This is a genomic window from Phocaeicola dorei (assembly GCF_013009555.1).
GTDB classification, from domain to species: Bacteria; Bacteroidota; Bacteroidia; order Bacteroidales; family Bacteroidaceae; genus Phocaeicola; species Phocaeicola dorei.
The window spans coordinates 4,793,884-4,909,226 of the sequence record NZ_CP046176.1 but is presented as its reverse complement, the minus strand read 5'-3'; the positions used below and the strand labels follow the sequence as shown (position 1 = coordinate 4,909,226).

Here is a 115,343-nt window from a genome sequence, read left to right as displayed (position 1 = left end):
CCGTACTTAAGAAGATTGTTATTAATCAAGGATTGGGTATGGCTGTTGCTGACAAGAAGATTATTGAAGTTGCTATTAATGAGTTAACAGCAATTACGGGTCAGAAAGCTGTTGCAACAGTTTCACGTAAAGATATCGCTAACTTTAAGTTGCGTAAGAAAATGCCGATTGGCGTAATGGTGACTTTGCGTCGTGAAAGAATGTATGAGTTCCTTGAAAAACTTGTTCGTGTTGCTTTGCCACGTATTCGTGACTTTAAAGGTATCGAAAGTAAGTTCGATGGAAGAGGTAATTATACATTGGGTATTCAGGAACAAATCATTTTCCCTGAAATAAATATCGATAGTATTACTAAAATTCTCGGAATGAATATTACCTTTGTAACTTCTGCTCCGACAGATGAAGAAGGTTATGCTTTGTTGAAGGAATTTGGTTTACCGTTTAAAAACTCAAAAAAAGATTAATATATTATGGCAAAAGAATCAATGAAGGCTCGTGAAGTAAAAAGAGCCAAACTTGTAGCCAAATATGCTGAAAAACGTGCTGCGTTGAAAAAGATTGTCAACTCAGGTGATCCTGCTGAAGCTTTTGAAGCTGCTCAGAAATTACAGGCTATTCCTAAGAATGCTAATCCTATTCGTTTGCACAACCGTTGTAAATTGACCGGTCGTCCTAAAGGTTATATTCGTCAGTTCGGGATTTCAAGAATTCAGTTCCGCGAAATGGCTTCTAATGGTTTGATCCCGGGCGTTAAGAAAGCAAGCTGGTAATTCTTTTTATTTTTAAATATTGTCAGGGTAGTCCTGATTAATTTAATTTATTATTATATGACAGATCCAATCGCAGATTATCTCACCAGATTGAGAAATGCAATTAGTGCAAAGCACAGAGTAGTAGAAGTGCCTGCCTCAAATTTGAAAAAGGAAATCACTAAGATCCTTTTCGACAAAGGCTACATTCTGAACTACAAGTTTGTAGAAGATGGTCCTCAAGGAACTATCAAAGTGGCTTTGAAGTACGACTCAGTAAACAAAGTAAATGCTATTAAGAAACTTATTAGAGTTTCCACTCCGGGTTTACGTAAGTATACGGGTTACAAAGACATGCCGAGAGTTATTAATGGTTTAGGTATTGCTATAATATCTACTTCCAAAGGTGTAATGACTAACAAAGAAGCTGCTGAACTGAAAATTGGTGGTGAAGTTCTTTGTTATGTATATTAATAGGAGGATAAGCAATGTCAAGAATAGGAAAATTACCCATTAGTATTCCCACTGGAGTAACAGTTACTCTGAAGGATAATGTAGTTACTGTAAAAGGTCCTAAAGGCGAACTTAGCCAATTTGTTGATCCTTCTATCAATGTTGCAATTGAAGATGGACATGTGATGTTGACAGAAAACGAAAACGAGATGTTGGATAACATAAAACAAAGACATGCTTTTCACGGCTTGTATCGTTCTTTGGTTAACAACATGGTTATTGGTGTTTCTGAAGGTTATAAGAAAGAACTGGAACTTGTCGGTGTAGGTTACCGTGCTTCAAACAATGGTAATATTATTGATTTCGCTTTGGGTTATACTCATAATATCTTTATGCAGTTGCCTCCTGAAATCAAGGTAGAAACTAAGTCAGAAAGAAATAAGAACCCTCTTATTATATTGGAATCTTGTGACAAACAACTGCTTGGTCAGGTTTGCTCAAAAATACGTTCTTTCCGTAAGCCGGAACCTTATAAAGGTAAAGGTATTAAGTTTGTTGGCGAAGAAATTCGTAGAAAGTCTGGTAAGTCAGCCGGTGCTAAATAATTTACATAAAATTGTATTATCATGACAACAAAATTAGAAAGACGAATCAAGATCAAATATAGAGTACGCAATAAGATTTCAGGTACTACTGAACGTCCGCGTATGAGTGTGTTTAGAAGTAACAAGCAGATTTACGTTCAAGTTATCGATGACTTGTCTGGTAGAACTTTGGCTGCAGCTTCATCTTTGGGAATGGAAGCTATGCCTAAGAAAGAACAGGCTGCTAAAGTTGGTGAACTGATTGCTAAGAAAGCTCAGGAAGCTGGTATTACGACTGTCGTATTCGACCGTAATGGTTACTTGTATCATGGGAGAATAAAAGAAGTAGCTGACGCTGCTCGTAACGGTGGACTTAAATTTTAATCAATTATGGCAGTTAATAATAGAGTTAAGATAACTAACGATATAGAGTTAAAAGACAGATTGGTTGCTATCAACCGTGTTACAAAGGTAACAAAGGGTGGTAGAACATTCAGCTTTTCTGCAATTGTCGTTGTTGGAAACGAAGACGGTATTATTGGTTGGGGCCTTGGTAAAGCAGGTGAAGTAACAGCTGCTATTGCTAAAGGCGTTGAAGCAGCTAAAAAGAACTTGACTCGTGTTCCTGTATTGAAAGGTACAGTTCCTCATGAACAGTCGGCTAAATTTGGCGGCGCTGAAGTATTCATCAAGCCGGCTTCTACCGGTACTGGTGTGGTAGCAGGTGGTGCGATGCGTGCTGTTTTGGAAAGTGTGGGTATTACAGATGTTTTGGCTAAGTCAAAAGGTTCTTCTAATCCGCACAACTTGGTAAAAGCTACTATTTTAGCTTTGGGTGAGATGAGAGATGCCCGTATGGTTGCTCAGAACAGAGGCGTAAGTATGGAAAAAGTATTTAGAGGATAAGGAGGAATTATGTCAACTATTAAGATTAAACAAATAAAAAGTAGAATTGGTGCTCCTGCTGATCAAAAAAGAGTACTCGATGCGCTGGGACTTCGCAAGATGAATCGTGTGGTTGAGCACGAAGAAACTCCTTCTATTCTGGGAATGGTTGAAAAGGTAAAACACCTGGTTGCCATCGTTAAGTAATTCATTGTTAATAAAAAAACTAATTACGATATGAATTTAAGTAATTTAAAACCTGCAGAAGGATCTACAAAGACTAGAAAAAGAATTGGCCGTGGCCCCGGATCTGGTTTGGGTGGTACTTCTACAAGAGGTCATAAAGGTGCTAAATCAAGATCAGGTTATTCAAAGAAGATTGGTTTTGAAGGCGGACAGATGCCTCTTCAACGTCGTGTTCCGAAGTTTGGTTTTAAGAATATTAACCGTGTAGAATATAAAGCTATTAACCTTGAAACTATTCAGAAATTGGCTGAAGCTAAGAATCTGACTAAGGTAGGTATGAATGACTTTATTGAAGCTGGTTTCATTTCTTCTAATCAATTGGTAAAAGTACTAGGTAACGGTAGTTTGACTACTAAGCTTGATGTGGAAGCTAATGCTTTTTCAAAGAGTGCGGTAGCTGCAATCGAAGCTGTTGGTGGTAATGCAGTAAAACTCTGATTCAATGAGAAAATCTATTGAAACATTAAAGAATATATGGAAAATTGAGGATCTGAGACAAAGGATCCTCATTACTATATTATTTGTTGCAATTTACAGGTTTGGTTCTTACGTGGTTCTGCCAGGTATTAACCCTGCTATGTTAACTCAGTTGCATAAACAAACGAGTGAAGGTTTGTTAGCCTTGTTAAACATGTTCTCTGGAGGAGCGTTTTCTAATGCATCTATTTTTGCATTGGGAATCATGCCATATATCTCGGCATCAATTGTAATTCAGCTTTTGGCGATTGCTGTTCCCTACTTTCAGAAAATCCAGCGTGAAGGTGAAAGTGGTAGAAGAAAAATCAATCAGTATACCCGTATATTGACAATTGCAATTTTGGTTTTCCAAGCTCCCTCATACTTGCTTAACCTTAAGATGCAAGCCGGACCATCACTTAATGCTTCATTAGATTGGACATTCTTTATAATTACTTCTACCATCATTTTGGCAGCTGGAAGTATGTTTATTCTGTGGCTTGGAGAAAGAATAACAGATAAAGGGATAGGTAATGGTATATCATTCATCATTTTGATAGGTATTATTGCCCGTCTGCCACAATCTTTATTCCAGGAGTTCGTTTCTCGTTTGGCTTCTCCGGGTGCAGGTGGTATCATCATGTTTTTGTTGGAAATAGTATTTTTGTTGTTCGTTATTGCAGCAGCAATTTTGCTGGTTCAAGGCGTCCGCAAAGTTCCCGTGCAATATGCAAAACGTATTGTAGGAAACAAACAATATGGTGGTGCAAGACAATATATTCCTTTAAAGGTGAATGCTGCGAATGTAATGCCTATCATCTTTGCCCAGGCAATCATGTTTATCCCTATTACATTGGTAGGTTTCTCAAATGCTGCAACCGCAAGTGGTATTGTACGTGCATTTGTAGATCATACTAGCTTCTGGTATAATTTTGTTTTTGCAATATTGATTATTGTGTTTACATACTTCTATACTGCAATAACAATTAATCCTAACCAGATGGCAGAAGATATGAAGAGAAATAATGGTTTTATTCCGGGAATAAAACCAGGTAAGAATACAGCTGAGTATATAGATGCGATTATGTCTCGTATTACTCTGCCGGGTTCTATATTCTTGGCTCTTGTAGCCATTATGCCTGCATTTGCTGGCATTTTTGGAGTAAAAGCTGAGTTCGCCCAGTTCTTTGGTGGTACATCCTTATTGATTCTTGTAGGTGTTGTATTGGATACACTCCAACAGGTAGAAAGTCATTTGTTGATGCGCCATTATGACGGATTGTTAAATTCTGGAAGAATCAAGGGGCGTGCTGGTAATGTTGCTGCATATTAATTAGTCTGAGATGATATTTCTTAAGACAGATGATGAGATAGAGCTGCTTCGTCAGAGTAACCTACTTGTAGGTAGGACTCTGGCTGAAGTTGCTAAATTGATAAAACCCGGTGTGACAACTAAGGAACTTGACAAGGTGGCCGAAGAGTTTATTAGAGATAATGGAGCTGTTCCTACTTTTAAAGGTTTTCCAAATCAGTATGGTGATCCCTTCCCCAGTACCTTGTGTACTTCGGTAAATGATCAGGTTGTACACGGTATTCCCAATGATACCCCTTTGAAAGAAGGTGATATTGTTTCTGTTGATTGTGGTACTTATATGAATGGTTTTTGTGGGGATTCAGCTTATACTTTCTGTGTAGGAGAAGTTGATCCTGAGGTCTTGAAACTTTTGAAGACAACAAAAGAAGCTTTATATTTAGGTATAGAGAATGCCATTCATGGAAGGCGTTTGGGTGATATAGGTTTTGCTGTCCAGCAACATTGCGAGGCTAATTCCTATGGTGTGGTGAGAGAATTTGTAGGTCATGGCATTGGAAAAGATATGCATGAAGATCCGCAGGTACCCAATTATGGAAAAAGAGGATATGGCACTCTGTTGAAAAAGGGTATGTGCATTGCCATCGAACCGATGATAACATTGGGTTCCCGCCAAATAGTAATGGAAAGAGATGGATGGACAGTGCGTACACGCGATAGGAAATGTGCCGCTCACTTTGAGCATACAGTTGCAATAGGAGTTGGGAAGGCAGATATTTTGTCCTCATTTGAATATGTCGAACAAGTATTAGGAGATAAAGCAATTTAATATGGCAAAGCAATCCGCAATAGAACAAGATGGAGTTATAGTTGAAGCATTGTCTAATGCAATGTTTCGTGTTGAGCTAGAAAACGGGCATGAGATTACTGCTCATATCTCTGGCAAGATGAGAATGCATTACATTAAAATATTACCCGGGGATAAGGTCAGAGTAGAGATGTCTCCTTATGACTTATCTAAAGGAAGAATCGTTTTTAGATACAAATAAAAAAGAAATAAGATATGAAAGTAAGAGCATCATTAAAGAAACGTACGCCGGAATGCAAAATCGTTAGACGAAATGGCCGTTTGTATGTTATTAACAAGAAAAATCCTAAGTATAAACAACGTCAAGGATAATTTATTATTTTTGCAAAAAAAATAATTTAGTATATGGCTATAAGAATAGTTGGTGTAGATTTGCCTCAGAATAAGAGAGGCGAGATTGCGTTAACCTATGTATATGGTATTGGACGCAGTAGTTCAGCAAAAATCTTGGATAAGGCTGGTGTTGACAGAGATGTGAAAGTGAAAGACTGGACAGATGACCAGGCTGCTAGAATTCGTGAAATCATTGGTGCTGAATACAAAGTAGAAGGTGATCTTCGTTCAGAAGTGCAATTAAACATTAAGCGATTAATGGATATTGGTTGCTATCGTGGTGTACGTCACCGTATTGGTCTGCCGGTTCGTGGCCAGAGCACTAAGAACAACGCTCGTACACGTAAGGGAAGAAAGAAAACAGTTGCAAATAAGAAAAAAGCTACTAAATAATAATTGTTGATATGGCAAAAAAAACAGTCGCAGCTAAGAAGAGAAATGTGAAGGTTGACGCTAATGGACAGTTGCATGTTCATTCTTCATTCAACAACATCATTGTATCTTTGGCAAATAGTGAAGGTCAGATTATCTCATGGTCTTCTGCAGGTAAGATGGGATTTAGAGGTTCTAAGAAGAACACTCCTTATGCAGCACAGATGGCTGCACAAGATTGCGCTAAAGTAGCGTTTGATCTTGGCCTGAGAAAGGTGAAAGCTTATGTAAAGGGTCCTGGAAACGGACGTGAGTCTGCTATCAGAACTGTTCACGGAGCTGGTATCGAGGTTACTGAAATTATTGATGTAACTCCGCTTCCACACAACGGTTGTCGTCCTCCGAAAAGAAGAAGAGTTTAATAGATAACCTATTTTTATATGTAACTTGATTTTGTTAATAATGGATTGCACTTCCTTTCTGTAATCGCGGCTGCAACAAATTAAGTTCATTAGTAACAATTAAATTAGAAAAAGAAATGGCTAGATATACTGGACCAAAATCAAGAATTGCCCGTAAATTCGGTGAAGGAATCTTTGGAGCAGATAAAGTTTTATCTAAGAAGAATTATCCTCCCGGACAACATGGTAACAACAGAAGAAGAAAGACTTCTGAGTATGGTGTCATGTTGGCGGAAAAACAAAAAGCTAAATATACTTACGGTGTGTTGGAAAAACAATTCCGTAACCTGTTTGAAAAGGCTGCAAGTGCTAACGGTATTACCGGTGAAATCTTGTTGCAGAGTTTAGAGGCTCGTCTTGACAACGTGGTGTTCCGTTTGGGTATTGCTCCGACTCGTGCTGCTGCCCGTCAGTTAGTAAGTCACAAGCACATTACAGTAGATGGAAAGGTAGTTAATATTCCTTCATTCTCTGTAAAACCCGGTCAGATTGTGGGTGTACGCGAAAGATCTAAATCTTTGGAAGTGATTGCTAATTCACTTGCAGGATTCAATCATAGCAAATATCCTTGGTTGGAGTGGGATGAAAGTTCTAAGGTAGGTAAGTTGTTACATATACCTGAAAGAGCAGACATTCCTGAAAACATTAAAGAACACTTGATCGTTGAATTGTACTCTAAATAATAATTAATTTCATGGCGATATTAGCATTTCAAAAACCTGATAAAGTATTAATGTTGGAAGCGGACTCCAGATTTGGAAAATTTGAGTTCCGTCCACTCGAACCCGGTTTCGGTATTACCGTAGGTAATGCTTTACGCCGTATTCTTCTTTCTTCATTGGAAGGATTTGCAATCAATACGATTAAGATCGAAGGTGTAGAACATGAGTTCGCATCTGTACCTGGTGTTAAAGAAGACGTGACCAACATTATCTTAAATCTGAAGCAAGTCAGATTTAAGCAAGTAGTAGAAGAGTTCGAAAATGAAAAGGTAAGCATTACCGTTGAGAATTCTAGTGAATTTAAGGCAGGTGATATAAGTAAGTATTTGACTGGATTTGAAGTGTTAAATCCTGAATTGGTTATTTGCCATTTAGATTCAAAAGCAACAATGCAGATGGACATTACTATTAATAAAGGTAGAGGGTATGTTCCGGCCGACGAAAACCGCGAATATTGTACCGATGTTAATGTAATTCCTATCGATTCTATTTACACACCGATACGTAATGTAAAATATCAGGTAGAAAACTTCCGTGTTGAACAGAAGACTGACTACGAAAAGCTGGTATTGGAAATTACTACCGATGGTTCCATTCACCCGAAGGAAGCTTTGAAAGAAGCCGCTAAAATATTGATTTATCATTTCATGTTGTTCTCTGATGAAAAGATTACTCTTGAAACATCCGATGTGGACGGCAATGAAGAATTTGATGAAGAAGTATTGCACATGCGCCAGCTGCTTAAGACTAAGCTTGTTGATATGGACCTCTCAGTTCGTGCCTTGAACTGCTTGAAAGCTGCCGATGTGGAAACATTGGGTGACTTGGTACAGTTCAACAAGACAGATCTGTTGAAGTTCAGAAACTTCGGTAAGAAATCGCTCACGGAGCTTGATGATTTGCTCGAGGGTCTGAATCTGTCGTTTGGGACCGATATCTCTAAATATAAATTAGATAAAGAATAAAAAATGAGACATAATAAGAAATTCAATCATTTAGGTCGTACTGCTTCTCATAGAAGTGCTATGTTATCTAACATGGCTTGTTCTTTGATCAAGCACAAAAGAATCACTACGACTGTTGCAAAGGCTAAAGCTTTGAAGAAATTCGTTGAGCCTTTAATTACAAAATCTAAAGACGACACAACTAATTCACGTCGTGTTGTATTTAGCAACTTGCAAGATAAGTTTGCTGTAACGGAGTTGTTCAAAGAAATCTCTGTAAAAGTAGCAGATCGTCCGGGTGGTTACACTCGTATCATCAAAACAGGTCATCGTTTGGGTGATAATGCTGAAATGTGCTTTATCGAATTGGTAGATTACGATGAAAACATGGCTAAGACTGCAACTGCTAAGAAAGCAACTCGTACTCGTCGTTCTAAGAAGAGTGCAGCCGCTACAGAAGCTCCTGCAGCATCGGCAGCTGAAACTACAGAGGAAGCCCCTAAAGCTGAATAATCTGTATATCATCATATATATAAAAGCCATAGCTATAAAAGCTGTGGCTTTTTTTTATTTTATGCCATGACCGGCAGTAATGAGAAAACAAGCTGAGAGCGCTTTCGTCCACATAAATATTACTTGTCCTGTTTACAAAAGTTTTGATATGAACGAAGCATACAGAACGAGAACAGCTTTTAGATTAAAGCCGGAATTAAGAACACTGAATAATTCCTTCAAAACCTTCATGGATAGATAACTGCCTGTATCTCAAAAAGAAATCATGAAGGAGTTGAGAGCTGATCCTTCATATCTTTTGATAATCCTTCAAATCTCCTTTAAAACAAAATACCTTTGATATTTGTTAATTATTGTATGAAATGAAACCTAAGAAGCTATTTATGTTATCTTTGTAACTCAAACAGTAAGCAATGAGAGGATTTGTAACAGTCATATTATTTTTTCTGTTTGCTTTGGCTTTTGCCAGAACAGAATATGTTGATGCAGTTCCAGCTGCGTTAATGACGGTATGTACTGTACAGAATACGGATACTACTCCGCAGGACTCCATCAATGAGGATAGTGTCATTCCCATGGATAGCAATAAGGGAATAGCAGATATGGAGTTTGGGGATGCTCATACTTTAGCACATCGTGTCAGTGCTTCTGCAGAGCGTATGTACCGTTTTTCCTCCATAGAGACTACCCAATTTATAAAGACTTTGTTGCGTAAGATGGCCGCCCGGATGGCCAGTCTTGCAAGCTGTCATACCCATGTGTATGCCTCTTCCCACTCCCTTCATTGGGATAGTGCTTGCGAGCACTATATCTTCGGTATGAGGCGTATTCTCATTTAGCTTTTATTCTTTTACCAATTTGTTTTTTCATGGTTCCGTCTTGTCGGTGATGGCGAGATGTGACCTTGGTATGAATTATTGTCTTTTTAATTAGTAAAGAATAAAATTTAAATTATTATGAGTAATACAGTTTCTACTGAAGCGACCTTATTTTCAACAACACATCCTGATGTCGTAAAACGTACTAGTATTTCTTCTGTTATCATATCCGCTATCCTTTGCGTGATAGGTGCAGGTGCATTTGCAACCTCTTTAAAGATGGGGGATTCCTCATCCACCATGAGTATGGTGTTTATGGCTGGTGGAACCATTTTGTTTCTGTGGGCCGTATTCCGCCTTTTCTGGCGAAGCAAGGAATGGGTATATGCACCTACCGGCAGTGTAGCTAAAGAAGGAGCCTGCTTCTTTGATGTATGCGATTTACAGGCTTTAACGGAAACGTTGGAGAAAAAAGGTTTTGAAACCAAGAATGACGTGAAAGTAAAGACAAACGGAAACGTACGTATGGACTATATGATTTCTCAGGATAAGAAATTCGTTGCGGCCCAGTTGTTCCGTTTCATCCCCTATACATACGAGCCTGCATCTTCTGTGTTTTATTTCACGGGAGACGATGCAAGTGCGTTTGTACATTGCTTGGAAACAAGTGAATTTTGATTTTCTATGACTCTTTATGTTATGAAATAAGGTGTGCCTGTGAAGGTCTGCTTTATTTGCTTAAGACGTTAATGTGATAAATTGTTGGGTGGGGTTAGTCGTTGATGATTAGCCCCATCTTTTTCATCAGGAAGCAAGCGTTCATATTTTGTGCGATACCTTCACGGAGTTTGTATGAAAAAGTCAGTTCATCGTTGGTGATATCAGCTTCAAAGCAATAATTCCGTATCTCTTTGGGGAAATATTCTATTAATTTCCCTAATAGCAGGTCGTGTGTGGCAATGATACCGTTCGTTTTCAGTTCCATCAGTTGGCGTACCAGGGCGAATGAGCCTTTCTGCTTGTCCATCGAGTTGGTTCCTTTTAAAATCTCATCCAGAATGATGAACAACTCCTCTCCCTTATTCAGGCGGTCTATAATTTGTTTCAATCGTTTTAGTTCGGCAAAGAAGTAAGATTCGTTGTCTGTCAACGAATCGGAAGTCCGCAAGCTTGTCACTAGTTTGGCAGGATATATTTCAAGGGAGGAACAGCATACAGGGCAGCCGGTACATGCCAATACATAATTCACTCCGATCGTACGCAGATAAGTACTTTTCCCTGCCATGTTGGCTCCTGTGATGATGACAAAGAACGGTCTTGAGGGGATATCGGCATCATTGGTCACACATTGCCGTGCAGGCATCAGGGGATGTCCCATATCCTTTGCAAGGAAAACAAAAGGCTTGCCGGCAATGGCCGGATAGGCGTATGCGGGATGGTTGCCGGCAAATGTCGCCAGCGAACAAAGAGCATCAATGTCACCCAGGACGTCCAGCCAGTGAAGCAGATATTTTCCATATTTGTGCCTCCATTGTTCAATGCGCATTACCTGCCGGAGTTGCCAGAACATGGAACCTTCCAGCAAGACATATAACAATTGGTTGTTGCGCAAGTCCAGTTTGTCCAGTTCCCGTGAAAGCTCTTTCAAAATATGGGTGGTGGATTTCCCGTCCATGCCGAATTCAGCTTTCAGGTGTCTGAGTAGCGGAGCGTTCATTTCCCGGTTCTCTATCAGGCTGATCAGTTCGGCGTAGATAGACAGGATACGTAATTTCTTGTCATAAACTCTTTGCAGATTGCTGACAGGCTTTATCAGTCCGAAACTACCTATCACGAACAGTCCGAAGGCCAGTCCGAACCATGTCATCGGAATGACCCCGGCCACTCCCAGCATAGCCAGTACGATGTTGACTCCGGGAACTATTCCCAATAACGGGCGACTCCACCATTTCTTGCTGAAATAAGCAGGTGCTTCCGTCCACTCTTTAATTTCTTCGCGGTCGCTTGTCGCCCCTTTGTAGAGCAGACCGGTAATCCGGAATGTTTCCCGGAAATCGGAATAAGCAGCCAGTTCCTTTGTCGCCTCCTGCCGTTGGATTATCTCTTCCTTTATCTCCAGATGATTTTGTAACCATTCTGCCAGTTTTTCCCTTCCGAATGAAGTGCAGGTACGGTTCAAGGCCTGAAACAAAGAGTGCCTTCCGAACAAGTCCAGGTCAAAAGAATACCTGTGGGCCGGGTTTGTAAATTCCTTTCCGTCCTCAAAAGGCTCATAGTTGTCCGCCAGTGCGGAAAGCTCGTCACTATTCACCCGTATGCAGGTTTCCAGCCAGTCTTTGCGGAAAAACAACCGGTTGTGATACTTCACCAATGCCAGAAAAGGAACGAAAGTGACCGCTATAGTGAGACATATAGTGGTTGTTCCTGCCTGATAGAAGTAGATTGTTCCTATAATCCCTGCTGCAAATAACAAGACCCTCAGCGTGCTGATGCGGAGAATCTTATTTTTTACCTGGCGGAGTTCTGCCTCAGCCTGTTCAATGCGCTGTTCGTATTTTGCTTTCAATTCCATAATGATAGGTTGTAAATATTTCCTTGCCATACCGGGTGCGGTTTTGCTGCGGAGAGGGGGGAAGCCTTCTGCGGCGATGCAAGGGTATGGCGAAGAACTTTTCATTTGTTTCCCGGCAAATATATAGAAAAAAAAACGTCTCCTTCTGTTTCTTGTGTTATTTAGACTTATCTTTTCATTTTAGGAAGAAGAGCCTTCCATCCGGAATGATGGCGGTTAGACCGATGAGGATGAATGACAGGAAATGAAATTTTAACATAGCCGATGAATCCATTGTCAATAGGAAAAAGTATATTTGTCTGTCTGATAAAGATTATAAACTACTTGGGGTATGAGAAAAATGATATTCATTTTATGCATTCCGACCGCTTTGCTTTCGGCTTGCTCACCATCCGGAATGCAAGGTAATCCGGCGGCAGTACAAGCCGGTGCGGCCATCGGCGGAGTATTAGGCGCTATTGTGGGTGACAGGGCCGGCGGATATAACGGTTCGCAATTCGGCGCCCTGCTGGGAACTGTAACGGGGGCTGCTGTGGGAAATGCCATAACTACGCCTCGGGAGAAAACTTATCAGGTGGAGGAGTATTACGTGAAGACTTATCCTTCTTCTTCGCAGTATGAGCATACTTCCTCTTATGAGCCTTCGTCAGGATTGAGGATCATCAACCTGCGTTTTATCGATGATAACCGTAACCATGTTATTGATGCGGAAGAAGACAGCAAACTGGTGTTCGATGTGGTGAATGATGGGGATGTGCCCGCTTACAATGTTACTCCGGTGATAGAGGAAATGAGCGGCATGAAACATATTTTGATTTCACCTTCGGCTCAGATAGCCTATATGCCTGTCGGGAATCAGATAAGGTATACGGCCACCATTCGCGGAGGCAGGAAGTTGAAAACAGGCCAGGCGCAATTCCGTGTTTTTGCAACAGAGAGCAACGGGGCGGTGACCGAAGCGCATGAGTTTACTTTGCCTACCCAAAAACGGATAAAGAAATAAGTTCCTTGACTGGCAGGGTCTCTGCGGGTGGATAACCCTTTGCCGGAGACAACGTAAGCGTTCGCAGCCCTATTGTTAAGCCTTTCAGGCCGTCCGGTTACTATCTCCAAAACCTGCGGAGTTATCTCCATAGCCTTTGGAGTTAACTCCGCAAGCTTTGGAGATAACTCCATAGTGCTATGGAGATAGTATATATCCTTTCTTCAGACCTTAGCAGGCGGGAGAAAAGGCCTTAGGGTGGGGTATGTGTGGAGTTACTCCTTGTTGATGATCCCTTGTATCTCTTGCAGAGTCAGATTTCCTGTGATGGCGATGATGGTAAATTCATTTTTTTCCTGACTCATCAATACAAATTCCTTTTCTTTGTTTTTGTTCCGTTTCAGATAAATGATGGTTTTCTCGCCTTCATCGTTTATGCGCATCAACTCCTCGTAGCCGTTCTTGGGGCTGATGAAAGCTGTCTCCTTTTTCAGCTTGGCGATAATGTCGGGTTTTTCACAACTTAGAATCTGGATGTTATCCAGTTTGGAGGCTACTTCGCCTATATTTACCCCTTCCGTTTTCATGTTGGGCATCAGGCTGAGCATGGCTTTTGAGATATAGACAGAGGTTACCCCTTCCATATCAGCGAACTTGTCGAAAAAACTGTCCTGTGCGTAGGTGAACAGTGAGCACAGAGAGAGCAATAAAGTAATGATATATGTACGTTTCATTGTTTTATGTTATTTAATCGGTTTAATTGTTCGTTTACGTTCTCTTGAATTTTTCCGGTAGCTTCCTGCACCGATTCCACCTTTTCTATTCCTTTATTCAGGCTGCTGGAAAGCATGATAAGTGCCTTTTGGGCCTGTGCGTATGCTTCTTCGGGGGTGGCGCAGGTATCTTGCGGTGCCGGATAGGGCTTGTATAGGTACAGTCCTACGGAGAGCAGGATGAGCAGGCTGGCGGCTATGCTTCCTATCCATTGCAAGCGGAGGGCCCGTATATGTTTTTTTATTTTCAGCGTGCGTCTTTCGCCTGTGTCCCATTCGTCTATCTTGCGGCTCAGCCTGCTTTCCAGGCCTTCCGGTATTTCGGGAGCGGGATGTGCTGCCAGTTGCATGAAGATTTCCTTCTCGGCAAGTAAATGAGCCGGAACGTCCTCTTCGGTAAAAAAGCGTTTCAGTTCCTTTTCTTCGGTATCGCTGGTTTCTCCATCGTAATACCGGGCCAATAGTCTTTCTATTTCATTTACTTTCATAGTTCATTATTTCATTATATTGTTCACGTATCTTTTTGCGGGCGCGGCTCAGCAACACACGTATGTTGATGGCATTCAGTCCGGTGGCTTGCTCTATCTCCTCAAAGGAGCAATCATTGACATCACGAAGCAGAATCACACGTTTTTGTTGCTCGGGCAGTCTGCCGATGAGCCGTTTTACTTGGTTCACTTCATCCCGCTGTTCTATTTCCCGGGCTATGTTGGTGTCCATGGGGAGGTTCAGTTCTTCGGGAGGGCGTCCGTCTTCATCCGGCTGACTCCGGCGCAGGACGTCGTAGCACAGATTCTTGATGAGGGTGACACAATAGGCTTCGGTGTTCAGTACGTCCGCCAGTTCATCGCGCTTGTTCCACAATTTCAGATACGCTTCCTGCACCATATCTTCCGCATCCTGAGGGTTGCCCGTCAGCCGGAAGGCTACTCGGTAGAGTTTCCGGTGGTAAGGTAGAAATTGTTGCTTAAACTCAGCGGCGTCCATGCTTCTTTCCTGTTTCCTGATTTACTAATTTGTCTATATCATCCTTTGTGAATTTTCCGTTTATCTGTACCAGTGTACAGTCTTCTTTTCCGGTGCATACAAACAGCAGTTCACGGATAGTTTCCTTTTTTGTTTTCATCAGCACGCGGACTTTCTCGCCTTCATCGTTTACACGCATCAGCTCATCATATCCTTTCAGATTCAGTTTGTTCACTTTTTTGTTGAACCGTTCTTTTACGCTTGCCGTACAAGATTCCAGGTCCAGTACTTTTATTGACTTTATTTTTCTTATTATCTTAGCATCTTCATCGTGTCCGGCAAACATTTTTCCAAGAGACATCATGAAAGAAGATACTTTGACACAATCGGCATTTTTTTCGCTGCCGAATTCATTGAAAAGACCGTTGATGCCTTGGGCGTAGCCCAGATGGCAGACGAAGACTAGCAATAGAGTAAATACAAACTTTTTCATGGTTTTATTTTGTTTTTGTTCATAACTGAATTTGTTTTTGAAAGCGCTTTCAATCAGATAGACGGGGGAAGTGGGAAAGTTGTTACAAAGGGAAAAGAATTTTTTTAAGTTTCTATGTTTGTAAAGAGGTTCAGCTTTACAAAGAAAGCATCATTCAATAGCCTGTTTGATCTTTCATCAGCATGATCACAGGCTTTGCCGGTCCCTTTAACCAATTCCTTTCATTCAGGTAATTTCGGGGAGTAGAATGAAGAAACCCTCGCCTTGTTTACAAATCTTTCACAAGTTCAAGATGAGAACAAGGGGTTTTTCTTATGAAATGATATTGGCTGGGGATTATTGGTTCCGCACAGGCAGCCTCACCCATAACCATCCGGGAATCAATTTCCAGAAGAATACGATAAGCTGATAGCGCCAGTCTATGATGGCTACTCTTTTCCTTCGGGAGATGGCTTTTACAATTTGAGATGCCACTTGGGAAGTATGCATCAGCAGCGGATATTTATCATCTTTCAGCAAAGGAGTGGCGACAAATCCGGGACGGATATCGGTGAAGGAGATGTTTAGTTTCTTCATGTGTGCCAATTGGTCCAATGCATCTATGTACGTGTTCTGAAACCGCTTGGTAGCTGAATAAGCTGGGGCGGATCCCAGCCCTTTGGTGCCTGCTATGGAGCTGATTACGGCTATATGCCCTTTCCCGCGTTGCTCAAAATAGTGATAGGCGGCATTGACCATCCGTATGAATCCCGAAACATTGGTGGCGGCGGTTTGTAATTCTATATCGGGTTGAAGTGAAAGATTTTGTTTGCCTATGCCTGAGCTGAGCAAGAACACATCCATACCTCCCATTTTAGTAATCAGTTGCTCCAATGAGAAAGGGGCGTCCTCACGGGTGACATCTATTGTCTGAGTACATACCTGTCCGGGCGCGGATAACCGGATTTTTTCCAGTTCTTCTTCTCTACGTCCTGCCACGCCTACTTGCCAGCCGTCTTTCAGATAGCATCGCGCCACTTCCAGTCCGATGCCGGAAGTGGCGCCAATGATAATGATTCTTTTCATCCGCTTCGTCTTATTGTAAAGCTTGCTCAATGTCGGCTATGATGTCGTTTACATTCTCGATGCCCACTGAAAGACGAATCAAGTCCGGAGCTACTCCCGCTTCGCGCAACTGTTCGTCGGTGAGCTGGCGGTGAGTATGGCTGGCGGGATGCAGTACGCAGGTCCGTGCGTCGGCCACATGGGTTACGATGCAGATGAATTTCAGCCTGTCCATAAATTCTATCGCTTCCTCACGGGTTCCGTTCAAGCCGAAAGCGATGACACCGCACGAGCCGTTTGGCATATATTTCTGTGCCAGATCATAGTATTTGCTGCTTTTCAGTCCGCAATAGTTCACCCATTTCACTTTTGGGTTGGCTTCCAGCCATTCGGCCACCTTCTGTGCGTTTTCGCAATGACGGGGCACGCGCAGGTGTAATGTTTCCAATCCCAGATTCAGCAGGAACGCATTTTGCGGAGACTGGATGGAGCCGAGGTCACGCATCAGTTGGGCGGTTGCTTTCGTTATGTAAGCCATTTTGCCGAACGCTTTGGTATAAGTCAGTCCGTGATAAGACTCGTCGGGCTGGGTCAGACCGGGGAATTTGTCCGCATGGGCTTCCCAGTCAAAGTTGCCGCTGTCCACAATGGCGCCTCCTACACTGGTGGCATGACCGTCCATGTATTTGGTTGTAGAATGGGTGACGATATCCGCTCCCCATTCAAACGGGCGGCAATTGATGGGAGTGGCGAAGGTGTTGTCCACAATCAAAGGCACACCGTGCTTGTGTGCGATGCGTGCGAACTTTTCGATGTCCAGCACATCGATGCTCGGATTGGAGATGGTTTCGCCGAACAACGCTTTGGTATTCGGGCGGAAAGCTTGGTCTATTTCCTCTTCGGATGCATTGGCGTCAATGAAGGTACACTCGATGCCCAGTTTTTTCAGCGTGACGCCGAACAGGTTGAATGTACCTCCGTAGATGGTAGACGAGCATACGAAGTGGTCGCCTGCCTGACAGATATTGAAAATGGCATAGAAGTTGGCAGCCTGGCCGGACGAGGTCAGCATAGCACCCACACCACCTTCCAATGCTGCGATTTTTGCGGCGACGGCGTCATTGGTGGGGTTTTGCAAGCGTGTATAGAAATATCCCGAATCTTCCAGATCGAACAGACGCGCCATCTGTTCGCTGGTGTCATACTTGAATGTGGTACTTTGATAAATAGGCAAAACGCGCGGTTCGCCTTTTTTCGGAGTCCAGCCTGCCTGTACGCATAAGGTCTCCTTGCTATACTTCTTATCCATGTTTATATTGTTATTAAAATTACATATTCATTTATTTCGCAGCAAAATTAAGAATAATCTGTCATTTAGGGTTCAATTATTGAGAAAAGTGTTATATTTGAACGATTTTAATAAGCTTAACTATGGCAGAGGATATAAAATTCAGGCATACTATGCCGGTGCAGATACGATTCAGCGATGTGGACCAGTTTGGTCATATGAACAATTCGGTTTACTTTTCTTTGTATGATTTGGCAAAGACTACTTATATAAAAGATGTATTTGGCAGTGCCGACTGGAGTAAGCTGGCTATTGTGGTGGCCAATATCAATGCAAACTTCTTTATGCCGGTATTTTTCTCGGATCATCTGGTGATAGAAACGGCTGTGGTACATTTGGGGCATAAGAGTTTTACCTTGTTGCAGCGTGCCGTGACTACGGATACCCATGAGGTGAAGTGTGAGTGCCGCACGGTGATGGTAGGTTATGACCTGGCTACCAAAGAACCGAAATTGATTTCCGAGGATTATAAGAAGGCCATTTGCAGGTACGAGGAAAAAACGTTGGAGGAGCTGTCAAAAGGGTAGAAATGGATGGTATACTCGCTATAAATAGCTAAAAAGTTATTTATAGCGAGATTGTATTATTTTATTAAAAGCATTCTCCTGTAATGGTTAAAAGTTTGGGAGATGAGTCAAAATTACCATATAATAAAATTTCTCTTTGAAACTTTCCTATGTCATCGGGATGGAAAATGATATTCAGACAAGTACTGTCTCCCGGATTTATTTCAGTAATTTCATTTTCAATATTCAAACATTCGCATGAAAGATCTATATGATTGATTCTTACTATGTTCTTCCCTGTATTCCATATTGTGAATTTGATTCTTGCCTTTTCCGTGCGGCTGATTTTGCCTAAATCTATCTCATTTGTGTTGAATGTAATGGTGGTGTTCGCTTCTTCGCTGGGAGATTCATTTCCATAAAAAGAGTGCGACACATATTTACCATTATTTAAAAGGTAGACTCTAGGTGTGTTTTTAGCCATATCCAATTCCACTAATATGGATTTAGTGTCTAGATATACATTGGAGTAGTCATCTATATTTTTATTGGCAATTAAATTGAAAGTCTTTTTACTTTTACATGCAATTATATAAATAGTATCGGTCGAGTTATGTATTTCTGACAGAGCTTTGTGTATGCATCCTTTGCAACCATTACCCAATATGGTAACAAGGTGGGTGGCATTGTGGATTTGTGATTTCTCAACTCCGACTTCATCAAACAGTTTTTGAAGGCATTTGTCATTATTGGACATACAGCTTGCCAGGAACAGTCCTCCACATAGAATGATTGAGTAGTTCTTTTTCTTCATTTTTTCCTGCCTTGAAGTGTGAAACACCTGAATACCAGTTTGTTTTCGTCAAACTGAGGATTGTTTTCATTATTCTCTGAAATATACAGGCCTTTTTTACCTACGAAGCACAAGTGATGGGCATAGGTGTTGCCGGGAAATTTTGTTTCACCAATAATTTCATAGTCTTTGTTTAGAATGATGATGGAGAAACTTTGATGCGGATTGTTGGAGAATGGTTTTATATTATCATCCGGCATTAAGGCAAACCGATAGAATACTTTTCGGTATTTATCATACATCAAGTGGTGGTAATGGGGCTGTAATCCTCTGTCATGTATGGTTTTGAATAAATCAATTTGTAAATTTTGGGAGACTGGACGCACGTGGGGCAGATAATGGCTTTTAGCATTATACGCTTTTTTATGTTTGAAATCAGAAGATACAAATATGCTGTCATATTGTCCCAGTGAAACAACAACTTCTTTACCTGTATATGTGTAACTGATTTCAGGGTCATACAGAATGTAGTCTATCTCATCTTTGTTAAAAATAGATGGGTATCGTAGTTCTGTCCACCCTAGTTTTTTTTTATGAAGGTCTGCATAAGCAAATATGGGTATTTTATCCCATTCATCTTTTTTACGGGGATATTTTAATAATGATTGACTGAAATATAAAATAGAATCCTTAATTATGGCAGGTCGATATGTATAACTCATGCAACAAATGTGGTCGAAAGCATGAAAGTTTACGCTGTCTTTCCAAAAGCTATTCTTATTTTCCACTTCTCCTTTTTCATTGATAATTCCAAAAACTCCATTCCAAGTTGTAATTAAAAAATGCTTTGAGCTAAGTGGAAAACAGCCATTAGTTGATGGCATTGCATTTCTCCCCTCTTTTTGTAGATGAATTGTTTTAATAACTTGTTTGGTATCCAAATCATAGATATGAACTTTATAGCTTGCTTTTTCATTCAAAAAGGAAAGATACTCATGTCCGTTTTCTTCAAATTGGAATATAGATTTGCTTTCATAATGTGTATGTTCATCTATAGACAGGCAGATGGAGTCTGTAGCTGTTAATTCTGTACCATAGTCTATTGGACGAGAAGGAGATGAACACGATGCTCCTAGAAGCAGATAAGTGAAGATATACAAAAAATATTTCATACACTATAGATTAAATATAGGGTATTTAATTATCTTCAGTTTGTAGATTGGATCAACTAATTATGAATAGGAAAGATCTTAAATACCCTATGGAATGATTTGCTAGTCGGTTAAATTAATTGGGAGCTCCTTCATCTCTTCCGCACCTTTGGTTTGGGTCTTCATAACAATTATTGAATGAAAAATTTACACAAGAAGACGCTCCATCGAAATACCAGCATTTATCTCCTTCACCGGGAGGTCCGTAATCACTGCGAGCATTTCCGTTTTCTGTGTTGCTCGGAAGAGGTGCATCAAACTTTAATTCTTGTCGGGAAGAATAGATCTCTACGCTAGTCAAACAAAGAATGACTAGGACTAAAAAAAGTGATTTGTTTTTCATAAGATCTGCTTTTAAAGGTTAGTATATAGTTAACTTCACAAATGTACATTAGAATTTTATTATATCAAATATATTTTGGAATATTTTTCAGAATATATTGTTGGGTAACTGGTTTATATGCAGTGATATAATTGAATGTGACTTATATGATGTGCTAAATTTATGCTTTTTATTATGAAGAAAATAAACCTATTTAGTTCTAAAACTATTAATAAAGTTCTTTATGTACCAACTCTTCAAACAGCAATGCATATTTTGCAACGACTGCTTCGGCGTATTTCTTCCCTTTTCCGGCACTTGCTTTTTTAGGATTGCCTATACCGGTGTCTTGCGAAACTTTTTGCCAGTTCCTCGGAATCCATGCCACTTTTTCATTCAGCATTTGTGAGGTGAACTTCTTATAATCTCCGTTTCCGGCTTCGTCTAAATTTACCAATTCCGGATGATAATGCATCATAACAGAAGTTTCCAATTCATCTGCATGGTCACCCGGTTCATCAAAGTACTCTTTAGCAGGAACAAAGGCAAACCATTCGCTGCTGGCTATCAGGAAGTCGGGATAGTCCAGTGACAAGTCACGTATCATACTTTTGAATGTATTGCCGCCATGTCCGTTGATAATGACCATTTTGCGGTATCCCTGGGCGTATAGAGAGGCAACTATGTCGCTTAAAATCGCTTTCTGCGTTTCATAGCGATAGTGGATGCAGAAATCCAGTTCACGTTGTCCCGGATTCTGTGAACCGGCAGTGACGTAAGGCAGGACCATGCAACGAATACCGTAATGTGTTTTTGCCATTTTAGCAGCATCTAGTGCGATGTCGTGGCTCAGAATACAGTCTGTCAGATAAGGCAGGTGCAGATTATGCGGTTCGGTAGCCCCCCAAGGGAGGAGGACCAAATCATATTTCAATGGTTTTACCTTGCCGTAACAGGTTACGGCAAGGTCTAGTTCTTTATCCATTATTTATAAGACTTTTTAAAGATATGCAGGATTTCTTCGTCTGTAATCGGGCGTGGGTCGAGAGTGAACAGTCCTCCCATCGTATCTCTTGCATTTTGCAGAAATTTGGGGAAATCTTCGGATTGGATGCCAAACTCGCTCAGTTTGATAGAATGTACTTTACATTCTTTTTGCAGTGTAATCAATGCATCAATGAAATCGGACGGACGGTTGCTCTTTTTCTGGGTCATCATTTCAGCCATTTTCATGTAACGTTTTGTACAGTCATGCCGGAAAGTTTCGAAGTATGTCTCAGACAAGGCAATGAGTCCTGCTCCATGAGGAAGTTGTGGATAATAAGCACTCATGGCATGTTCTAATGAATGTTCGGAAGTACAACTGGAAGTGGCCTCCACCATGCCTGCCAAGGTGCTGGCCCAAGCAATTTTGGCACGCGCTTTCAAATTCTTTCCGTCGGCTACGGCTACTGGCAGATATTTGTAGATCAGACGGATGGCTTCTAAGGCGTAAAGATCACTGATGGGTGTTGCACAATTGGCGATAAAACCTTCTGCGGCATGGAAGAATGCATCGAACCCTTGATAGGCGGTGAGGTGCGGGGGAATGGAAACCATCAGTTCCGGGTCTACAATAGATAAGGTAGGGAAGGTCAGCTGGCAACCGAAGCCTATCTTTTCTTGAGCCGTTTCGTGGGTAATCACTGTCCATGGATCCATTTCCGTTCCGGTTCCGGCGGTGGTAGGGATGGCGATAATGGGAAGTGCTTTGGTTACGGGGCGTCCTTTGCCACTACCCCCTGATACATAATCCCAGTAGTCACCGTCGTTGCAGGCCATAACAGCTATACTTTTGGCGGAGTCGATGGAACTTCCGCCTCCCAGGCCTACTACAAAGTCACATTTTTCTTCCCGGCAGATGGCGGCTGCTTCCATGACGTGTTCTTTGATGGGGTTGGGAAGGATTTTATCGTAAACCAGTGTTTCTACATTATTCAGTCTTAATTGGGCGAGTACTCTTTCCAGATACCCATATTTCCGCATGGAAGTTCCGGATGAGATGACGACTAGTGCCTTTTTCCCCGGTAATTTTTCACTGGATAATTTCTTGATTTCTCCGCAACCAAATACTAATTTGGTAGGGATGTACAAACTAAATACAGGATTTGCTTTCATGTTCTTTCGTATTTAAAGTTTCACTGGTAACAAATGTAGGAAAATAATAGTTTGCTTGTTTAAGTAATTTGTTAAATTTTACATACTGCCGGATTGTATTCGTTTTCTTTAATTCAGTTTGAGATAGATATGTTTTTCCGAGTATAATCGAAAAAAACTATCTTTGTGGGAAAAGATTCGAGCATGGACGATAAATGGAAAGCTTTAGAAAAGTATAACCTTTGGGGCGGAAATACGTATCAATTGGGACTGGAACGGAAAGCTTATACCGACAAGATTGGCAATTTTGTGGGGACGTTATGTGGAATTTCATATATTGCCCTATAGTTATGCTGAATATTTACAGTTGATGCAGCAACTTGCCGGCCGGGCTTCTTATTTGACCTATTTACAGAAAGGCGGTTTGTCCGAATTGTACAACTTGCCCACTGTCGAGTCAGAAAAACAATACGTCGCTTCTGTGAAAGATATGATTTTGTTGCGTGATATAAGCCCGTTCGTGATATAAGGTTATTGGATGATATTTTTATTTATTGGTGAATAATGCGGTCCAATCTGTTTTTCCGTTCTATGTGAATAAATAGTTCGGAAAAGAAATGTACCTTTACATTCAATTGAGAAAAGAATGCTACTATGATTAATACATTAACTTCCTTACGGCTCTTTTTTGCGCTGATGGTTTTCGGGGCGCATTGTTATGTCGTTGATTCCACCTTTTCAACTCATTTCTATAAAGAGGGTTTTGTAGGCGTGAGTTTCTTCTTTATATTGAGTGGTTTTATTATCGCTTATAATTATCAGCAGAAGCTGGTGGAGCGGAAAGTGTCGAAACGCCAGTTTTGGGTGGCACGAATCGCCCGTATCTATCCATTGCATATAGCGACCTTATTGGGAGTGGCCGTGATAGGTAATCTATTGAACTCGATGGGTTGGGGGGAAGGATTGAAACATTTTATTCCTGCGCTGTTCCTTTTGCACCCTTTTGTTCCCCGGATGGATTACTTCTTTTATTTCGACAGTCCTTCCTGGAGTTTGGGGTGTGAGCAGTTGTTTTATTTCTTGTTTCCGTTTTTAGCGTTGCTTTTTGCTAAAAAACAGAAATTGATAGGAGCGCTTTTAGTATGCGCTGTGGTAGTTCCTGTTTTGATGTCAATGACGGATGAGGCGAACATCCGCGGTTATTGGTATGTGAATCCGTTGGCACGTTTCCCCGATTTTCTGGTAGGAATGTTGCTTTATCGGGTTTATGAATGGTGCCGTTCCAAAAAGCTGTCTTTCTTTACAGCGTCATTGCTCGAAGTAGGGGCGGTATGTATCTTCCTGCTGTTTTACATGATTTCAGCGGATTTGGTGCCGAAAGTGTATCGGTACTCCTGCTATTATTGGATGCCGATTTCGTTAGTTCTGTTGATATTCTCTTTGCAGAAAGGATTCCTTTCCCGTATTCTATCCAATAAATATCTGGTCATAGGCGGTGATATCAGTTATAGCTTTTATCTGATTCATTTGTGGATACTGTTTGCTTATGTGCAGTTGGCGCAAACATACGATTGGCATATCAGTCTGTATATCAGTATTCCGCTTATCTTTGCAGTCACTATCGGGCTGAGCCTGCTTTCTTATTATTATTTTGAGAAACCGGCTAACCGCTGGGTAAAACGAATTTTAAACAAACAATAATAACTGGTTCATGGAAAAACAATTATCAGAAAAACTGCCACGCGTTGAGGTGGTGGATGCTTTACGGGGATTTGCAGTCATGGCAATTCTTTTAGTGCATAGTTTGGAACATTTCATCTTTCCGGTTTATCCGGTAGACCAGCCTGCATGGCTGAATATACTGAATGACGGGGTATTCAATGTTACATTTACTTTATTGGCTGGAAAATCGTATGCCATTTTTGCTTTGCTGTTTGGATTTACATTTTATATTCAGTCGGCTAACCAGCAGCGTAAAGGAAAAGATTTTGGTTATCGTTTTCTGTGGCGTTTGCTGTTATTGGTAGCTTTTGCTACGCTGAATGCAGCTTTTTTTCCGGCAGGAGATGTGTTGTTGCTGTTCTCAGTAGTGGGAATCGTATTGTTCGTGGTGCGTAAGTGGAGTGACTGTGCCATACTTGTTACAGCTATTTTGTTTCTATTGCAGCCCGTTGAGTGGTATCATTATATAGTAGGTCTGTTTGATCCTTCTCATACTTTGCCCGATTGGGGAGTGGGCGCGATGTATAAAGAAGTGGCGGAATATACCAAAGAGGGGAACTTGTGGGAGTTTTTGGGTAAGAATATGACCTTTGGTCAGAAAGCCAGTTTATATTGGGCTTTTGGAGCAGGACGTTTCTGGCAGACTGCCGGCTTGTTCTTGATGGGGTTGTATATCGGACGCAAACAATTATTTGTAACTTCCGAAAAACATACTCGTTTTTGGGTGAAGGCTCTTATCATTTCCGCTATCGCTTTTGCTCCGCTTTTCCAACTGAAAGAGCTGATTATGGCTAGTGACAGTGAGCTCATTCGCCAAACTGCCGGAACGGCTTTTGATATGTGGCAGAAGTTTGCTTTTACATTTGTGCTGATTGCCTCTTTTGTGTTGCTTTATCAACGGAACAGATTCAAGGATTTTGTATCAAATCTTCGTTATTATGGCAAGATGAGTCTGACTAATTATATCACCCAGTCTATTGCCGGAGCTATTATTTATTTTCCCTTCGGACTTTATCTGGCTCCGTATTGTGGGTATACGTTGAGCTTGTTTATTGGTTTTGTACTCTTTTTGTTGCAAGTACAGTTCTGCAAGTGGTGGTTGAAAGGACACAAGCAGGGACCGTTAGAGAGTATTTGGCATAAATGGACCTGGATGTGTTCCAAAAAATGAGGAACTCTGACAGGAGTTGCATATGCTATAGAGAAGAGAGGAAAAGGCAAATTACTTTTTGCCTTTTCCTCTCTTCTGTATAGGGACTGATTCTTGTTTCCCAAGTTTCCCGAATATCATAAAAAGGATATCAGTTCAGGATTATAATCAATTGTTTTTGCCTTCTATCTGAATTTGAATAGCTTGTCCTGTACGTTGCAGACATTCTATAAAAATAGAAAGATGATTGGTTTTCTGCATCAACTCACATATAATTTCCTTTTCTTCTGTGCACCAAGGTTCATAAGCACGTGGGAAAGTTTCACGTTGTTTACGGATATAAGGTGGAAGGACTGTTTTCTGAATACCTAACTTTTGGACTTTTTGTTTTATACGGCAAATATCTTCTTCGGTACAATCATTAAAAGATTCTTTTGTAAAGAACCCCGGATGTTTTTGGTCAATGTCAAGATAGATTGTAGTCTTAGATAGGGATTGAAAGGTTTTCTCTCTGCTTTCTAGTTCCTTTATTAGATTGTTGATGTATTCATCGGCTTGAAAAGATGATACAATGATGGAACATTCGTGGCGGGAGTATTCTTTGTGGCGATTGGCAGACAACCAGTTGAAAGAGCCTTCGATTAATGTATGGTTATCAATAGCCAACGATTTATTGTGGATACCTTTTACTTCAATGAGGGTTACACCACTTTCTATCAATGCGTTCCGTCCATCCTTGGCATGACTGAGTAAATGTTTATTTTTCATATCATAATCTAGGGACGAATCGGTGTAGATTGTGACATCAACTCCTCGTTGAACCGTATGCCGTATCAACGGAATCAGCTGGTCGTTTTCTATGGCATGGATAGATATGAATGGAGATACAATCAGCAGGCGGCGTCTTGCTTTCTCAAAAGCTTGACGAAGAGTCTGAACATGCTCTTCTGTGGTGGACAGACGAAGGGTGGGGTGGTAGGTGCACAGTGGGATTTCCTGTTGGTAAATAAAGTTGTTGGAAATCTCGTTGGATGGAGCATCGAAAAGCCATTTAGCCATATTCCCTGCCGGAGTATTTTCTTCCGGATGGAAAATATTCATGTTGCCAAAAACAATGAAATGATGCTGGGCGCGTGATATCGCTACATTGAGCATATTGTATTTTCCATCACGCTCCATAAAAAGAGAATGGTCTTCAGGAGAGTTGACTGTTGAAAAAAGAACAATCGGACATTGGGCACCTTGCAGGGAATGTACTGTGCCGATGATCATCTCTTTATATTTCTCATTTCCTGATATGTTTTGTATTTGATGCCGTATTTCGGCCTCTTGGGCTTTGAAAGGAGTTACTACGGCTACAATTTCATGAATAGGCTTTTTATAGGTCTTTTCCAAATTATCTTTCTCCAGCTCCAGCCAACAGACAATGGCTTCCGCTTCAGCCCGGTTGAGGCGGCTTCCTGTTTTTCCGGGGCTGCTGTAACTGTTGATGTGTACATATCCTTTAGAGGGGAGGGACTTGTATTTTACTTCATTACCTTTTTTAGGAAGTAACCTGCCGTGGTAAACATAATCATTGCAATAAGCAATAATGGAATCTACGCATCGTCTGTGTTCGGTCAGAAAAGCTCCTTTTTCACCTTTTACTGTAAAATTACAGCTTTTACGTGCCAGTTTCATTATACTTCCGGAAGAAGAAAGGAAACCGTTGTTCTCCAAGAAACGGTATTTTTCCGAGGACTGGTTGGAAACAATGCCCAGATTCTTTAAATTAATGAATGAATATTCATCAGAAATGGACCATACGGGTTCTATTTGTTGAATATCGCCTACTAAAATCGCTTGTTTGGCCAAACTGAAGGAGGGAACGGCAAGTTCGGGTGAAACTTGTCCGGATTCGTCTACAATCAGCAGGTCTATTCCATTGTATAAGGGAACATCCCATTTTCCATTCTCCGCATAGGTCATATACTTGGGTAGGGAGTGGAAAGTAGAGATGAAAACAGGCATTACACAAGCCAGACGTTTTAATCTTTGGGTATAGGCTTCCTGTGTGCGCTGTTTACCTTCATCGCACTTGCTTAACCGGTGAATAAACTCGGCTTCCCGATAATGTATGGCATACCAGAACATTTGATACCGATAACTGATATCCAGCCTTACTGCCATGTCTTCTGTATAAGGCAAGTTGCCATACTCAGGGTTGGAACTGATCTTTTCGTAACGTTCTTTGAATTCTTCTGTCAAAGCCCACTGTTCTATTACTTTGTCGTAGGAGGGTAATGGCTCATGGAATTTGCGGATAAACTTCTGTAATATATTGTTTTCCTTCCGGTTTCCATATTCTGTTGTTTCGGCAGCTTGGATACAGAAGATAATCTTTTTTTGGAGAGCTTGCATTTCCTTACGGAGGAATTGTTGGCATTTTGTTTCATCTTGATAGGCTTTTCCAAAAAAGTTATTGAAACATTGTAGATAAAAGTTTTTGTATTCCTCTTGACGTTCGGGAGTATCGTATGTTGCTGGAAATCCATCCCCCATGGGGTTGAACATCATTTTGTATTGTTCTTGTAGTTCTTTTTTTCCTGACAGATATAAGCCTAACGTATCTAGTTCGGGTAGCCAGCGGTTGGATAACCGGGGATGTGCCGTGTCATTAGTTGTTTCCGCTTTGAAATCTTTCAGGATATTGGTGATCGCCTGATTATTAGCTGAACTTGCAACTATAATTTCCGGTTCTTCCGGATTGTTTAGGATATTATGGGCAAGTCTGTTTGCTATGACTGTTTGCAGGAAAGTGGTTTTTCCTGTTCCCGGAGGGCCGTTGACGACAAAAATATCAGTACATTCCGGTGTAGTATACATTGCCAGTGTTTCGCGTTGAGATACAGACAAAGGGAAGTCGCCACTCATTTGTGCCCAATGTTCTCGGTTGCAATAAACTTTTCGGGTGGTTGGACTGGGAAGAACGTTGGTTGGTTTGGTCTGTATCAATAAATTCAACAAAGGATGCGGAGTGGTATCGTTATCTTTTAAGAGCTTGTCATATAGTGTGATTATGGGCTGTGCCATATTACGTTCGGAGGCTTTTATGATAATGATTTCTGGATTATCATGGTAATTCATCGTTCTGAAAGTTTTGCCGGTTGCTTTTTTGAAAAGCTGTTCGCATGCTCGCCAATAGGTTTCCCATTCTGTAATTTCTGTATTGAAATCGGATAGTAGTCGGTCTACTTTTGGAAGAGAGGTTATGGTGCGGTCATTGGCTGCATTGGGTTCCAAAAATTTACGAATAAAGATTGGAATTCTGTCTGATTCGTTCTCGCATACGGTTAGTTTACCGTCAGGCAACATGGTGGCAGTAATCAAAAAGGGATATTCCGGTCTTTCTGATTGGGAAGTCCAGCCGTTTTCAAATTCGGGCAAAAGAATACAAGGAGCAATCATTACTTTTTGTTTTTCATTGCTATCTTCTGCTTTCCAATCAGGGAAAATAACAGGAATACTTTTGAGAGGAACGAATTTAAGTATTTTATCACCGATGTTTAAGGTGATTCGTGCTCCTTTGGGAGCAATGGCTTTGCGTTCTGCATCTTGAAGGCAGGCTTTCCAGTATTTTAGCAAGGTTTGGTCCATTTGTCTTTACGTTTGTGTGATGGAATAATGCACAAATATAGAAAAATAGGTGAAAAAAATATGATAATTGGGGTAACATTCCTGAATTTATAAGTTTTATTTGGAAAATGTTAGAGTAGTCCTTGTTGGCGGTAAATGAATTGGAATAAAACGGGATAATTGTAATATTTTGTGGTGATGAGGCTAAGAAACCGGACTTTATGAAGCAAATGAAGCTAAAATAGACGAAAATTTATCTGTTTGGGGAGCGTGGATATACTAATTTTGCCAATAAATGAAACTTAAATCTATGATGAAAAGACTTGTTAATTTATTGGCTGCTTTTATTCTTTCTGTAAATTGTATTAGCGCCCAGAATCTTACTCGTTGGGTTAATCCGTTTATTGGAACCGGTGCTGTTCAATCTAGTCTTTCTGGGAATAATTATCCGGGAGCTACTGTTCCTTTTGGTATGGTGCAGTTGAGTCCCGACACTCGTGAAGCTCCTGATTGGGCGCAAGCTTCAGGATATGATTATAATGATTCTATTATTTATGGTTTCAGTCATACGCGTTTAAGCGGAACCGGTGCTTCTGATTTTATAGATATACTTCTATTCCCTACCATCAGTGATAAAAGGAAATCGACTTTCACTCATCAACACGAACAGGCGCGTCCGGGCTATTATCAGGTATTATTGAAAGATGAGAAGATTCAAGCGGAGTTGACGGCTTCTGTACACGTAGGAGTGCATCGCTATACCTGTTCTGATGGTGACCAGTTGAAATTATGGTTGGATTTGGACCACTCGGCAAATAAGGGGAGTTGGAACCGCCGGATTATTCAATCACAACTCCGCATGGTTTCTCCTACCGTAGTAGAGGGATATCGTATTATTACGGGATGGGCAAAGCTGAGAAAGATTTATTTTCATCTTGAATTTTCCCAACCGATCCTATCCAATCAGTTATATGATGGCAATCGGATGTATGAGAATACTCCTGTCATTAATGGTACGGAACTGCGTGGATTGTTTTGCTTCGATAAGAAGTGGAATAAAGAATTGATATGTAAAGTCGCTTTATCTCCGGTTTCCATTGAAAATGCCCGGTTGAATATGGCAACTGAGGTCCCCGGATGGGACTTTGAATATATTGCTCGTGCTGCCGAAACTAGTTGGGAGAAAGAATTGAAGAAGATTATCATTCAAGGTACCGATTTGCAGAAAAAGATTTTTTATACGGCTTTATATCACACTATGGTACAACCCAATACGATGAGTGATGTTAATGGTGAATATATGGCATCCGATTACGTCACTCGTTCTGTGGCAAAAGGGGAGGTGCATTATTCTACTTTTTCTTTATGGGATACTTTCAGGGCCGCCCATCCACTTTATACTTTGATACACACGCACCGCATTCCCGATTTTGTTAAGAGCATGATGAGGCAATACGATTATTATGGCTATTTGCCTGTATGGCAATTATGGGGACAGGATAATTATTGTATGATTGGCAACCACTCCATTCCTGTCATTGTGGATGCTGTTCTGAAGGGTGTTGCCGGGGTGGATGAAGAGAAAGCCTATGAAGCGGTTTTTAATAGTTCTATCGTGTCTCATCCGAACTCTCCTTTTGAAGTATGGGAGAAATATGGATATATGCCGGAGAATATTCAGACACAATCTGTTTCTATTACTTTGGAGCAGGCTTTTGATGATTGGTGTGTCGCACAGTTGGCTAAGCGATTGGGAAAAGAAAAGGATTATAATCATTTTATGAAACGATCTGCTTTCTATCGGAATTTGTTCAATTCTAAAACCGGGTTCTTCCAGCCTAAGAATGATAAGGGTGAGTGGATTGAGCCATTTGACCCTTATAAGTATGGGGCGAATGGAGGTTATCCTTTTACTGAAGGGAATGCTTGGCAATACTTTTGGTATGTACCCCAGAATATCCCCGATTTGATTTCACTGACAGGGGGGAACAAAGCCTTTGTCGCAAAGTTGGATACATTCTTTACGGTTAGCTACCAAAGTGGTGCATTGAATGACAATGCTTCCGGTTTTGTAGGACAGTATGCGCATGGTAATGAACCGAGTCATCATGTGGCTTATCTGTATGCTTGTGCGGGGGAACCTTGGAAAACACAGAAATACGTGGCGTATATCATGAATGAACTGTATAACGATTCTTCTTCAGGTTATGCCGGAAATGATGATTGTGGAGAGATGTCTGCTTGGTATGTGTTTGGAGCACTTGGCTTTTATCCGGTAAATCCGGTAAGTGGGGAGTACGTTATTGGTACTCCTATGTTGGAAGAAGCTGTCATTCAGTTACCCGGTAGAAAGACTTTTACGGTAAAAGCTCCGCGTAAGGAGGACAATGAGGTTTATATCTGTTCCATGAAACTGAATGGTGAAAAATATACGAAGAATTATATTACTCATCAGGATATCATGAAGGGCGGAATATTGGAGTTTGTTATGACTGCCTCACCGGGAAAATGATAACAAATGGTGAAGTGTTGGAATTTGTGCCGGGAAAGATTTCTAAATGTTGAATAACTCCCTTTTATAGGTTACGATTGAAGCAAAAGAGTCTAAAAATGGCGAGTTTTTCTCTACCTAATGGGAGAGGTATATCTACTTTTGTTTCAGAAGAAACTATTAATCATGAAAAATATGAAACATTTTAAGACTTATTTAGCAGCAATGGCTTTGGCCCTTTCCGGATGCCAGAGTGCAACTGATTCCTGTGAAACTACAGAATTGTGGTATGCCCAACCGGCAAAAGTTTGGATGGAATCTTTACCTATCGGTAATGGGCGTTTGGGAGCTATGACTTATGGTGGAATAGAGGAAGAGAAACTGGCATTGAATGAATCGACAATGTGGTCCGGCCAGTACAATGAGAACCAGAACAAACCTTTCGGACGGGAGAAAATGAACCAGCTCAGAAAGTTGTTTTTTGAGGGAAAACTATCGGAAGGAAACCGTATAGCCGGAGATAATCTTCATGGCAACCAGACTTCTTTCGGAACTCATCTTCCCATTGGAGATTTGAAGATGCAATTCATTTACCCCGAAGGTAAAGTGACCGACTACCGCCGTTCGTTAAGCTTGGATGAGGCTGTCAGCAGCGTTTCTTTCAACTCCGGTGGTGTGAACTATAAACGTGAGTATTTTGCTACAAACCCGGATAATGTTCTCGTACTCCGCTTGACCGCTGATAAGCAAAAGTCCATTACTATGAACATGGGATTGGATTTGATGCGTCAAGCTGATCTTTCTGTAGAAAATAACCAATTGGTGTTTACCGGAAAAGTAGATTTTCCTTTGCATGGTCCGGGCGGAGTCTGTTTTGAAGGAAGAATAGCCGTTTTGGCCGATAACGGAGAGGTAAAGATGGAACAGTCTGGGGTAAGTATCAAAGAAGCTGATGCCGTGACTTTGATTGTCGATGTGCGTACTGATTATAAAAGTCCTGATTACAAGACTCTTTGTGCTGACGGTGTGGAGAAGGCTGCAGCTAAATCTTATGATGAATTGAAGCAGGCGCATATAAAGGATTATAATACGTTGTACAATCGTGTTTCTATCCATTTCGGGCAAGACGCTAACCGGGCGATGCCTACGGATGTCCGTTGGAAACAAGTGAAGGAAGGCAAGACCGATACCGGACTGGATGCCTTGTTCTTCCAGTATGGTCGTTATCTTACCATTGCCAGTTCGCGCGAGAACTCTCCCCTGCCCATAGCTTTGCAAGGTTTCTTTAATGATAACAAGGCTTGTAATATGGGGTGGACGAATGATTATCATTTGGATATCAATACTGAACAGAATTATTGGGCAGCCAATGTCGGTAATCTTGCCGAATGTAATGCCCCCCTCTTTACCTATATAAAGGATTTAGCTCATCACGGTGCGAAGACTGCTGAAGTGGTCTACGGATGTAAAGGCTGGACTGCCCATACCACCGCTAATGTATGGGGATATACTCCCGCATCCAGCACGATTATTTGGGGACTGTTTCCTATGGCAGGCTCATGGATTGCTTCTCATCTTTGGACACAATACGAATTTACACAAGATAAGCAATACCTGGCCGAAACTGCCTATCCGCTTTTGAAAGGTAATGCACAGTTCATTTTGGATTTCTTGGCAAAAGACCCGAAGAGTGGTTATCTGATGACAGGACCGAGCATCTCACCCGAAAACTGGTTCCGTACAGCAGGTGGTGAAGAAATGGTTGCTTCCATGATGCCTGCCTGTGACCGTGAACTGGCCTACGAGATCTTGTCGAATTGTGTCCGGGCTTCAGAAATATTAGATACAGACCGTGAGTTTGCCGATAGCCTGCGTACCGCTATCGCTCAGCTTCCTCCTATCCAGTTACGTGCCAATGGTGCTATCCGTGAGTGGTTTGAAGATTTTGAAGAAGCGCATCCCAATCATCGTCATACTTCCCATCTGCTAGCTTTGTATCCTTTTTCCCAGATCACTTTGGAGAAGACTCCCGAATTGGCGGAAGCTGCCCGTAAGACTATCGAGAATCGTTTGTCTGCCGAAAACTGGGAAGATACAGAATGGAGCCGTGCCAATATGATTTGTATGTATGCTCGGTTGAAAGATGCGCAGGAAGCATATAAGAGTGTCCAATTGTTACAGGGCAAGCTTTCACGTGAAAATTTAATGACTGTATCTCCTGGTGGCATTGCTGGTGCGGAAGGTGATATTTATTCGTTTGATGGGAATCCCGCCGGTACAGCTGGTATGGCAGAAATGCTCATACAGAATCATGAGGGTTATGTAGAATTCTTACCCTGTTTGCCTGTTGAATGGAAAGATGGTAGTTTTAAAGGTCTGTGTTTAAAGGGAGGAGCTGAAGCAACTGCTGAATGGACGAATGCTGTCATCAATAAAGCTTCTTTAAAAGCTACTGCTGATCAGGTTTTAAAAGTGAAAATTCCTCAAGGGAAAAAATATAGAGTGCTTTTAAATGGTAAGGAGGCAATTGCAAATCCTGATGCAAAGGGTTTAATAACGGTGGATATGAAACGTGGAGATTTGCTGGAGTTATTGTAAAAAAACAGGCTACTTTGCATAGCTTGATTGAGGATTACATCTTAGTATATTGAGGTGTAGTCCTCGTTTTATGATAAGACAACCTGCAAAGTGATGAAATAGTAATATTGTCCATGTTCTCAGTAATTTTTTCTATTCTTTAAGTCCTTGAATCCTTGTTACTTTGCATTATAAAACTAACTAATATATGATATTCATGAAAACACAATCTAATTTTTATCTATTTCTTATCGCTTTGATTTCTGCTATGGGAGGTTTCCTGTTTGGATATGACTGGGTGGTAATCGGAGGAGCAAAACCTTTTTATGAACAATACTTTGGTATAGCAAATGATCCTGTCATGCAGGGGTGGGCAATGAGCAGTGCCTTGATTGGCTGTTTGTTTGGGGCACTAAGTGCCGGTAAGCTGAGTGACCGTTTGGGACGTAAGCCGATTTTGATTTTGGCGGCAGGACTGTTTATCTGTACGGCTGTCGGTACAGGGGCTGTTCATTCTTTTACTTTCTTTAATGTATTTCGTTTGGTAGGGGGCTTTGCTATAGGGATTGCTTCTAGTTTGTCACCTATGTATATAGCAGAAATTGCTCCGGCGCATCTGCGTGGACGGTTTGTGTCCATCAATCAGTTGACGGTAGTATTAGGTATCTTGACTTCTCAGATTGTAAATTGGCAGATAGCTGAGCCTGTGGCATTAGGAGCTACTCATGAAATGATCCGTGAATCATGGAACGGACAGATGGGATGGCGCTGGATGTTTTGGGCAATGACTGTCCCGGCCGCCTTGTTCTTTGTTTTTAGTTTTATATTACCGGAAAGTCCTCGTTGGTTAGCCTCTTCGGGAAAACGGGAGGCGGCACTCAAGGTTTTTACTCGTATGGGAGGAAAGGAATATGCTGTTACTGAGTTGGCTGCTATAGAAGCTGCTTCAGCCTGCCAGACGCAAGAAGGAGGCTACCGTCAATTATTAAATCCTGCTATGTATAAAGTGTTGACTATAGGTGTTGTTATGGCTATTTTGCAGCAATGGTGTGGCATTAATGTTATTTTTAACTATGCACAGGAAATATTTATGGCAGCAGGTTATGGCGTGTCTGATGTTTTGATGAATATTGTGGTGACCGGTATTACGAATGTCATATTTACTATTCTAGCTATGTTTGTGGTAGACCGCTGGGGACGTAAGGCATTGACATTGATCGGATCATTTGGCTTGGCAGTAATTTATACCTTTATGGGAGCCGCTTATTATTTTCATATCACAGGAGTTGTTCTATTGATTATTGTCGTGATGGCCATTGCTTGTTATGCCATGACTTTGGCTACAGTGATGTGGGTCATTATCTCAGAGATTTTCCCGAATCGTATTCGTGGAGTTGCTATGTCTGTTTGCACTTTCGCTTTGTGGGCGGCTTGTTTTATACTTACCTATACTTTCCCAATGCTGAATAGTGGTTTGGGAGCTGCCGGAACATTCTGGTTGTATGGATTGATTTGCCTGGCTGGAGGAATATTTGTTGTGTTCCGTTTGCCGGAAACCAAAGGGAAGAGCTTGGAAGAAATTGAAAAAGAATTAGTGAAATAACAATATTTATTATGGAGAAAATAACTCAATATTTAATTCAAAGTACCGTTCATGGCAGTGAGGTGCGTGCATGGGAGGAAGATATCATGCTTCCTACTTATGAGATAGGAAAGGAAGAGAAGAATCCTATTTTTCTTGAAAAAAGGGTTTATCAGGGAAGTTCCGGATCAGTCTATCCTTATCCGGTGGTAGAGAAGATTTCAGATAAAAAAGCAGACAAGAGGTATCATGCATTGTTTATCGAGAATGAATACATCAAGGTGATGATACTTCCCGAGCTGGGTGGTCGTATACACATGGCTTATGATAAGGTGAAAAAACGTCATTTTGTTTATTACAACCAAGTAGTGAAACCGGCATTGGTGGGATTGACAGGACCTTGGATTTCTGGAGGCATCGAATTTAACTGGCCTCAGCATCACCGTCCTTCTACTTTTTTGCCTACTGATTTTTTGATAGAGGAAAATGCGGATGGCAGTAAGACAGTATGGTGCAATGAAGTGGAGAGAATGTTCCGCACCAAAGGTATGCAGGGATTTACGCTTTATCCGGGCAAAGCTTATATAGAAATAAAAGTGAAGATTTATAATCGTACGTCTTTCCCTCAGACTTTTTTGTGGTGGGCCAATCCTGCAGTAGTAGTCAATGACCATTATCATTCGGTATTTCCACCTGATGTGAATGCGGTGTTCGATCATGGCAAGCGCGATGTTTCTTCTTTTCCTATTGCTACAGGAGTTTATTATAAACAGGATTATTCTGCTGGGGTGGATATCTCTAAATATAAAAATATTCCGGTTCCTACATCATATATGGCTATCAAGTCTAAATATGATTTTGTAGGTGGTTATGAAGAAGATGCCCATGGCGGTCTGCTGCATGTGGCCGATCATCATGTTTCTCCGGGAAAGAAACAATGGACATGGGGGAATGGTGATTTCGGTAAGGCGTGGGATCGCAATCTGACCGATGAGGATGGACCTTACATTGAGCTGATGACCGGTATGTATACGGATAACCAACCGGACTTTACTTGGTTACAGCCCTATGAGGAAAAATCATGGGTACAGTATTTTATGCCTTATAGTGAAGTGGGTTATGTAAAGAATGCAACTAAAGATGCTTTGCTGAATTTGGAAATAAAGGAAGGTAAAGCCCGTTTGGTGCTTTATACTACGGGAGTGAATAGTGGAGTACGTATTATAGTAAAAGCTATTAAAGGCACTGTTTTATTGGATAAGACTACACAAATTTCGCCATCAGAACCGTTTATTACGACTTTTGCGGCAGAAGGACTAAAAGAAGAGGAGGTATGTGTAGAGGTTCGTGATAAGGAAGGACAAATTTTGCTTTCTTATCAAGCGGATAAGCCGGAAATCAAGCCGGTTCCTGATCCTGCTAAAGCTGCTAAAGATCCTCAAGATATTGCTTCTGTCGAACAACTGTTTTTGACCGGACTACATTTGGAACAATATCGCCATGCTACTTATAATCCGATGGATTATTATATGGAAGCATTAAGACGTGAACCGGGAGATGTACGTTGTAACAATGCGGTAGGGTTATTGTTGATGCGTAAAGGACAATTTGCAATGGCGGAGAGCTATTTCCGGAAAGCGGTGGAAACCTTGACTGAACGTAATCCGAATCCTTATGACGGTGAACCTTATTATAATTGGGGTTGGAGTTGTATGATGCAACAGAAATGGGATGAGGCTTATGATGCTTTCTTTAAGTCGGCATGGAATGCTGCTTGGCAGGATGCGGCTTATTATGCACTAGCACAACTTGACACTCGTAAAGGAAAGTATGAAAGTGCTTTGGACAAGATAGACCGTTCATTGATTCGTAATTGGCATAATCACAAAGCGCGTCAGTTGAAAATTTCCATTCTACGCAAATTGGGTCGTAAAGAGGAAGCTTTGGCGCTCGTAGCCGAATCATTGCAGATAGATCGTTTTAATATGGGATGCCGTTTTGAACATTATTTGTTGACCCGGGATGTGGAAGTGTTGGAGGAAATGAAAAAGTTGATGCGTGGCTGGGCTCACGGATATATAGAATATGCATTGGATTTTGCTGCTGCCGGACTGTACGAGGAAGCTCTTTCTTTGTTGGAATGCTACGTAACCGGAGTTACAGAAGTATATCCTGTCGTTTATTATACAATGGGGTATTTCCATACCTGTAAGGGAGATGAGAGTAAAGCATTGGAATATTATCAGCGAGCAGAAAAGGAAAATCATTCATATTGTTTCCCGAATCGTATAGAAGAAGTATTGATTCTTCAAGATGCCGTACGTTTGAATATTCATGGAGCAAAAGCGGCATATAGTTTAGGAAACTTTTGGTATGCTAACCGTCAGTATGATAATGCTATTGCTTGTTGGGAACATTCGGCTGCTATAGAGCCAACATTCCCTACCGTATGGCGTAATTTATCTTTAGCTTATTATAATAAGCGTAATGATAAACAAAGGGCTTTGGAAACTCTGGAAAAAGCTTATGCATTGGATGAGCACGATTCTCGTATATTAATGGAGTTGGACCAACTTTATAAACGTTTAGGCCGACCTCATACAGAACGTTTGGCTTTTTTGGAAGCACATCTGTCTGAAGTGGAACAGCGTGATGATCTGTCCATTGAGCGTATCACTTTGTATAATCAACTAGGGCGCTATACTGAAGCAAAAGAATTGATTGCCGCACGTAATTTCCATCCATGGGAAGGAGGAGAAGGAAAAATCACCGGACAATATGTATTGTGCCGTATAGAATTAGCAAAGATTGCTTTAAGTGAAAAACGTTATGCCGATGCTTTAGTCCTTTTGGATGAAACGAATGTTTATCCATTTAATTTGGGTGAGGGAAAATTGGCAAATGCTGAAGAGAATGATATCTGGTATTATAAAGGTGAGGCGCTTCGTGGATTGGGAAATGAGCAACAAGCTATAGATTGCTTCACCAAAGCAACCATTGGCTCGTCAGAACCACAACAGGCTTTCTTTTACAATGACCAACAGCCCGACAAGATTTTCTATCAAGGTTTGGCATGGCGTGCATTGGGCAGGGAAGACAAGGCGTGCGGTTGCTTTAACAAATTGATAAAGCATGGTGAAAAGCATTTATTTGACCACTGCCGGATTGATTATTTTGCTGTTTCTCTGCCTGATTTGGCTATTTGGGAAGATGACTTGGATAAACGTAACCGCATTCATTGCAATTATGTGATGGGACTGGGTTGTTTAGGATTGCGTGAAATGGGAAAAGCCATTGATTTTTTGGATAAGGTGCGAGAATTGGATATTAATCATCAAGGTGGACAAATCCATCGTAACTTGTGTGCCGTATGAAAAAAAAGAATATTTTCCTTTTGTTGGTAACATGGTGTCTGTGCGTTTTTGCACAGGCACAAACACCGTCAGCTTATGAATTATCATCCCCAAACGGGCAATTGGCACTTACTATAGAGAATGGAAGGGTATTACAATATTCTTTAAGTTTGGAAGGTAAGCCTGTCATTCATCCCTCTGCTATTTGTATGACGATGGAAAATGGAAATATATGGGGAAAGAATGGTGAAGTGGTAGGAACTTCTACAAGGAGTACTTCCGAGAAGGTTTATCCGGTAGCTGGTAACTATCGTGAATTAACAGACCATTATAATGAACTTTCTTTGAAATTCAAGGATGGTTATTCAGTTATATTCCGGATGTATAATGAAGGAATGGCATATCGTTTTTGTGGAAATCTTCCGGAGCAGGATTCTTTGATTGTAGCTGATGAAGAAGCTTCTTTTAATCTGGGCGATGATCCGGCAGTTATTTTACCCGAAACAACTGATTTTACAGCTTGGGAGTTGAGCAATGTGCTTTACGAGGGCATTTCTAAAATAGAAGAACATAAATATGGTATTACACCAACTTTATTTACAAACAAGATGCAGAATGTGCGTGTTGTGGTGGCTGAATCAGATTTGAATAACTATCCGGGTATGTATCTTCGTAAGGAAGATGGCAAGATGAAAGGTTATTGGGCGGCCTATCCTAAAAAAATAGAGATGGGCAGTTGGGGAAATTTTATTACGGTAGTTAAAGAGAGGGAGAATTATTTAGCACGTACTGCTGGTAATCATGCTTTCCCTTGGCGTATAGCTATTGTAGCCAAGGATGATAAGGAACTACTGACTAATGAAATGATTTACTTACTGGCCAAGCCCCAACAAATAAAGGATACGGATTGGATTCGTCCTGGTAAAGCAACTTGGGAATGGTGGCATTGTGCTATTTTGGAAAAAGCTCCTTTCCCTTCCGGTCATCAAAACCTTTCGACGCAGATGTACAAGTATTATATTGATTTCGCTTCCGAAAACAAGATACCTTATCTGCTGGTCGATGCCGGTTGGAGCAATGTTTTTAATCATGCTGATTTGAATAAGAATATTGATATAAAAGAGGTGATACGCTATGGAAAAGAAAAAAAAGTAGGTGTATGGCTTTGGACTGTTGCTGCTACTTTATTCCAACATCCGCATTGTTATTTGGATTCTATCAGCAAATGGGGTGCTGTTGGGGTAAAAATAGATTTTTTTGATCGTGATGATGCCCAAATAATCCCTCAATATGAAAATCTGGCAAAGGCTTGTGCTGAGCGGCATCTTATGGTGGATTTTCATGGATGCAGCAAGCCTACCGGACTTCATCGGGCATATCCTAATATCCTTTCTTATGAAGCCATGCGATGTGCGGAATGTTTTAAGTGGGATACCACTTCTAATCCGGATTATCAGCTTCAATGTATCTTTGCCCGTATGCTGGGAGGTGGAATTGATTATACTCCGGGTTCGATGCGTAACAGCACATTGGAGAAATTTAAGCCGATCGATCCGGGGTTGCCTAGTTCATTGGGGACTCGTTCACATGAATTGGCCTTGTTTGTTGTACTTTCCGCACCATTTGCCAGTTTATGTGATTCTCCGGATGAGTATCGTAAGTATCCTGATATTTTAAAGTATTTAGCGGAAGTACCGACTTCATGGGATCAGACGATTCCCTTAGCTGCCCGTGTGGGCGAATATGCCGTGTTGGCCAAGCAGAAAGGAAATACTTGGTATATAGGCGGATTGAATGCTTGGGGAGAGAGAACAATTCAGGTGGATTGCTCTTTCCTGCCTCAGGATAAGAAATATACCATTGAAATTTTTCAGGATAAAAAAAGAAGTAACAAGAATGCTAATTTATACGAACATAAAATAATGGATATAGATAATAAGAATATTATTGAAATGTTTATGGCTTCTGGTGGGGGATTTGTAATAGTCATTCGTGAAAAGAAATAGAGGGGCAACCCTCTATTTCTTTTATATTGGCATTATTTATCCTTTTTTTCTTTTATCTTTGACTCAAATTTTGAACAAGCTATGAAAAAGACTTTGCTCATTTTATGTTGTTTGTATGTTGTATTTACATTACAGGCAGTTGATAGGGGATTGTCCAATTTTTATTTTTCTCATATAACGGGTGAGAATGGACTATCACAAAGTAATGTGAAGGCTATCATTCAGGATAGTTACGGGTTTATGTGGTTTGGTACAAAAAATGGTTTGAACCGTTTTGATGGAACTTCTATTGTACAGATGAACTGTGATGACTATGTAGCCGGTACGGGAAACCATAATATTTCTGCTTTGTTTGAAGATAAGGAACGTCAGTTATGGGTAGGAACGGATAGAGGAGTCTATCGTTATAATCCTGCCTTGGATATATTCACGGCAATGAATATGGAAACAGAAGAAGGGGTGAATATGAATAATTGGGTATCTAATATTGTGGCGGATTCTATTGGGAATATTTGGATTGTAATTCCTGATCAGGGAGTTTTTCGCTATAAGGATGAGAAGCTTTATTTTTATGAAGTAACCAACAAAGAGCATTTTAAAACAGAAGCTCCGGATTGTATTTTGGTACGCCCTGATGGTGATGTTTGGGTTGGTACATGGGGAGTCGGACTTTTTCGATATGATAGAAATACGGATAAATTTGAACAATATTGTGTTGATAAAACCGGGCGTTCGTTAAAGGGAAAGAATATTAATTTTATTTGTAATTATGGTGATTGGATTGCAATGGCTATTCATGAAGGGGAACTAATGAAATATAATCCCGGTACGAATCAGCTGGTAAAAATAGATATACCGGAGGCTAACCATACATTTGTACGTAATGTAGCCTGTTTTGACAATGAACTATGGGTGGGAACTCACGAAGGTTTGTTTGTTGTAAATGAGAGGAAGAATAAAATAGTTCATTTGAAGCAAGATCTGATGCGTCCGTTCAGTTTGTCAGATAAGATTATTTATACTATTTACCGAGATCGGGAAGGGGGAATTTGGCTGGGAACCATGTTTGGCGGGGTGGATTATCTGCCTCATCATGATTTATTGTTTGATAAATATGTACCTGGGAGTGATGGGAACTCATTAACAACGAAACGGGTAAGAGAGATAGCTTCTGATAATAAGGGTAACATATGGATTGGCACTGAAGATGATGGGGTGAACATATTAAATATTGCTTCCGGAAAGGTAAGGCGGTTGAGATTGAACGATTATGATAAAGGGAACTATATGGTTACTTTGGGAATGTTTGTCAAAGGAAGCCAATTGTTCTGTGGCTTGTTTAAGCAAGGATTGGATGTGATTCAATTACCCGAGAATAAAGTTTGTCATTATACTCCTGAGGAGTTAAATATAGGAGAAGGAAGTGTTTATACTTTTTTTATAGATAATGAAGGATATAAGTGGATTGGTACAGGCTGGGGACTTTATAAAGCTGCTCCTACAAGTTTTCATTTTGACAAAGTGGAAGAAGTGGGATTTGATTGGATTTTTGATGTATTTCAAGATAAAGATGGAATGATGTGGTTCGCCTCCATGGGAAGTGGGTTATGGAAGTATGATCCCCATAAGAATCTTTTTAAAAAGTATACTCATGAGGAAGGTAAGGAAAATACATTGAGCTCTAATTCTGTGAGTTCTGTCATGCAGGATTGTAAAGGCCGTATTTGGATTTCTACGGATCGTGGTGGTATTTGTTGTTATAATTCTCAAACGGATGATTTTACTACTTTTTCTATCAAAGACGGTTTACCAGATGATGTGGCTTATAAGATCTTGGAAGATGAACAATCAAATTTATGGTTTGGAACAAATCGTGGACTGGTTAGATTTAATCCGGAATCAAAAGATATACGGGTGTATACCACTAAAGATGGTCTATTAGGGAATCAGTTTAATTATAAGTCAGCTTTGAAGGGTGAGGACGGTAAGTTTTATTTTGGTGGTATAGACGGATTGATTGCATTTGATCCTAACTCTTCAGAGAAAATAAATTTCTTACCACCTGTTTATATTTCAAAGTTCAGCATTTATAATCAGGAAATAACAGTTCACACTCCTAATTCTCCTTTGAAAAAGTGTATAGAACATACAGATGAAATTATATTACCTTATGATCAGGCAAATATTAGTTTCGATGTTGCTTTATTAAGTTATTCTACTACGGAGTCCAATCAGTATTATTATAAATTAGTTCCGTTGGACAAAGACTGGATACGGGCAGCGAGTAATCAGAATATTTCTTACGCTAAACTGCCTCCGGGAGATTATATCTTGCAAGTGCGGGCTACCAATAGTGCCAAAGAAGGCCCTTATGCTACCCGGTCTTTATCCATTGTTATTCTGCCTCCTTGGTGGCAGTCCGTCTGGGCTTATTTTCTGTATATTATATGGGGAATCTGTGTTGTACTTTGCTGGTTCTTTTGGTATAGAAGACGCAAAGAGAAACAGATGGAAGAAAAGCAGAAGTTATTTGAAATTGAGAAGGAGAAAGAACTCTATGAATCAAAAGTCAGTTTCTTTACTGAAATAGCTCATGAGGTGCGCACGCCCTTGACATTGATAAATGGTCCGTTGGAAGCAATTGAGGAAATGGATATCAAGGATCAGAAATTGAATAAGAATTTGAAAGTAATCGGGCAGAATACCAAGAGATTATTAGATTTGACTGGACAGTTGCTTGATTTTCAGAAAATAGGGGCGAGCAAATTTGAACTGAAATTTGAAACGGTTGATGTAACGGCATTGCTGAATGAAACGATTGCTCGTTTTGAGCCTACTATTCTGCAAAAGCAGAAAGAGTTATTGCAGCATATTCCCCAAGAAAGAATTATGGCTGCCATAGATAAGGAGGCTATCACAAAAGTATTGAGTAATTTGTTGAATAATGCTTTGAAATATGCCCGTCATACCATTACGATAGATTTATTCCAAGATGAAGCTGATTTTACAGTTCGTATTGTCAGTGACGGAGAAAAGATACCTGAAGCGTCCAGCCAACAGATTTTTGAACCCTTTTATCAGATGGAGAAGAAGGATACAGTTCGGATGGGAGTAGGCATAGGATTACCTTTAGCTCGTTCGCTAGCCACTTTACATAAAGGCAGGCTTTATTTGGATATAGAACAACCGGAGAATACATTTGTTTTGATCATTCCTTTGAATAAAGAGGAAGTAAGGCAGCAAATAGAGAAGGTAGTGGAGCAAAATATAGAAGTATTGGATGAGGAAACATCAACAGAAACAGACCAAATGAAAGGTTATACTTTATTGTTAGTAGAGGACAATGAAAGTATGAGATCTTTTATCTTTGAACGATTGGAAGTTTTGTTTACGGTGGAAACTGCTGTGAATGGACAGGAAGCGTTGGATGTTTTACGTAGTAATCACATAGATTTGGTAATCAGTGATATCATGATGCCGGTGATGAATGGCTATGAATTATGTAAGGAAATAAAGGGGGATATTGATTTGTGTCATATTCCGGTTATTTTCCTTACCGCCAAGAACGATTTGGAGAGTAAAATTAACGGATTGAAGATAGGAGCGGAAGCTTATGTGGAGAAACCTTTTTCTTTCAATTATTTGAAGAGTCAGATTTTGTCTTTACTCAGCAATCGTAGAAAAGAACGTGAGGCATTCTCTAAACGTCCTTTTTTTCCTGTGCATAATATGCAGATGAACAAGGCGGATGAAGAATTTATGAATAAAGTAATTAATGTAATTCAAGAGAATATTTCAGATGAAAATTTCAATGTGGAACGTATGGCTGATATCTTATGTATGAGCCGTTCCAGCTTATTGAGGAAAATAAAGATTCTGTTTAATCTTTCACCCATAGATTTCATTCGGTTGATCCGTTTGAAAAAAGCGGCCGAATTGATTCAGGAAGGTAAATACCGTATTGGGGATATCTGTTATATGGTAGGAATAAACTCTTCATCTTATTTCAGTAAATTATTCCTGAAACAATTCGGAATGACTCCGAAAGAGTTTGAGAAACAGTATCAAACATCCAAGGAAAAAGCTAAAATAGATTTGACGGAGAATCTCTGATTGAAAGAAATGCAGCAAAAAATGACACATTTGCGGATTCTTCGGACGCAGATGAGTCATTGCTGCAAAAATCCTATTTATTGCTGCGTTTGTATATTAACAGGTTGTCAAGATATGCCTACTTTTGACCATGCTTGAAAGGAAAAGAATTCCGAACAGTAAAGCAAACCTTAAGTAGATTTATCTCTTTGACAAACTAATAATATTATGAAGAATAATTGGTTAACTTTAAAATCATTGTTTCTCTGTGTTTCTGCATTGAGTGTTTCCGGTCTTATTTTGTCCGGGTGTACTGAAAATGCAAATCTAAATGTCGGTGAATGGTCTTTGGAGTACGATGCTCACGCTAATGGTATTGATATCAGCAAAGGCTCTAAGCTTATTTATGATAATGTATATGCAGCTTATAAATTGGCCGACAGTGTTGTTTCGACTCGTGATTATGCAAAGCATCATGTTTCTACAAGAAAAATCAATGATCATTTTGGAGAAGGGTATCATTATGAGGTGACTTATACTGGGAATAATTTGCCTGTACTGGTTCAATCTTTTTATGTATATCCGACAAAGGATTATGTGTTGACAGATTTTACTTTGGAAAGTACGTCTGAAATGGCTTCGAATTATATGGCGCCGGTCAATGTGGACCGAATGTCTGAAGTCCTGAACCAGGGTGAAAATAATCGTGCGCTTTTCATTCCTTTCGATAATGACTGTTGGATCAGATACCAATCTCATCCGCTCACATTTACAGAATTGACTAGTTATGAAGTTACTGCCATATTTAATAATGATGATCGTGAAGCTATGGTGATAGGTTCTGTGGAACACGATTCTTGGAAAACAGGTATAACAATAGGTAAAGGTAATATATATAATGTAGGTTCATTGGTATGTTATGGGGGTGTTGCTGATAAGACAACGCGTGATTCGAAACCTCACGGTGCATTGAAAGGTACGACAATCAAGTCGCCTAAGATTTTAGTAGGATTTTTTGAAGACTGGCGTGAAGGCATGGAAGAATACGCTCAGGCTAATGCTGTGATTGCTCCGCCCAAAGCTTGGGATAAAGCTGTTCCTTTTGGCTGGAACAGCTGGGGAGCGTTGCAATTTAATCTGACCTATCCGAAAGCATTGGAAGTTTCTGATTTTTATAAAGAGAATTTGCAGTCCCATCATTTTGTGAATTCGGATAATCTGGTTTATACAGGTTTGGATTCTGGTTGGAATAGTTTTTCAGAAGAGGAGTTGAAAGCTTTTGTGGATAGATGTAAGGCAAACGGTCAGATAGCCGGCGTTTATTGGACTCCGTTTACTGATTGGGCTAAAAATCCTGAACGTGAAATAAAAGAAATTCCGGGGTATAAATATAAAGATGTGTATCTCTATGCAAATGGAAAACCGCAGGAATTAGACGGAGCGTATGCTGTTGATCCTACCCATCCAGCTATTGAAGCTATGATGAAGCGTACATCGGAACTCTTTCATCGGGCAGGTTTTGAATATGTGAAAATGGATTTTATGACACATGGGGCGATGGAGGCTGACAAATGGTATAATCCGGAAATACAAACAGGTATTCAGGGATATAACTATGGAATGCAATTGCTTGACAAATATTTTGGCGATATGTATATCAATCTTTCTATTTCTCCTGTTTTTCCTGCTCATTATGCTCAGTCTAGAAGAATTGCTTGTGATGCGTGGAATAAGATGAAGGATACTGAATATACCTTGAATGCACTTTCATACGGTTGGTGGCAGGATAAGGTTTATCAGTTTAATGATCCTGACCATATTGTATTGCGTGATGCTACAGATGGTGAGAACAGAGCGCGTGTTACTTCGGGGGTCATTACAGGAATTTTCATTGCTGGAGATGATTTCAGCAAAGGCGGTTCTAAAGAAGTGAAGGAGAAGGCGATGAAATATCTGACTAATGCTGAGATCAATGCTATAGCCAATGGGGAATCTTTCCATCCTGTAGATGGGAATGGTGAAAAGTCAGAAAATCAGTTTGTACGCATGGATAAGGATGGTAAGGCTTATTATGCTGTGTTCAACTATATGGATCAAGAGTTGAAGATGACTACAGCTTTAGAGCGTCTGGGGTTGGATTCGTCAAAGGAATATAGGCTGAAAGAATTATGGAGTGGCATTGAAAGTACTGCTAAAACCAATCTGGAAGTAACGGTTCCTGCATGTGATGTTGTAATTTTCAAAGTGGAAGAATAAACCAATATAAACTTTAAATCGTACTTAAATTTACAAATTATGAAAAGAATTAGGCTTATTAATTTAATCCTTATCATGTTTTGTTGCTGCAATATGCTAGCACAGAACATAACGGTTACAGGACAGGTGGTGGATGTTACATCCGAACCTATCATTGGTGCAAGTGTAGTGGTAAAAGGTACAGCCAATGGGACTATTACCAATTTTGATGGTAAATTTACATTATCAGTTCAGAAAGGGGAAACATTGCATATTTCTTATATAGGATATGTTGCACAAGATGTTAAAATAATGGGTAACCAACCAGTCAAAGTTGTGATGTCGGAGGATACTGAAACATTAGATGAAGTGGTTGTTGTAGGCACTGCGATGAAGAAGAGTGATTTGACGGGAGCTGTTGCCAGTGTTAGTTCTAAAGTATTGGAAGAAAAACCAGTAACAAATGTAAATCAAGCTCTTCAAGGTCGTGTCGCAGGTGTGTTCATTTCTCAACCTACGCGTCCTACGGATGATGCATCTATTAAAATTCGTGGTATTAATACAATTAATGGATCTACAGACCCTATTTATGTCGTAGATGGTATGGTTATGGATAATTCATTCTCTGGATTTAATGCAGTCAATTTGAATGATGTGGCTTCTATTGAGGTCTTGAAAGATGCATCAGCTACAGCTCTGTATGGTTCACGTGGTTCCAACGGTGTTGTTGTTATTACAACTAAGAAGGGTAAAAAAGGCGAAGGTAAAGTTTCTTATGATGGCTGGATTGGCTTTCAGACCTATGCTAATACTCCAAAAACTATGAATACTCGTCAATTATTTGAACTTAGAAAGGAGGCCTATACGAATGGTTATATGCAAACAAATCCTGATGGAGATGTCAATGCTTATATCAATGATGTGATAATGGGATCGAATACTGTTTTTGCTGATTATGAATTCGATGCCTACAACAATAATAAAAATTATGATTGGCTGGATGCTGTGAGCCGTACTGGAGTACAACACAATCATGTAGTAAGTCTTTCGAATGGCAATGATAAAGGTTCTTATTATATTAGTTTTGGTTATACAGACAATAAAGGTGTAATTGAGAAGTCTGAACAAGAAAAATACACAGGACGTATTAATGCGGATCAACAGATTAAATCCTGGCTGAAAGTAGGTACTAATACAACTTTTACACGTACCGAGAACACGTTGGTTGATGATGGAGTAATGAATCGTGCACGTTGTGCTAATCCGATGTTGGAAATTTCTGATGAGATTGAAACTTTAAATTGGCAAGGTATTTTTGACCAAAATAATTTTAATCCATTACGTTCTTTGAAAGTCGATAATGATTTGGTGTATAATCGCTTGTTGAGCTCTAATTATATTAATATCAATCCTATTGAAGGATTAAACTTGCGTTCTACTTTCTCTATTGATTATGCTCAAAAGCAGCAAAATAAATATACCCCGAATGATATTTATGAGTCGGAACGTTATGGAACACAAGGTGAAGCCAAAGATGATAGAGATACACGTACTGTATGGCAATGGGATAATTCATTGTCTTATGAAGCCTCTTTCGGTAAACATAAGTTGAATGCGATGGTTGGTACCAGTGCTACACGGACTACGTATAATTATATTAATGCTACGGCAACAGGGTTTGGCACTAATTTATTTGGATATCATAGTTTGGGATCTGGTTATAAAAAAGATCAGCGCGGCTTAAGTACAGCTTGGTCCGAGCAAACATTATTATCTTATATCGCTCGTGTTAACTATAACTATGCGGGTAAATATTTATTGACGGCGACAGCGCGTTACGACGGTTCTTCTAAATTTGCTAAAGGAAATCAGTGGGGTATTTTTCCGTCTGTGTCTGCAGCTTGGAATATTACAGAAGAAAAGTTCATGAAAAATCAGACGATTTTTGATCAGTTAAAGTTACGTGCTGGTTTTGGTATCGTTGGTAATCAGAATATTGATGATTTTGCCTATTTATCTTTATATAATGTCAGCTATACGGGTACTTCCGATACAGGTTATACGAATTCTTTTGTTTCCAATGGGCGACGTGGTACTCCAGATATTAGTTGGGAGAAACAAAAACAATGGAATTTAGGAGTAGATATGGCTTTCTTACAGAATAGAGTGCGTTTGTCTGTTGATGCTTTCTTGATAAAAAATAAGGATTTGTTAATGAGCCATTCGTTGCCTACGACTACTGGTTTCAGCAGTACTATTGAAAATATAGGTGCGATTGAAAACAAAGGTTTGGAATTTGCTTTGAATGCCAATTTGGTAAGAGCTAAAGATTTTGAATGGAATTTTGCAGCTACATTGTCTATGGATAAAAATAAGGTAACTCAATTATATGGTGATAATGATGTTGTATATAATGTAGATAGTGATCGTAATATTCAAAAAGAAGGTAATTTATTCCTTGGTGAGTCTCGTAACACAATTTATATTTGGAAAACAGGTGGAATCGCCCAAGAAATTGATATGGATCGTTTGAATAAAATAAATTGGAATGGATATAATGTGAATCCTGGTGATTTGTATCCGTTGGATTATGATAATAATGGACAGATAGATCAAAATGACCGTGTTGTAATTGGTTCCACTGATCCTAAGTTTTATGGCGGTTTTTCTACAGATTTTTCTTGGAAGGGATTGTCTTTAAATGCAGTATTCAGTTATTCTTATGGGGCTAAAAAATTGAGTCCTTGGTATGAAACTTTGATTGGAAGTACTGGATCTGGAGTCGCATCAACGGATTTGTTGGATCGTTGGACTCCTGAAAATACAGATGCTGAATTTCCACGTGTGTTGGCTGGCTTTGATTATAATCATTATGGTGCAAGTTCTATGGATTTTAGTGTACAGAAAGCTTCTTTCTTGCGTTTGTCTGCTCTGACATTGGCCTATACTTTCCCAACTAAAGTGATAAATGCTCTGAAACTGGCTAACCTGCGTGTTTATGCCACTGGTTCTAATCTTTTTTGCTTAACTAATTATAATGGTTATGATCCGGAAACTGGTGATTGGTATCCTCCTACACGTATGTATACTTTTGGTCTTAATTTGGCTTTTTAATGGAAGGATAGAATAAATAGTCTAACTTTAAAAGAAAACACAACAATGAAAAAGATATATAGATATAGTGCGATATATGCTTTGGCTTTGACCTTTGCACTGAAAACCTCCTCTTGCTCGGATTTTTTGCAGGTAGAACCTACGGGATCTTTGACTGAAGAACAAGTATTTGAAAAAATAGATAATGTAGAACCTTTAGTTCTTGGATTGTATAAGAGTTATAGGGGCTGTAAAGAAGGACGTAATGGATTGATGCCTTATTTGGGGACAGATGAAACACAGCAGGGTAATTATCAGTTGATTTCTTCAGGCGATCAAGCCGGTATGGATAAATATAATGGACAGTTGAATCCTACATCTACTCAGGTTAGTTCTATTTGGAACAACCGTTGGCCGGCTGTCGTTTCAGCTGCTAAAGCTATATATGCATTGGGTATGACCACTGAAGAACCGGAACGTGCTAAACAGTTGATGGGAGAGGCATGCTTTATTCGTGGTTTATTAATGTTTGAATTAAGTATGTATTGGGGTGAAATCCCTGTGATAGATATGAACCGTACTGATGAATTGGGCTTGGGACGTCAACCTTTAAAGACTGTATGGGAATATATTATTAATGATTTTATTACTGCTACCAATAATTTGCCTGAGTCTTATAATAGTGAACCGCAGCGTGCTACTGTTGGGGCTGCATGGGCCATGTTAGGAAAGGCTTATATGGCAGCTCCGGAAGAGACAGGATTACGGGATTTTGCCAAGGCTGATGAATGTTTTAAGACTATTATTAATATGGGGCGATATGAATTGCTGAATAATTATGCTGACTTGTATCGTTATGATAATCCTAATACAAAAGAGTCATTGTTTGAGTTGCAATTTAATAATGTATATCCTGATTGTAATTATTGGGAGTTTGATTGTGGTTCTCGTGCATGTGACTCTTGGTTTGGTCAGGGATGCTCTTTCTCTGGTTACGACTTTCTAGTTCCGACTCCTTTTGCTTATAAGACGGTAGAAGAAGGTGGCATTTGGGAAGATGGAGATTTGCGTAAAGAAGAAGCATTGCGTTATGATTTTACGTATTATACTAATAAATATTCAGAAGATGGAACATTTGAATATGTAACTCCTGATTTGTCAAAGACTCAATGGACGGGAACTACAGATGAATTGGAACCGCATATAAAGAAATATGAAGACTATCGTACAGATATTCTTTCAGGGCTTGGCATTAATAACATGTGGAATTCTGGTAAGAACTTTTCAATGATTCGTTATGCTGATATATTATTATTGCATGCTGAATGTCTGAATGAATTAGGACAGACTTCGGAAGCAGTACAGATCGTGAATAATCAAATTCGTACTCGTGCATGGGGAGGAAACTTGCCAGAAGATAAGAAATGGAATTCGGGAATGAGCAAAGATGAATTCCGTGATAAAGTAATGGATGAACGTTTGCGTGAACTTTGTTTCGAAGGTTGGAGACGTATTGATTTGCTTCGTACTAATAAATTTGTAGAATTGATAAAAGAACGTAACCGTTGGGCAAAAGAATCAGGGACAATTCAAGATTTCCATAAGCGCTATCCTATTCCTGATACTGAAATTAAAACAAATGATGCATTCGGCCCTGAAGATCAGAATCCGGGATATAGCAAATAAATTGTTTCTATCCATATAAATTAGAAGCATCAGGAGGAAACATCTGCTTCCTACCTGATGCTTTTTCTTTTTCTGAAATTTGGAATAATATGAAAATAATACATAAAATAGAAACTTATACCTCTGACGGAAAACCTATATTACGATTTACCGTAATGAACTCCTCGGGAGCTTATATGGAATTCACTAATTGGGGGGCACGTTGGATTACAGCTTCAGTACCCGATGTTCAGGGAGCATTAGCCAATATTTTGATCGGTTATGATACCTTGTCCGATTATTTGAAAGATTCTTATTATATGGGAGCAACTGTTGGCAGATTTGCCAATCGTATTGCTGATGCTTCTTTTACAATAGATAGGAAAACCTTCCATTTGGAAGTTAATGATGGGAATAATACCAATCATGGAGGTTTTTCCGGCTTTCATAACAAGGTGTGGCAATGGGAAGAATTACCGGATGGCATCCGTTTTAGTCTGTATTCGCCAGACGGAGAAGGAGGTTTCCCGGGAAATATCCATGTGATAACAGACTATCGTTTCAATGAGGACAATGAACTTTCTGTACGGCATTATGCGGAAACAGACTGTGCTACTTACATCAATATGACTAATCACGCATATTTCAATTTGCGCGGAAATGGAAAAAAGATAACAGAGCATCGGTTGCATATTTCGTCTGACCGGATATTGGATACTACCTCGGCGTTCATTCCTACGGGAAGAAAGATGAAGGTGAAAAATACTCCGTTTGACTTTACTTCCCTAAAACCGGTAGGTGCAGACTTATATGCTGATCATGAGCAATTACTTTGGAATAAAGGATATAATCATTGCTATATATTGAAAGATAAAATGTCTGAGGAGATGTTAGAGGCTGCTTCTTTATATGAACCTGTTACAGGAAGAAAAATGACAGTGATGACTGATTTGCCTGCTGTTCTTTTGTATACAGCGGGATATTATGACCGACCGGATACAGCCATCTGTTTGGAAACACAATTTTATCCGGATACTCCTTCTCATTCGGATTTTCCTTCTTGCCTGGTGTTACCGGAGAAAGCTTATGAGCATTGCACCTTGTTTAGTTTTCAGGTGCAAAAAGAGAAATAGATGATTGATAAATATGAAAAGACTATAATATGAAAAACGTAAAAAAAACATGGGTTGTATTAGCCCTACTGGGATGTATGCAAGTACTGCATGCTCAAACTGTGTATTTACATAGCGATAACCCACAAATGAAATGGAAGTTAAAGCCTCAGGCTGAAGTCGGAACGGATGTGAAGTCACTTTGTGGAAACGGATACAATGTTTCTGCTTGGGTAGATGCTGTTGTGCCTGGAACAGCTTTTAATTCGTATGTAATAGCAGGGCTGGAGAAAGATCCTAACTTTGGTGACAATATTCATCAGGTAAATCGCGACAAATACGACTGTAGCTTTTGGTATCGTACTACATTCCGTGTTCCTGCTGATTTTACAAAAGAATTGATATGGTTGAATTTTAATGGGGTAAACCGTCGTGCGGAAGTCTATCTGAATGGAACATTATTAGGTAAACTGGATGGGTTTATGCATCGTGGACATTTTAATGTTACTTCAATAGTAAATCGTGATAAAGAAAATGTATTGGCTGTACTTGTTCATATGCCTGATACTCCATTGGCTAATCAGGGCAGTCCAACCTATTTGTCTAGTGGCGGATGGGATTGGATGCCTTATGTGCCGGGGTTGAATAGTGGTATAACCGATAAGGTATTTCTTACTAATACGGGAACAGCTACTTTAATTGATCCTTGGATACGTACTAATTTACCTACCCGTGCCAGAGCGGATTTGAGTGTGGCGCTTGATGTCAAGAATAATTCGGTAGAAAAGACGAAGGTATTGGTGCGCGGAACAATTACCCCAGGAAACATTGTTTTTCAAAAAGAATTAGACGTGAATGCCCATACTACTGAACAGGTGAAGTTTGACAAACGCTATTTTCCACAACTGTGTATAGACCAGCCGCGTCTGTGGTGGCCAAATGGGTATGGAGAACCCAATCTTTATCATTGTAAGTTTGAGGTGATGGTGGATGGAAGAGTTTCGGAAACGAAAGATGTTTCTTTTGGTATAAAGAAATATTCTTATGATAAAGAGGGCAATACATTCCATATTTATATTAATGATATTCCGGTATTTGTTAAGGGAGCGAATTGGGGGATGTCTGAATATATGCTTCGTTGCCGTGGCGAGGAATATGATACCAAAGTCCGCCTGCATAAGGAAATGAATTTTAATATGATACGTAATTGGCTCGGCTCTGTTACAGATGATGAATTCTACGAGGCATGTGACAAATATGGCATTATGGTATGGGATGATTTTTGGATAAACTCTAATCCGAATTTGCCTTATGACCTCAATGTGTTCAATAATAATATGATGGAGAAAATAAAACGTGTGCGTAATCACCCTAGTATAGCCGTGTGGTGTGGCGATAATGAATCTAATCCTCAGCCTCCTTTAGAAGGATGGATGGCGGAAAATATTAGGACCTTTGATGGAGGTGATCGTTATTTTCAAGCAAACTCCCATGCTCAGGGCTTGACCGGTAGTGGTCCGTGGGGAGCATTTGAGCCTCGCTTTTATTTTACTAAATATCCTGATGGCTTGGAAGGAGATCCGGCGCGTGGCTGGGGATTTCGTACAGAAATTGGCACAGCTGTAGTTCCTACCTTTGAAAGCTTCAAGAAATTTATGCCCAAGGAGAACTGGTGGCCTCGTGATGAAATGTGGAACAAGCACTATTTTGGCCAAAATGCTTTTAATGCAGCTCCCGATCGTTATGATGCTTCTATAACCAAAGGTTTTGGCAAGCCCGAAGGGATTGAAGATTATTGCCGTAAGGCTCAGCTTGTCAATATTGAATCTAATAAGGCTATGTATGAGGGTTGGCTGGATCGTATGTGGGAGGATGCATCAGGTATCATGACTTGGATGGGACAGTCGGCATATCCGTCTATGGTTTGGCAAACTTATGACTATTATTATGATTTGACAGGAGCCTTTTGGGGAGCAAAATCAGCCTGTGAACCGGTGCATATTCTTTGGAATCCTGTGACGGACGGTGTGAAGATTGCTAATACCACAGCATGTGATATGGAAGGTTTGACTGCTGAAGTAAAAGTTTACAATCTGGATGGAAAGTCTGTGGAGGCTTATACAAAATCAGCTATTGTGAACTCTCCTAGCAATTCTACTGTGCAATGTTTTACGATAGATTTCAATAAAGAGCGTAAAAATCTGTCATTAAATAAACCGACCTTTGCTTCAAGTACCACTTATGGACAGCCTTCAGATGCTACGGATGGGAAAAAAGATACCCGTTGGGCAGCGGCAAAAGCGGAAAATGAATGGCTTTATGTGGATTTGGGCAGTGTGCAACCCGTAGGTGGGGTTCGCTTGAATTGGGAGGCATCTTTTGGTAAAGGATATAAGATTCAAGTGTCAGATGACGCCGAGACTTGGAAAGAAGTATATAAAACTGATGAAGGACGTGGAGGAATAGATGAAATTACTTTCCCCGAAGTTGATGCCCGTTATGTACGTATGTTTGGGACGGAACTAGGTTGGTGGTTTGGTTATTCATTATGGAGTTTTGATGTATTGGGTGGAACACAGCCTAGTGAGGGTTTGAGCGATGTACATTTTATCCGCTTGACGTTGAAAGATAAATCAGGAAAGGTTGTTTCTGAAAACAATTATTGGCGTGGCAACGACCGTTTGGACTTTACGGCTTTGAATACTTTGCCGGCAGCCGAATTGAAAGTTTCTTCTAAATTGTTGCGTAAAAATGGTCAGGCAGAGATTCGGGCAGCTATAGCTCACCTAAAGTCTGCAAAAGGTGTGGCGTTTGCAGTATATGTTCAGGCTGTTCGGACCTCGGATGGAGAGCGTATTCTTCCTGCTATTATGAATGACAATTATTTCACATTGATGCCGGGTGAAACCAAAGATATATGTATTACTTTTGATGAGGCTTTATTGCAAGGTGGTTCCTATAAATTGTTGGTAACACCTTATAATAATAAATAAGATGCGAGTTGGTGGAGCTTGGAGAATTTGAAATTCAGATTGGTGTAGCTTCCGATGATGTATGATTAAAGAAGAATATAATAGTGGAACAAATGAATTTGGTAAATATGGGAAATAAAATATTGTTTTTATGTGTTTCTCTCTTGGCGTATGTAAATTCTTACGCCAAGGTGGTCTTACCCGCTTACTTTACGGACAATATGGTTCTTCAGCAAAATACGGAGGTTACTTTTCATGGTAAAGCGGTATTGGGTAAAATCTTAAAAGTAACTACAGGCTGGAATAATGAAGTGTATGTGACTCAGGTGAATAAGGACGGTTATTGGAGTTTGTCTGTGCCTACTCCTGCTGCAGGAGGGCCTTATACGTTGACATTTACGGATGGTAAGAAATTGCAATTAAAAAATGTAATGGTGGGAGAGGTATGGTTTTGTTCTGGTCAGTCTAATATGGAGATGCCTGTTGCGGGTTGGGGGAAAGTCATGAATTATGAGCAGGAGATAACGGAGGCGAATTATCCTTCTATCCGTTTGTTTCAAGTGAAGAAGAATACTTCAGTAATTCCGTTGAGTGATATGGAGTCTACTATGGGAGGTTGGCAGGAATGTTCTTCCGCCACAATTCCTGAATTCTCTTCACTCGCTTATTTTTATGCCCGTTCATTATGGAAAGAATTAAATGTCCCTGTGGGTGTGATTGACTGTACGTGGGGAGGAACGCCTGCTGAAGCGTGGACCAGCTATGAAACATTGAAACAGGTGCTGGGCTTTCGTGAAGAGTTGGCTAAGATGGAACAATTGGACTTTGACCCTATTCGTATGGAAAAGGCCTATAATCAAGAACGCTCTGAGTGGCAATCTCTTTTTTCTAAGGAAGATAAGGGAATGGAGGAAGATAAGCCTTGCTGGATTGCACCGGACTTGTCAGAAGGACAATGGTGGGATATGTGCCTTCCTGATTACTGGGAAAAGAATGGATTGAAAAATTTTGATGGAGTAGTATGGTTCCGTCGTAGTTTTGAAATTCCAGCAGAATGGATTGGTAAACCGTTAAAACTAAATTTAGGAATGATTGATGATGAAGATATCACTTATTTTAATGGGGTGGAGATTGCCCGAGGGGCAGGCTATATGACACCGCGTACTTATACCATTCCTGCAAAACTAGTGAAGGCTGGTAAGGCGGTTCTTGCTGTTCGTGTTTCTGATTTTGGTGGAGAAGGCGGTATTCATGGCAAGGCGGAGGACCTTTATGTAGAAGCTGATGGAAAGCGGATCAGTTTGGCTGGAGATTGGAAATATCGTATCGGACTTTCTTTAACAGGATTTCCACCTGCACCGATTTCTCCTGTTCAAAGCTCCAGTTATCCTACGGTGCTGTTCAATGCGATGGTCAAACCATGGACTGCTTTTCCCATTAAAGGAGTAATATGGTATCAAGGTGAAGCTAATGTAGGTCGTTCAGAACAATATGGAGATTTGTTTCCTGCTCTCATTACGGATTGGCGCCGACAATGGCGGAGTGATTTCCCCTTTTATTTTGTACAATTGGCTAATTTTATGGAATCCAAGAAAATACAGCCGGATTCCGAATGGGCGGCTTTGCGTGAAGCGCAAACTAAAGCATTAAAACTTGACCAAGTTGGTATGGCCGTGACCATTGATATTGGTTTGGCTGATGATATTCATCCTAAGAATAAGCAAGAGGTGGGACGCCGTTTAGCTTTGGTTGCCCTGGCCGGTAGTTATGGAAAAAATGTTTCAAGTTCGGCTCCTGTATTCCAAAATTATATAATTAAGGGGAACAAGATGGAATTGGATTTCGGACAAAAGCAAGATGGATTTCAGATTAAAGGTACAACTTTAAAAGGCTTTACCATTGCAGGGCCGGACCGTGTATTTTATCCGGCAGAGGCTATGGTCCATGATGGAAAAATTATACTTTCTTCTACTGAAGTTCCTGCCCCTCTTGCTGCACGTTATGGCTGGGCAGATAATCCGGATTGTAATTTGTACGGAGAGAACGGGCTCCCGGTTGCCCCTTTCCGGACCGACTGTTGGTAGATGGTGTAAGTCTTAACCTTTTTTCTTTTCTTTATAAGCTGATGGAGGCATCCCCATCGTCTTAGTAAATAACCGGGAGAAATAAAGAGAATCCTCATAGCCTACCAAGGGACTTATTTGGTTAATTTTTAGGTTAGTAAAATCCAGGTAGTGACAGGCTTCCTGTATTCTGAGATAGGTAAGATATCGAAGAGGAGAGGAGCCTGTCTTTTCTTCAAACAGATTGGAGAAATAGGAAACTGAGAGGTTTACTTCCGCAGCGATATCTGCTAGGCGAATGGTTTTGCTCAAATTTTCTTGCATGAAATGAATCGCTATTTGCACCACATCCTTGCTTCTGCAACCATTGCGCATAGAACCGCAATCCCGATATTCACCAATAAACTTCATGGAACCTAAAAAATGGAAAAGACTGGTAGTGGCATAAAGCATATAGTTTTTGCTATATCCGGAGCTGATGGACGAGTAGATTTCCTCGAAGAGTACTAATCTTTCTTTGATTCGTGAATCCTCTTGTGGAGTGATGTCTTTCGGACGGTCAAAACCGGCACTGAAAAATGCAGCTTTTGTTCCATTGAAATGGATCCAGTAAATAGTCCAGGGATTTCTCTCATTACTGCCATAAGCGTGTGCCTGGTGTTTAGGTAGAATGAAAAATTGGTTGGCGGTAACTACATATCGATGTTTGTCTAACTCGAACCACCCTTCTCCCTCCATACAATAAATAAGGATAAACTCGGTTGCTTCCTCGGTGTTGCGTTTCCGGTAATGAAAACAGGCATGAGGATAATATCCTATATCTGTAATGTAAAGTTCGCTGCCTAACGGATCTTGCTTTAATTCTTCAATCAGAAAAGCAGGAAGTACGATGGCGCGTTCTCCTTTAAATCCCTCTTTAATTCGTGGCATATATCCATGTATTAGAATTGGATAACAAAGATAGCAGACTTCCTTGATTTTACCTACAATACAGGCTTGATTTCGATGATTTTGAGGGTATAAGCGTCAAAATTCTTATTTTATGGCGCATTTGAGTAGGGATTTTTGAGCTTCTCTCCCTATTTTTGCACTATAATTTTAATCGATAAATAATACCATGAAAGAAAGATTATTCTTCTTGATATGTTTTTTATGCATATCATTTATGTTAAAAGCGGCAGATAAGCCAGTAATTAAAATTAGTACAGAAAATGTAGACCTTATTTACTGGGTTGGTAATAACGGACGTCTATATCAAAGTTATTTGGGAAAGAAGTTGAATTATGCTACAGATATTGCCCATTTGCCACAGGGTAGCGAAGCATATCTTACTCATGGCATGGAAGATTATTTTGAACCGGCTATTCATATAGTACATAATGATGGCAATCCTTCTACTTTATTAAAATATGTTTCTCATACTCGGAATCAAGTGTCGCCGGGGGTAGATGAAGTGGTGATTACTATGCAGGATGATAAATATCCTGTAACTGTAAAACTTCATTATGTGGCTTATCAGAAAGAAAATTTGATAAAGACTTTCACTGAAATCAGCCACCAGGAAAAGAAACCTGTGCAGCTTCATAAGTACGCGTCTTCCATGTTGCACTTGAATCGTGCCAACTATTTCCTGACTGAATTCTCGGGAGACTGGGCTAGTGAGGCGCATGTGAAGGAACAACCTTTGGAATTTGGTAAAAAAACGATTGATACTAAATTGGGAGCACGTGCCAATATGTTCTGCTCTCCTTTCTTCCAACTTTCATTGGATGGAAAATCAGAAGAGAACCAAGGTGAAGTGTTGGTCGGAACATTAGGATGGACGGGTAATTTCAGTTTTGTATTCGAGGTGGATAATAAGAATGAACTCCGTGTTATATCAGGAATTAATCCGTATGCTTCGGAATATAGTCTGAAACCGAATGAAATCTTTCGTACTCCCGATTTCTATTTTACTTACAGTTTTACAGGTAAAGGACAGGCTAGCCGTAATTTCCATGATTGGGCCCGTAAGTATCAGGTGAAGGATGGGAACCAGACTCGTATGACTTTGTTGAATAACTGGGAAGCCACCTATTTTGATTTTGATGAAGCGAAATTGGTGAAGCTGATGGATGATGCAGTAGAACTGGGTGTGGATATGTTTTTGTTGGATGATGGTTGGTTTGCCAACAAGTATCCGCGCAGTGGTGACCATCAAGGATTAGGTGACTGGGATGAAACGGCTGATAAACTTCCTCACGGCGTAGGTTATCTGACGGAAGCGGCTAAGAAAAAAGGTATAAAGTTTGGTATTTGGATTGAACCGGAAATGGTGAATCCTAAAAGTGAATTATATGAAAAGCATAAAGATTGGGTGATTCATCTTCCGAATCGTGACGAGTATTATTTCCGTAACCAATTGGTTCTGGATTTGAGCAATCCGAAAGTACAGGATTATGTATTCGGAGTTGTGGACAATTTGATGACTAAATATCCTGATATCGCTTTCTTCAAATGGGATTGCAATAGTCCTATTACGAATATTTACTCTGTTTATTTGAAAAATAAACAGTCACATTTATATATTGATTATGTGCGTGGCCTGTATAATGTATTGGAGCGTGTGAAAGCAAAATATCCTAACCTGCCGATGATGCTTTGTTCCGGTGGTGGTGGACGCTCAGACTATGAGGCTTTGAAATATTTTACAGAATTCTGGCCTAGTGATAATACTGACCCTATTGAACGTTTATTTATTCAGTGGGGATTCTCACAGGTGTTCCCAGCCAAGACAATGTGCGCTCATGTTACTACATGGAATAAGAATAGCAGTGTGAAATTCCGTACGGATGTGGCTATGATGTGCAAACTTGGTTTTGATATCAAATTAGCGGATATGAGTAAGGATGATGAAACTTATTGCCGTACTGCTGTGCAGAATTATAACCGTTTGAAGCCGGTAGTTCTGGAAGGTGATATGTATCGTTTAGTTTCTCCTTATGGCAGTAATCATACCTCTACTATGTATGTGGGCAAAGATAAGGATAAAGCAGCGGTATTTGCTTTCGATATTCATCCTCGTTATGCGGAAAAAATATTGCCGGTGCGTTTGCAGGGGCTTGATGCAGACAAAATGTATCGTGTGAAAGAAATTAACTTAATGCCCGGAGCCAACTCTTCTTTATCAGGTAATGGTGAGGTTTTCTCAGGAGAATTTTTGATGAATGTAGGATTGAATTTGTTTACTGCACAGCAACTTAACAGTCGCGTAATTGAAGTTGTAGCTGAATGATTTGGGATTGATTGTATATAATTTAGTGTATTGCCTTTATCATTTATCTTTAGGAATGATGAAGGCAATTTTCTTTTTTAATGATGAATGATACTATGAGATTTTTCTTTTTGGCTTTTCTGTTTGTTTTGCTGTTTTTGTCGGAAAAGGTACAAGGACAAGCTGTTTCTTGGGGTGACCAAGGTAATGGAACTTATATAAATCCTATTTTAAATGCAGATTATTCTGATCCTGATGTGATTAGAGTGGGAGATAAATATTATATGGTTTGCTCTGATTTTCATTATATCGGGATGCCGGTGTTAGAATCAGATGATATGGTGAACTGGAGAATCATCAGTCAAGTGTATAATCGGTTTGATTTTCCCGGATGGGATAATAATGAAAATTATGGAGGAGGATCTTGGGCGCCTGCTATCCGTTTTCATGATGGTAAATTTTGGATTTATTTTTGTACACCTAGAGAAGGACTGATGATGAGTACTGCTACTGATCCTCATGGCCCGTGGACGCCGTTGCATTGTGTGAAGAATATAGGCGGCTGGGAGGACCCCTGTCCTTTTTGGGATGAGGATGGACAGGCCTACATGGGGCGTAGCCAGTTAGGGGCAGGTCCTATTTATCTACATCGTATGACTCCGGATGGTAAAACTTTGTTGGATGATGGGAAAATTATTTATACAGGTCCTGTAGCTGAGGGAACTAAATTTTATAAACGGCATGGTTATTATTATCTAAGCATTCCTGAAGGGGGAGTAGGCGAAGGATGGCAGACTATTTTACGTTCAAAAAATATCTATGGACCATACGAAAAGAAAGTAGTCTTGGAACAGGGAAACACTACTGTAAATGGTCCTCATCAAGGGGCTTTAGTAGATACGCCTGAAGGAGAATGGTGGTTTTTTCATTTCCAATTGACAGAACCTTTGGGACGTGTCGTGCATTTGCAGCCTGTTTGTTGGATGGAGAATTGGCCCGTGATAGGGGTGGATATGGATATGAATGGGATAGGTGAGCCGGTAAAGGTTTGGACAAAGCCTGGTGTAAGCAAAAGTGTTCTTGTTTCTCACCCTCAAACGACTGATGATTTCAATTCTTACACTTTAGGGCTGCAATGGCAGTTTAATCATAATCCAGTGAATACTCATTGGAGTTTAAATGAGCGTAGGGGCTGGCTTGCTTTGAAAGCCTTGAAGGCTGCAACATTAAGAGAATCTCGCAATATGTTAACTCAAAAATGTATGGGGTATCTAAGCACAGCCACTGTGTTGCTTGATTTTTCAGCGCTGGCTGATGGACAAAGAGGTGGATTGTTCTGCACAGGCAGTCTTTATAACGGAATTGGCATTAGTCGTGAGGAAGGTAAAAATTATCTGTATTTAGAAAAAAATGGTGACGTTCAGCAAGTAAAGATGGTTTCCGGTAAAAAAATCTATTTACGTGTTATGTTGGATGCAAAGAAGAATCGCTGCCAGTTGTTCTATAGTTTTGATAACTGTAATTTTATTTTATGTGGAGATGCTTATTCGTTAAAGTTCGGCGATTGGAAAGGTGCGCGTGTGGGCTTGTATTCATATAATACGTTGGGAATAGGCGGTAAATGTTATTTTGATTGGTTTAATTATGATTTTAATTGATAGAAGATGCCGTGACACATTATAAATCTTCAGGTGTTATCATTATATATGTTGCACTTGTAAGATGTATAATCTTTCGGGTCCAAGTTTTATATCAGAGATAACTGTTATTTATAAGAAGGGATATTCGTAACTTTCGGAGTCTGGAGTTGGGGAGTAAATTGTGTAAAGAATTCTGGAACTAAAAAACGAAATGATGTATATTTTTTGAGTATTCTGAGACAAGATAGGTTCAATTATACTATCTTTGTGTTAAGTCGTCCTTTTAATAAAACTAGGAAAAGCATTTATTATGAATCAATATCCGGATTTTGATCAGAAACTATATGACGATCTTCGCCGTGGGAAAGAATATGCCTTTGCCGCTGTTTTTGAACGCTATAACCGGTTATTATATACCATAGCCTATCGTTTTTTGAAATCAGAAGAAGAGGCGGAAGATGCGATTCAGTATCTTTTTATGAAATTGTGGGAGCAGCGGACAAATTTTAGCTTTGAGTCGGGTATCCGTAGTTTGCTATTTACTATTTTAAAGAATTATATACTGAATGAATTGAGGCATCGTAGTTTGGTTTTCGAGAAACTATACGAAATGGCCCAACAAGTGAATGATGAAGATGAAGACGACTTTTTGACACAATTTGAAAATGGTGAACTCGGAAAATTCCTGCGGGTTGCTATAGATAAACTTCCTCCTCAGAAACAAAAAATCTGCTTGTTGAAAATAGAATATGGATTATCCAATCAGGAAATAGCCGACAGGATGGGGATAACTGTTCCTACTGTGAAATCCCATTACACACAGGCTATAAAAGCCCTCCGTAACGAGATAGAGTCTTTAATTATATGGTTTCCTGTGATATGGATTAATTTAATAGTCTGAAATGTACTCATACTTTTGTTGTGATGAGGTGTTATTATAAATATACAAAAAAATAGATTATGAAGATAGATGAGTCGGTGATAGATAAAGTGCTTGACAACAAAGCTTCTCCTGAAGAAGCTCGGAAAGTAGTTGGTTGGTTTGCTACGGAAGAAGGTAATAAGTATTTGTCGGAACGCTTTGACTGGGAAATCGGGATGTTGTCGGAAGAGATGCCGGAAAGTGTTGACTCGCATTCCATACCTGAAGTAAAGATGAAAGCGCGTTTTATGAATGAGATAAAATGTGAGCGCGGACAACGCCCGGTTGGTCGCAGATGGATGTGGGTGGCGGCTGTGCTGTTACCGTTTGTTTTTTTAAGTGTTTCCTTGTTCTTTTTGGCAAACCGGACGGGCATTTTCTCTGAACCGGAATATGCTGACATAAATGTTCCTTATGGTGAACAGATCCGGGTGATTTTACAGGATGGCAGTATTGTACATTTGAACTCGGATTCTCGCTTGAGGTATCCCAAGCAGTTTGGATTGTTCAATCGTACGGTGGAGCTTTGGGGAGAAGGGTATTTCAATGTTGCCAAAGATGAGAACCGCCCTTTTAAGGTGGATTTGCAAGGGGTGGAAGTGAGAGTAACTGGAACAAAATTCAATGTAAAGGCATATTCCGCCGAACCCAATATTTGGATAACCTTGGATGAAGGAGGAATTCTTTTCAGAGATCATAATGCGAAGGAGTACAGACTTGTTCCGGGGGAGAGTGCGGAATATAACCGTCAGTCGGGGAAATGCCTGATCTCCCGTCCGGATAATATGGAACAGATTTCGGCATGGCGTGTCAACAGCCTTAATTTTTATCTGACTCCACTCGGTGAAATTATAAAGGTAATGGAAAGACATTATGATGTTCATTTCATAGTGAAAGATTCTGCGGTATTGAAGAACAGGTTTACTCTGTCAACAGGAAAAGTCAATGCATCAGATGTGCTCTATGATTTGGAAGCCGTTTCGAATATTGTTTTTACGGAAATAGAAGAAGGTGTATTTGAAGTAACTTCTAAATAACGAGGGTTATAGAAGAAAAGTGGAATAGATGTGAGTGAATACACTTGCATCTATTTTTTTTCTAAAAAATGAAAAATGGACTCATACCTTCTTTGGAGTGATGTGTTAGCCTATATAAGAAATTCTTTTGTTTCAAACTAATACTATTGATGAAAATGAAAGCAAGAACCAAAATGAAGACATTACTGCTGTTGGGAGTCCTTTTATTTGGCTTTACTGTTTCAGCACAGTCGCAAAAAGTCTCTTTAGACTTTAAGAATGAGAGGGTGGAAAAAGTACTGGCATCTATTAAAAGTCAGACTGGTATGAGCTTGGTTTTCAGTGACCAGTTGGTCGATGTGAATCGTAAGGTAACCATGCAACTCAAAGATGTTACACTGAAGGAGGCATTGACAAGACTCCTTTCAGGCACTGATCTTACTTTTGAGATCAGAAACAACAAAATCTATTTCATCGAGAAGAAAGCTGTTTCGCGGCCTGGTTCTAAAAAGAAAAGAGTGACGGGAGTGGTGAAAGATGTAATGGGAGAACCTCTGATTGGTGCCAATGTGGTGGAAAAAGGTAGAAGCACCAATGGGGTTATCACCGACTTTAATGGAAAGTTTACGTTGGAAGTGGACGAATCCGCTTCGTTGGTTGTGAGCTATATAGGATATCTGGCACAGGATATTCCGACAAAAGGGAAGGGAGACTTTCATATTGTATTGAAAGAAGATGCCAATACGTTGGACGAAGTGGTCGTTACCGGATATGGAGATTTCAAGAAGGCAACTTATACGGGATCTGCTTCTGTTCTGACTACAGAAAAACTGGAGGCATTACCTGTTGTATCCGTAGGGCAGATGATTGAATCGAATATACCGGGCATCAGTGTAGTTGCCGGTACTTCTTCGCAACCCGGTGCGAAAACAACTTTACGGGTACGGGGAATCGCTTCTATGAATGCTTCCACCGAGCCTCTGTATGTATTAGATGGAGTGCCTATTCCATCTTATGACTTGAGTAACTTTACCAGTATGTCCGAAGCGGGAGGAATGGGAGTTATTGAAACGTTGAATCCGGCAGATATTGAAAGTATCACTGTTTTGAAGGATGCAGCCTCGGCTTCATTGTATGGTGCGAAAGGTGCTAATGGAGTAGTGCTTATCACTACTAAAAAAGGAAAAGAAGGTAAACTTCGTGTCAATATGGCGGCAAAATATGGAATCACTGATTTCGCTTATACATATCGTCCGCTGATGGGAGGTGAGGAAAGGAGGGAATTGATTCATGAAGGACTGGTTAATTTTCAACTGGATAAGGGAGTAAGTGAACAAGAGGCACAGCAGTATGCTGATGCGAATATCGACCAGTATGCCAAACGCCTGCCTCAGGGGTATTCGGATTGGGAAAGCGCTCTGTTCAAGAAAGGTTATCAACAGGATTATAACCTGTCTGCTAGTGCTGGCAACCAAAATTCCAGTTTTATCGGTTCTTTGGGATATACCAAGCAGACGGGTGTTTCCCTGAATTCAGAAATGGAGCGCTTTACGGGGCGTGTGGATGCAAGTAACAAGTATAAAAAGGTGGAATTTGGAATGAACGCTTCTTTTTCGTGGACAAAGAACGTTCATTTACCTGAGGGTAAATTTTATGGAAGTGCCATTTATGCATCAAAAGTGAATCTGACGCCTTCTACTCCCATTTATAATGAGGATGGAACGTATGCCAGCGGGTATCGTGAAAACAATGGATATAATCCGGTATTGGAGGCCGAGGTGAATGATTATTATGCTCGGACGGTACGTGCGATGGGTACGGCTAAAATAGCTTATAATGTGTGGGACAATTTGAAGATATCCAGTGTGTTTACGGTAGATTATTCGTTGACAAAGGACTTTTTCTTTCAGTCTCCTGAAGGACGTGATGGAGCTACTTATCAGGGACGGGGACGTATGCAGATGACTGACCGTATGCGGTATACTTCACAGAATAATCTGACTTATTCTAAAACTTTCGGTAAACATTCTGTTAGTGCGGTCGCTGCCTTCGAGGTGATGAAGTATGATTATGAGGATTTGTATGCTGCAAAGAAAACTTACGGGCAGGATATCAACACTTCATTGGGAAATGCAGCCGATCCGATAGATGCTGACCAGAAATTGCAGGAAGATGCATTAATGTCCTATGTGGCTAGTGTGAACTATTCTTATGGTGATAAATATTATGCCAGTTTCAGTTTTCGCAGGGATGGATCATCCCGCTTGTCTCCCGATACTCGTTGGGGGAATTTCTGGTCCTTGTCCGCTTCATGGAGACTTTCTCAGGAAAAGTTCATGCAGTCGTTGAAATCAGTATTAAGTGATTTAAAACTTCGTGCTTCCTATGGGGTGAATGGGAATCTTCCCTCTTCATATTATGGTTATCAGAGTACTTATACCACAGGGGCGTTTTATAATGGAAAACCTTCTCCGTGGGAAAGTACATTGGGGAATGAGGAACTGACTTGGGAGAAGAATTATGCACTGAATTTGGGGCTGGATATCGGCTTGTTCAGTCGTGTGAATGTTTCTTTGGATTGGTACACGCGTACAACGAAAGATTTATTGATGAGCAAGCAATTGAATTCCATCAGCGGTTTTTCTTCTCTGCTGACCAATGTGGGACAGATGCGGAATACCGGTGTGGAACTTGAAGTTCGTTCCAATAACATCAAGACGAAAGATTTCAGCTGGACTACCGCCTTCAATTTGAGCCATAATAAAAATAAGATTCTGAAACTGGCAGATCTGCCTTGGTTTGTGGATGGCAGGTATGTACGTAAGGAAGGTTATCCATTTAATACTATTTATCTGCGTGAGTATGCGGGGGTGGATCCTGAGACTGGAAGTGCCTTGTATTATGATAACCAACAGGATGAGAATGGCAATTATACAAAAAATAAAGTGACCGATCCGGGACAGGCAAGTCCTATTCCGTTGAAAGATATTACGCCTACTATCTCGGGAGGCTTTATGAATACCTTTAATTATAAATTCATTGACTTGTCATTCAATTTATCTTATAGTTTCGGTGGTTATTCGTATGATAATGCATCCTACATTCTGCAAGATGATGGTTATTCAGTGATAAGCAATAAAAGTACCGAGCAACGCCGCCGTTGGCAGAAACCGGGTGATATAACGGATGTCCCCCGTTTTGTATATGGGAATAAAAAAGGGGGTAACTATAATTCTTCGCGTGCCATCCATTCTACGGATCATATTCGTCTGAAAAGTCTGATATTGGGATTGAATGCTCCTAAAGCATGGTTGCAGAAATTAGGAATAGGGAATGCCCGTATTTATTTCTCGGGTACGAATTTGTTGACATGGGCAGCTTACGGCCAATATGATCCTGAGATGAGTGGTGTGGTAGGATTTTACACCCCTCCATTGAAAACTTATGCTTTCGGGTTGGAACTTAAATTTTAATCATCAATTGCACTAAAAACAGAACCATTATGAAAAAAATACTTTTTATTTTAGGATTAGCTTCACTACTTGTTACCGGTTGTGGTGATTTCTTCGATACAGCTCCTAGCAATAAGATTCCTACTGCTATAGCTTTCCGTACAGTAACCGATGTGGATAATGCGGTGAATGGATTGTATGATCTGATGTCGGGTTCCGGATATTATGGGGCTGCTATGTTTGCCTATGGAGATATGAAGGGGGATGATATGCAGAGTTCTGAGGAAAGTGGAGTATGCAATACATGCTATATGTTCAATCATCGTCCTAATAGTTTGAATGCCGGTTCATTGTGGGGACGACCTTTTTATATTCTTCGTGAGGCGTGGAATATTCTGAATGCTATTGCCGAAGGAAAAATTGAAAGTGGGGATGAAAAGAAACTGAATGCTTTGAAAGGTGAAACGATGGCAGTGATTGCGCTTTGCCAGTTTGATTTGACCCGTTGCTTTGGATATCCTTATACGAAAGATAATGGTGCGTCACTGGGTGCTCCGTTGATAGATCATTTGGTGGGAACATACGAAAATCCTTCTCGTTCTACTGTTGCTCAAGCGTACGATTTTATTATAGAAACGCTGGAAGAGGCGGTTACATTGATGTCCGAAGAGAAAAATAACGGGCGTATGAACAAGTATGCGGCCCGTGCATTGCTGGCTCGTGTTTACCTATATCATAATGATAACCGGAAAGCGTTTGATATGGCGGATCAACTGATAAAGGACGTGGATGCATCGGGAAGCTATGCACTTTATCCGCATGAGAAATATGTGGCTGCCTGGTCGGTGGAAACCAAGTTTGGCTCGGAATCGTTTTTTGAGATAGCCAATAGTGTGGATGATACTCCAGGACGGGATTCATGGGGGTATTTATTGAACTGGTATGGCTATCAGAAGGGATTTGTCACTCAGAAATATGCGGAGCAGATGCTGGCTGATCCGGGAGATGTGCGTGGGCAGTTGCTGGAGGAGAATAAATATGCGGGAAAAACGGTATGGTGGTTGTACAAACTGAGAGGAACGGACATGAAGACTGCACCGTTGGAATGTAATAATGTGGTTCTTCGCTTGTCCGAAGTGTACCTGATTGCTGCTGAGGCTGGTTGTAAGTTGGGTGGTGATGCTGCGGTTCAAGGACTTGGCTATTTGAACGATATTGTGAAACGGGGTAATCCCGATAACGAGGTGACAATGGCTGACTATACTTTGGATCGTGTTTTGGACGAGCGAAGTAAGGAACTGGTAGGTGAAGGACATCGTTTCTTTGATTTGCTGCGGAATGGTAAGACTATTATTCGGAAGGGAGGATATCATTTGCCCAGTGTGGACGAAGAAGTGGATTGGGATTTTTATAAATGTGTGTTGCCGATTCCTGAGGACCAGTTTATCTTTAGTCCTGAAATGGAACAAAATCCGGGATACCCCAAGAGTTGATATTCTATATAATTATTATTTAAATATATGCTTATGAAAAACAGAATAGTAAAATTTGTGGTATTGGTGTGCTGCCTATGTAGTATGCCCGGAATAGTACGGGCACAGTTGTCCGTTCATCAGTTTGACCAGTTAATGAAAAAAATTGATGATGTCCTGTGGTACGAGAAAGTGGGTGATATCGCCCATGTAGATAAGGTAATATTATGTGGACCACCGCGTTGGAAGGAGTTCAACCCTACTTCGATGAGTGCCGGTAACGAACTTAAATTCAGAGCATACATTTTTATTCCCAAAAGCGTGGATGAAAACAAGAAATATCCGTTAATCGTATTTCCTCATAGTGGGGTACATGCCGATATGGACACCTATTATGCTCATATCATCCGCGAGTTGATAGCGCAGGAATATATTGTGGTAGCAGCGGATTACCGGGGAAGTACAGGATATGGTTCGGGTACATACAATAATATTGATTATGGTGGATTGGAGAATGAGGATGTATATATCAGCCGTAACTATATGGTGGATAATTTTGATATTGTGGATGGTAACCGTGTGGGTATCATGGGATGGAGTCATGGTGGTATGATTACGCTGATGAATCTTTTCAATTATCCGGGACAATATAAATGTGGTTTCGCCGGTGTGCCGGTTTCGGATGTAATCATGCGTATGGGATATGCCAGCGACAGTTATCGCAAAATCTTTTCGGCCAAGAATCATATCGGGCAGACTGCCAAGGATAATATTGCGGAATACAAACGGCGCTCTCCTGTGTGGCATGCGGAGAAGTTGAAAGACCCGTTACTTATCTACACCAATACCAGTGATGATGATGTAAATGTGATCGAAGTGGAATCAATGATTCGAGCTTTGAAAGCAGAAGGCAAAAAGTTTGAATATAAGATATTTGAGCGTGCTCCCGGTGCGCATAGTTTTGATCGGTTAGACACTTATGAGTCAAGCAAGATTCGTCTGGACATTTATAAGTTCATGGGTCGTTACCTGAAGCCCAATAAACCATTTGGTTCAGTGAAAGAGTTACGTAAAGCAGCTTATAAGTTTTGATAATTAACTAGGTAACAGGATAATGGATGGCTGGTTACTTCATGTAATGGGGTAACCGGCCTTTTATTAACCGCAGAGGTTTTATGCTTTAGGACATTGGTTTGCCGTTCCCTCCCGATTGGCGGTTGTGGCAGAACTGGAGCGCTATCTATATTTTTCTTTATTATTTCTAAAAGTAAATATTTAGTCTTTTCACTGGAAGAGTGAGGTCGTGAGGCAGAACTTGGCACAAGATTTCACAGAACTTGGTGCAGGATCCGGCAGAACTTGTATCAGGATTCCAACTACTATGGTAGGGAAAAATGTAACTTTTTGAAATCGGGCAAGAATTCTCGAATAATCTTTTCTCATAATTCTTGGATAAGTCTTCATTTCAGTTAACTGGTTACTATAGGGCATGATGAAAAAAGGAGTGCATCGTTCATTACGATACACCCTCTTATCCTTTACAGTGTCGGAATGAGGCGACTCGAACGCCCGACCCCTACGTCCCGAACGTAGTGCGCTACCAACTGCGCTACATTCCGTTTCTGTTTTGCGAGTGCAAAGGTAAGGCATTTTTTTGAAATCAAAAAGAATTTCACAGAAAATTTGTAGAAAATTTGTAGAATCAAAAAATATGTCTACCTTTGCAACCACAAACGAGAAGCTAAGTTTTTTATTGAATGTGCTGAGAAGTAAGTTCCTATGTGCTTAACCACTGACTTGGTGCCATAGCTCAGTTGGTAGAGCAAAGGACTGAAAATCCTTGTGTCCCCGGTTCGATTCCTGGTGGCACCACCAAAGAAAGTACATAAATGCTTTTCACACATGAAAACCCTTGAATTAGAGATAGTTCAAGGGTTCTTTTTTTTACCCTCACTACGCATTCCGCTACATATTTGTGAAGTTGGACTTTGCCAATTCAGTGGCTTTTTTTAAGGCTTTTGAAAAAGCCATAAATATGCACCATACTTCATTGTTTTTCAGCTGTTTGACAATTTCAATCTCCGGTGTGAAAAAGTAATTTTGCACACATGACCGGATGAAGTCGAAAAAGTGAAAGAAATTTAAAAATTCGGTATTTCCCATCGGGATAAAAAAAAGGAATCGAACCCGGGATACAAAAGGCAATTCGAACCTGAGAAAAATGGGATTTTTATGGCTTTTCCACAAGTCCCTCAAAAAAGCCACCGAATTTAACATTTCGCTCCACGTCCTCATGCCATCCGGTTTTGACGAAACAATTGAATGTAACACCTCAAAAAACAAAAGTGATGAAACAAGGAACAATGAACATTCTGTTTTTCGTGCTTAAAACGAAATTGTTGAAAAACGGTGAGGCACCGGTATTGATGCGGATAACCATCAATGGAGACTATGACGATGTACGTATCCAAAGAAGCGTACCCCTGAACTTATGGAACGCCGCCAAAGGATGCAGTAAAGGCAGGGACAGGGCATCAGTGGCACTGAACGCCTATATTGCTGAACTGCACGCACGCGCCTTGGAAAAACACAAGGAACTGGTATTGGAACAGGCCTTGATTACCCCAAAACTGATTCTTAAACGTGTTTTCGGGAAAGACACCGAAATGCGTACACTGCTCGGCACCATGAGGGAAGGCATCAAGGAAATGGAAACATTGGCGGGTATAGACTACTCTCCCGTCACGATCAACCGGTATAAGAACGTGGTGAAGAAATTACAGCTGCTCATCCCCTCTTATTACGGAAAGGAGGATGTCACTTTCCATGAGCTGACACCGGAGTTCATCCGTGCGTTTGACATCTACCTGAAAACGGAGGCGGGGTTGTGCCGGAACACCATAGTCCGTTATATGAAATGCTTCAAGAAATTTACCAATATGGCATTGGCAAAGGAATGGATACGCAAGAATCCCTTTTACGGCTACAAGATGGAGCAGGACGAGACCGATCCGGTATTCCTGACCTATGACGAGTTGCAGACCGTAATGAAAAAGAAATTCACCATTCCACGGCTTGAACTGGTCAGGGATGTCTTTGTCTTCGCGTGTTTCACCGGTCTGGCATTCTCCGATGTTGCCAGTCTGAACAAAGAGAATCTGGTACAGGACAATCTCGGAGACTGGTGGATAAGAAAAGGAAGGGTCAAATTGGAACACCGTAGGAAGGCCTCTTCCATCAGCAATATTCCATTGCTGCCCGTACCCCTGGCCATATTGGAGAAATACAAGGAACATCCGACCTGCATTAAGAAAGGATGCTGTTTGCCCGTCATGTGTAATCAGAAGATGAACAGCTACCTCAAGGAAATAGCCGATTTCTGCGGCATTAAGAAGAATCTGACCACGCATGTAGCCCGTCACACTTTCGGGACTACGGTCACGCTTGCCAACAATGTGCCTCTTCAAGATGTTTCCGTCATGCTCGGCCATGCCTCCACACGTATGACACAGCATTATGCACGGGTCATGAACAGCAGCCTGAAAGAAGCAATGAACAACGTGAAGGAGCGTCTTGCACAATAAGTATACAAATTCAGTCATTAAGCCGTCCCCCTAGGGATGGCTTTTTTTGTAATCTATAATTCACAATATCCTGCCGTCCTTTCAATTTCTTACCTGCAAATATAGCCATTTGTCGGGTTGATTGCGCAAGGCGGCCCCTTTCAGGGGCTGGTTGACTAAAAGAAAATCATCCTCGCTTCGCTGCGGTATTTTCTTTTGCCAAGCCTTGCTCAATCCCCGACAAAGGACAGCCCGGCAAGTAAGAAAACGAAAATCCGGCTCCATGGAGCCGATCATGTCAAACTTTAAAAAATAAAGGTATGAACAGAAAGACGACAAGCAAAGGACAGCAGGAAGCCAATCCGGAAATGACGATGTTGGTTTATCGGGAAATGAGCTATCCTGCACGGGAAGTGCAAGGCAAAGATGGGAACTATCTGGTTTCCGTAGAAAGACTGGAACAGGAACTGCTGGATGGCATCAGAAGCCTTGATCCGGCAGCATTCGATTTGGACGAAGAAATCGCTTACTATTGTTCGGACGAAGAGATCCGCCTGTTGACGGACGATGAACTGGAAGAAATGATTTACGGCTGACATTTAAAAAAGTAATGATTATGAATGAAACAACAGCAAAGGTCTGCGAAGAGCAAGTAGCAGACCTTACCATAGAGAATGCACACAGGGTCACGATGATCCGGAAAAAAGGTACGGACTATCCCCCCGTACCGTTCCATTTCAGAAAGGAGCATCATGGAACGGGCAACTATGTACACCTGTACGGAAATCCGGAAGATCGCAATGAATTGCATTCCAGGGATTTCAAAGACTGGCAAGCCGTAGCATTCAAACATCCGGGCTATCTGGATGATATGTGGAAACAGGCTTGCGACGCATACGCCTGGAGTTCCTTCAATCCGGAGATTCGCGGCGAGACGGACATCATGATTTACGGAGAGGAGCTGCACAACGACCTGCAACTCATGCCGGAAGAGGAAGGGGATACATACATCGCCGCCTACCGGCAGAAGTTGTCCGCCCAGCTCTCGGTCCTCTCCCACTGTGCCAACCCGATGGTGACGGGACGGAGCGGATTTGATTACTACAGGCAGGAAAAAACGAACAGAAGCTATCAGAACTGTTACGAAGAATTCCGCAATTGGCGGAAAAAAGTTCTTGAAACCATCAGACGGAAAAAGGAAGCCGCACGACCGGAGGAAGAGAAACAGGAAAAGGCATGGCAGACGCTCAAACGCGACATCAAGAGCAGCGCCGACACCATCCATGGGATTGATACCGGACAATGCCGGGGCTATAGCCGTGCCCTGTTTGTCAGCAGCATCCTGAACAAGGTATCCACCCTGGCCAATCACGGGGAAGTGGAAATCGTCCGTAGGGCCGTGGACTTCATTTCCGAATATAACGCAAGGGTGAAGAAACCCGTCATCACACCGAGAAACAAATTCTTCCAATTGCCGGAACTGGCGGAACGGATGCGCGAAAAGCTGAAAGCGATGCAAAGCCGGGAAAACAAGGAAGTGCCGTTCGAGGGCGGAACACTTGTATGGAACTATGGGGAAGACCGCCTTCAGATCCTGTTTGACAGGATTCCCGAAGACAGCAGACGAAAGGAACTGAAATCCTCCGGATTCCGCTGGTCACCCAAAAACAAGGCATGGCAACGGCAGCTTACCTCCAATGCTCTCGGTGCCGCAAAAAGATTGTTGGACCTTCAAAACATCTGAGCCATGAAAAACGACAATTTGAGATTCATCATTGATTCACGTTGCTTTGACGGCAGTTGCCTGACCGTCATGTCTGATGGGATACATAGTGATTATGGTCACGAAACACTGGAAGAATTGAGGGAAAGGGAAAATAACCCCAGCCTCATTGCCGTGCCCGGGAATGCCATCTGCAAAAAAATGCAGATCCACCTGCAGTCTCTCTGCGCCCCGTTCTGTGAAATTACGGAAGAGGACTATTTTGACTATATGGACACCCAGCCACCCATCCGGCACACCCGGAATTTCTTTTTCATGAGCGAGCCGTATCATGCCGGCATTCACCGGTTCTGCTTCCGGATAGACGGACGGTATTTTACGGGGCTGCGTTCCGTGAACACACCAAGAAAGGATTTGGAACAGCAAATGGACAGACATTACCGGAAGGTCACATTCAAAGGCGGCATCCTCAAAGAAAAACCAATGGGAATATTTGACCATACACGGCATAGTTTCACAGTTATAGTCCCATATCTGTTCCTTGACAAAAATGGAGAGAAGAAATTCATCTGCAACCTGGTGAAAGGTACGGACGAATCCTCCGGCAAGGATGCAAGACAGAAAACAACCAGGGTTCTCCAAAGCTTGCGCCGCCATCATTTCCTCTACTTCTCCGGCTATGAGGGAAACGACGATATGGGCAGATTCCTGGAAAGAGTGGTGCAAAACAGACATACCCTGTCAGCAAACGGGGATTTTCTGCAATATCCCACCAACCGAGAGTCTGTGTCTTTCGCCGGAACGGTCAAAGAAACAGGGGAAAAGTTCTTTTACCGCATCTACGACCTGGAACTGTTCCATTACCTGCTGTACAAGCTGCGGAGCATCAGAATGGAAAAGAAGGAAGTGCAGGCTTGAATCAGTATGCAGGATGGGTTCCCGGCAGGGTTTCCATTCTGCACATGTATCAGAAATCCAACAAAAAAACGCAATATGAACCATACAGACTTTTACGCCCGGATAAGGGCTATCAAAGAAATGGAATACAGGGAATTGTATGCAGCCATAGAACTGCATGGAGCTTCCTATGAATGGAACAGCAATGATGGGGAATGCCCCGTCATTGCTGTCAATACAGGCAGCGTACAACCGGCTCCGGCTGATGTGCTGATTTGCAGGGTTACCATCGAGAACGGCAACTTGCGCCTCTATGGTGTAGAGAATGAATACGGGAATGAGGTAAACTTCCAGCCGGATGAAGCCTTTGCCGGACATCTGTCATATATCATAGATTGTTTGCCGCCCGTCAACGGAGTGGATGATGTGACAACATTAAAGACAGAGGAGGAAGCGGTATGAAGAAGGAAAAACAATCCTGGACGGACTATGTTCCTCATTCGGTCAGCCTCTATTACGTGGACTACCGGGAGAATTTGGACAGCCATGATGATTTGCAGGAGCAGTGCATCCGTCGGAACAGTCTCGGTCCATTGGAAGAACAAATCCTGGAGTGGTATGCCGATCAGGAACATGACAACCTGCAAGGGTATCTCTCGGAGATACGGAATGAGATGGAAGCGGACGGGAAATCCGCCGAATATATCCGACATGAGGAGAAGATAAAAGACCTGCTTTACGAACGGAACAATACCGATCCGGCAGAAGAACTGATAGACAATTCCGCTGTAACCAATATGTTCTACTCCCTTGGAGTCGAAATCGAGGGCTATGTGTACGGAGGCTGTGGGCGCGGAGAATCCGAAACGGTCTCTCTTCGTAAAATCAGACGAGCGCTTCAACTGAAGGAAGGGCTGTTTACCGATGAACTCCATGAACTTCTGGTCAATGCTCCGTACGGTGGCGAACTCCGCATCTATTTCAATGCCATATTCTCCAGACTGATTACGGGAGATACTTCACATGATTTCAAGCGCATCCGATTCTATGGAGGTGTCATTGTTGCTATTGTAGACAGCCGGAATGGTGCGGGGTATCATGTAAGTCTTCAGACTGACATCACCCTTCCGTTCTACAGGGACAATCTTTTTGTGGATTCTCAGGTACATTATTCCTATGCGAATGAAATTTGCGGGTTGTTGAACAGCTGGTGTGATTCCACCCGTTGGGAAACCGGAATGATGCCTCTGGAAGTCACTTTGCAGAAGAGTCACATAAATGAATATCAGAAGCAGGAAGCTCTTTATGAAAAAAGGTTTCGGGAAGGCGGATGTACTTTTGGAGACATGAACCATAAACGTCACAGAGATACCTATTATATAAACAGCTTCCCATGCGGTACCAAATGTCCGCATTGCGGCACGTTTTGGATTGACTGAAAACAGACGAGTCTTTTACACATCTTGAAAATGAATAAAACTATGGATAATCAAAGAACAAAGATGCTGGGTGAGAACCTGACGCACTACAGAAATCTTCAGGAGAACGGCTCTGTAAACCTGATCGAATTTCACACAACCGACAACCGGAAATTCGGCATCGGAAATCCGGATGCCATCAAGCTGTTGCTCTCGGCAGCCGTTACCGAACTGGAACGCCAGCTCCATATAGCGCAGTCCGGAGGTTTACCGGAACGGTTGGAACAAAGCCGGGAGTATAAGGCGGCAAAGGCACTGGAACAGGCACTGAATGATACGGGATTCAGTCCCGAACGTTTTGCAGAGACACTCCCGTTTTTCCATAAGACCTTGGAACAGACATTTTTCAAAACAATAAAGGCATGTATCATCGCCATGGCAAAACGTGAGTCGTGCCGGATTGACAGCCGAAATCAAGCGTCTTACGAAATGTGCCGGATGCTCGCGCCCATGCTGGAAGATACCGACTTACCCTTTATTTGACGACATGGAATTCAAGTATGACCGAAAAGCGAACTCCAGTGCTGAAAAGCCGGAGTTCGCTTTTTCATTGTTTAACAGATAAAACACCAAAGTTATGAAAATCCTGAATGAAGAACATTTCGAGAACGTAAAGCGCTATGCCGAATCCATTGGTGACACCTCACTTCAAAAGTGCTTGGAACGGTTGAAGAGTTGGGAAGGGAATCCTGACTATCCCAGTGAGATTTCACTCTACTATGACCATGCCCCATACTCGTTCGGCTTTACCCAGCATTATGCTGATGGAAGAATAGGTATCGTAGGAGGTCTGCTCTATCATGGAATACCTGACAGGTCGTTTGCCGTAACATTGCAGCCGTTCCACGGATGGCAGATACATACCTGAAAAACATGAAACTTGACAATGACCGAAAAGCAGACTTCAGAACAGAGAATCCGAGGTCTGCTTTTTCATTTCTTGCTGTAAAGATAGCCGTTTTCCGGGCTGATTGTGCAAGGCGGCCCCTTTCAGGGGCTGGGTTGGCTGAAAGAAAATCATCCTCGCTTCGCTGCGGTATTTTCTTTCGCCAAGCCTTGCCGCAATCCCCGGAAAACAGACTGGAAAGACATCAAGAAATAAAAATGCCTACCCATGTAGGCCGATGTTTTACTTAAAAAAGAACAGATATGGAAACACTGGATTATAACCAGCTGCTGCTTGTCTCCCTGTGGCAATACAACCACCACGGGGATGAAGGGCTGACTCCTGCACTTTTCGAGGAAACGTTCGGAAAGGTCTATGGAAGTCACTATTACGAAAAATGGACCGGCTACTTCAATCGGAATCTCTGGGACATGATTGCCTATTTCAGAAGCGAGAAGGAGAACGGACAGAAGTTCTGCGACATGGTTACCCGTCAGGTCAAATTGTATCAACAAAAACGATCTCAATATGAAGTACGGTAATTTTTATGACCTGGAAAGTCTGACTCTGCTCAACAGGCATGAAGGGTGTGCCTGCTCCATAAAGGAATGTGATGTGGAGAAGGTGAACCGGCTGATTTCAAGGATGCGGGAGGACAGGGAAAGAGTCGGTTTACCGACTGCAGGAGACGTTGTCACTTATATCACCCGTGGCGGTGACTATTATCCGCAGGCACACATTGAAAGGGGCGATGACCGGGAAGTTCATATCTGCCTTCTCCCACAGACACCTTTTTGCCATGAAAATGAAAAGTGTACCGGTTACAATACCGAAGGAGGCCCTTGGGTTACAACCGGTCCGGAATTGCTGATTCCCGATGGCATACGCAGCAAACAGTTCCGGATGTGGGGGCATACCGGAAGGCACAGGAACGGTGCCGTCCTCTTCCACACATTCGTCAGGGCATGGAAATACACGGAACCCGATCCTCTGTACGAAAAGTACACCACAAAAGAATGGACGAGATACCTCATCGAGTGTCAGCCGGATATTGAACCGGCTGATGCCTTTGTCTATCGGAATGAGGCATTCACCCTTTACTCGCGGGAAGAACTGGAACGGCTGGTCGGGATTCTGCACGGAAAGCTTTTCAACGGATTCCGTCCCGGTCTGTTCATACTCTGGGCATACCGTATGGAATGGAAGGAACTTCCTGCATGGGAATGGAACATGCTGAAAGCGGACACCCATCTCTCTTTCCTTGGCATTTCTCCCGTCAGGATACAGACTGACCATAAAAGACATATAGTAACAATCTATAAAAAATCAGAGTAATATGGTACCATACAACACACCGCAGACGATACGTCCGCTTGAGAAAATGGTCTGTGATTTCGCCTATTCGAACGGCTACGATCCGATATCCGTTTTCAACGATTTCCTGCGTTATGTCATTCACGGGTTCTCTCCCGGCGCACCGCCCCTTATGGACTGGAAATACAAACGGCAGCAGAACAGGCATTTTATGGAAATGCTTACCGGATGGATACGGCTCATGCAGCGGGAATTGCAATCCGGCGGATGGTTTGATGCGTTCGGTGACCTCTTCATGGCAATATCCTCCAAAAGCGGTCGGCAGGTGAACGGACAGTTCTTCACTCCGCCGGATATCTGCGACCTGATGGTCTTATGTACCGATTCGGGGGAGACAGCGACAGGGAAACGTATCTGTGACCCGACATGCGGAAGCGGAAGGCTGCTGCTGGCATATCATGTACGCCACCTGGGTAATTATCTGGTTGCAGAGGATGTCAGCCGTACCTGTTGCCTGATGACCGTTTGCAACATGCTCGTACATGGCTGCATAGGTGAGGTCATCCACCATGACAGCCTCTGCCCCGAAAACTTCATGGACGGCTGGATGGTAAACCATACACTGACCCGGACGGGCATTCCCTCCATTCGCCGGATGAGTGAGGAGGAATATCGGACAAGCAGGAACATGTCCGTTGACCTGCTCAGAAAGCGGAAAGAGAAATTGCGCCAAATGCAGCCTGGCAAGAAACAATTGCCATATAAACAACAGAATTTATAAACAATAAACCGAATGATTATGAAACTGAATGTTAGCAACGAATTGAAATCCCGCCTGATGCATGCGGCGGAAAACGGAAGTGTGATAGCCAAAGATATCCTTTCGGAAGTAAAAAAGAACGTACCGGTGGAAGAAGTCATACGGGGGTCCTACAATTTTTTCTCCACCAAACGCAAACGGACGGAAGCCGGCACGTTCAAGAAAATCCGGATCGTGTTCACGGCATGCAACAAAGACTTGGGCCATCCCAATTTCCCGGACCGGAACAATCCGCAGGCGCCCTGGTTTCCGGAGAACCGGACAGATCTGGAACCGTCCACGTTTATCGAGCTGTTCAAAAATCTAGGACCGTACCAGCCCGATGAAATCAACTATTTCTGCAGCGCCATCTCACTGGACAGCAAGGTCACAATCAGACTGCATGACAGTATGAACGATTTTATGGAGGCTTATCTGGAAAGCAACTATAGTCCCATATCTGACGGTAGCGAATCCAGCCTGCACAACTCCTGTATGAGATATGAAGACAAGGCCCGTAATGCAGCGGATTTCTATGCCAATTTCGCAGGAGCCAAAATACTCGTGGCAAGGGATGACAGCAGCAATGTGGTCGGACGGGCCATTGTATGGAACGAGATAACATTGTGGAAATCAATAAACACACCGATTGCCGCCTCCCTGCTGGATCGTATCTATTCCTCACACGCATTCGTCATCGAACTGATCCGCAAGCAGGCGCAGGAGGCAGGTATCCTGTTGCGACGCAGATACAACGATTATACACATACAACGGATTTCACCGTACTGAATCCCATTGAGGAGCAGGAATGGGCGGCCGGAGATAATATACAGGTTTCTTTGACGGTGAAAGTGCCCGCCTGCAGGTGGCACAAGAAAGGGGTGCCTTACCTCGACACGTTCTACAGCCTCCATCTGACGGACGGTAACCTGGAACTGAGAAATACGGAGGGCGACACGAGCATAGCCACCTGCCGGAGCACGGAAGGGTGTGCAAACAGGAAAAAATATGTATGTCCCAAATGCGGGAAGATACATATCTTCCCGGATGCGGCATTCTGCAAGAACTGTCAGGATATGTACTATGTATCTACCGTATTCGGGAAAGTCCTGAAAGGATTATCAGTGGAATATAAAGGAAAGAAATATCCGTCTTTTCTCTTTCGTAAAGGGCGTCCCGTACCGGAATTCAGACGATACCTGCAAATCGAAAAATTGTTCATTTCCTAAAATATCATTATCATGGAAAAACTAATGGCTCTTTACGGCATTTCTTCCCCCTCTGGCAGAGAGGGGAAGATGGCTAAATTCATCATAGAGGAACTCAAAAAGATGGAGATTCCTTTCCGGCAAGACAGGTACGGAAACATCTATGCGGTCAAAGGCAACCGGGAAAGCTACCCCTGTGTCGTGGCGCACATGGATGAGGTACACTGGCGCAAGACAGGCTCTTATGCAGCCCATCTTGTGGCGGACTCGATGATTGTCGGCTATGATCACAAGCGTAAACGGATGACCGGAATCGGTGCGGATGACAAGAACGGCATCTGGATCTGCCTGAAATGCCTGGAGGATTGCAAGACGGTGAAATGTGCCTTCTTCGTACAGGAGGAGGTGGGATGCATAGGCAGCAGCCATGCCGATATGTCCTTCTTTTCCGATTGCCGTTTCGTGATTCAGTGTGACCGGAAAGGGAACGGGGATATGGTAACACAAATCAATGGGATGAAGCTCTGCTCCAACGAGTTCATTTCAGCTATAGATGTCCGGAAGTACGGCTACAAGCCGGCACAGGGACTGAATACAGATGTGGCGGCTTTGAAAAGAAACGGTCTGGAAGTATCCTGTATCAATCTTTCCTGTGGATATTACGAACCTCATACGGACAACGAATATACCGTCGTGGCTGATCTTTGCAAGTGTTACCGCTTTGTCCGGCATATCATCTGCTGCCACAAGGGAACCAGCATGCATATACCGGAAGCGGGAAAAAAAACTTTCCCCGGATATTATGAACTGTTCGGGCTGACCGGATATAGCGAAGAGGATTATATCCGTTTGTCAGAAGAAAAATACATGGGACATACTAAAACAACCAAGACAAGCTCTAAGAATAAATTCTGATTCATCAACATTAAAAACATAGTATTATGGAAACAACAGTAATGCCGGCAGCTGCATCGGTACAGAAACAGCAGGGCCTCAACCAGGTAGTCATTAACAAGGTACAGCGGATGATAGAAGGCAGGCAAGGTGGTGTCATGGACACCATCAACCGTCTGCTCAGTGAGGGACGGATCGCGCAGGATTTCATCGCTCCCATCGGGGTAAGCCAACGTAGCAAGGAACGCCCCGTTATCTCTTTCAAAGCGGAAGGAAGGGTACAGATGGCAATGCCCGAAGGGAACTTCAACCTGCACGGCAACGCCATAAGCCAGATTTCGGAGAAGATGGGCATTCCCACCAAATACCTGCGCGAGCTTTCCGCCGGGGATGTTTGGCAGAAACAGTTGTGCGCCACCATCCTGAACGAGCATTCGGGATGGACCGAGCGTACACGGGTACTGATACGGGCGGTAGGAATGGAAGTCCGGGGCGTATTGTCGGACTCCTACCGTCGGCTGAACTCGGTGGATATCCTGACCGCTTTCATCCGTGAGGCGGGAGGACAGGGAGCAGTCGTGTCCGATGCCTATATGAACGACACGAAAGTATGGTGTGAGACAATCCTGCCCACTCCGATAGAGATACCCACCCGTAAGAACGGAACGGTCATCATCTTCGCAGGAGCACGCTTCTCCACATCCGACTATGGCAACGGATCGGTCGATATGCGGTCGTTCCTGCTCAACGGGGCGTGCCTGAACGGGATGGTCAGGGAGTCCGTCATGCGGCAGATACACCTTGGAGGCCGACTGCCGGAATCCCTGTCCCTCTCCCAAAAGACCTACGAACTGGACACGCAAACCACCGTATCGGCTGTTTCCGACCTGACTAAAGGACTGTACAGCAAAGACACCATCATGCAGAAGGCCATCGAAATTCAAGGAGCATCGGAGATAGACGTGGATTTCGACAGGGAACTGAAGAATCTGGTGCAGAAAGGAGCCTTGTTGAAAAACGAGGGACGTGAGGTCGAGAAACTGCTGATGAACAACAATCCTGACGACGGAGTTACAGGCGGGGCCACGCTATGGAAACTGACACAGGGAATCACCGCCTTTGCAAGGGAACAGCAGCCGGAACGCTGCCGGGAACTGCATGAAATTTCGGGACAGCTGATGAACCGGGTAAAGATAAATTAAGAGAATAACAACCGAATTGTATGACAAGGGCGGCCGTGAGTCGCCCGTAAAGCAGAAGAACAATGGGAAATAATATAGTGTGCAGCAGATGCGGATCGGCCAATGTCAGGTGTGAGGCAATGGTAAACCCCAACACAAAAGGGTTCGACCACTTCACGGACGAAGCTTTTTATTACGGATGGTGCGAAAACTGCGGATTGGGAGTTGCCTTGACCGACAAGGAGGAAATCCGGAACGAAATTTTGGAGAAATACCACAGGTTCAAGAAAGAGAATGCTTGTGAGCCACATTACGCGAATTGCCGGATTGTCCAAAGGGACAGCGGTCAGGTCAAGGATGTAAGAATTATGCTTTCACCAGACACCGGTATGGCCGATGACGGTATTTTCTTTTACTGCCACACATTGGAAAGGCTTATTGGGCTGTCCGTTCCCGGCAGGGAAAGTTTCACCCTTACGGAATGTTTCGGTTTTGCCTTGCTGACAGACAGGGAAAAGATGGAACGGCAGGTATTTAAACATGAAGCGGACGGAAAGCCCGTTATCGTAACAGGCAGGGAAGTGCTGCTTTTCTATGGGGAACACTATGGTATAAGACCGGAAGAATTGAAGCAATACGCAACGGAGTATTGCTGCCATATCAAACATTACAGGGAATATGGATATCCGTTGCTGGACAGGTCCCTCGTGAAAAAAATGCTGGAGGAAGAGGAACGGATTACAAAAGGGGAAACACGGTCATTCACTCTGCGGATACACTTTCCTTGGCATGTGAAAATCACAAAAGAGGATAATCCTGAATATGCCCCATACAGATATGCCTTGAATGCCTATTGCCTGGACAATCCGCAATGTTTTAACCGCAGATACACCACTTTGGAGAAAGCCTTGCTCCATTGTCTGAATGGATTCAATGAAAATGCCGCAATCAAAGACCGGTATCGTTCAATAGGGGAATACTTGCTTCAAAAGTAAGAACAGCAGACAAATACATCTTAAAAAAACAGAAACGTCACAAGGGGATGTATATCACATCATACCTGTGGCGTTTCCGTTTTAGCCACTTCCCGGTTCTTGATTCTGCCCGCTTTGGGAATATGCATCTAATATGGCAATTGGAGTCATTCTGCCCAAGGGACTTTTATGTTTCATGTGCCCTATGACATAAATACAGATCTTTAGTCATGCACATTCCGATGTTCCATCTGTTTCCTGTTACGGTATTCAAGGTTTATTGTGGAATGGAACTTTACAATCCCCTGTTAGGGATATGTTCATGCCGGACAAATAAAAAAGGTTCGGTCGTCTCGTAACAACCAAACCTTTATCAGCAAGCAATCTACGGAATATAGAACAGTTCAAACTCCTCTTTTCTTCTTCTCTCTATGCTTGGAATGACTTTCCCCCGATAACAGCGGAACGATACATATTCCCTGTAAATATCCCGGTTGCCGCTGTCCAGTTTCTGAATCAGTTTGCTTTTAGGTATCTTGCCGTTGCCGATCAGACGGTAACAGCCTACATTAAAGCCTAACAGACTTAAAAGGAGCGAGTCTTTCCCATATTTTCGGAATACCTTCAAACACCGTTCAAGGTCGCATCTCAAAAGTGAGTCTGCCTGTGCCTCACTCAGGTTCTCGGTCAGCGTTTCATGGGGAAGCAGGCGGTGTCCGTAACCGATGTAAGGCATTTTCCCCCGGTGCCAGCCTTCCCACCGCTTGATGCAGGCTACCGCCTTATCTTTGTCAGACGGGGGATTTTCCGCCTTGCCGTACAAGACAAGTAACAGAAAGATCATAACAGCCGGTATTCTTTTCATGCAGCCTCCTTGTTATTTTCTTCATCCGTATCCTTTCCATTAAAATCATATGTCAATTGTTGCAGATTCCCCCAATTATCTTCAAGATAGAGGTCTATGGTCTGGGATTCCTTGCCGCTTTGCGAAGTATAGTAAAGACGGAATTTCCATTCGTTCAGCAGATAACGGTCATTGGGCTTCAGTACCGTGCCGTCCTCCATCTTCAGACTGCCCTTGCCGTCCGGCTGGAAATACCTTAGCGTATAGACGGTTCCGGCAAAGTTCCCTTCCGGCTTGATTTCCAGCCGGATTTCCACAGTCTCCCCATCGGTAATCTCATCCGCTACCGGCATGGACTCTACCGTAAACGGGTATTCCTGTCTGATATCCAGCTCATTGTCACAAGCGACAAGACCAAGAAAGGAGAATGCCATACAGCAGGCCGTCAGCATAAAATCAAGGATTTTTCTTTTCATGGGTATGTATTCTTTTAAGGTTAGAAAATGTATTTTACTCCGATTCCATACTGGAAGTGGCAGATCCCCGAGGCACTGCCCCACACGAAACGCTCACGCAGACGCACCAGCAGGACAACCCTGTCGGACAGGTATCCTTCCGCTTCCAGCGTTACCGCGCCGCCATAGATGAAAGACTCGCATTGCTGCAAAACGGCTCCGTCATCCAGCAGCCGGTCTCCTTCGTTCACGGTCTCATAGCCCAACAGGGCGGAAGCGCCGAGGTTCAGGAAGAAGGACTTGCCGGGGGTGGAAAAGAGCGTATGGTAATAACCGCCTTCCCCCGTATATTGCGACAAGGGTATATGCGTACTCCGGTAAGGGATGTTACGTTTCAGCATCTCACCGCCAAACATCCACTGGTTTCCGTTCCCGGTACAGGTGGATACAGCCAGCGAGAAGGCATAGCCTGCATCGTGACGGTTTGCCCGGCTGTAAAATCCGTCGACCATTTCAGTGGTGAAGCGGACGGCTTTCATTCCCGGCAGGCGGCGTTGGGCTTCTGCCTGCCCCGTAAAGAGGGCAAGCAGGAGGATAATAAAGAGGAAGTTTCTTTTCATGGCGTTCATCTGACTTTCAGTTCATTGACGGTTTCTGCGCGTACCAGGTCCTCATTCTCCACATCAAAGGACTGATGCCGGCCGCCTTGCTTCTCATACATTTCCACTATCAGCTTCTTGTCGTCGGGAATGGTGAACTTGGGCAGGGCAAACACCGTCCGCTCGTTCTTCTTCCCGTCCACACGGGTCACATAGTTGAAGGCACGAAGCGGATAGATGACCTGTTCCTGCATGGCGGTACGTTTCATGATTTTCTTGTCCACGATCTTGAAGGTCACGAAGTCCACGTCGAAAGGCACGTTCGTGGCATTCTTCACTTCGGTATGGAAATAGATCAGTTCGCCGTGCGCATAAAGTCCTTTAAGCAGATATTGCACTCCGAACCGTTTGCAGCCGATATGCTTGACCTTGCGTTTGTTCTGTTCATACACGGATTTCATGATCAGCCGTACCAGACGGGGAGACTCCCCGGCGAGTTCCTGCAAGTAGATTTCCATCGCATTGTTCGGACGGTTCACGGCCTCTCCGTCATGGATGAAGTCGCACATTTCCACATTCAGCAGCAAAGGCTCGTCGGCATACTTGACGTTGAATGTATAGAAGTTGCCGTCTTCGGTAATTACGCTCATGTTTGTCTCGCTCCGGAAATGTTTCCGGGTTGCCTTCACACGGATCACATTTTCCGCACCGTCCGCCTTGCCCGCTATCAGATTGGGCGAACCCAGGTCCACATATCTCACGGGAGAGGGAAAAATAATATGTACGGTCTTGTCATATGTGATTTCCAGACCGTGCGGGGGAATCATCCGGCTGAATCCGATCTTGCGGCTCAGTCCTTCATAATAATCCCCGCTGCTCTGCTGCGCGTATGCAGCCACTGTGCCCGCAATCAGGGCAAGCATCATCAGAATCTTCTTCATGTGTGTTTCTTGGTTGATTGGTGAATAAATGGTTGATTTCCTTTCCTCCTTCATTTTTCAGGAGAATGCAGCAACAGCCGGTGCCCGGCCTTCAGGGTGATTTTCACCGTGCGCATCTTCTTGCCCACATATTGTGACACACCCCGTATCACCCCCTTGCCCACATCCGAGGCAATCTGCGCTCCGGCATCCGTTGAGATATTGATGCTGCTTCCTATAGAGGTGCCCATGCCGGCGGCAATCTCACGTGCGGCATCATACTCCATCGAGTTCGGTACAAGGATTCCCTGCTGCCCGTCAGCGTCATACACTTCGAGTTCCACCGGGAACAGCGTGCCCCTGTACTCCACTGTCTCGATCAGGATTCCCATCCGTTCCCCCTCGACACGTGTGCCGCCGACCAGTACCGTACCTTTTGGGATAAGGAGATCGTCCACTGCCATCGGCTCAAGCAGGCGGATACGCAGTGCCTGTCCGTCAGATACGGTCTGCGTGCCATGCACACAGGCGGCGATGGTATTCCTGCCGGAAGATGGCATTTTGCCTACCGGGGTGTGGAAGCCGGTATTTCTCTCGCCTGCATATCCGGAAGCAATGTCTTCATTGCCTGCAGGCTGGGCCAGTGATGACACCATCCGGTTCTGTACCCGTTTTACAGGCCGGACAGCCGTCCGTTCTTTCCGGCTGTTTGGGGCATTTGTTGTAGAGGAAGCATCCGGCTCTTTCCCGTTGTAGCGGGCAGCCAGCTCGTAGGACTTTTCCAGCAGAGCCATCTTTTCTTCCAGGGTCTGGCCTTTCGCCTGTTCTTCCGCCGGCTTCCTTTCTTTTTCCAGATCCTCAATACGGCGGAGCAGATCGACGTTTGGCTGATTTTCATTCCGGGTATATACAGTGCCCAGCGAACGGTTCATATTCCGGTAGGCTTCTGCAGAGGAACGGATGGAGCCGGGGGCTTTCCCCTTTTCCGGTTCCGGCGGAAGTTCCATGTTTGCTTTTCCTGCGGTAAGACCGGCAGTATCCTGACCGTCCTTGTTGAGCAATTCGGACATTTCCTGGAAGGTTCCCCTGCGCCATTTTTCCTTTTTTGCTAGTGCTTCCTGCTCGTAGGCGCTTACCTTGTTGCCCTCCATTTCCGAATCTTCCGGTGAAGGCATCTCCACGTTGAAACCCCTGCCTTTTTCCATTTCCGCCTTCTCCTTTTCCGACGGGCTAAATACCAGCAGGAGGAACCCCATGCACAGCAGGCAGAAAAACGGATAGACAATATACTTTGCGCGCCGGCGCTTCTCTTCGGGAGTCAGCGGCTTGTCATTTGACACTCCGAGCCGTTCCCTGATTTTCTGAAAGTCCATTTTCATGTTTATGGATGTTTGAATGAATGTTTCTTGTTCTTTCCGGCCGGAACACGACGGAACGGATATGTCCCATTGCCGGTCTTTGGCCCGGCTCCCCGAAACGGGATACACAGGAGAGAATCGAGTACAGGCAGGAGGCAGCAAGCAGGAACGAGGCCGTGCCTGCCAGAAGGATGCGCTGCTTTCCTGTCAGCCGCCGGCAGAACAGCCGTACCCGGCTGTCCGCATGGCCGAAGAATCCGCGTTTTCCCCTCATCGTTCCGCACTTCTTATGTCCTTATTCTCCAGCACGGTAAACTGCTCGATAATGAATCCGTTGGGATTGTCATCCAAACGTCCTGTGTTTTGAAGCGAGCAGGAAGTTACGAGGCTGCGCTCGGTCACGTTGCTTTCACGGATAATCAGCTGCCGGGCATATGTCCGCACCTTGTAAGGGTAGGCGGCAAAGTCGCACACCACGCTGTCCACATGCACCACCTGGTTGATGTTGCCTGAAATCAGGCGGTTGTAATACCCTCTTTCGGCAAAATCCACATAGTAGTGATAGGCACTCTTGTCTGCCAGTTGCAGGGCACGGTTGATATTGTGCTCGATGGCATCCTTCTGGGGTGAGAGCGAGAAAAACAGTTCGTGAAAGCGCCTTACATGTTCCCGCGCCTCGGCAGGCCTGTTCTGTGAGAGGTCCTGCGAAAGGGCCATCATCAGCGATTTACCCCCGTCAAGCACATAGATTTTCTCGCGTTGCTTCTCGGCAAAGCGGTATGAGCTCCACAGCGCATATCCGGTAACGAGCGCACAGCAGCAAGCAAAGACCGCCAACATCAGGCGGATGCGCTTGAAGCTGCTCTCAATGTTTGTCAATGACTTGAATTCCATTTTTTTTGATGTCTGGTTTGAATGAATAAATATTTCCGGTATGACGGGACATCCCGTTCCGACAGGTCACCGGACCCGTCATCTTGGGTTGCCCGACTCATGGGAAGGAGGCTCCGCAGGGTTTATTTGCCCCTCAGCCTGCCTCCGATATTCCCCAATACGGCACCGCCTGCTCCGGCTGCAAGGCCGCCTGTCTTGGTGGCCGTACGGTTCAGGTTACGGCTGAAGTTTCCGGCACCGCCTGCCTGCACTATCCAGCCTGCTACCGTAGGCACGGTGAAGTATCCGATAATCCCGATCAGCATAAAGATGATGTAGACACTGTTCGAGTTGTCTATCGAGTAGTCCGGATTGTTCTGCAGTTCCTGAATGTCATTCTGAAGCATCAGTACCTGAAGCTTGGCAAGCAGGGTGCTGAACAGGTCGCTGACCGGAAGCCACAGGTAAACGGAAATATATCTCGTGAACCACTGTCCGAGCGTGGACTGGAATCCATCCCATACACTGAAGGCGAACGCTACCGGTCCCAGTATCGAGAGTACGACCAGGAAAAAAGTCCTCACGGTGTCTATCAGCAGCGATGCCGCTGCGAATATCAGCTCCAGCAGGCTGCGGAATGCATCCCGGATTTTCTTTTCCAGATTATACATCCCGACTTCCACATACATGCCCAGCCGGGAGGCGGTATCTATGGTTGACCAGCCCAGTTCATCCAGCTGACGGTCAAACTCCTCGTCACTTACCAGATATGCTGTTTCGGGATTGCGGAGCATGGCCTCCTTTTCCAGTTCCTCCTTTTGGATCCGGTACTGTTCCATATCCATCGTCTGTCCTTCGAGCATCTTGTGTGTGCCCTGCACGATGGGACTGAGAATATTGTTCAGCGTGCCGAGCACCAGCGTGGGAAAGAGCAGGATGCAGATGCCTATGGCAAAGGGACGCAGCAGGGGATAGACATCTATCGGTTCGGCACGTGCCATCGACTGCCATACACGGACGGCAACGTAGAACAACGCACCCAGTCCGGCAAGTCCCTTGCCCACGTCCATCATGTCCTCGCAAAGGGGAAGCATCTCGTCATACAGGGTTGCCAGTATGGTGTGCAGGTTGGCAAAATCTATCGACAACGGCATCATGGCTACCAGTATTTGGAGGTTTCATTCCCGTAGAGCCGCATCACACGTTCCAGGTCGTTCTTCTTTCTGGCCCTGAGGTAGCTTACGGCTATGTTCTTGTTCGTATAATAGCTCACAAGGTTGCGGTAACGGCGCATCTCGTAATAGCAGTTGTCCACCACGTCCATACGGTCCTTGTCGGTCATGGACAGGGTACTGACATTGATAACCTGTTTCAGGTCCTGCAACACGCCGTTGCTCTCTTCCAGCAGGCGGGTGTAACCGAAGGCGATGGCGTCCAGTTCGCGCGGTGAGAAGTTTTCATCGTTCATCATCTTGCCGAAGTTGGTTACATAGATGTCGGACACGTCGCCCACCATCAGGATGATGTCACGCACCTTGCGGGCATCCTGTATCAGGTTGTTGACCGATTTCAGCTGGTCGTAATATTTCTTGGCCTGCTCATAGATCTTTACTGTCTCGGCAAAGCTTTCTGCCGTATTGACTGCCGTCTTTGAGGTATGGGCGATATTGTCCGACATGTTTATGATGCTTTGGGCCAGATTGCCGGGATCTGTCACCACCCATTGGGCGCGTGCTCCGGTAACGCCCAGTACAAATGCCGTTCCGATCAGAAGCGTTCTTGCCTTCATGCCCGTTCCTCCTTCCTTACATAGTCTCCGCCCGGTGAAAATGTCAGCACGTCGGCTGCCTCATTGTAGGACACATCGACACGGTAGCCCGTATTGACAAACAGGTTTCCGTTTTCTTCCACCAGCAGGTAAGTCTGCGGCTTCAGCCTTCGGGTTCTCCCGCTACGGGAAAACACCGTCACCTTATAGCATTCTCCTTCCTTGTATACCAGCACGTCAGGTCTGCCTTCCACGCTGGTCCACGTTCCGCAGATCTTGTCGCGGTCGATACCGCTTTCCGAACAGCTCTGCAATATCATGGCGGCCATGCTTATCAGACATACCGCCAGCCTCATAAGGGGTCTGTTTCTCATAATCGTTTTCATTTCGGGTTTAATACCTGTTTCTGTTCCTCTCGCTTTTTCTCCGCCAGACGGCGGATGGCTCCTTCCAGACTGCCCTCCGGCCCTCCGGCAATCCGTTGTACTTCCAGTTTCTCCGACTCCTCGGTCGTGAACGTGAAGTATTCTTCCTCGCTCACTTCCGTGGCATATACTGCCGAGCAGGTTCCTCCAAGCCCTATCCATACTTCCCGGTAGAAGCGCCCGGGATGGTTCGCCTGGTTGATGGAAAGAATCTGCCCTTTCTCTTTCTCGGTCAGACCGAGCAGCCGCTGGATGTGCTCGAACTTGTTCATGTATTTCCGCTGGTCAAGCAGTATCTTGCAGTCAGAGTTGTTGATGATGGCCTCTTTCACAATCGGAGAGCTGATGATGTCGTCCACCTCCTGTGTCACCACCACAGCCTCGCCGAAATATTTTCTGACGGTCTTAAGTAGGCTAAGCACCCGGCGCCTTATCATATTTCTATGGCAGGTTTCCAAATGCTCGCCCCCGAACCGGACTTACACCTCTCAGCGTATCCGGCTCTCCACTAATTTCAGTCTATCTTTCCGTCATGTATCTTCTTATGACAACTCCTGCACACTGCAATCGTCTTGCGTTTGCGGGCAATCATGTGTCGTTCCCAGCTTTCCTTTCCCTGCAAGTTCTTTAGCTTCCTTACATGGTGCATAACAAGGTCGTCTGTCGCTCCACATAGTTCACACTCACGGGCTTTCAGCCTTTCAACAAGACTTGTCCGTCCCGCAGTATAAATTGTTCGTGGCATAGTGTCACATTCCGATTTATAGGTGGGTTTCTTTCGTTTGAAGCCACCATCGTAAAAGAATCTTTCCTTTACACCTGTTTTAGTCATGTGTTTTATGATAAACCTACCGTTCTTACGATATTTTTTGTTTACCTCACGTGTACGGCATTTATATTTGCCTGCAAACGTTTTGTACATGCTGTATTCCATGATGTACTTGAAATTATTCAAGGCATGGGCGCAGTTGTTGGCTATGGAGTAATAGTTATAGAAACCCACGATTTCTCGATTATAACTATCAAGGATTTCAAGGTCATCATTGAATATCAGTCCCGATTTACATTTCGGTTTCCATATTTCCTTTCCGTTACGGTTTGTCAGTTCTAAGACTCCCAAATTGAAAAGTTTTTTACGGACAGTTTCCATACTGACATTTAAGCAGACCCTTTTACCATAGGTTCTTCTTAATCTACCCCGTTTATCCCTTTTTTGGTCGTTGGACTTTCTTACAGTGATTTCATATCCGAGAAATTTGGCTGGTCTTTCCGTGTGAGTGACAAGTGTCTTTTCATCGGACAGCTCCAATGCCAGTTTATCAGCAAGGAAGTTTTTAATATCTTCCTTTATCTGTTGTGCATCTTGCTTGCTTCCGATAATTCCCACAAGAAAATCATCTGCATATCTTGCATATTTCATTCTTCTGTAATCGGCGTCCATTTCTTCGCCGTTGGGATATTTAGCCCGTCCTTTTTCTATTGCTTTCAGTTCAAGGATTAGCTTTGTCCTTTGCCTTTCATCTTTTACGGATTTCAATTTTCGCACAATACGTTTTCTTGCATTGCCAAAGTCCATACTTTCTCTACTGAATCTTCGTTTCTTCCCTTTGTCGAATTTGGCTATGTATTCCTTTATATACTTATCCAGCTTGTCAAGGTATATATTAGCCAATATCGGGCTGATGATACCCCCTTGCGGTGTGCCACTGTAAGTATTGTGGAATTGCCACTCCTCGACATATCCAGCTTTCAAAAACTTGCGTATCAGTCGGATGAATCGTTCATCCGCAATGCGCTCCGAGAGAATGTTTATCAATACATCATGGTTTATATTGTCAAAGAAGCCTTTTATATCTCCCTCTACAAACCATTTTGCACCGCTAAACTCCTTTTGGATATGAGTTAATGCAGTATGGCAGCTTCGATTGGGACGAAACCCATGCGAGGTATATTCAAAACTTCCCTCGTATATGGCTTCCAATACCATTCTTACCACTTCCTGTATCAACTTGTCATTGAAAGTCGGCACGCCAAGAGGTCTTTTCTTACCGTTTTTCTTCGGTATGTACACTCTCTTTGACGGTTGGGGTTGATACGTTTCGTCTTTTAACGTATCAATCAACTTTTCAATTCGTTTCAGGCTCATGTTGTCAATGGTCTGACCGTCCGAACCTTTAGTCATGTTACCTTCTTTAGCGTAAATACGCTGATAGGCAACATAGAACATTTCCTCATTGAACAAAATTCTGTAAAGACGTTCAAACTTATAGCTTGCATCCTTACTGTGTTCTGATAGACTGTTTAATACTCTTTCTGGACTTCTCATAATGTCTCTCACATTTTCCGTTAATTGTATTAATAATTAGCTGCTTCCCTTCGCCATGTACAAGGCGTTACCTTGCTCAAACTACTATGGAAGCTCCGTTACCACTCCGAATTTTCATAGGTCGAACCTAATAGCCTTTCGGCACTTCGGGATAGGTAATCCCCGTTTATCACATCGTAACTGTTGGCATGATAGATTGTCGGATACGACTTCCGTCCTTTACTCGCTTACTGCGGTTGTGTCGTGATAAGTTCTTGCTACATTCATACCTATTCACTGAAGTAGTATCACGATATGGCGGTTGATAGTTACCTTACGCCATAGCCTCAAGGGGGACCACTCAGACTATCGTTCAATCAATTCGGACTTTATCCTCATATCTATCTTTTCATCTCGCCATTCAGTCGCAGTTTGGTAACTAACTGACTTATGACTTTTCCGACATGCTACACTCCCTGCTCGGTTAAGTTTTCCCGAAACAGATAAGTCGGCTGATGATAGGTTATTTTCAAAGAACACGTTCCTAATCTCTTGCCAAAGAGATATTTACGATGCAATCTTTACGGGCGCACAAAGGTACTTGATGTATTCGCTCATATTGGCGGACATCAGGGCTTTCCAGCATTCCTCTATCAATATCATCTTACGGATACCTTTGAGCCTGCGCATCTTGGCGATGAAAGTTTCCATAATGATCAGTGTCACCACCGGAAGAAGCACTTTGTTGCTGCTGATATTGTCCAGTTCGAATACGATGAACCGTTTGCCTGTCAGGTCCAGTTCCTTGTCGGAGTTCAGCAGGAAGTCATAGTCTCCGCCCCGGTAGAACGGTTCCAGAACGTTCAAAAAACCGTCAATGTCAAAATCCTTCTCACGCACCTTTTTCTCTTCAATCATTCTTCTGTAGTCATCGGCGACAAACTCATAGAAACCGTTGAAGTCCGGTCTGATGTTCCGGTTCTCCGAAATCTTTCGGATATAGGCGTTCACTGCTCCGGAAAGAGCGACCTCCTCCGAACGTTTCGGCGACTCGTCTTCCCGTTTCCACAAGGTCAGTATCAGCGTGTTGATACTGTCACGCTTCTCCACATCGAATTTTCCGGATTCGGTGTAGAACGGGTTGAAGGATATCGGATTGTCCTCTTCATACGTGATGTAAATCCCGTCCTTCCCGTTGGTACGGTCATGGATCATCCTGCACAGCCCCTGGTAGCTGTTTCCAGTGTCCACCAGCAGGATATGCGCTCCCTGTTCGTAGTATTGGCGGACAAGGTGGTTGGTGAAAAAGGATTTTCCGCTGCCCGAAGGCCCGAGGATGAACTTATTTCTGTTGGTAATGATGCCTTTTTTCATGGGCAGGTCGGAAATATCCACATGCACCGGTATCCCGTTCTGGCGGTCTGCCAGCCGGATGCCGAACGGACTGGGCGAGCTCCTGTAATTGGTCTCTCCGGCAAAGAGGCATACGGCCTGTTCCAGGAAGGTATAAAAGGATTCTTCGGATGGAAAGTCGCCTGCATTTCCGGGGATTCCCGCCCAATAGATGACCGGTGTGTCAATGGTGTTATACCTTGGCGTGCATTCCATCATGGCCAGCTGGCTGCCCGTGTCGTTCCTGATGCGGCGGAACTCTTCCGCATCCTCCGCCCAGGCGATGACGTTGCAGTGGCATCTGACGGGAAGCACTCCTTTGGTATGTGCCTCATCAAGATACATCTCCGTCCACTCCTGGTTAACGGCATTGCTCCGGCTGTATTTTGACAACGAGAGCATATTGCGCGAGTTTTTCTCCATCATCTGCAGGATTTCCTGTGCGTCGTCGATGAACACGTATTGCGAATAGATGTGGTTGCATGACAGCAGCAGTCCTACGGGTGCGGCAAAGGAGAGGCGGCAGTCGCTGCGGTCCGTGGACATCCTCTCGTAGCGCATGTCCGTGGAAAGTCTGCCGGGCAGGTCTTCCGTATCGGAAAGGGTATGCAGGCAGAGGCGTTTGTCACCGATGCGCATCCTGCCGGGCTTGAGGCAGATGTCCTGCAATACGGCGGTCTCATCCTCCAGCGAGAGGGAAAAGTATTTTTCCACCAGTCCGGGACGTTCCTTCGTACCGGTGATTTCGTCTGTTTCCAGACGGCGAAGCCTTATATGTCCGGAATCATTCATAATACGCTCGAACTGTTCCACCGCCTCAAGAAAGCGGGCGGCAGCATCCTTGTCGGTTATCTCTTTGGGCAACAGGAATCCCCGGCAAAGGGTATTGAAGTCACTCTTCCGGCGGCTGCGTTCGCGGGTTGTCTTCGTCAGGAACAGGTAGCATTTGTGATTCAGGTAAGGTCTTTCATTGAAATGCAGCTCATAGCTGCGTGTCAGGAAGCTCTGTTCTCCGTCATCGGTCTTCGGACGGTAGGTTTCCTTGACAAACCAGTCCTGTTTGCAGACGACACTATGTTCCGGCAATACCTTCACGGCTTTGATCCAGGAGGAGTGCATTGCCTCATACTCGTCCGCCGTTACCGTGTACAGTTCGGGCAGTTCCACTTCGAAAGCCACGGTCAGGTCGGCATCCTTGCTCACGATACAGCCGTTTTCTACCGACAACAGGGGGAATCTGCGTTCCAGCGTTTCCGCCTTTAATACATTTCTCATGATTGTTGTTTTTTTCTTCTTCTTGTGAATAATCTGAAAACTCTCTTGCGGTGAATCAGATAGCGTGGATGCCGTTTTTCAGCCAGCAGCTTCATCAGCCCGTGTTCACCGTAACGGGCATTCAAACGGAATATCACCCACACCAACAGGCTGCCGGATAGGATTCCGAAGGATAAGCATATCCATTGGTCCACCCCCGTCAGGTAAAGAAAGACTACCATAAGGAGCACCATCGCAAGCCCTCCGGCAAAGACGAACAGGTATTGCGACTTGAGTCCTTTGAACTCGACGGGGTTGCCGGCACCTTTGTTTACCGGATATTCCATAGGCTTTAGAGGAAGAAGGAACGTAAGATGGTGGCGGCTACGATCAGAAAGATACAGGCAAAGAACCAGCTGGCGGCGGTTTTCGAAGTGTCGGGGTCTCCGCTGGAAAATTTGCCATAGGTCTTGATACCGCCTACCAGACCAAGCACCGCACCGATGGCATAGCATAGTTTGGTGGCGGGATCGAAATACGAGGTCATGAGGCTGGTTGCCTCGTTGATACCCGCAAGGCCCTGGCCCTGCGCAAAGGTGTTTGCGGCGATGACCGCGCACATCACAGAAAAAAGGATTCTTCTTTTCATTGTCGAATCGTTTGGGTAAGACATAAATTTGAATTCGACAACAAAGATAAATGGGGATAATGCGCTATGATTCAGAGGTGTCATCAGGTGTCATCAAATGTCATCAGATGTCTTTGCCGTACAACGGATGAAAAAGAAAAAACAGGTTTCCTCCACTTTGGAAGAATGCCTGTTGCATGTTTTCGTTAAATGGGTACATCATATAAAAAATCCCATATACTTTAACGCATACAGGATTTTCCGAACATGACAAATATTGCCTTTTCAGACCAGATTCCTCCAGTCAGTAACATGTTTGCTTTCTTTCCTCTCTCTTTTCAAAGGCAACGCATTCCCCTCCTTATCCACATACTTCCCCATCAGTTCCTCAATCAGCTTCTTGTTCTCCACTTGGGAGGAGAACAGTTCAAACATGTCCGTTTCCCGGATGGAATGCAGTGTCATGGCCGCCCTGTATGATTTGTTCTCGTCCGAGCCGGCACCATTCAGGTTAAGCAGCACGTCGCCTACATTGAGCAGGTCAGCAGGAGTAACCATCGGAGCAATGGCTTCCGTTTCGGGAGAGCGGCTGTCCAGTTCCTCCTGTTCTTCTTTCAGCATTCTCATCTCCTCCAAAGGCAGTTTGCATTCCACTTCATCTTCCGGAATATCCTTATCCGCTCCGATAAAATCACTTCCGGTTTCCAGTTGCTGGCTCATGTAAGGGGCGACGGTCTTCCCGGCATTCTCGTCCAGATAGACAAAGCGGGTAGCTCCCATTACATCCTGTGCATTTCCCGGTTCACCGTTGTCTTTTTCTGCTTGTGGCCGATTGCGGGGAGTATAAAGCAGATCACAGATTTTACCTATTCTCTCTTTTTGTTTCCATACCTTATATAACAGATAAGCGGTACAGCCGAACCGTATTGATAAATAAACTATTTCTTCCATTCTATTGGCTTTTGAGTTGCTTCTTGATTATATATTTCATTGATGATATGCTGATACCTTTCCAGATGGTCTGACAGTACACTCCCTAAAAACATGGGGACAGACATTTCCGGTGCAATGACCGGCAATACTTTGGCAACAGTCCTGTACAATGTATCGTTAATATAGGTCTGCCTTCTTGCTCCCGACAGTTTCACTTTCAGAAACCGGCTCCGGTATTCATCTGAATCAGCCGCTCCATCCGGTGTTTTTTTTATTTGCTGTCTGGAAGAACCGCTTTTCTTCTCCTGTTTCTCCGGACAAGGTCCAGCCAGACTTTTTGTTTCCGGCTCCTCTTCCGGAGGAACCGTTCTTTCCAAAGCGGTCACATCTCCTGCCATCATGCGTTTCAATGCCTCCTCGTCCACTTGGTAATCCGTTCTTCTTTTGGTGGTCATAATTGTTTTTATTGAAGTTTCAGTATGGTTTCTATTTCCGCTGCCAGCAGGTCCAGACTGCTTCCTTTCATTGCGGAGGAAGATGGAGGGAACAAAGTGCTGCGGAACAGAGGCCCTTTCATTCCGGAGTCTTTTTTGTAACGTTCTGCACTGGGAATGACGGTTTCCAGTACCGGCAATTTCAGCGAACGGAAAATTTCAGTATAGCCGTTATACAGGTCTTTGGAAACACGTTTGTCCATCCGGTTCCAGAACATATGGATACCACGCAAGGGTACATCCTTATGCCGGTGCATGTATTCCCGGATGGCAAGGACAAAAGACATGCTGCTCCGCATTGCCATTCTTTCCTGCGTGATGGGGGTGAGTACATAATCCATATTGATTACGGACTGGAATACACCTGGCACATTTACGGTGCCCGGAAGGTCAAAAAGGACAAGGTCATAATCCAGCTCCGACTTTTCAAGAAAGCGTCCGGCCGTTTCCCGGGCTTCTTCCGGAGTGGAGTTCAGGATGCTGTAGGCTTTCCTGCCGCTTGCTCCGAACTGTTCCACCAGCTGGTTTTGCAGATGCACGTTCTTTTCAATGTTTCCCACTTCCCAGTTCCGCATGGTACTGATGCTGTGCTGTGGATAATCACAATCCACCACCAGTACGTTATACCCCTTCAGGTAATGGAAGTAACTGGCGAGCAATACCGTGAACGTGGATTTTCCCACACCGCCTTTCTGGTTGCTCAAAGCGACAAATAAAGGTTCTTTCTTCATAGACTTGAATTTAGAGTGTATAATTTGTTTCATATCTGTCTGGATTTTTTTGTTTCATCACACGGCAATGCATCCGTTGGTATATGGCAATGACGCATTGTTTGCCGGTTTGCATGAATACATTGCATACCATATTGCACCAGTGTAATACCGGTTGCCGATGGGCATTGCCATATAAGGTGCATTGCACGGATGCAATGTATTCCGTCATGCAGAATTGTCGTGCAGCATATATGGCATTGCACATATAGGGATGATGCCGCATTCACATCATGCACCACCTGTGGCAGGCAAGCAATACCCCTTACAGGACAATGTTTCAATGTATGCCCTCATGCACTGTGCCAAAAGTAGCGGCTATTTTTGAAACTTCCACCAACATTTCCCCTACCTGACATCAGATGTCGTCAGATGTCATCAAATGTCATATCAAACGCTGTTTACCAATCGGTTATCACTGTCTAATTTTGCAAAATCGGAATCAGACGATGGAAAAGAACTGACTTCGTCGGACCACAGCGTTCCGTGAACGTCGCGCAGCAATCCGACGAAGGAGGATTCTCTGTTCAAGCGAACAGAGCAAGTTGTGTTTTCGGCAGCCCGAAACTTTTCGGGCATCCCAAAACCAACTTGCCCGGCAAAAGCCGGGGGATTTTTCTCCAAAGTCGAAAAATCTGGAAAAAAGTCAAATCATAAATTCCCTAAAGTGCATGAAAGAAAGCTCAAGGAAAAAAATGGGACGAAAGCCCAAAGCAGATCCGGCCATACATCGTTACGGCATCAAGTTGACAAATGAAGAAAACGTACGCTTTGAAGCGGCATTCTCTGAATCCGGCATGAAAGAAAAAGCGGGATTCATCAAGAAATCCATTTTTGGAGGTCGCATTAAAGTTGTGAAAATCGACAAGGCGACAATGGACTACTACATCAAACTGACCGAATTCCACAGGCAGTTTCAGGCCGTCGGAAACAACTACAATCAGGTTGTCCGGACCTTGAAGAACAATTTCGGGGAAAAACGTGCGATGGCATTGCTCTACAGGTTGGAGAAACTGAGCATCGAACTGATGCTTGTATGTAAAAAAGTCATGGTGCTAACCCAGGAATACGAGCGGAAATGGTTGCAAAAATAAGTCACGGAACAAGCCTTTACGGAGCACTTGCCTATAACTACGACAAGGTAACGGCAGGTACCGCCGAGATTCTTTCGGGCAACCGCATGATTTCCGACAGATTGGGATTGCCCAGTGAGGACATACGTCTGGCATTGCTCTCTTTTGAGAACTACCTGCTGGCAAACCGCAATACGGAGAAGCCCGTCCTGCATATCTCCCTTTCTCCAGCACCGGAAGACCGGCTGACTGATGGGCAATTGGTAGAGTTGGCGGAACGGTATATGCAGAAGATGGGCTATGGGAATCAGCCGTACATAGCCTACAAACATGCCGATACCCATAATGCCCACATTCATATCGTCAGTGTCTGTGTGGACGGACAGGGAAAAAAGATCAGTGACGCCTACGAGCATCGCCGTTCCATGACCGCCTGTCGGGAACTGGAAACGGATTTCGGCTTGCGCAACGGAGCGGACACGGAAAGGCGGAATCCGAAAGCGGAACTAAAAAAGGTGGACGCTTCCTTGGGAGATGTCCGCCATCAGGTAGGCAACACCCTTAAAGCCGTACTGGAAAGCTACCGTTTCCAGACTTTCGGGGAATACAGCGCACTGCTTTCCACACTCAACATCGAGGCGAAACAGATCAGGGGGGAATACAACGGCATACCCTACACCGGCATTGTCTATTCTGCCACGGATGATACCGGCAAGGTGGTCAGTCCGCCGTTCAAGAGTTCACGTTTCGGAAAACGCTTCGGGAATGAACTGTTGGAAAAGCGGATGTTGATGAATCTGAAAGCTCTCAAAGAGGGGAAATGGGCACCCTCCATACAGGCGGACATCGCCCGTGCCTTGCGGCAGGCGGATTCACGGAAACGGTTTGTGGAACTGCTGGGGCAAAAAAATATCGATGTGGTGTTCCGTGAGAATGAGCGGGGGCGTATCTACGGTGTCACCTTCATTGACCACGACCGACGGGAGGTGTTCAACGGTTCACGCATGGGCAAGGAGTTTTCCGCCAATGTGTTCAACGACTATTTCAAATGGTTGGAAAACATACCCGAAAAGGAACGGGGTGGACATTCCGCTACAGAGCTTTGGCAGCATCACCGTCACGAATCCTCTAGCACGCTCGAACTGGCGGCAGGCATTCTTTCTATGGAAACCAATCCGCGGGATTACGAGGAGGAAGCCTTTGCACGCCGCATGAAGAAAAAGAAGAAGACCGGACGCAAGCGTGGCATTTAGACAAAACAAGTATCAACCTTTTTATACACAATCCTTATGCAACAGGAAGACGATTTGAGGGCTCTCGCTAAGATAATGGAATTCGGCAGGGCTGTGAGTATTTTTCTTTTGGTGGTGCACGTCTATGTGTACTGCTATCCGAGCATGACCGCATGGCATCTGAATCTTGCGGTCATAGATAAGATTCTGGTAAACTTCAACAATACGACGGGTATTTTCAACTGTATTCTCTGGACCAAACTGTTGGCAGTGACTTTACTGGCAATATCCTGCCTAGGAACACATGGAGTTAAAGGTGAAAAAATCACCTGGCCCAAAATCTACGCGGCACTGGTAGCCGGATGCGTGCTGTTTTTTCTGAACTGGTGGCTGCTTGACCTGTCCCTGCCGCACATGATAAGCACCATACTGTACGTTGTAACACTTACCGCAGGTTACCTCGGTCTACTGATGGCGGGATTGTGGATGAGCCGGCTTTACAGGCATAACCTGATGGGGGATGTGTTCAATATCGAAAATGAATCCTTCCAGCAGGAAACCCGGTTGTTGGAGAACGAGTATTCCGTCAACCTGCCTACCAGCTTCCGCTTTCAGGGAAAACAGCATGACGGATGGATCAACGTAGTAAATCCCTTTCGTGCCACCATCGTGCTTGGCACGCCCGGATCGGGCAAGTCGTATGCCGTGGTAAACAATTACATACGCCAGATGATTTCCAAAGGATACAGTTGTTACATCTACGATTACAAGTTCGACGACCTTTCCACCATCGCTTACAACACGTTGTTGAACAACATGGACAAGTACAAGGTCAAGCCCCGGTTCTATGTCATCAATTTCGACGATCCGCACAGGTCACACCGCTGCAATCCCATCAATCCGAAATTCATGACGGATATCTCCGATGCGTATGAGGCGAGTTATACGATAATGCTCAACCTCAATCGCACCTGGATTGAAAAGCAGGGGGATTTCTTTGTGGAGTCACCCATCATTCTGCTTGCCGCAATCATCTGGTACCTAAAGTGCGCCCATAAGGCAGTGTAATAAATATCTATTTAGCAATAGATTAGGTTAGAGTTCTATGAAAATAAGACCTACTGTCATCCGACTTATCCCAGAGGGAAACCCGAGGGGGAGTGTAGCATGTCGGAGAAGCCATAAGTCAGCCAACTGCCACGCTGCGACTGAATGGCAAGACAGAAAGACGGACATGAGGATGAAGCCTGAACTGGTTGAACAACAATCCAGTGGCACATACCAGGGCTGTGGCGGAAGGCAGTTACCAACGCCATATCGCATGTACCCCAGCAAGTGTTTAGGTTGTATGGGGCAAAGAACTGACTGCGACACGTCTGCAATAAGCAGATTAACGGACGAACGTTGCATCCGACAGTCTGTCATGCTTGTTATTACACCCGCTAAATGGGGATTGCCTAAACCGAAACGCCGAAAGGCTATAGAAGTCGTTCTTGAATATTCGGCATGGCAACGGAGCTTCCGTAGTAGTCCGAGCAGGGTAATGCCCTGCACATGGCGAAGGGAAGCAGTTATATAATCAATATAATCAAAGGAAAATGTGAGAGACATTATGAGAAATCCAAAGAATGTATTGAACAACTTAGTGAAACACAGCAATGTATCGGGCTATAAGTTCGAACGGTTGTATCGTATTCTATTCAATGAACAGATGTTCTATACCGCCTACCAGCGAATCTATGCCAAACAGGGCAATATGACCGCTGGGACAGACGGCAAGACAGTTGACGAAATGAGTATTCAGAGAATAGAAAATCTAATCTCCAAGCTTAGAGACGAAAGTTACAAACCCAACCCAGCCAAAAGGGTCTATATCCCTAAGAAGAACGGAAAGAAACGCCCGTTGGGCATCCCGTCTTTTGAAGACAAGTTGGTGCAGGAAGTGGTACACATGATACTGGAAGCCATATACGAGGGAAGTTTTGAAAATACCTCACATGGATTCAGACCACGTAGGAGTTGCCAGACTGCATTAACCCAAATTCAAGATACGTTTCTCGGAACAAAATGGTTTATAGAGGGGGACATAAAAGGCTTCTTCGACAACATAGACCATAACGTTCTGATTGGCATACTCGAAGAACGCATAGCGGACGGGAGGTTCATAAGGCTCATCCGTAAATTTCTGAACGCTGGGTATATTGAAAATTGGAAATACAGACACACGTACAGTGGAACTCCGCAAGGCGGCATCATTAGTCCCATACTGGCTAATATTTACCTTGACAAGTTCGACAAGTACATGGAGGTATACGCCCAATCTTTCAATAAAGGCGCAAGCAGAAGATTGGATAAGGATTACCGTCGGATTAAAGACCGTAAGAACAAGCTGGAAAAGAAACTGAAATCCGAAACCGATACAAAGGTACGGAAAGACCTTATTGATAAAATCAAAGGGTATTACCGACAGATGCAACAAATGCCTTGTGTCATGGAAATGGATGAAGAGTACAGACGGTTGAAATATGTCAGATACGCAGACGATTTCTTGATTGGGGTTGTCGGCAGCCATGAAGAATGTGGGCAAATCAAAGCGAATATCACACAATTCATGAAAGATAAGCTAAAACTTGAACTGTCGGCAGAGAAAACGCTTATAACCCAAGCACAAGAAAAAGCTAAATTTCTGGGATATGAAATAACCGTACGCAACTCCAAAGCCACCAAGAGAGATAAGAATGGAGTGCTCAAAAGAATGTTCAACCGCAAGGTTGTACTTCTACTCCCGAGAGAGGTGGTCAAGAACAAGTTGATTGACTACAAAGCCATGAGGGTTATACAAACCAATGGCAAGGAGGATTGGAAGCCAAAGGCACGCAGTTATATGATGAACCGCAAACCGGAGGATATTGTAGCCCAATTCAATAAGGAGATAAGAGGATTCTACAATTATTACTCGATAGCGAACAATGTATCTACTCTTTGCAAAAGGTTCGGTTATATTATGGAATACAGTATGTACAAAAGCATCGCCAAAAAGCAAAGCAGCAGTGTACGGAAGATTAAAAAGAAATACTCGAAAGACAAAGACTTTGTAATCAGTTACACGGATGCAAAAGGGCAATGCAAATGCCGTGTGTTCTATAATGAGGGTTTCAAGAGAAAAGACGCTCAATGTGATGCTAAATGCGACATAATGCCAAACACCAATTTTCTGCCAGCCTCAAGTCTTGTTGAGAGACTAAAGGCGGAACAGTGCGAGGTATGCGGAGCGCATGGCAAAACGGTGATGCACCATGTTCGTGCCTTGAAAGACTTGACAGGCAAGAACGAATGGGAACGCATCATGCTCAAAATGCACCGTAAAACATTGGCAGTCTGTCCAGAATGTAATGCTAAAATACATGGCAATGTATAACACTAAGTTGAATTATAACGGAGAGCCGTGTACATGGAGACATGTAAGCACGGTTCGGGGGCAGGCTCTCGGAAACCTACCGCAGAAATGCGGCAAGGCGCCGAGTGCCGAGCCTACGTGCGCCCATAAGGCAGTGTAATAAATATCTATTTAGCAATAGATTAGGTTAGAGTTCTATGAAAATAAGACCTACTGTCATCCGACTTATCCCAGAGGGAAACCCGAGGGGGAGTGTAGCATGTCGGAGAAGCCATAAGTCAGCCAACTGCCACGCTGCGACTGAATGGCAAGACAGAAAGACGGACATGAGGATGAAGCCTGAACTGGTTGAACAACAATCCAGTGGCACATACCAGGGCTGTGGCGGAAGGCAGTTACCAACGCCATATCGCATGTACCCCAGCAAGTGTTTAGGTTGTATGGGGCAAAGAACTGACTGCGACACGTCTGCAATAAGCAGATTAACGGACGAACGTTGCATCCGACAGTCTGTCATGCTTGTTATTACACCCGCTAAATGGGGATTGCCTAAACCGAAACGCCGAAAGGCTATAGAAGTCGTTCTTGAATATTCGGCATGGCAACGGAGCTTCCGTAGTAGTCCGAGCAGGGTAATGCCCTGCACATGGCGAAGGGAAGCAGTTATATAATCAATATAATCAAAGGAAAATGTGAGAGACATTATGAGAAATCCAAAGAATGTATTGAACAACTTAGTGAAACACAGCAATGTATCGGGCTATAAGTTCGAACGGTTGTATCGTATTCTATTCAATGAACAGATGTTCTATACCGCCTACCAGCGAATCTATGCCAAACAGGGCAATATGACCGCTGGGACAGACGGCAAGACAGTTGACGAAATGAGTATTCAGAGAATAGAAAATCTAATCTCCAAGCTTAGAGACGAAAGTTACAAACCCAACCCAGCCAAAAGGGTCTATATCCCTAAGAAGAACGGAAAGAAACGCCCGTTGGGCATCCCGTCTTTTGAAGACAAGTTGGTGCAGGAAGTGGTACACATGATACTGGAAGCCATATACGAGGGAAGTTTTGAAAATACCTCACATGGATTCAGACCACGTAGGAGTTGCCAGACTGCATTAACCCAAATTCAAGATACGTTTCTCGGAACAAAATGGTTTATAGAGGGGGACATAAAAGGCTTCTTCGACAACATAGACCATAACGTTCTGATTGGCATACTCGAAGAACGCATAGCGGACGGGAGGTTCATAAGGCTCATCCGTAAATTTCTGAACGCTGGGTATATTGAAAATTGGAAATACAGACACACGTACAGTGGAACTCCGCAAGGCGGCATCATTAGTCCCATACTGGCTAATATTTACCTTGACAAGTTCGACAAGTACATGGAGGTATACGCCCAATCTTTCAATAAAGGCGCAAGCAGAAGATTGGATAAGGATTACCGTCGGATTAAAGACCGTAAGAACAAGCTGGAAAAGAAACTGAAATCCGAAACCGATACAAAGGTACGGAAAGACCTTATTGATAAAATCAAAGGGTATTACCGACAGATGCAACAAATGCCTTGTGTCATGGAAATGGATGAAGAGTACAGACGGTTGAAATATGTCAGATACGCAGACGATTTCTTGATTGGGGTTGTCGGCAGCCATGAAGAATGTGGGCAAATCAAAGCGAATATCACACAATTCATGAAAGATAAGCTAAAACTTGAACTGTCGGCAGAGAAAACGCTTATAACCCAAGCACAAGAAAAAGCTAAATTTCTGGGATATGAAATAACCGTACGCAACTCCAAAGCCACCAAGAGAGATAAGAATGGAGTGCTCAAAAGAATGTTCAACCGCAAGGTTGTACTTCTACTCCCGAGAGAGGTGGTCAAGAACAAGTTGATTGACTACAAAGCCATGAGGGTTATACAAACCAATGGCAAGGAGGATTGGAAGCCAAAGGCACGCAGTTATATGATGAACCGCAAACCGGAGGATATTGTAGCCCAATTCAATAAGGAGATAAGAGGATTCTACAATTATTACTCGATAGCGAACAATGTATCTACTCTTTGCAAAAGGTTCGGTTATATTATGGAATACAGTATGTACAAAAGCATCGCCAAAAAGCAAAGCAGCAGTGTACGGAAGATTAAAAAGAAATACTCGAAAGACAAAGACTTTGTAATCAGTTACACGGATGCAAAAGGGCAATGCAAATGCCGTGTGTTCTATAATGAGGGTTTCAAGAGAAAAGACGCTCAATGTGATGCTAAATGCGACATAATGCCAAACACCAATTTTCTGCCAGCCTCAAGTCTTGTTGAGAGACTAAAGGCGGAACAGTGCGAGGTATGCGGAGCGCATGGCAAAACGGTGATGCACCATGTTCGTGCCTTGAAAGACTTGACAGGCAAGAACGAATGGGAACGCATCATGCTCAAAATGCACCGTAAAACATTGGCAGTCTGTCCAGAATGTAATGCTAAAATACATGGCAATGTATAACACTAAGTTGAATTATAACGGAGAGCCGTGTACATGGAGACATGTAAGCACGGTTCGGGGGCAGGCTCTCGGAAACCTACCGCAGAAATGCGGCAAGGCGCCGAGTGCCGAGCCTACGTGCGCCCATAAGGCAGTGTAATAAATATCTATTTAGCAATAGATTAGGTTAGAGTTCTATGAAAATAAGACCTACTGTCATCCGACTTATCCCAGAGGGAAACCCGAGGGGGAGTGTAGCATGTCGGAGAAGCCATAAGTCAGCCAACTGCCACGCTGCGACTGAATGGCAAGACAGAAAGACGGACATGAGGATGAAGCCTGAACTGGTTGAACAACAATCCAGTGGCACATACCAGGGCTGTGGCGGAAGGCAGTTACCAACGCCATATCGCATGTACCCCAGCAAGTGTTTAGGTTGTATGGGGCAAAGAACTGACTGCGACACGTCTGCAATAAGCAGATTAACGGACGAACGTTGCATCCGACAGTCTGTCATGCTTGTTATTACACCCGCTAAATGGGGATTGCCTAAACCGAAACGCCGAAAGGCTATAGAAGTCGTTCTTGAATATTCGGCATGGCAACGGAGCTTCCGTAGTAGTCCGAGCAGGGTAATGCCCTGCACATGGCGAAGGGAAGCAGTTATATAATCAATATAATCAAAGGAAAATGTGAGAGACATTATGAGAAATCCAAAGAATGTATTGAACAACTTAGTGAAACACAGCAATGTATCGGGCTATAAGTTCGAACGGTTGTATCGTATTCTATTCAATGAACAGATGTTCTATACCGCCTACCAGCGAATCTATGCCAAACAGGGCAATATGACCGCTGGGACAGACGGCAAGACAGTTGACGAAATGAGTATTCAGAGAATAGAAAATCTAATCTCCAAGCTTAGAGACGAAAGTTACAAACCCAACCCAGCCAAAAGGGTCTATATCCCTAAGAAGAACGGAAAGAAACGCCCGTTGGGCATCCCGTCTTTTGAAGACAAGTTGGTGCAGGAAGTGGTACACATGATACTGGAAGCCATATACGAGGGAAGTTTTGAAAATACCTCACATGGATTCAGACCACGTAGGAGTTGCCAGACTGCATTAACCCAAATTCAAGATACGTTTCTCGGAACAAAATGGTTTATAGAGGGGGACATAAAAGGCTTCTTCGACAACATAGACCATAACGTTCTGATTGGCATACTCGAAGAACGCATAGCGGACGGGAGGTTCATAAGGCTCATCCGTAAATTTCTGAACGCTGGGTATATTGAAAATTGGAAATACAGACACACGTACAGTGGAACTCCGCAAGGCGGCATCATTAGTCCCATACTGGCTAATATTTACCTTGACAAGTTCGACAAGTACATGGAGGTATACGCCCAATCTTTCAATAAAGGCGCAAGCAGAAGATTGGATAAGGATTACCGTCGGATTAAAGACCGTAAGAACAAGCTGGAAAAGAAACTGAAATCCGAAACCGATACAAAGGTACGGAAAGACCTTATTGATAAAATCAAAGGGTATTACCGACAGATGCAACAAATGCCTTGTGTCATGGAAATGGATGAAGAGTACAGACGGTTGAAATATGTCAGATACGCAGACGATTTCTTGATTGGGGTTGTCGGCAGCCATGAAGAATGTGGGCAAATCAAAGCGAATATCACACAATTCATGAAAGATAAGCTAAAACTTGAACTGTCGGCAGAGAAAACGCTTATAACCCAAGCACAAGAAAAAGCTAAATTTCTGGGATATGAAATAACCGTACGCAACTCCAAAGCCACCAAGAGAGATAAGAATGGAGTGCTCAAAAGAATGTTCAACCGCAAGGTTGTACTTCTACTCCCGAGAGAGGTGGTCAAGAACAAGTTGATTGACTACAAAGCCATGAGGGTTATACAAACCAATGGCAAGGAGGATTGGAAGCCAAAGGCACGCAGTTATATGATGAACCGCAAACCGGAGGATATTGTAGCCCAATTCAATAAGGAGATAAGAGGATTCTACAATTATTACTCGATAGCGAACAATGTATCTACTCTTTGCAAAAGGTTCGGTTATATTATGGAATACAGTATGTACAAAAGCATCGCCAAAAAGCAAAGCAGCAGTGTACGGAAGATTAAAAAGAAATACTCGAAAGACAAAGACTTTGTAATCAGTTACACGGATGCAAAAGGGCAATGCAAATGCCGTGTGTTCTATAATGAGGGTTTCAAGAGAAAAGACGCTCAATGTGATGCTAAATGCGACATAATGCCAAACACCAATTTTCTGCCAGCCTCAAGTCTTGTTGAGAGACTAAAGGCGGAACAGTGCGAGGTATGCGGAGCGCATGGCAAAACGGTGATGCACCATGTTCGTGCCTTGAAAGACTTGACAGGCAAGAACGAATGGGAACGCATCATGCTCAAAATGCACCGTAAAACATTGGCAGTCTGTCCAGAATGTAATGCTAAAATACATGGCAATGTATAACACTAAGTTGAATTATAACGGAGAGCCGTGTACATGGAGACATGTAAGCACGGTTCGGGGGCAGGCTCTCGGAAACCTACCGCAGAAATGCGGCAAGGCGCCGAGTGCCGAGCCTACGTGCGCCCATAAGGCAGTGTAATAAATATCTATTTAGCAATAGATTAGGTTAGAGTTCTATGAAAATAAGACCTACTGTCATCCGACTTATCCCAGAGGGAAACCCGAGGGGGAGTGTAGCATGTCGGAGAAGCCATAAGTCAGCCAACTGCCACGCTGCGACTGAATGGCAAGACAGAAAGACGGACATGAGGATGAAGCCTGAACTGGTTGAACAACAATCCAGTGGCACATACCAGGGCTGTGGCGGAAGGCAGTTACCAACGCCATATCGCATGTACCCCAGCAAGTGTTTAGGTTGTATGGGGCAAAGAACTGACTGCGACACGTCTGCAATAAGCAGATTAACGGACGAACGTTGCATCCGACAGTCTGTCATGCTTGTTATTACACCCGCTAAATGGGGATTGCCTAAACCGAAACGCCGAAAGGCTATAGAAGTCGTTCTTGAATATTCGGCATGGCAACGGAGCTTCCGTAGTAGTCCGAGCAGGGTAATGCCCTGCACATGGCGAAGGGAAGCAGTTATATAATCAATATAATCAAAGGAAAATGTGAGAGACATTATGAGAAATCCAAAGAATGTATTGAACAACTTAGTGAAACACAGCAATGTATCGGGCTATAAGTTCGAACGGTTGTATCGTATTCTATTCAATGAACAGATGTTCTATACCGCCTACCAGCGAATCTATGCCAAACAGGGCAATATGACCGCTGGGACAGACGGCAAGACAGTTGACGAAATGAGTATTCAGAGAATAGAAAATCTAATCTCCAAGCTTAGAGACGAAAGTTACAAACCCAACCCAGCCAAAAGGGTCTATATCCCTAAGAAGAACGGAAAGAAACGCCCGTTGGGCATCCCGTCTTTTGAAGACAAGTTGGTGCAGGAAGTGGTACACATGATACTGGAAGCCATATACGAGGGAAGTTTTGAAAATACCTCACATGGATTCAGACCACGTAGGAGTTGCCAGACTGCATTAACCCAAATTCAAGATACGTTTCTCGGAACAAAATGGTTTATAGAGGGGGACATAAAAGGCTTCTTCGACAACATAGACCATAACGTTCTGATTGGCATACTCGAAGAACGCATAGCGGACGGGAGGTTCATAAGGCTCATCCGTAAATTTCTGAACGCTGGGTATATTGAAAATTGGAAATACAGACACACGTACAGTGGAACTCCGCAAGGCGGCATCATTAGTCCCATACTGGCTAATATTTACCTTGACAAGTTCGACAAGTACATGGAGGTATACGCCCAATCTTTCAATAAAGGCGCAAGCAGAAGATTGGATAAGGATTACCGTCGGATTAAAGACCGTAAGAACAAGCTGGAAAAGAAACTGAAATCCGAAACCGATACAAAGGTACGGAAAGACCTTATTGATAAAATCAAAGGGTATTACCGACAGATGCAACAAATGCCTTGTGTCATGGAAATGGATGAAGAGTACAGACGGTTGAAATATGTCAGATACGCAGACGATTTCTTGATTGGGGTTGTCGGCAGCCATGAAGAATGTGGGCAAATCAAAGCGAATATCACACAATTCATGAAAGATAAGCTAAAACTTGAACTGTCGGCAGAGAAAACGCTTATAACCCAAGCACAAGAAAAAGCTAAATTTCTGGGATATGAAATAACCGTACGCAACTCCAAAGCCACCAAGAGAGATAAGAATGGAGTGCTCAAAAGAATGTTCAACCGCAAGGTTGTACTTCTACTCCCGAGAGAGGTGGTCAAGAACAAGTTGATTGACTACAAAGCCATGAGGGTTATACAAACCAATGGCAAGGAGGATTGGAAGCCAAAGGCACGCAGTTATATGATGAACCGCAAACCGGAGGATATTGTAGCCCAATTCAATAAGGAGATAAGAGGATTCTACAATTATTACTCGATAGCGAACAATGTATCTACTCTTTGCAAAAGGTTCGGTTATATTATGGAATACAGTATGTACAAAAGCATCGCCAAAAAGCAAAGCAGCAGTGTACGGAAGATTAAAAAGAAATACTCGAAAGACAAAGACTTTGTAATCAGTTACACGGATGCAAAAGGGCAATGCAAATGCCGTGTGTTCTATAATGAGGGTTTCAAGAGAAAAGACGCTCAATGTGATGCTAAATGCGACATAATGCCAAACACCAATTTTCTGCCAGCCTCAAGTCTTGTTGAGAGACTAAAGGCGGAACAGTGCGAGGTATGCGGAGCGCATGGCAAAACGGTGATGCACCATGTTCGTGCCTTGAAAGACTTGACAGGCAAGAACGAATGGGAACGCATCATGCTCAAAATGCACCGTAAAACATTGGCAGTCTGTCCAGAATGTAATGCTAAAATACATGGCAATGTATAACACTAAGTTGAATTATAACGGAGAGCCGTGTACATGGAGACATGTAAGCACGGTTCGGGGGCAGGCTCTCGGAAACCTACCGCAGAAATGCGGCAAGGCGCCGAGTGCCGAGCCTACGTGCGCCCATAAGGCAGTGTAATAAATATCTATTTAGCAATAGATTAGGTTAGAGTTCTATGAAAATAAGACCTACTGTCATCCGACTTATCCCAGAGGGAAACCCGAGGGGGAGTGTAGCATGTCGGAGAAGCCATAAGTCAGCCAACTGCCACGCTGCGACTGAATGGCAAGACAGAAAGACGGACATGAGGATGAAGCCTGAACTGGTTGAACAACAATCCAGTGGCACATACCAGGGCTGTGGCGGAAGGCAGTTACCAACGCCATATCGCATGTACCCCAGCAAGTGTTTAGGTTGTATGGGGCAAAGAACTGACTGCGACACGTCTGCAATAAGCAGATTAACGGACGAACGTTGCATCCGACAGTCTGTCATGCTTGTTATTACACCCGCTAAATGGGGATTGCCTAAACCGAAACGCCGAAAGGCTATAGAAGTCGTTCTTGAATATTCGGCATGGCAACGGAGCTTCCGTAGTAGTCCGAGCAGGGTAATGCCCTGCACATGGCGAAGGGAAGCAGTTATATAATCAATATAATCAAAGGAAAATGTGAGAGACATTATGAGAAATCCAAAGAATGTATTGAACAACTTAGTGAAACACAGCAATGTATCGGGCTATAAGTTCGAACGGTTGTATCGTATTCTATTCAATGAACAGATGTTCTATACCGCCTACCAGCGAATCTATGCCAAACAGGGCAATATGACCGCTGGGACAGACGGCAAGACAGTTGACGAAATGAGTATTCAGAGAATAGAAAATCTAATCTCCAAGCTTAGAGACGAAAGTTACAAACCCAACCCAGCCAAAAGGGTCTATATCCCTAAGAAGAACGGAAAGAAACGCCCGTTGGGCATCCCGTCTTTTGAAGACAAGTTGGTGCAGGAAGTGGTACACATGATACTGGAAGCCATATACGAGGGAAGTTTTGAAAATACCTCACATGGATTCAGACCACGTAGGAGTTGCCAGACTGCATTAACCCAAATTCAAGATACGTTTCTCGGAACAAAATGGTTTATAGAGGGGGACATAAAAGGCTTCTTCGACAACATAGACCATAACGTTCTGATTGGCATACTCGAAGAACGCATAGCGGACGGGAGGTTCATAAGGCTCATCCGTAAATTTCTGAACGCTGGGTATATTGAAAATTGGAAATACAGACACACGTACAGTGGAACTCCGCAAGGCGGCATCATTAGTCCCATACTGGCTAATATTTACCTTGACAAGTTCGACAAGTACATGGAGGTATACGCCCAATCTTTCAATAAAGGCGCAAGCAGAAGATTGGATAAGGATTACCGTCGGATTAAAGACCGTAAGAACAAGCTGGAAAAGAAACTGAAATCCGAAACCGATACAAAGGTACGGAAAGACCTTATTGATAAAATCAAAGGGTATTACCGACAGATGCAACAAATGCCTTGTGTCATGGAAATGGATGAAGAGTACAGACGGTTGAAATATGTCAGATACGCAGACGATTTCTTGATTGGGGTTGTCGGCAGCCATGAAGAATGTGGGCAAATCAAAGCGAATATCACACAATTCATGAAAGATAAGCTAAAACTTGAACTGTCGGCAGAGAAAACGCTTATAACCCAAGCACAAGAAAAAGCTAAATTTCTGGGATATGAAATAACCGTACGCAACTCCAAAGCCACCAAGAGAGATAAGAATGGAGTGCTCAAAAGAATGTTCAACCGCAAGGTTGTACTTCTACTCCCGAGAGAGGTGGTCA

General features: G+C 43.0%; 96 protein-coding genes, 2 tRNA genes and 3 pseudogenes (2 of these 101 only partly in view). 67 read left to right on the top strand and 34 right to left on the bottom strand.

The annotated features are described in order from the left end of the window. From rplE to GKD17_RS20010, 19 genes are all read left to right on the top strand, one after another. Positions 1-464, top strand: the 3' portion of a protein-coding gene (gene rplE / locus GKD17_RS20100; RefSeq protein WP_005844870.1) for a 50S ribosomal protein L5. Its footprint begins 94 nt before the window's first position; the window shows 464 of its 558 coding nt (coding positions 95-558); its start codon lies off the left edge, out of view; its stop codon occupies positions 462-464. A 6-nt stretch (positions 465-470) separates the two neighbouring features. Then, positions 471-770: a 30S ribosomal protein S14 gene (gene rpsN / locus GKD17_RS20095; protein WP_005844872.1), complete on the top strand. Its 300-nt coding sequence runs from the start codon at positions 471-473 to the stop codon at positions 768-770. Positions 771-827: 57 nt separating this feature from the next. Further along, positions 828-1,223 (top strand): 30S ribosomal protein S8, encoded by a 396-nt coding sequence (gene rpsH / locus GKD17_RS20090; protein ID WP_005844874.1) that lies wholly within the window; start codon positions 828-830, stop codon positions 1,221-1,223. A 14-nt stretch (positions 1,224-1,237) separates the two neighbouring features. Then, a complete protein-coding gene (rplF, locus tag GKD17_RS20085; protein WP_007838939.1) occupies positions 1,238-1,807 on the top strand; it encodes a 50S ribosomal protein L6 in 570 nt (189 codons plus the stop codon). A gap of 21 nt (positions 1,808-1,828) precedes the next feature. Beyond that, entirely contained in the window at positions 1,829-2,170 is a 342-nt protein-coding gene (gene rplR, locus GKD17_RS20080; protein WP_005844882.1) for a 50S ribosomal protein L18, read from the top strand. Positions 2,171-2,176: 6 nt separating this feature from the next. Continuing rightward, positions 2,177-2,692: a 30S ribosomal protein S5 gene (gene rpsE, locus GKD17_RS20075; protein WP_007838936.1), complete on the top strand. Its 516-nt coding sequence runs from the start codon at positions 2,177-2,179 to the stop codon at positions 2,690-2,692. Between the two features lie 9 nt (positions 2,693-2,701). Then, positions 2,702-2,878 (top strand): 50S ribosomal protein L30, encoded by a 177-nt coding sequence (gene rpmD, locus GKD17_RS20070; protein ID WP_007838934.1) that lies wholly within the window; start codon positions 2,702-2,704, stop codon positions 2,876-2,878. A 30-nt stretch (positions 2,879-2,908) separates the two neighbouring features. Further along, positions 2,909-3,355, top strand: coding sequence for a 50S ribosomal protein L15 (gene rplO, locus GKD17_RS20065; RefSeq protein ID WP_005844889.1), 447 nt, complete (start codon positions 2,909-2,911; stop codon positions 3,353-3,355). A gap of 4 nt (positions 3,356-3,359) precedes the next feature. Then, positions 3,360-4,706 (top strand): preprotein translocase subunit SecY, encoded by a 1,347-nt coding sequence (secY, locus tag GKD17_RS20060; protein ID WP_005844891.1) that lies wholly within the window; start codon positions 3,360-3,362, stop codon positions 4,704-4,706. A gap of 10 nt (positions 4,707-4,716) precedes the next feature. Then, a complete protein-coding gene (gene map / locus GKD17_RS20055; protein WP_007838932.1) occupies positions 4,717-5,514 on the top strand; it encodes a type I methionyl aminopeptidase in 798 nt (265 codons plus the stop codon). Position 5,515: 1 nt separating this feature from the next. Next, positions 5,516-5,734: a translation initiation factor IF-1 gene (gene infA / locus GKD17_RS20050; protein ID WP_002558052.1), complete on the top strand. Its 219-nt coding sequence runs from the start codon at positions 5,516-5,518 to the stop codon at positions 5,732-5,734. 14 nt (positions 5,735-5,748) lie between these two features. Further along, entirely contained in the window at positions 5,749-5,865 is a 117-nt protein-coding gene (gene ykgO / locus GKD17_RS20045) for a type B 50S ribosomal protein L36 (RefSeq protein ID WP_002558051.1), read from the top strand. 33 nt (positions 5,866-5,898) lie between these two features. Next, positions 5,899-6,279 carry a 30S ribosomal protein S13 gene (gene rpsM, locus GKD17_RS20040; RefSeq protein WP_007838931.1) on the top strand — a complete coding sequence of 127 codons (381 nt, stop codon included), beginning with the start codon at positions 5,899-5,901 and terminating at the stop codon, positions 6,277-6,279. An 11-nt stretch (positions 6,280-6,290) separates the two neighbouring features. Beyond that, a complete protein-coding gene (gene rpsK / locus GKD17_RS20035) occupies positions 6,291-6,680 on the top strand; it encodes a 30S ribosomal protein S11 (protein ID WP_005844897.1) in 390 nt (129 codons plus the stop codon). 116 nt (positions 6,681-6,796) lie between these two features. After that, positions 6,797-7,402 (top strand): 30S ribosomal protein S4, encoded by a 606-nt coding sequence (rpsD, locus tag GKD17_RS20030; RefSeq protein WP_005844899.1) that lies wholly within the window; start codon positions 6,797-6,799, stop codon positions 7,400-7,402. 11 nt (positions 7,403-7,413) lie between these two features. Next, on the top strand, positions 7,414-8,406 hold the full coding sequence (locus GKD17_RS20025; RefSeq protein WP_005844902.1) for a DNA-directed RNA polymerase subunit alpha: 993 nt from the start codon (positions 7,414-7,416) through the stop codon (positions 8,404-8,406). Between the two features lie 3 nt (positions 8,407-8,409). Then, complete coding sequence (gene rplQ / locus GKD17_RS20020; protein ID WP_007838929.1) at positions 8,410-8,898, top strand: 50S ribosomal protein L17; 489 nt, start codon at positions 8,410-8,412, stop codon at positions 8,896-8,898. Between the two features lie 413 nt (positions 8,899-9,311). After that, a complete protein-coding gene (locus GKD17_RS20015; RefSeq protein ID WP_007838928.1) occupies positions 9,312-9,737 on the top strand; it encodes a hypothetical protein in 426 nt (141 codons plus the stop codon). Between the two features lie 117 nt (positions 9,738-9,854). Further along, on the top strand, positions 9,855-10,394 hold the full coding sequence (locus GKD17_RS20010) for a hypothetical protein (RefSeq protein WP_007841170.1): 540 nt from the start codon (positions 9,855-9,857) through the stop codon (positions 10,392-10,394). Between the two features lie 94 nt (positions 10,395-10,488). Here GKD17_RS20010 and GKD17_RS20005 read toward each other — a convergent pair whose 3' ends face one another. Then, positions 10,489-12,288, bottom strand: coding sequence for a MutS family DNA mismatch repair protein (locus GKD17_RS20005; protein ID WP_032936880.1), 1,800 nt, complete (start codon positions 12,286-12,288; stop codon positions 10,489-10,491). 331 nt (positions 12,289-12,619) lie between these two features. Between GKD17_RS20005 and GKD17_RS20000 the strand changes: the two genes are divergently transcribed. After that, a complete protein-coding gene (locus tag GKD17_RS20000; RefSeq protein WP_007841167.1) occupies positions 12,620-13,291 on the top strand; it encodes a glycine zipper domain-containing protein in 672 nt (223 codons plus the stop codon). A 254-nt stretch (positions 13,292-13,545) separates the two neighbouring features. On the opposite strand, the gene GKD17_RS19995 is transcribed toward GKD17_RS20000, so the two are convergent. The 6 genes from GKD17_RS19995 to GKD17_RS19970 all read right to left on the bottom strand — a co-directional run bounded on the left by GKD17_RS19995 (position 13,546) and on the right by GKD17_RS19970 (position 17,855). Continuing rightward, positions 13,546-14,004, bottom strand: coding sequence for a DUF4252 domain-containing protein (locus GKD17_RS19995; protein WP_007838906.1), 459 nt, complete (start codon positions 14,002-14,004; stop codon positions 13,546-13,548). Then, entirely contained in the window at positions 14,001-14,531 is a 531-nt protein-coding gene (locus GKD17_RS19990) for a hypothetical protein (RefSeq protein WP_007838904.1), read from the bottom strand. The genes GKD17_RS19995 and GKD17_RS19990 overlap by 4 nt, the downstream gene beginning before the upstream one ends. Continuing rightward, positions 14,518-15,030 carry an RNA polymerase sigma factor gene (locus GKD17_RS19985; RefSeq protein ID WP_007838902.1) on the bottom strand — a complete coding sequence of 171 codons (513 nt, stop codon included), beginning with the start codon at positions 15,028-15,030 and terminating at the stop codon, positions 14,518-14,520. The genes GKD17_RS19990 and GKD17_RS19985 overlap by 14 nt, the downstream gene beginning before the upstream one ends. Then, complete coding sequence (locus GKD17_RS19980; RefSeq protein ID WP_007838900.1) at positions 15,017-15,502, bottom strand: DUF4252 domain-containing protein; 486 nt, start codon at positions 15,500-15,502, stop codon at positions 15,017-15,019. The genes GKD17_RS19985 and GKD17_RS19980 overlap by 14 nt, the downstream gene beginning before the upstream one ends. Positions 15,503-15,838: 336 nt before the next feature. Then, a complete protein-coding gene (locus GKD17_RS19975) occupies positions 15,839-16,567 on the bottom strand; it encodes an SDR family NAD(P)-dependent oxidoreductase (RefSeq protein WP_007838898.1) in 729 nt (242 codons plus the stop codon). 10 nt (positions 16,568-16,577) lie between these two features. Next, entirely contained in the window at positions 16,578-17,855 is a 1,278-nt protein-coding gene (locus GKD17_RS19970) for an O-acetylhomoserine aminocarboxypropyltransferase/cysteine synthase family protein (protein WP_007838897.1), read from the bottom strand. A gap of 122 nt (positions 17,856-17,977) precedes the next feature. Here GKD17_RS19970 and GKD17_RS19965 point away from each other — a divergent pair, with 122 nt between their 5' ends. After that, a complete protein-coding gene (locus tag GKD17_RS19965; protein ID WP_007838896.1) occupies positions 17,978-18,421 on the top strand; it encodes an acyl-CoA thioesterase in 444 nt (147 codons plus the stop codon). Positions 18,422-18,485: 64 nt separating this feature from the next. Here GKD17_RS19965 and GKD17_RS19960 read toward each other — a convergent pair whose 3' ends face one another. From GKD17_RS19960 to GKD17_RS19940, 5 genes are all read right to left on the bottom strand, one after another. After that, complete coding sequence (locus GKD17_RS19960) at positions 18,486-19,214, bottom strand: DUF1573 domain-containing protein (protein WP_007838895.1); 729 nt, start codon at positions 19,212-19,214, stop codon at positions 18,486-18,488. After that, on the bottom strand, positions 19,211-20,365 hold the full coding sequence (locus GKD17_RS19955) for a DUF4221 domain-containing protein (RefSeq protein WP_007838893.1): 1,155 nt from the start codon (positions 20,363-20,365) through the stop codon (positions 19,211-19,213). The genes GKD17_RS19960 and GKD17_RS19955 overlap by 4 nt, the downstream gene beginning before the upstream one ends. 115 nt (positions 20,366-20,480) lie before the next feature. Next, entirely contained in the window at positions 20,481-20,747 is a 267-nt protein-coding gene (locus tag GKD17_RS19950) for a hypothetical protein (RefSeq protein ID WP_007838891.1), read from the bottom strand. Between the two features lie 208 nt (positions 20,748-20,955). Next, entirely contained in the window at positions 20,956-21,711 is a 756-nt protein-coding gene (locus GKD17_RS19945; RefSeq protein ID WP_007838888.1) for a creatininase family protein, read from the bottom strand. Beyond that, positions 21,711-22,883, bottom strand: coding sequence for an iron-containing alcohol dehydrogenase (locus tag GKD17_RS19940; protein ID WP_007838886.1), 1,173 nt, complete (start codon positions 22,881-22,883; stop codon positions 21,711-21,713). Before GKD17_RS19940 ends, GKD17_RS19945 begins: the two co-directional genes overlap by 1 nt. A 165-nt stretch (positions 22,884-23,048) precedes the next feature. Between GKD17_RS19940 and GKD17_RS19935 the strand changes: the two genes are divergently transcribed. The 3 genes from GKD17_RS19935 to GKD17_RS19925 all read left to right on the top strand — a co-directional run bounded on the left by GKD17_RS19935 (position 23,049) and on the right by GKD17_RS19925 (position 25,755). Then, positions 23,049-23,210 carry a hypothetical protein gene (locus GKD17_RS19935; protein WP_157196197.1) on the top strand — a complete coding sequence of 54 codons (162 nt, stop codon included), beginning with the start codon at positions 23,049-23,051 and terminating at the stop codon, positions 23,208-23,210. Between the two features lie 306 nt (positions 23,211-23,516). Further along, positions 23,517-24,563, top strand: coding sequence for an acyltransferase family protein (locus tag GKD17_RS19930; RefSeq protein ID WP_007838876.1), 1,047 nt, complete (start codon positions 23,517-23,519; stop codon positions 24,561-24,563). A 10-nt stretch (positions 24,564-24,573) separates the two neighbouring features. Next, positions 24,574-25,755, top strand: coding sequence for a DUF418 domain-containing protein (locus GKD17_RS19925; RefSeq protein ID WP_007838874.1), 1,182 nt, complete (start codon positions 24,574-24,576; stop codon positions 25,753-25,755). Between the two features lie 147 nt (positions 25,756-25,902). On the opposite strand, the gene GKD17_RS19920 is transcribed toward GKD17_RS19925, so the two are convergent. Continuing rightward, positions 25,903-29,370: an AAA domain-containing protein gene (locus tag GKD17_RS19920; RefSeq protein ID WP_007838872.1), complete on the bottom strand. Its 3,468-nt coding sequence runs from the start codon at positions 29,368-29,370 to the stop codon at positions 25,903-25,905. Between the two features lie 274 nt (positions 29,371-29,644). On the opposite strand from GKD17_RS19920, the gene GKD17_RS19915 reads away from it, so the two are divergent. The 12 genes from GKD17_RS19915 (at position 29,645) to GKD17_RS19860 (ending at position 58,611) form a co-directional block, all read left to right on the top strand. Continuing rightward, positions 29,645-31,861, top strand: coding sequence for a GH92 family glycosyl hydrolase (locus GKD17_RS19915; RefSeq protein WP_007838869.1), 2,217 nt, complete (start codon positions 29,645-29,647; stop codon positions 31,859-31,861). Between the two features lie 174 nt (positions 31,862-32,035). Beyond that, positions 32,036-34,438: a glycoside hydrolase family 95 protein gene (locus GKD17_RS19910; protein ID WP_007848339.1), complete on the top strand. Its 2,403-nt coding sequence runs from the start codon at positions 32,036-32,038 to the stop codon at positions 34,436-34,438. Between the two features lie 187 nt (positions 34,439-34,625). Next, complete coding sequence (locus GKD17_RS19905; RefSeq protein ID WP_007838867.1) at positions 34,626-36,020, top strand: sugar porter family MFS transporter; 1,395 nt, start codon at positions 34,626-34,628, stop codon at positions 36,018-36,020. An 11-nt stretch (positions 36,021-36,031) separates the two neighbouring features. Further along, a complete protein-coding gene (locus tag GKD17_RS19900; protein WP_007838866.1) occupies positions 36,032-39,373 on the top strand; it encodes a DUF5107 domain-containing protein in 3,342 nt (1,113 codons plus the stop codon). Further along, positions 39,370-41,358, top strand: coding sequence for a glycoside hydrolase family 97 protein (locus GKD17_RS19895; protein ID WP_007838864.1), 1,989 nt, complete (start codon positions 39,370-39,372; stop codon positions 41,356-41,358). Before GKD17_RS19900 ends, GKD17_RS19895 begins: the two co-directional genes overlap by 4 nt. Positions 41,359-41,439: 81 nt before the next feature. Continuing rightward, complete coding sequence (locus GKD17_RS19890; protein ID WP_007838863.1) at positions 41,440-45,471, top strand: hybrid sensor histidine kinase/response regulator transcription factor; 4,032 nt, start codon at positions 41,440-41,442, stop codon at positions 45,469-45,471. A 207-nt stretch (positions 45,472-45,678) separates the two neighbouring features. Continuing rightward, complete coding sequence (locus GKD17_RS19885; protein WP_007838859.1) at positions 45,679-47,706, top strand: hypothetical protein; 2,028 nt, start codon at positions 45,679-45,681, stop codon at positions 47,704-47,706. A 39-nt stretch (positions 47,707-47,745) separates the two neighbouring features. Continuing rightward, the gene (locus tag GKD17_RS19880; protein WP_007841136.1) at positions 47,746-50,799 is read left to right on the top strand and encodes a SusC/RagA family TonB-linked outer membrane protein; all 3,054 of its coding nucleotides are present in this window, start codon (positions 47,746-47,748) and stop codon (positions 50,797-50,799) included. 45 nt (positions 50,800-50,844) lie between these two features. Continuing rightward, on the top strand, positions 50,845-52,464 hold the full coding sequence (locus GKD17_RS19875) for a RagB/SusD family nutrient uptake outer membrane protein (RefSeq protein ID WP_007838856.1): 1,620 nt from the start codon (positions 50,845-50,847) through the stop codon (positions 52,462-52,464). Positions 52,465-52,553: 89 nt separating this feature from the next. Then, the gene (locus GKD17_RS19870) at positions 52,554-53,576 is read left to right on the top strand and encodes an aldose epimerase family protein (protein ID WP_007838855.1); all 1,023 of its coding nucleotides are present in this window, start codon (positions 52,554-52,556) and stop codon (positions 53,574-53,576) included. Positions 53,577-53,605: 29 nt separating this feature from the next. Beyond that, positions 53,606-56,548, top strand: a complete 2,943-nt coding sequence (locus GKD17_RS19865) for a galactose-binding domain-containing protein (RefSeq protein ID WP_007838854.1) — start codon at positions 53,606-53,608, stop codon at positions 56,546-56,548. A gap of 92 nt (positions 56,549-56,640) precedes the next feature. Next, a complete protein-coding gene (locus GKD17_RS19860; protein ID WP_007838853.1) occupies positions 56,641-58,611 on the top strand; it encodes a sialate O-acetylesterase in 1,971 nt (656 codons plus the stop codon). Between the two features lie 12 nt (positions 58,612-58,623). Here the strand turns inward: GKD17_RS19860 and GKD17_RS19855 are convergent, their stop codons facing one another. Further along, positions 58,624-59,520 carry an AraC family transcriptional regulator gene (locus GKD17_RS19855; protein ID WP_007838852.1) on the bottom strand — a complete coding sequence of 299 codons (897 nt, stop codon included), beginning with the start codon at positions 59,518-59,520 and terminating at the stop codon, positions 58,624-58,626. Between the two features lie 187 nt (positions 59,521-59,707). Between GKD17_RS19855 and GKD17_RS19850 the strand changes: the two genes are divergently transcribed. From GKD17_RS19850 to GKD17_RS19820, 7 genes are all read left to right on the top strand, one after another. Further along, positions 59,708-61,864, top strand: coding sequence for an alpha-galactosidase (locus tag GKD17_RS19850; protein ID WP_032936854.1), 2,157 nt, complete (start codon positions 59,708-59,710; stop codon positions 61,862-61,864). A 95-nt stretch (positions 61,865-61,959) separates the two neighbouring features. Beyond that, positions 61,960-63,501 (top strand): glycoside hydrolase family 43 protein, encoded by a 1,542-nt coding sequence (locus tag GKD17_RS19845; RefSeq protein WP_007848349.1) that lies wholly within the window; start codon positions 61,960-61,962, stop codon positions 63,499-63,501. A 292-nt stretch (positions 63,502-63,793) separates the two neighbouring features. Continuing rightward, entirely contained in the window at positions 63,794-64,384 is a 591-nt protein-coding gene (locus tag GKD17_RS19840) for an RNA polymerase sigma-70 factor (protein WP_007838844.1), read from the top strand. A gap of 59 nt (positions 64,385-64,443) precedes the next feature. Next, positions 64,444-65,442, top strand: coding sequence for a FecR family protein (locus GKD17_RS19835; RefSeq protein WP_007838842.1), 999 nt, complete (start codon positions 64,444-64,446; stop codon positions 65,440-65,442). Positions 65,443-65,597: 155 nt separating this feature from the next. Further along, positions 65,598-68,894 carry a TonB-dependent receptor gene (locus GKD17_RS19830; RefSeq protein WP_007855345.1) on the top strand — a complete coding sequence of 1,099 codons (3,297 nt, stop codon included), beginning with the start codon at positions 65,598-65,600 and terminating at the stop codon, positions 68,892-68,894. A gap of 29 nt (positions 68,895-68,923) precedes the next feature. Continuing rightward, positions 68,924-70,366 carry a RagB/SusD family nutrient uptake outer membrane protein gene (locus tag GKD17_RS19825; protein ID WP_007838838.1) on the top strand — a complete coding sequence of 481 codons (1,443 nt, stop codon included), beginning with the start codon at positions 68,924-68,926 and terminating at the stop codon, positions 70,364-70,366. A 33-nt stretch (positions 70,367-70,399) separates the two neighbouring features. Further along, the gene (locus GKD17_RS19820; protein ID WP_007841111.1) at positions 70,400-71,437 is read left to right on the top strand and encodes an alpha/beta hydrolase family protein; all 1,038 of its coding nucleotides are present in this window, start codon (positions 70,400-70,402) and stop codon (positions 71,435-71,437) included. Positions 71,438-71,891: 454 nt separating this feature from the next. Here GKD17_RS19820 and GKD17_RS19815 read toward each other — a convergent pair. Beyond that, a tRNA-Pro gene (locus GKD17_RS19815) sits at positions 71,892-71,964 on the bottom strand. Between the two features lie 180 nt (positions 71,965-72,144). Here GKD17_RS19815 and GKD17_RS19810 point away from each other — a divergent pair. Both GKD17_RS19810 and GKD17_RS19805 read left to right on the top strand, forming a co-directional pair. Next, positions 72,145-72,220, top strand: a tRNA-Phe gene (locus tag GKD17_RS19810). Positions 72,221-72,693: 473 nt separating this feature from the next. Further along, positions 72,694-73,929: a site-specific integrase gene (locus GKD17_RS19805; protein ID WP_007838832.1), complete on the top strand. Its 1,236-nt coding sequence runs from the start codon at positions 72,694-72,696 to the stop codon at positions 73,927-73,929. Positions 73,930-74,010: 81 nt separating this feature from the next. On the opposite strand, the gene GKD17_RS23640 is transcribed toward GKD17_RS19805, so the two are convergent. Further along, positions 74,011-74,205 carry a hypothetical protein gene (locus tag GKD17_RS23640; protein WP_007838830.1) on the bottom strand — a complete coding sequence of 65 codons (195 nt, stop codon included), beginning with the start codon at positions 74,203-74,205 and terminating at the stop codon, positions 74,011-74,013. Between the two features lie 23 nt (positions 74,206-74,228). Between GKD17_RS23640 and GKD17_RS19800 the strand changes: the two genes are divergently transcribed. The 14 genes from GKD17_RS19800 to GKD17_RS19735 all read left to right on the top strand — a co-directional run bounded on the left by GKD17_RS19800 (position 74,229) and on the right by GKD17_RS19735 (position 85,284). Then, positions 74,229-74,504: a hypothetical protein gene (locus GKD17_RS19800; RefSeq protein WP_007838828.1), complete on the top strand. Its 276-nt coding sequence runs from the start codon at positions 74,229-74,231 to the stop codon at positions 74,502-74,504. Between the two features lie 20 nt (positions 74,505-74,524). Continuing rightward, a complete protein-coding gene (locus GKD17_RS19795; protein ID WP_080549564.1) occupies positions 74,525-75,652 on the top strand; it encodes a hypothetical protein in 1,128 nt (375 codons plus the stop codon). Between the two features lie 3 nt (positions 75,653-75,655). Continuing rightward, the gene (locus GKD17_RS19790) at positions 75,656-76,549 is read left to right on the top strand and encodes a hypothetical protein (RefSeq protein ID WP_032936853.1); all 894 of its coding nucleotides are present in this window, start codon (positions 75,656-75,658) and stop codon (positions 76,547-76,549) included. A gap of 75 nt (positions 76,550-76,624) precedes the next feature. Continuing rightward, positions 76,625-76,990, top strand: a complete 366-nt coding sequence (locus GKD17_RS19785; RefSeq protein WP_228683655.1) for a hypothetical protein — start codon at positions 76,625-76,627, stop codon at positions 76,988-76,990. Further along, complete coding sequence (locus tag GKD17_RS19780) at positions 76,987-77,967, top strand: hypothetical protein (protein WP_007838819.1); 981 nt, start codon at positions 76,987-76,989, stop codon at positions 77,965-77,967. The genes GKD17_RS19785 and GKD17_RS19780 overlap by 4 nt, the downstream gene beginning before the upstream one ends. A 42-nt stretch (positions 77,968-78,009) precedes the next feature. Then, positions 78,010-78,489, top strand: a complete 480-nt coding sequence (locus GKD17_RS19775) for a hypothetical protein (RefSeq protein WP_011964850.1) — start codon at positions 78,010-78,012, stop codon at positions 78,487-78,489. A 94-nt stretch (positions 78,490-78,583) separates the two neighbouring features. After that, positions 78,584-78,874, top strand: coding sequence for a DUF4120 family protein (locus GKD17_RS19770; protein ID WP_007838816.1), 291 nt, complete (start codon positions 78,584-78,586; stop codon positions 78,872-78,874). Between the two features lie 281 nt (positions 78,875-79,155). Beyond that, entirely contained in the window at positions 79,156-79,434 is a 279-nt protein-coding gene (locus tag GKD17_RS19765) for a hypothetical protein (RefSeq protein WP_032936852.1), read from the top strand. Then, on the top strand, positions 79,421-80,227 hold the full coding sequence (locus tag GKD17_RS19760; protein ID WP_007838814.1) for a DUF4121 family protein: 807 nt from the start codon (positions 79,421-79,423) through the stop codon (positions 80,225-80,227). The genes GKD17_RS19765 and GKD17_RS19760 overlap by 14 nt, the downstream gene beginning before the upstream one ends. 1 nt (position 80,228) lies before the next feature. Continuing rightward, on the top strand, positions 80,229-80,987 hold the full coding sequence (locus GKD17_RS19755; protein ID WP_007838813.1) for an N-6 DNA methylase: 759 nt from the start codon (positions 80,229-80,231) through the stop codon (positions 80,985-80,987). Between the two features lie 12 nt (positions 80,988-80,999). Then, entirely contained in the window at positions 81,000-82,235 is a 1,236-nt protein-coding gene (locus GKD17_RS19750) for a hypothetical protein (RefSeq protein WP_007838811.1), read from the top strand. Positions 82,236-82,247: 12 nt separating this feature from the next. After that, on the top strand, positions 82,248-83,129 hold the full coding sequence (locus GKD17_RS19745) for a hypothetical protein (RefSeq protein WP_007838810.1): 882 nt from the start codon (positions 82,248-82,250) through the stop codon (positions 83,127-83,129). A 26-nt stretch (positions 83,130-83,155) separates the two neighbouring features. Beyond that, complete coding sequence (locus GKD17_RS19740; protein WP_007838809.1) at positions 83,156-84,310, top strand: hypothetical protein; 1,155 nt, start codon at positions 83,156-83,158, stop codon at positions 84,308-84,310. 119 nt (positions 84,311-84,429) lie between these two features. Beyond that, entirely contained in the window at positions 84,430-85,284 is an 855-nt protein-coding gene (locus GKD17_RS19735) for a hypothetical protein (RefSeq protein WP_007838808.1), read from the top strand. A gap of 364 nt (positions 85,285-85,648) precedes the next feature. Here GKD17_RS19735 and GKD17_RS19730 read toward each other — a convergent pair whose 3' ends face one another. The 18 genes and pseudogenes from GKD17_RS19730 to GKD17_RS19645 all read right to left on the bottom strand — a co-directional run bounded on the left by GKD17_RS19730 (position 85,649) and on the right by GKD17_RS19645 (position 100,275). Then, positions 85,649-86,128 (bottom strand): glycoside hydrolase family protein, encoded by a 480-nt coding sequence (locus tag GKD17_RS19730; RefSeq protein ID WP_007838806.1) that lies wholly within the window; start codon positions 86,126-86,128, stop codon positions 85,649-85,651. Beyond that, positions 86,125-86,583 (bottom strand): DUF3872 domain-containing protein, encoded by a 459-nt coding sequence (locus tag GKD17_RS19725; RefSeq protein ID WP_007838805.1) that lies wholly within the window; start codon positions 86,581-86,583, stop codon positions 86,125-86,127. Before GKD17_RS19725 ends, GKD17_RS19730 begins: the two co-directional genes overlap by 4 nt. Before the next feature lie 20 nt (positions 86,584-86,603). Next, positions 86,604-87,191: a conjugal transfer protein TraO gene (locus GKD17_RS19720; RefSeq protein ID WP_007838803.1), complete on the bottom strand. Its 588-nt coding sequence runs from the start codon at positions 87,189-87,191 to the stop codon at positions 86,604-86,606. Continuing rightward, the gene (traN, locus tag GKD17_RS19715) at positions 87,188-88,102 is read right to left on the bottom strand and encodes a conjugative transposon protein TraN (RefSeq protein ID WP_008777983.1); all 915 of its coding nucleotides are present in this window, start codon (positions 88,100-88,102) and stop codon (positions 87,188-87,190) included. The genes GKD17_RS19720 and traN overlap by 4 nt, the downstream gene beginning before the upstream one ends. Before the next feature lie 50 nt (positions 88,103-88,152). Then, positions 88,153-89,460 carry a conjugative transposon protein TraM gene (traM, locus tag GKD17_RS19710; RefSeq protein WP_007838802.1) on the bottom strand — a complete coding sequence of 436 codons (1,308 nt, stop codon included), beginning with the start codon at positions 89,458-89,460 and terminating at the stop codon, positions 88,153-88,155. Next, entirely contained in the window at positions 89,411-89,713 is a 303-nt protein-coding gene (locus GKD17_RS19705; protein WP_005802644.1) for a hypothetical protein, read from the bottom strand. The genes traM and GKD17_RS19705 overlap by 50 nt, the downstream gene beginning before the upstream one ends. Then, the gene (gene traK, locus GKD17_RS19700; RefSeq protein WP_007838801.1) at positions 89,710-90,333 is read right to left on the bottom strand and encodes a conjugative transposon protein TraK; all 624 of its coding nucleotides are present in this window, start codon (positions 90,331-90,333) and stop codon (positions 89,710-89,712) included. The genes GKD17_RS19705 and traK overlap by 4 nt, the downstream gene beginning before the upstream one ends. A 122-nt stretch (positions 90,334-90,455) precedes the next feature. Beyond that, positions 90,456-91,469: a conjugative transposon protein TraJ gene (traJ, locus tag GKD17_RS19695; protein ID WP_005802642.1), complete on the bottom strand. Its 1,014-nt coding sequence runs from the start codon at positions 91,467-91,469 to the stop codon at positions 90,456-90,458. A 2-nt stretch (positions 91,470-91,471) separates the two neighbouring features. Then, positions 91,472-92,101 (bottom strand): DUF4141 domain-containing protein, encoded by a 630-nt coding sequence (locus tag GKD17_RS19690; RefSeq protein ID WP_004288758.1) that lies wholly within the window; start codon positions 92,099-92,101, stop codon positions 91,472-91,474. Next, a complete protein-coding gene (locus GKD17_RS19685; RefSeq protein WP_032936879.1) occupies positions 92,098-92,454 on the bottom strand; it encodes a DUF3876 domain-containing protein in 357 nt (118 codons plus the stop codon). The genes GKD17_RS19690 and GKD17_RS19685 overlap by 4 nt, the downstream gene beginning before the upstream one ends. 8 nt (positions 92,455-92,462) lie before the next feature. Then, positions 92,463-92,918: pseudogene (locus tag GKD17_RS19680) on the bottom strand (TraG/VirB4 family ATPase); the annotation flags it as partial. A gap of 101 nt (positions 92,919-93,019) precedes the next feature. Next, positions 93,020-94,831: a reverse transcriptase/maturase family protein gene (locus GKD17_RS19675; RefSeq protein ID WP_007839225.1), complete on the bottom strand. Its 1,812-nt coding sequence runs from the start codon at positions 94,829-94,831 to the stop codon at positions 93,020-93,022. Between the two features lie 558 nt (positions 94,832-95,389). Next, positions 95,390-97,477 (bottom strand): annotated as a pseudogene (locus tag GKD17_RS19670) (TraG family conjugative transposon ATPase); the annotation flags it as partial. Beyond that, on the bottom strand, positions 97,474-97,803 hold the full coding sequence (locus GKD17_RS19665) for a DUF4133 domain-containing protein (protein WP_004288754.1): 330 nt from the start codon (positions 97,801-97,803) through the stop codon (positions 97,474-97,476). The pseudogene GKD17_RS19670 and the gene GKD17_RS19665, both read right to left, overlap by 4 nt. Before the next feature lie 5 nt (positions 97,804-97,808). Next, the gene (locus GKD17_RS19660; protein WP_017142017.1) at positions 97,809-98,105 is read right to left on the bottom strand and encodes a DUF4134 domain-containing protein; all 297 of its coding nucleotides are present in this window, start codon (positions 98,103-98,105) and stop codon (positions 97,809-97,811) included. Positions 98,106-98,369: 264 nt separating this feature from the next. Further along, the gene (locus GKD17_RS19655; RefSeq protein ID WP_005802631.1) at positions 98,370-99,035 is read right to left on the bottom strand and encodes a DUF4122 domain-containing protein; all 666 of its coding nucleotides are present in this window, start codon (positions 99,033-99,035) and stop codon (positions 98,370-98,372) included. Then, entirely contained in the window at positions 99,023-99,472 is a 450-nt protein-coding gene (locus GKD17_RS19650; protein ID WP_007838792.1) for a DUF3408 domain-containing protein, read from the bottom strand. The genes GKD17_RS19655 and GKD17_RS19650 overlap by 13 nt, the downstream gene beginning before the upstream one ends. An 8-nt stretch (positions 99,473-99,480) precedes the next feature. Continuing rightward, positions 99,481-100,275, bottom strand: coding sequence for a ParA family protein (locus GKD17_RS19645; protein ID WP_007838791.1), 795 nt, complete (start codon positions 100,273-100,275; stop codon positions 99,481-99,483). Positions 100,276-100,952: 677 nt separating this feature from the next. Here GKD17_RS19645 and mobA point away from each other — a divergent pair. From mobA to GKD17_RS19605, 8 genes and pseudogenes are all read left to right on the top strand, one after another. Next, entirely contained in the window at positions 100,953-101,375 is a 423-nt protein-coding gene (mobA, locus tag GKD17_RS19640; RefSeq protein WP_032936839.1) for a conjugal transfer protein MobA, read from the top strand. Then, complete coding sequence (gene mobB, locus GKD17_RS19635; RefSeq protein ID WP_007838788.1) at positions 101,360-102,607, top strand: conjugal transfer protein MobB; 1,248 nt, start codon at positions 101,360-101,362, stop codon at positions 102,605-102,607. Before mobA ends, mobB begins: the two co-directional genes overlap by 16 nt. Positions 102,608-102,643: 36 nt before the next feature. Further along, positions 102,644-103,633, top strand: a pseudogene (locus tag GKD17_RS19630) (YWFCY domain-containing protein); the annotation flags it as partial. A gap of 565 nt (positions 103,634-104,198) precedes the next feature. Further along, on the top strand, positions 104,199-106,004 hold the full coding sequence (locus tag GKD17_RS19625) for a reverse transcriptase domain-containing protein (RefSeq protein WP_007839264.1): 1,806 nt from the start codon (positions 104,199-104,201) through the stop codon (positions 106,002-106,004). Positions 106,005-106,687: 683 nt separating this feature from the next. Then, complete coding sequence (locus GKD17_RS19620; RefSeq protein ID WP_007839264.1) at positions 106,688-108,493, top strand: reverse transcriptase domain-containing protein; 1,806 nt, start codon at positions 106,688-106,690, stop codon at positions 108,491-108,493. Between the two features lie 683 nt (positions 108,494-109,176). Continuing rightward, entirely contained in the window at positions 109,177-110,982 is a 1,806-nt protein-coding gene (locus GKD17_RS19615; protein WP_007839264.1) for a reverse transcriptase domain-containing protein, read from the top strand. Between the two features lie 683 nt (positions 110,983-111,665). Beyond that, on the top strand, positions 111,666-113,471 hold the full coding sequence (locus GKD17_RS19610) for a reverse transcriptase domain-containing protein (RefSeq protein ID WP_007839264.1): 1,806 nt from the start codon (positions 111,666-111,668) through the stop codon (positions 113,469-113,471). Between the two features lie 683 nt (positions 113,472-114,154). Further along, positions 114,155-115,343: the 5' portion of a reverse transcriptase domain-containing protein gene (locus GKD17_RS19605; protein ID WP_007839264.1), read on the top strand. It continues 617 nt past the right edge of the window; 1,189 of the gene's 1,806 nt are visible here — the first part of the coding sequence; it begins with the start codon at positions 114,155-114,157; its stop codon lies beyond the right edge, outside the window.

What these genes read in the sequence shown, in the direction of transcription:
- rpsN (WP_005844872.1), top strand. Translation starts at nt 471, where the DNA reads ATGGCAAAAGAATCAATGAAGGCTCGTGAAGTAAAAAGAGCCAAACTT.
- rpsH (WP_005844874.1), top strand. Translation starts at nt 828, where the DNA reads ATGACAGATCCAATCGCAGATTATCTCACCAGATTGAGAAATGCAATT.
- rplF (WP_007838939.1), top strand. Translation starts at nt 1,238, where the DNA reads ATGTCAAGAATAGGAAAATTACCCATTAGTATTCCCACTGGAGTAACA.
- rplR (WP_005844882.1), top strand. Translation starts at nt 1,829, where the DNA reads ATGACAACAAAATTAGAAAGACGAATCAAGATCAAATATAGAGTACGC.
- rpsE (WP_007838936.1), top strand. Translation starts at nt 2,177, where the DNA reads ATGGCAGTTAATAATAGAGTTAAGATAACTAACGATATAGAGTTAAAA.
- rpmD (WP_007838934.1), top strand. Translation starts at nt 2,702, where the DNA reads ATGTCAACTATTAAGATTAAACAAATAAAAAGTAGAATTGGTGCTCCT.
- rplO (WP_005844889.1), top strand. Translation starts at nt 2,909, where the DNA reads ATGAATTTAAGTAATTTAAAACCTGCAGAAGGATCTACAAAGACTAGA.
- secY (WP_005844891.1), top strand. Translation starts at nt 3,360, where the DNA reads ATGAGAAAATCTATTGAAACATTAAAGAATATATGGAAAATTGAGGAT.
- map (WP_007838932.1), top strand. Translation starts at nt 4,717, where the DNA reads ATGATATTTCTTAAGACAGATGATGAGATAGAGCTGCTTCGTCAGAGT.
- infA (WP_002558052.1), top strand. Translation starts at nt 5,516, where the DNA reads ATGGCAAAGCAATCCGCAATAGAACAAGATGGAGTTATAGTTGAAGCA.
- ykgO (WP_002558051.1), top strand. Translation starts at nt 5,749, where the DNA reads ATGAAAGTAAGAGCATCATTAAAGAAACGTACGCCGGAATGCAAAATC.
- rpsM (WP_007838931.1), top strand. Translation starts at nt 5,899, where the DNA reads ATGGCTATAAGAATAGTTGGTGTAGATTTGCCTCAGAATAAGAGAGGC.
- rpsK (WP_005844897.1), top strand. Translation starts at nt 6,291, where the DNA reads ATGGCAAAAAAAACAGTCGCAGCTAAGAAGAGAAATGTGAAGGTTGAC.
- rpsD (WP_005844899.1), top strand. Translation starts at nt 6,797, where the DNA reads ATGGCTAGATATACTGGACCAAAATCAAGAATTGCCCGTAAATTCGGT.
- GKD17_RS20025 (WP_005844902.1), top strand. Translation starts at nt 7,414, where the DNA reads ATGGCGATATTAGCATTTCAAAAACCTGATAAAGTATTAATGTTGGAA.
- rplQ (WP_007838929.1), top strand. Translation starts at nt 8,410, where the DNA reads ATGAGACATAATAAGAAATTCAATCATTTAGGTCGTACTGCTTCTCAT.
- GKD17_RS20015 (WP_007838928.1), top strand. Translation starts at nt 9,312, where the DNA reads ATGAGAGGATTTGTAACAGTCATATTATTTTTTCTGTTTGCTTTGGCT.
- GKD17_RS20010 (WP_007841170.1), top strand. Translation starts at nt 9,855, where the DNA reads ATGAGTAATACAGTTTCTACTGAAGCGACCTTATTTTCAACAACACAT.
- GKD17_RS20005 (WP_032936880.1), bottom strand. Translation starts at nt 12,288, where the DNA reads ATGGAATTGAAAGCAAAATACGAACAGCGCATTGAACAGGCTGAGGCA.
- GKD17_RS20000 (WP_007841167.1), top strand. Translation starts at nt 12,620, where the DNA reads ATGAGAAAAATGATATTCATTTTATGCATTCCGACCGCTTTGCTTTCG.
- GKD17_RS19995 (WP_007838906.1), bottom strand. Translation starts at nt 14,004, where the DNA reads ATGAAACGTACATATATCATTACTTTATTGCTCTCTCTGTGCTCACTG.
- GKD17_RS19990 (WP_007838904.1), bottom strand. Translation starts at nt 14,531, where the DNA reads ATGAAAGTAAATGAAATAGAAAGACTATTGGCCCGGTATTACGATGGA.
- GKD17_RS19985 (WP_007838902.1), bottom strand. Translation starts at nt 15,030, where the DNA reads ATGGACGCCGCTGAGTTTAAGCAACAATTTCTACCTTACCACCGGAAA.
- GKD17_RS19980 (WP_007838900.1), bottom strand. Translation starts at nt 15,502, where the DNA reads ATGAAAAAGTTTGTATTTACTCTATTGCTAGTCTTCGTCTGCCATCTG.
- GKD17_RS19975 (WP_007838898.1), bottom strand. Translation starts at nt 16,567, where the DNA reads ATGAAAAGAATCATTATCATTGGCGCCACTTCCGGCATCGGACTGGAA.
- GKD17_RS19970 (WP_007838897.1), bottom strand. Translation starts at nt 17,855, where the DNA reads ATGGATAAGAAGTATAGCAAGGAGACCTTATGCGTACAGGCAGGCTGG.
- GKD17_RS19965 (WP_007838896.1), top strand. Translation starts at nt 17,978, where the DNA reads ATGGCAGAGGATATAAAATTCAGGCATACTATGCCGGTGCAGATACGA.
- GKD17_RS19960 (WP_007838895.1), bottom strand. Translation starts at nt 19,214, where the DNA reads ATGAAGAAAAAGAACTACTCAATCATTCTATGTGGAGGACTGTTCCTG.
- GKD17_RS19955 (WP_007838893.1), bottom strand. Translation starts at nt 20,365, where the DNA reads ATGAAATATTTTTTGTATATCTTCACTTATCTGCTTCTAGGAGCATCG.
- GKD17_RS19950 (WP_007838891.1), bottom strand. Translation starts at nt 20,747, where the DNA reads ATGAAAAACAAATCACTTTTTTTAGTCCTAGTCATTCTTTGTTTGACT.
- GKD17_RS19945 (WP_007838888.1), bottom strand. Translation starts at nt 21,711, where the DNA reads ATGGATAAAGAACTAGACCTTGCCGTAACCTGTTACGGCAAGGTAAAA.
- GKD17_RS19940 (WP_007838886.1), bottom strand. Translation starts at nt 22,883, where the DNA reads ATGAAAGCAAATCCTGTATTTAGTTTGTACATCCCTACCAAATTAGTA.
- GKD17_RS19930 (WP_007838876.1), top strand. Translation starts at nt 23,517, where the DNA reads ATGATTAATACATTAACTTCCTTACGGCTCTTTTTTGCGCTGATGGTT.
- GKD17_RS19925 (WP_007838874.1), top strand. Translation starts at nt 24,574, where the DNA reads ATGGAAAAACAATTATCAGAAAAACTGCCACGCGTTGAGGTGGTGGAT.
- GKD17_RS19920 (WP_007838872.1), bottom strand. Translation starts at nt 29,370, where the DNA reads ATGGACCAAACCTTGCTAAAATACTGGAAAGCCTGCCTTCAAGATGCA.
- GKD17_RS19915 (WP_007838869.1), top strand. Translation starts at nt 29,645, where the DNA reads ATGAAACTTAAATCTATGATGAAAAGACTTGTTAATTTATTGGCTGCT.
- GKD17_RS19910 (WP_007848339.1), top strand. Translation starts at nt 32,036, where the DNA reads ATGAAACATTTTAAGACTTATTTAGCAGCAATGGCTTTGGCCCTTTCC.
- GKD17_RS19905 (WP_007838867.1), top strand. Translation starts at nt 34,626, where the DNA reads ATGATATTCATGAAAACACAATCTAATTTTTATCTATTTCTTATCGCT.
- GKD17_RS19900 (WP_007838866.1), top strand. Translation starts at nt 36,032, where the DNA reads ATGGAGAAAATAACTCAATATTTAATTCAAAGTACCGTTCATGGCAGT.
- GKD17_RS19895 (WP_007838864.1), top strand. Translation starts at nt 39,370, where the DNA reads ATGAAAAAAAAGAATATTTTCCTTTTGTTGGTAACATGGTGTCTGTGC.
- GKD17_RS19890 (WP_007838863.1), top strand. Translation starts at nt 41,440, where the DNA reads ATGAAAAAGACTTTGCTCATTTTATGTTGTTTGTATGTTGTATTTACA.
- GKD17_RS19885 (WP_007838859.1), top strand. Translation starts at nt 45,679, where the DNA reads ATGAAGAATAATTGGTTAACTTTAAAATCATTGTTTCTCTGTGTTTCT.
- GKD17_RS19880 (WP_007841136.1), top strand. Translation starts at nt 47,746, where the DNA reads ATGAAAAGAATTAGGCTTATTAATTTAATCCTTATCATGTTTTGTTGC.
- GKD17_RS19875 (WP_007838856.1), top strand. Translation starts at nt 50,845, where the DNA reads ATGAAAAAGATATATAGATATAGTGCGATATATGCTTTGGCTTTGACC.
- GKD17_RS19870 (WP_007838855.1), top strand. Translation starts at nt 52,554, where the DNA reads ATGAAAATAATACATAAAATAGAAACTTATACCTCTGACGGAAAACCT.
- GKD17_RS19865 (WP_007838854.1), top strand. Translation starts at nt 53,606, where the DNA reads ATGAAAAACGTAAAAAAAACATGGGTTGTATTAGCCCTACTGGGATGT.
- GKD17_RS19860 (WP_007838853.1), top strand. Translation starts at nt 56,641, where the DNA reads ATGAATTTGGTAAATATGGGAAATAAAATATTGTTTTTATGTGTTTCT.
- GKD17_RS19855 (WP_007838852.1), bottom strand. Translation starts at nt 59,520, where the DNA reads ATGCCACGAATTAAAGAGGGATTTAAAGGAGAACGCGCCATCGTACTT.
- GKD17_RS19850 (WP_032936854.1), top strand. Translation starts at nt 59,708, where the DNA reads ATGAAAGAAAGATTATTCTTCTTGATATGTTTTTTATGCATATCATTT.
- GKD17_RS19845 (WP_007848349.1), top strand. Translation starts at nt 61,960, where the DNA reads ATGAGATTTTTCTTTTTGGCTTTTCTGTTTGTTTTGCTGTTTTTGTCG.
- GKD17_RS19840 (WP_007838844.1), top strand. Translation starts at nt 63,794, where the DNA reads ATGAATCAATATCCGGATTTTGATCAGAAACTATATGACGATCTTCGC.
- GKD17_RS19835 (WP_007838842.1), top strand. Translation starts at nt 64,444, where the DNA reads ATGAAGATAGATGAGTCGGTGATAGATAAAGTGCTTGACAACAAAGCT.
- GKD17_RS19830 (WP_007855345.1), top strand. Translation starts at nt 65,598, where the DNA reads ATGAAAGCAAGAACCAAAATGAAGACATTACTGCTGTTGGGAGTCCTT.
- GKD17_RS19825 (WP_007838838.1), top strand. Translation starts at nt 68,924, where the DNA reads ATGAAAAAAATACTTTTTATTTTAGGATTAGCTTCACTACTTGTTACC.
- GKD17_RS19820 (WP_007841111.1), top strand. Translation starts at nt 70,400, where the DNA reads ATGAAAAACAGAATAGTAAAATTTGTGGTATTGGTGTGCTGCCTATGT.
- GKD17_RS19805 (WP_007838832.1), top strand. Translation starts at nt 72,694, where the DNA reads ATGAAACAAGGAACAATGAACATTCTGTTTTTCGTGCTTAAAACGAAA.
- GKD17_RS23640 (WP_007838830.1), bottom strand. Translation starts at nt 74,205, where the DNA reads ATGATCGGCTCCATGGAGCCGGATTTTCGTTTTCTTACTTGCCGGGCT.
- GKD17_RS19800 (WP_007838828.1), top strand. Translation starts at nt 74,229, where the DNA reads ATGAACAGAAAGACGACAAGCAAAGGACAGCAGGAAGCCAATCCGGAA.
- GKD17_RS19795 (WP_080549564.1), top strand. Translation starts at nt 74,525, where the DNA reads ATGAATGAAACAACAGCAAAGGTCTGCGAAGAGCAAGTAGCAGACCTT.
- GKD17_RS19790 (WP_032936853.1), top strand. Translation starts at nt 75,656, where the DNA reads ATGAAAAACGACAATTTGAGATTCATCATTGATTCACGTTGCTTTGAC.
- GKD17_RS19785 (WP_228683655.1), top strand. Translation starts at nt 76,625, where the DNA reads ATGAACCATACAGACTTTTACGCCCGGATAAGGGCTATCAAAGAAATG.
- GKD17_RS19780 (WP_007838819.1), top strand. Translation starts at nt 76,987, where the DNA reads ATGAAGAAGGAAAAACAATCCTGGACGGACTATGTTCCTCATTCGGTC.
- GKD17_RS19775 (WP_011964850.1), top strand. Translation starts at nt 78,010, where the DNA reads ATGGATAATCAAAGAACAAAGATGCTGGGTGAGAACCTGACGCACTAC.
- GKD17_RS19770 (WP_007838816.1), top strand. Translation starts at nt 78,584, where the DNA reads ATGAAAATCCTGAATGAAGAACATTTCGAGAACGTAAAGCGCTATGCC.
- GKD17_RS19765 (WP_032936852.1), top strand. Translation starts at nt 79,156, where the DNA reads ATGGAAACACTGGATTATAACCAGCTGCTGCTTGTCTCCCTGTGGCAA.
- GKD17_RS19760 (WP_007838814.1), top strand. Translation starts at nt 79,421, where the DNA reads ATGAAGTACGGTAATTTTTATGACCTGGAAAGTCTGACTCTGCTCAAC.
- GKD17_RS19755 (WP_007838813.1), top strand. Translation starts at nt 80,229, where the DNA reads ATGGTACCATACAACACACCGCAGACGATACGTCCGCTTGAGAAAATG.
- GKD17_RS19750 (WP_007838811.1), top strand. Translation starts at nt 81,000, where the DNA reads ATGATTATGAAACTGAATGTTAGCAACGAATTGAAATCCCGCCTGATG.
- GKD17_RS19745 (WP_007838810.1), top strand. Translation starts at nt 82,248, where the DNA reads ATGGAAAAACTAATGGCTCTTTACGGCATTTCTTCCCCCTCTGGCAGA.
- GKD17_RS19740 (WP_007838809.1), top strand. Translation starts at nt 83,156, where the DNA reads ATGGAAACAACAGTAATGCCGGCAGCTGCATCGGTACAGAAACAGCAG.
- GKD17_RS19735 (WP_007838808.1), top strand. Translation starts at nt 84,430, where the DNA reads ATGGTAAACCCCAACACAAAAGGGTTCGACCACTTCACGGACGAAGCT.
- GKD17_RS19730 (WP_007838806.1), bottom strand. Translation starts at nt 86,128, where the DNA reads ATGAAAAGAATACCGGCTGTTATGATCTTTCTGTTACTTGTCTTGTAC.
- GKD17_RS19725 (WP_007838805.1), bottom strand. Translation starts at nt 86,583, where the DNA reads ATGAAAAGAAAAATCCTTGATTTTATGCTGACGGCCTGCTGTATGGCA.
- GKD17_RS19720 (WP_007838803.1), bottom strand. Translation starts at nt 87,191, where the DNA reads ATGAACGCCATGAAAAGAAACTTCCTCTTTATTATCCTCCTGCTTGCC.
- traN (WP_008777983.1), bottom strand. Translation starts at nt 88,102, where the DNA reads ATGAAGAAGATTCTGATGATGCTTGCCCTGATTGCGGGCACAGTGGCT.
- traM (WP_007838802.1), bottom strand. Translation starts at nt 89,460, where the DNA reads ATGAAAATGGACTTTCAGAAAATCAGGGAACGGCTCGGAGTGTCAAAT.
- GKD17_RS19705 (WP_005802644.1), bottom strand. Translation starts at nt 89,713, where the DNA reads ATGAGGGGAAAACGCGGATTCTTCGGCCATGCGGACAGCCGGGTACGG.
- traK (WP_007838801.1), bottom strand. Translation starts at nt 90,333, where the DNA reads ATGGAATTCAAGTCATTGACAAACATTGAGAGCAGCTTCAAGCGCATC.
- traJ (WP_005802642.1), bottom strand. Translation starts at nt 91,469, where the DNA reads ATGATGCCGTTGTCGATAGATTTTGCCAACCTGCACACCATACTGGCA.
- GKD17_RS19690 (WP_004288758.1), bottom strand. Translation starts at nt 92,101, where the DNA reads ATGAAGGCAAGAACGCTTCTGATCGGAACGGCATTTGTACTGGGCGTT.
- GKD17_RS19685 (WP_032936879.1), bottom strand. Translation starts at nt 92,454, where the DNA reads ATGAGAAACAGACCCCTTATGAGGCTGGCGGTATGTCTGATAAGCATG.
- GKD17_RS19675 (WP_007839225.1), bottom strand. Translation starts at nt 94,831, where the DNA reads ATGAGAAGTCCAGAAAGAGTATTAAACAGTCTATCAGAACACAGTAAG.
- GKD17_RS19665 (WP_004288754.1), bottom strand. Translation starts at nt 97,803, where the DNA reads ATGGAATATCCGGTAAACAAAGGTGCCGGCAACCCCGTCGAGTTCAAA.
- GKD17_RS19660 (WP_017142017.1), bottom strand. Translation starts at nt 98,105, where the DNA reads ATGAAAAGAAGAATCCTTTTTTCTGTGATGTGCGCGGTCATCGCCGCA.
- GKD17_RS19655 (WP_005802631.1), bottom strand. Translation starts at nt 99,035, where the DNA reads ATGGAAGAAATAGTTTATTTATCAATACGGTTCGGCTGTACCGCTTAT.
- GKD17_RS19650 (WP_007838792.1), bottom strand. Translation starts at nt 99,472, where the DNA reads ATGACCACCAAAAGAAGAACGGATTACCAAGTGGACGAGGAGGCATTG.
- GKD17_RS19645 (WP_007838791.1), bottom strand. Translation starts at nt 100,275, where the DNA reads ATGAAACAAATTATACACTCTAAATTCAAGTCTATGAAGAAAGAACCT.
- mobA (WP_032936839.1), top strand. Translation starts at nt 100,953, where the DNA reads ATGAAAGAAAGCTCAAGGAAAAAAATGGGACGAAAGCCCAAAGCAGAT.
- mobB (WP_007838788.1), top strand. Translation starts at nt 101,360, where the DNA reads ATGGTTGCAAAAATAAGTCACGGAACAAGCCTTTACGGAGCACTTGCC.
- GKD17_RS19625 (WP_007839264.1), top strand. Translation starts at nt 104,199, where the DNA reads ATGAGAAATCCAAAGAATGTATTGAACAACTTAGTGAAACACAGCAAT.
- GKD17_RS19620 (WP_007839264.1), top strand. Translation starts at nt 106,688, where the DNA reads ATGAGAAATCCAAAGAATGTATTGAACAACTTAGTGAAACACAGCAAT.
- GKD17_RS19615 (WP_007839264.1), top strand. Translation starts at nt 109,177, where the DNA reads ATGAGAAATCCAAAGAATGTATTGAACAACTTAGTGAAACACAGCAAT.
- GKD17_RS19610 (WP_007839264.1), top strand. Translation starts at nt 111,666, where the DNA reads ATGAGAAATCCAAAGAATGTATTGAACAACTTAGTGAAACACAGCAAT.